Consider the following 115,343-nt stretch of genomic DNA (forward strand, 5'->3'; position numbering starts at 1 on the left):
GTTGCATCTTCAAGGCGAGATGAACGTCGACCGCGACCTCCTCCTCGCCCGGATGGGTCGAGACGGCCGCCCAGACCGGCCGTCCCGCGACGTCGGCCTTCAACGCCTGCAGCGCGATCGGCTCGAAGGGCGGCGGGCTCGTATCGGCCTTGAGGTTTCCCGCGATCGTCACCGCCCGCGCCCCGAGGAGATGATAGCGCTCCGCGTCGATGTCGGACTGGGCGACGACATGGCTGAGGTTTTCGAGCAGCGCCTCCGCCAGCGACGGCGCCGACTTCCACCGCTGGAACGAACGGTCGGACAAGCGGGCGTTCACCAGCACCTGCGGGATGCGGCGTCGACCGAGCTCGAGCACGGTCATCGGCCAGATCTCGCTTTCCGCGACGATGGCGAGATCGGGCCGCCAATGGTCGAGAAAGCGCACGATCGACGGCTTCAGATCGAGCGGCACGTATTGGTGGATCACGGCATTGCCGAGACGCTCCTTCACGAGCGCCGCGGATGTCACCGTCCCCGTCGTCATGACGACATGAAGGTTCTCGCCCGCGATCTCGCGAACCATCGGCATCACGGCGATGCTTTCGCCGACGCTCGCCGCATGGATCCACACGAGCGGACCCGGCCCCGGCCGTTCGGCGCCGGCGTAGCCGTAGCGCTCGCGCCGCCGCGCGCGCTCCTCCTTGCCGCGCGAAGCCCGCCATCCGACATAGGGCCCGACGAGCGGGTAGGCGACGGCGCCGACCATGCGGTAGGCCCCAAGGGCGGCTCTGGCAAAGGCGTCGCTCAACGTCCGTCTCCCGCAAGATCGAGAGCCATCCGGTTGGCGTCCTCGATGGCGCGCGTCACCTCGCGGCGCTTTTCCTCGAGCATCGCCTCGTCCGCGTTCGGCGGCACGTGGATGGGAGGGCCGAGCACCACCGCGATGCGACCGAAGGGCAGCGGCAGCGTCGTCTGGTCCCAGGAGCTCTTGACGACGCGGCGCCGGCTCGTGACGGCGGCCGAGGGAATGATCGGCCGGCCCGAAATGCGAGCGAGGGTGACGATGCCGAGCCCGGCCTCGCGCGGAACGCCCTTCGGCACGTCCGCGATCATGCAGACGCCGACGCCCTCCCCGAGCAGGCGGCGCAGCGCGATCAGCGCGCGCGCGCCGCCCTTTTCGGTCGCCTTGTCGCGAACGCGCCCGCCCGACCCGCGCACCGTCCGGATGCCGAAGCGCTCCACGACGGAGGCGTTGATCTCGGCATCGGCGTTCTTGGACAGGAGCGCCACATAGGGCAGGCTCGTCGGCCGGAAGAACGGCGCCAGGAGATGCTGCCCGTGCCACAGGGCGACGATGGCGGGATGCTCGCGCGTCAGGATCTCGGTGAAGTCGCTGGAGCCCTCGGCCTTGCGCTGCGTTCCGTGGATCCAGCGAAGCGCACCGTAGATCAGGCCCCCGATGGCCGCCGTCGCCCGCCGGTCGCGCGTCAACCGCTTGCCCAGGCGCTTCCAGCGACGCGACAGGGCACGGAAGAAGGGGCGCGGCGTCGTCGAGGCCGAGGTCTTGTCCTCGTCCTCTCGGGCGGCCGGAACCATCGGCGCGTCCATCGAGATCAGTGACCGTCCGGCTCGAGGAGGCGATGCATGTGGACGATGAAGTAGCGCATGGCGGCATTGTCGACGGTCTGCTGCGCCTTGGCGCGCCAGGCGGTCAGCGCCGAGGCGTAGTCGGGGAAGATGCCGACGATGTCGAGCCCTTCGAGATTCTTGAAATCGACCGTGTCGAGGCTCTTCAGCTCGCCGCCGAAGACGAGGTGCAGACGCTGCTTGGATTCCTGTTCGCTGACCATGGCGGGACCTTTTCGGATCGAACGTCGAAGCGTGATGGGTTCGGGGCTCAGGCCGCGCTGCCGGCTTCGGCCATGAACCGTAGCGTCGGTAGAGCATGTTCGGCCGCCGCGACCAAGAGGCCGTGCCGGCGCCCGGCGATGTCGTAGAGCCGGGCGGCGCCGCCAAGGTCGACGAGCGCACCCCCGGCGCGTTCCAGGATGAGGTCGCCCGCCGCGATGTCCCAGTCGTTGGCGTTCGGCCGGATGACCGTGCCGTCGAAACGCCCGTCCGCAATCTCGGCGAGGCGGTAGGCGAGCGAGGGCGCGGCCTTCGACAGAGCGAGCCGCCCCGCCGCGCGATCGGCCTCGAAGCGCTTGGCGAAGGCATCGGGGATAGAGATGCCGAGGGCGGAGCCGCCGGAGGCGCTGACGGCGATGCGCGCGCCGTTCAGCTGCGCCTCGCCGCCCGCGATGGCGGTGAAGACCTCGGTCCGCGCCGGGGCGTCGATCACGCCCGCGATCGGCCGTGCGCCGTCCACGACCGCGATCGAGATGCACCAGGTCGTCTCGCCGCGCAGGAACGAGCGCGTCCCGTCGATCGGATCGACCACGAAGAAGCGCGACGCGCCGGAGGCGCCGGGCACTGTCTCGGTCTCCTCCGACAGCCAGCCATAGCCGGGCCGGGCCTCGAGGAGGAGGCGCTTGAGATGGGCATCGACCGCGAAGTCCGCTTCCGAGACCGGCGAGTTGCCGGTCTTCATCCAGACCTCCGGCGCGGCGCCGAAGAACCGCATCGCGATGCGGCCGCCCTCGCGGGCCGCTTCCTGGATCAGCGCGAGGTCTTCGGCGATCGAAGCCGGTTCCAAGCCGGTCATTCCCCCGCGACGGTCATGGCGTCGACCCGCATCGTCGGCGCGACGATGGAGAAGCGCGGGTCGAGATCGTCGGCGAGCGTCAGGCCGAGCAGCATGTCGCGCAACGAGCCCGCGATCGTGACCTCCGAGATCGGAAAGGTCAGCGCGCCGTTCTCGATCATGTAACCGGAAATGCCGCGGCTGTAGTCGCCGGTGACGAGATTGACGCCCTGCCCGATCACCTCGGTCACGTAGATGCCACGATGCGTGTCCGCGATCAGCGCCTCCGGCGACAGGGGGCCGGGCGAAACGAGGACGTTGGTCGAGGAGGGCGAAACCCCGCCGGACGAGCGCGAGCCACGCCCGTTGGTGGAAAGGCCGAGCTCCCGCGCGGTCCCCCCGTCGAGAATCCAGGTCTTGAGGACACCGTCCTCGACGAGCATCATCGCCTCGCCGCGCACGCCCTCGCCGTCGAAAGCCCGCGAGCCGGAGCGGCGGGGCAGCAGCGGATCGTCGGTGATGTCGACGCCCGCCGGCAGGATGCGCTCGCCCATGCGGTCCTTGAGGAAGCTCGTGCCCCGCGCGATCGCAGCCCCGTTGATGCCGGAGACGACATGGCCGACGAGACCGCGCGACACGCGGGGATCGAAGACGATCGGATAGCGGCCCGTCGGGACCTTGCGCGGGTTGACCCGCCGCACCGTCCGTTCGCCCGCGCGGCGCCCGATCGCGGCGCTGTCGTCGAGATCAGCGAAATGGAGGCGCGAGTCGAAATCGTAGTCGCGCTGCATCGCCGTGCCCTCCCCCGCGATCACACCGACCGAGCGCGAGAAGCCCGAGCGCAGCCGCGATCCCGAAAAGCCCTCCGACGTCGCGAGGACGAGGCCCGCCACGCTGAAGCCCGCGCCCGCGCCGCTGGAATTGGTGATGCCGGGCACGGCGCGGGCAGCCTCCTCCATCGCCATCGCGGCCTCGACGAGCTCGCGTCCCGAAAGCTCGGTGGGATCGAAGAGGTCGAGATCGACGATCTCGGTGGCGAGTTCGGATCGGTCGGCAAGACCGGCGAATGGGTCCTCCGGCGAGACCTTCGCCATCGCGACGGCCCGCTCCACGAGCGGACCGAGATCGGCATGGACGTCGGCCGAGACGGTCGCGACGCGCCGGCCGACGAAGACCCGGAGCGCGACGTCTTCCGATTCGGAGGATTCCGTGTCCTCCACCCGGCCGAGCCGGACCGAGGCTCCCGTGGAGCGGGATCGCACCACGGCGGCATCGGCCGCGTCCGCGCCGGCCTTCAAGGCGGCGTCGATCATGCGTTCGGCGATGGCGAGCAGGCCGCTCGCGCCGTCGTCGGGATGGGGGTGCGCTGGTTTTACCATCCGAACCATTTATGGTGCGCCGCCGTGGGCAGCAATGCCTCCGACGACGAAGGCCGGCCTCCCGCTCCGCTTTCTTGACGCCAGCATCGAAACGGCAGGTCCCTTGGAACAGTCCCATCTCTTTCTCGGCGTTCTGATGCTGCTCGGCGGCGGAATCCTCGCCGGCACGATCTTCAAGCGCATCGGGCTCGGCACCGTTCTCGGCTACCTCTTCGCGGGCGTCGTCATGGGCCCGGTTCTCCGCCTCTTCGACGGCAGCGGCGAGGAGATCCTGCATGTGGGCGAGCTCGGCGTCGTCTTCCTTCTCTTCATCATCGGGCTGGAGCTGAAGGCGAGCCGCCTCTGGGCCCTGCGCCGCCAGATCTTCGGCCTCGGCCTCGCGCAGGTTCTCCTCACCGGCGCGCTCCTGATGCTGGCCGCCCACGTCATCGGCGTCGGCTGGGCGGCGTCCGTCGTCATCGGCTTCGGTCTCGCCCTGTCCTCCACGGCCTTCGGCCTGCAGCTCCTCGAAGAAGCCGGGGAAACCAACACGCGCCATGGACAGGCCGCCTTCTCGGTCCTGCTCTTCCAGGATCTCGCGGTGGTCCCGCTGCTCGCCCTCGTGCCCTTCCTCGCGCCCTCCGCCAAGGCGGCCGGCTTCGATCCGGTCCAGGTCGCCATCTCGATCGGCGCGATCCTCGCGCTGCTCGCCGCCGGCCGCTATCTCCTCAATCCGCTCTTCTGGCTGATGGCGCGCTCCGGCGCACGCGAGGTCATGATCGGCGCCGCGCTCTTCGTCGTCCTCGGCTCGGCGCTTCTCATGGCCGCCGCGGGTTTCTCCATGGCCATGGGCGCCTTCATCGCCGGCGTGATGCTGGCCGAGTCCACCTATCGCCATGAACTCGAGGCCGACATCGAGCCGTTTCGCGGCATTCTCCTCGGCCTCTTCTTCATCGCCGTCGGCCTGTCGCTGGATCTGTCGATCCTCCTCAGGGACTGGTTGACGATCCTCGTCGCGACGCCGGCGCTGCTCGTCGCCAAGGCGCTCGTGCTTTACGTCCTGTCGCGGCTCTTCGGGGAAAGCCGGCCCTCCGCCGCGCGGATCGCCGCGCTCCTGCCGCAGGGCGGGGAGTTCGCCTTCGTGCTCTTCGCCGCCGCCGCCGCCGCCGGCGTCTTTCCCCAGGAAACCTCGTCCCTTCTCGTGGCGATCGTCACGCTGTCCATGGCGCTGACGCCGCTCACCGCCTGGATCGGCCGTCGCGTCTCAGCCGAGCCCGAGGAGGAGGAACTGGAGGAGGATTTCGACGGAGCGGGATCCGAGGTCCTGATGATCGGCTTCTCGCGCTTCGCGCAGATCACCGCGCAGGTGCTTCTCAGCCAGGGAACCGCCGTCACCATCATCGACAGTTCGGCGGAGCGCATCCGCAACGCCGCGCGCTTCGGTTTCCGCATCTATTTCGGCTCGGGATTGCGGCGCGACGTGCTGGAGGCCGCGGGCATCCGCAAGGCCAAGATCGTGGCCGTCTGCACCAACAAGGCGGAGACCACCGATGAGATCGTCGATCTCATCCGCTCGACCTTTCCGAACGTTCGCCTCTACGTGCGGTCCTACGATCGGAACCACTCGCTGTCGCTGCGCGAGCGGGGCGTCGAATACGAGATGCGCGAGACGCTGGAATCGGCGCTCGTCTTCGGCGGAGATGCGCTGGTCGGGCTCGGCGTCGAGCTGGACGTCGCACGGGCCATCGTCTCCGACGTCCGGCGACGCGATCTCGAACGGCTCAAGATGCAGGCGAACGACGGGACGTTCCTCGGCAAGGACATGGTGACGACCCGGCGCGCGACGCCGGAACCTCTGGTCCGGCCGAAGACGAAGGCGAGGCACGGCGAGCCGTCCGACGAGCCGGTATCCCAACCCGCCGGAAGCGCCTGAAGCGTCAGCTCTTCTTCTTGAGTTCGGTCTGGCTCTTCAAAGCCTTGTCGCCGTCGTCCTGCTTCACGAGATAGGCCGGCTTTTCGTCGCTCGCCTTGCGCGTGATCTCCTTGCCCTTGATCTTGCGCGTCACCTCGTCGGTGAATTTCTGTTCCACCTTGCCCTCGGCCTTCCCCTTGCCGAACTTCCACTCGACGGCGTCACCCTTCTTCAGCACCTGCGTCATGTCTCGGCTCCTCGATCTTGAAACTGATCGGACAATCCGGACGGGCGGCGGCGGGTTCCTGCCTCCAAACGCCGCGGAGTGGCACGGGAACCCTCGGCCGAGGCGTCGCACGGGGGGACCGGGCTCAGAGCGAGGGCGTGGTCTCGTCGCCGCCGCAAGACGCGGCTCCTGACTCCAACCGCCGTCCGATCGCCACCTTCACCTCTTCGCGAAGACCCGCCGTGTCGGAGAGGATCGTGCGGGCGCGCAGGAAGTCGAGCACGCCGTAGCGCGAGACCTTCGGCGCGACGAAGATGTCGGGCGCCTGGATCAGCATCCGGGTGCGGATCACCGATCGCATCATCAATTGGGAAGCGCCCGTCAGCGCCTCCATGGGCGTCGGGATACGGCCGGGAACGAGGCCCTCCGGCCCACCCGTCACGTCGCAGGCCACCACGAGACCGTAGCGGCCGCACAGACGATCGAATGGCAGCGGATTGAAGATGCCGCCGTCGAGAAGAATGCGCCCGTCCCGCTTCACCGGCCGAAACAGGGCCGGCAGGGCCGCGGAGGCGGCGAGGGCGGAGAAGAGGGGCCCGCTCTCGATCGCGACCTCGGCGCCGGCGTCGAAATCCGTTGCCATGACGGTCAGCGGGATGGAGAGAAGCGCGAAGTCCCGCGGCATGCCGCGCGGCAGGAAAGCGGCGAGCACGCGCTCGGCGTTCAACTGGCCGAGGCGAAAGCCGCCATCGGCGAAGAAGTCGGCGAGCGAGGGCGGCCGGGTGGCCCAGATGCGCCCGGCGACGAGGCGCGCGGTGCCGAAGGCCTCGATCGTGTGCTCGCGGATCTCCGCGCCCGTCATGCCCGCCGCATAGGCCGCCCCGATGATCGCGCCGATCGAGGTGCCGGCGATGTGCGAAGGGCGCAGGCCGAGATCGTCCAGCGCCATCAGGACATGGATGTGGGCGAGCCCGCGCGCGCCCCCGCCACCGAGGGCGAGGCCGAGCGTCGGATGTGATGGCGCGATCACCTGACGGCTCGATCGGCCGCCCCGTCAGGACGCGGCGGGACCGACGGTGATCACCGAGGGATCGGCGGACAGGAGCTTCTGCCCCATCCGCTTGACGTCCTCCATCGTGACGGCTTCGATCAGATCCTTGCGCTTGTCGATGTAGTCGATCCCCAGGCGATCGAGTTGGATGCCGACGAGGGTCGAGGCGATCGACAGGGAGCTGTCGAGGTTCTGGATCGCATAGGCCCCCGTCACATAGGCCTTGGCCTTGGCCAGCTCCTCCGGGCTCGGCCCGGTCTCGGCCATGCGCTTGATCTCCGCGCGGATGATGTCGACGCTTTCCTGCGCCTTGTCCGCCCGCGTCGCCGTGCCTGCACCGAGGACGGCGGAGTGGTCGTAGGAGGCGAGATAGGACGAGGCACCATAGGCAAGGCCGCGCTTCTCCCGGATCTCCTGATAGAGCCGGGAGGAAAAGGACCCGCCGCCGAGGACGTGGTTCATGAGATAGGCCGCGAAGAAGTCGGGATCGTCGCGCTTCACGCCGGGCAGCGCGAACTGGATGGAGGTCTGGGGCACGTCGAGCGGCACGTTGACGGTCTTGCCCATGGCCGGCGAGACGTCCGGCACGGTCGGCAGATCCGGCTTTTCCGCGAGCGTTCCGAAGACCGTGTCGAGCCTCTGGCCGAGCGCAGCGGCATCGATCGCACCGACGACGCCGACGACAAGATTGCCGCGCGCGAAGCCCTTGGTCCGGAAGGACTGGAGGTCCTCCTTGGTGATCGCGCCCATCGTTTGCGCCGTGCCTTCGGTCGGCCGGGAATAGGGATGATCGGGGAAGACGGCCTGCCGCCAGGCCTTGCCGGCGAGTTCGCCGGGATCGTTCAGGCTGGCGACGATGTTCGTCACGAACTGCGCCTTCATCCGCGCCACCGGCTCGGGATCGAAGCGCGGCTCGTTGAGGGCGAGGCGCAGGAGATCGAAGGCCTCGTCCTCGTTCTCGACGATCGTGCGGAAGGAGCCGGTGAAATTGTCGAGGCCGACATCGAAGGAGAGGCTGACGCCGAGCTCGTCCAGCTTGGACTGGAACTGCGCGCTCTCGATCGGGCCGGCGCCCTCGTCGAGCATGCCCGTGAGCAGCGCTCCCGTGCCTTCCTTGCCCGGCGCGTCGGCGGTGGAGCCGGCACCCTCGAAGGCGAAGTTCACCGCGATCAGCGGATTGGTGTAGTCCTCGACGAGCAGCGCCTTGATGCCGCCGGGGCTCGTGACCTCCTGGATCTCGACGGCTTCGGACGCCGTCGCGAAGGCGAGAGCGCTACCGAAGGTGAAGGACAGGACGGCCCCGGCGCGAAGGGCGGTGGAGAGGGCGGCCCGTGGAAACGTCGTCGTCGCAAGCATCGTCATCGCATCGTCCTCAAGGGGATCAGGAGCGGTTCTCGGTCGCAGGCGTCGCCTCGGCGGCCTTGTCGGCCGGCAGGAGATAGCCCGTGACGGAGCGCTTCTTCTGGAGATAGGCGTCCGCGGCCTGCTTCACCGCTTCGACGGTGACGGCTTCGATGCGCTCGGGATAGCTGTCGACATCGGCGATGGTGCGCCCGGTCGAGAGCGCGGCGCCATAGCGGCGGGCAAGCGAGGTCTGGCTGTCGCGCTCGTAGATCACGGCCTTGCGCACGCGGTTCTTGGCCCGCTCCAGCTCGTCCGGCGTGATGCCGTCCGCCTGGACCTTCGCGATCTCCTCGTCGATGGCAGCTTCCAGCGGCGCGATGCCGGCCTCGCCGAGCGGCGTCGCGTAGAAGCCGAACTGCCCCTCCTTCAGCGCGGAGGACGCGTTGTAGGCGCCGACATTGGCCGCGATCCCCTTGCCGACGACGAGCTGGCGATAGAGCCGGCTCGTCGCGCCGCCGCCGAGAACGTCGGCGAGCACGTCCAGCGCCTCGGCTTCGCCGGGCTTGGCCGTCGTATCGGAGGGCACGAGATAGACGCGGCTGAACGAGGGCTGCGTCACGCGCTGATCCGTCAGCGTCACCGTGCGTGCGGCCACCGGCTCGGGCTCGGTCGCGCGGAGTTTCGCGCGGTCGCCGGGCTCGGCCCGGCGCTGGACCTTGCCGTAGGTCTTCTCCGCCAGCGTCCTCACCTGATCGGCGGAAACGTCGCCTGCGACGATCAGCGTCGCGTTGTTCGGCGTGTAGAACTTGTCGTACCAGGCGATCGCGTCTTCGCGCGACAGCGTCTCCATCTCGTGCCGCCAGCCGATGACCGGAATGCCGTAATGGCTGTTCTGGAAGAGCGTCGCCTGCACGGCCTCCGAGAGCTGCGAGCCCGGATCGTTGTCGGTGCGCTGGCGGCGCTCCTCGAGGATCACGTTGCGCTCGGGCAGCACCGCCTCGTCGGAGAGAACGAGGTTCTCCATCCGGTCGGCCTCGAAGGCCATCACGGTTTCCAGCGCCTCGGCCGGCACCTGCTGATAATAGGCCGTGTAGTCGGACGTCGTGAAGGCGTTCTCCTCGCCGCCGATGTCGGAGACGGAATTGGAGAATTCGCCGGCCTTGTGCGTCTTGGTGCCCTTGAACATCAGGTGTTCGAGGAAATGAGCGATGCCGGACGTACCGGGCTGTTCGTCGGCCGAGCCCGCCTTGTACCAGACCATCTGCGTCACGACCGGCGCCCGACGATCGGGCAGGACGACGACGTCGAGCCCGTTGGCGAGCGTGAAGGTCGAGACCTTCTCGCGCTTGGCCTCGGCCTCGGCCATGCGCTCGGCGGGCGTCGCGGCGGCGGTTTCCGGTTGGGTCGGGGGCGTCGTCGTCTGGGCGGTGGCGATCGGCATCGCGATCAGAAGCGCGACGAGGGAGGCGCCGGCGCGCCGGGCAGTTCGGGTCATCGTCGATCCTTCGGGCCAGGGCTCGTTGAGGCCGGTTCTATGGCCGAGGGTGGAGATGGCCGCAATTTACGTTTTTGTTAGGGTCACGGAGGCCCGGAGGAACCGAAGCACCGTATCGCCCATGGCGCGGCTGTCTTCGAGGGCGAAACCGTCCGGCAGGGCAAACGGTGCGGAAGCCGCTTCCTCGAGAACGCAGAGCGCCTCCGGCGCCAGCCATCCCCCCGCCGACGCGCTCGCCAGCGCCGCCTCTCCGAGGCCTTTGCCATAGGGTGGATCGGCAAAGACGAGATCGAAGACGCCCTGCCCGCCGGCCGGCCCGAGACGCGTCGCGTCGCGCCGGAAGATCCGCGTCGCACCGGTGAGGCCGAAGGCCTCGACATTGCCGCGAACGAGGCCGCGCCCCTCCGCGCCCTCCTCCACGAAGAGGCAGTATTTCGCGCCGCGCGACAGCGCCTCCAGGCCGAGCGCGCCGGTGCCGGAGAAGAGATCGAGCACGCGGGCTCCGACGAGATCGTGCCCGATGCCGTGATCGAGGATGTTGAAGAGGCTCTCCCGCGTCCGGTCGGTCGTCGGCCGGATGCGGTCGCTGGAGGGCGTCAGGAGGGTGCGGCCGCGAAAGGCGCCGCCGACGATCCGCATGGAAGGACCTTAGCTCCGGGGGCCGCGCTTCGGCCCGCCGGGGCCGCCCGGTCCGCGCGGGCGCGGCCGATCGCCGCCGGGCGCGCCATCGCCGCCGCGCGGTCCCTTGAACGGGCCGCGGGAGGGACGATCGCCTTCGGCCGGCCGTGCGGCACCCCGCGGCGCGCCGGTTGGCCGGCCTTCACTCCCGCGCCCGCCCTCCGGGCGCGCGCTCCGCCCCTCGCCGCCCTCGTCCTTGCGGCCGAAGATCGGCTTCGGCCGGTCCGGGCGCTTGGCGCGCGCCTCGCGGGCGAGCGTCTGCTTCTCGCTGAGCGGGCGTGCGCCGGGCGCCATCCAGACATTGGCCATGCGGCGTCCGCCGCCCGGACGCGTCGGCGCTTGCGCCTCCTCGCCGTCGCGAGGCGGTCGGTCGGGCCGAGGTCCGCGCTCGGTGCGCTCCGGCCGCGGACCTCGCTCGGGGCGATCGCCGCGATCGGGCCGAGGCCCCCGCTCCGGCCGATCGCCGGCCGTCTTGCCGAAGCCGGCGCGCTGCGGGCGCGTGTCGAGACGGCCCAGCGCATCCTCTCGCTTGGCCGCGCCGAACTTCTTCTTGTTCGGCCGCGATTCCGTCGCCGAGACCCATTCGCTGGACTCCGCCCCAGCGGCCTTCGCCTTGCGCTCGGCCGGATCGGGCCGCTCCGCTTCGACGACCTTGTTGGTGAAGGTGTTGACGATCGGCGCGTCGAAATCGGCGCCGGACTCCTCGATGAGACGCTCGCCCAGCTGGTCGCGCAGCATGCGGCCCTTGATCTCGCGCACCGCGCCTTCCGGAAGGTCGCCGAGCTGGAACGGCCCGAAGGACAGGCGGATCAGACGGTTCACGTCGAGGCCGAGATGGCCGAGGATGCGCTTGACCTCACGGTTCTTGCCTTCGCGAAGGCCGAGCGTCAGCCAGACATTGTGGCCCTTCTGCGAATCCAGGGTCGCCTCGATGGCCCCGTAGAAGACACCGTCGATCGCGATGCCCTGGCGAAGCTCGTCGAGCTGCGCCTGCGTCACCGAGCCGAAGGCCCGAACGCGGTAGCGCCGCAGCCAGCCCGTCGCCGGCAGTTCCAGGATGCGCGACAGACCGCCGTCATTGGTGAGGAGGAGAAGCCCCTCCGTGTTGATGTCGAGACGGCCGACCGAGAGCACGCGCGGCAGGTCTTCCGGCAGGCGATCGAACACGGTCGGGCGGCCCTCCGGGTCGCGGTTGGTGGTGACGACCCCGGCCGGCTTGTGGAAGAGCCAGAGACGCGTGCGCTCGATCGCGGGCAGCGCTTCGTTGTCGACCTCGATCCGGTCGGACGCGGTCACGGTCACGGCGGGCGAGGTCAGGAGCTTGCCGTTCAGCTTCACGCGGCCGTCCGCGATCATGCCTTCGGCATCCCGGCGCGACGCGATGCCGGCCCGCGCGAGGCGCTTGGCGATCCGCTCAGGACCCGCCGCTTCCGAGGATGCGGCCTCGCGGCGCGGCTTGCGCGGCCCTTCGCCCGTCTCGCGCGGCACGTCGCGGGCGGAGGAGCGCTTCGGCACGCCGTCGGCGACGAGCGGCCGCGGTTTGACGACCCGGCCCTCGCGGCGGTCCTGCGACTCGACCGGACGCCCGAAGCTCTTGCGCGGTCCCGTGCCGGCGGGTTTGTCGGCCCGCGCCGGGCGGGGGCCATCGCCGAGCGGGCGCGGCTTGAAGACGCGGCGCTTCTCGCCGTCGCCGGCGCCTCCGCCCTGCGGACGGTTCTCGGCGCCCCAGCCGCCGCTGCGCGGCCGCGAGCCGTCGTCTTTTCCGGAAGTGTCGTCGCTCTTGTCGGTCATCGTCTTGGCCCTTTTCGCAACGACCGTTATCAGGTCCCCATGGCCCGTGCGAGACGCCGCGGGCGAGAGGACGGATATGCGTCGCGCAAATCCCATGGAACTGGCGCTCGAGGAAGCGCGTGCGGCGGCCGCACGGGGGGAAGTGCCCGTCGGCGCCGTGATCGTCTGCGAGGAGGTCGTCGTCGCCAGCGCCGGCAACCGCACGCGCGAGCTCTTCGATCCGACCGCCCATGCCGAGATCCTCGCGATCCGGCAGGCAGCGCGCCGCCTTTCCCGGGAGCGGCTGATCGGCTGCGACCTCTACGTCACGCTGGAGCCCTGCGCCATGTGCGCGGGCGCGATCTCCTTCGCCCGCCTCCGCCGCCTCTACTTCGGCGCGGGCGACGTCAAGGGCGGAGCGGTCGACAATGGTCCGCGATTCTTTTCGCAGGCCACCTGCCATCATGCGCCGGAGGTCTATTCCGGCTTCGCCGAGCGCGAGGCGGCCGAGATCCTAACGGACTTCTTCCGCCGCAGGCGCTGAAGCGCCGGGCGCCGGCGGCGCTTAGAACGGCAGAAGGCTGCGGATCTTGGAGCCGAAGCCCTCGTCCTTCTTGTAGCGCGCCTCCTTCACGGCCTCGTCGAGGCCGGGGTCGCCGACCGGCGCGGCGCCCGAAGGCTGTCGATAGGCGATCGGCGGCTCGGAGAGATACTTGCGCTGCGTCGGGCTGCCCTGCTTGGTTTCCTTCAGGCGCTCGCGGAAGGCCGCGCCGCCGTCCTTCATCTCCCCAGCCGACAACGTGGTCGAGCCGCGTCCATTGTCGCCGGCGCCGGCACTGCCGCGCGTGTTCGCCGCGACCACGTCGGGGTCGATGCCCTCCCGATCGGCCAGCATCGTGCTCGCAGGAATGGCGCCGTCGCGTCCGTCCGCCTCGGCATCGGCCGCAGCCTTGATACGGGCGCTGCGCTGCTCCGGCGATTCCGGCCAGTTCGGATCGCGCGCCGCGTCCACCTTTTCCTGAGGCGTCGGCAAGGCGCCGATCTGCTTGGGCTTCACCAACTCGGCGCGGGGCGTGTAGTCGATGTTCTGCTTGTTCGAGGACCCGAGCGTCAACATCCCGTCGAGATCGTTGAACAACTGCTCGCCCTGGGACTGGCCCGTCCCATAGGTCGGGCCGAGGCAGCCGGACAATGCCAAGCCCGCGCCGAGAACGAGCGTGGTGGTCGAAAGGCGGCTGAACTGTCGAAGCATCATCTGGCGCTCGGCCCCCTCGCCGACTGGATCCGTGTCGACCGCGACCTTCGCGACCGGCCGGCGGACGTCCCATGAAAAATGGGTGGAATTGCGGGCTCTTCTTAAAAGAGTTCCCGCCCGGAGGCAAGAAACGGGCACGAGTGGCGCGCCCGCAACATGGGGACAGGCTTAAGAGCCGAGCCGTCCCAGCGCCTTCAACTCGCGGAGCGCTGCGGCATCGCGCGCCGAAACGTCGGGAAACGCCGGATCGGACCCGACATCGTCCGTGATGCGCCAGGAACGCGCGCATTTCCTGCCGGACGCCGGCTTCGGCACCACGGCGATTCCCGGCACGTCCGGCAGCGTGAACGCCCCCTCGGGCGCGGGATCGCCGACGATCTCGATGCCGCTCGTGATGGCGATCTCGGCAAAGTCGAGCGAGGCCGCGAGCGACCGCAGGTCGTCGTCGGCGATGTGGACGACGGGCGCGGCCTCCAGCGAGGAGCCGATCCGCTTGGCGCGGCGCTCCTCTTCGAGCGCGCCGAGAACGACGCGGCGCACCCGCCGGATCTTCGCCCATTTCGCCGCCAGGGCTTCGTCCGTCCAGGCGGGATCGACGGCGCGGAACTGCTCCCGATGCACCGATCGCGCGCCGGCATGGCGCGAGCCCCAGGCCTCCTCCATGGTGAAGGGCAGCATGGGGGCGAGCCATGTGACGAGACGATCGAAGATCTCGCGCACCACCTGCAGCGCGGCGAGCCGGCGCGGCGAGGACGGCCCGTCGCAATAGAGCGCGTCCTTGCGGATGTCGAAATAGAAGGCGGAGAGTTCGATCACGGAGAAGTCGAGGAGCGTCCGCGCCACGCGCTTGAAGTCGAAGGCGTCGTAGCCGGCGCGCACCACGGCGTCGAGCTCGGCCAGCCGGTGCAGCATCAGCCGCTCCAGTTCGGGCATGTCGGCGACGGGAACGCTGGCGCCCGTGTCGTGCGCGAGCGTGCCGAGCATCCAGCGGATCGTGTTGCGCAGCTTGCGATAGGCGTCGATGTTGGTCTGAAGGATCGTCTTGCCGAGGCGCAGGTCCTCCGAATAGTCCGACGACACGACCCAGAGACGCAGGATGTCGGCGCCCGACTGCTGGATCACCTCCTGCGGCGTCACGACGTTGCCGAGGGATTTGGACATCTTGCGCCCCTCCTCGTCCATGACGAAGCCGTGCGTCAGCACCGCGTCGTAGGGCGCGCGGCCGCGCGTGCCCGCCGATTCCAGGAGCGAGGAGTGGAACCAGCCGCGATGCTGGTCGGAGCCTTCGAGATAGAGATCGGCCGGCCATTTGAGATCCGGCCGCGTCTCCAGGCAGAAGGCGTGGGTCGAGCCGGAATCAAACCAGACGTCGAGAATGTCGCGGACCATGGTCCACGTCTTTCCGTCATGACCGTTGCCGAGGAAGCGCTCCTTGGCCCCGTCGGCGAACCAGGCGTCCGCGCCCTCCGCCGCGAAGGCTTCGAGGATGCGCGCGTTCACCGCCTCGTCCTTAAGCACCTGGCCGTCCTCGTCGACGAAGACGCAGATCGGCACGCCCCAGGCGCGCTGGCGCGACAGCACCCAGTCCGGACGATCCGCGATCATCGCGTGGAGCCGATTCTGGCCCGTGGCGGGCACGAAGCGGGTCTCGGAGATGGCGCGAAGCGCTCGGCCTCGCAGCGTGTCGTTCGTCGCGGACGCGCCGTCCGGCAGACCGTAGCCGCAAAGATCCTTGTCCATGTGGACGAACCATTGGGGCGTGTTGCGGAAGATGATCGGCTTCTTGGAGCGCCAGGAATGGGGATACTGGTGCTTCAGTCGCCCGCGCGCCAGAAGATTGCCCTGCGCGACGAGCGCCTCGATGACGCGCTTGTTGGCGTCGCCCTTCTTGCCCTTGTCGTCGATGACCCGCGCCGGCCCGCCCTCGGCATCCGGGCCGAAGCCCGGCGCATCCTTGGTGTAGAAACCGTCGTCGTCGACGGTGAAGGGGATGGTGGCGTCGATGCCGCGCGCTTCCAGATCGCGGCGCGCATCCATGAAGGCCTCGAAATCCTCGCGGCCGTGTCCGGGCGCGGTGTGGACGAAGCCGGTGCCGGCATCGTCGGTCACATGCGCGCCGAACAGCAGCGGAACGGCGAATTCGTATCCGCCTCCGAGCCCCTTCAAGGGATGATCGACGGTCAGCGCCTCGAGATCCTCGGGCGCCACGTCCGCCAGACGCGTGAAGCCGCCGGCCTCGACGCGCGCCTTGGCGAAGACCTCGGCGGCCAGCTTGTCGGCCAGCACGAAGCGCTCGCCGAACCGGGCCCAGCGCGGCTGCGCCGCGTCGTCCGGGGCCGTCACCTCGTAGAGGCCGTAGGCGATCTTCCGATGATAGGTGATCGCCCGGTTGCCCGGCATCGTCCAGGGCGTCGTCGTCCAGATGACGACCGAAGCGCCGTCGAGCGGTCCGGCGTCGGCAGCGCCCGCCTTGGGAAAACCGGATATGCCGCCCTTGAACGATGGCGTGAAGCCGTGTTCCGCGGCCCGGACGGGAAACTTCACCCAGACCGTATCGGACTCGTAGTCCTCGTATTCGATCTCGGCCTCGGCCAGCGCGGTCTTCTCGACCACCGACCACATGACGGGCTTCGAGCCGCGGTAGAGCTGTCCCGACATCGCGAACTTCAGGAGTTCGCCCGCGATCACGCTTTCGGCGGGGAAGGCCATGGTGAGATAGGGGTTCTTGAAGTCGCCCTCGACGCCGAGGCGACGGAACTCGGCCGATTGGACACCCACCCAATGGGCGGCGAAGTCGCGACACTCGGCGCGGAACTCGTTGACCGGGATCTCGTCCTTGTTGCGGCCCTTGGCGCGGTACTGCTCCTCGATCTTCCACTCGATGGGAAGGCCGTGGCAATCCCAGCCCGGCACGTAATTGGCGTCGAAACCGCGCATCTGAAAGGAGCGCGTGATGACGTCCTTCAGGATCTTGTTCAGCGCATGCCCGATGTGGAGCTGACCGTTGGCATAGGGCGGGCCGTCGTGGAGCACGTATTTCGGCCGCCCCGCCGAGTCTTCGCGCAAGGTCCGGTAGAGATCCTCGGCGTCCCAGCGCGCGACGATCTCCGGCTCCTTCTGCGGCAGGCCCGCGCGCATCGGGAACTCGGTCTCGGGGAGATAGAGGGTCTTGGAATAGTCGATCGCGGCGTCGGCGCTCATGTCGTCAGCTTCTCGGCGGTTCGGCATCGTCGCTCCGCTGCGGGAGCGCGCATGGCCTTCGATATCGGGATGCCCGGGCGTGGCGCGGGCAGGCAGGCGAAGACGGATCCCGGTCTCCGCGAGGACGGCCGTCAGGCCGCGCGCGGAGCCGGGCGTATAATTCGCCGGAAAAGGTCGAGAGCGCTCATCGCCGTTTCTCTACCGCTCTCGCGCGGGCTCCGACAAGATGTTTCGCGAAGGCCCGACACCCCGGCTCATGTTCCCGCCGCCGGCTCGGCTCAGAAGGCGACGGCCCGATCGAGCGGCGACAGGGGCTCGGCCCCCGCGAGGACGGCGCGCGCCGCCTCGGCGTCCCGGTCCATCTGCTGCACCAGCGCCTCGACCCCGGCGAACTTCTCTTCGCCGCGCAGGAAGGAGAAGAGCGAGACCTCGCAGGTCTCGCCGTAGAGATCGCCGGTGAAGTCGAAAAGGAAGGTCTCGAAGATCGCGGCGCCGTTGTCGAAGGTCGGCCGGCGCCCGTAGCTCGCGACGCCGCCATGCAGCGTGCCGTCGGCCCGGCGGAAGTTGACGGCATAAATGCCGTGGCCGAGCATGCCGTCGTCGGACAGGACCATGTTGGCGGTGGGGTAGCCGAGCGTTCGACCCAACTGCTGCCCGCCGGTGACCACCGCCTCGAGCGTCCAGCGATAGCCGAGCATCGCGGCCGCCTCGGCCACCTCGCCGGCGGAGAGATGCGCGCGGATGCGGCTCGACGAGACGGCCTTGCCGCCCTCGTCGGCGAAGGCCTCGACGACCGTGACGCCGAAACCATGCCGAACCGCGGCCTCGGCGAGAAAGAGCGGCGTTCCCTGCCGCTCCGCGCCGAACTGGAAATCGAAGCCGACGACGACGTGGCGGGCCTTCAGCTCTTCCACGAGGACGCGCCGCACGAAATCCTCCGCCGACAGCGCGGCGAAGGCGCGGTCGAACGGATGCTCCACCACGGCGGCGAAGCCGAGCGCGTCGAGGATCCGAGCCTTCATCGGGGCCGGCGTCAATCGCGGCACCGGACGATGCGGCGCGAAGACCGTGCGCGGATGCGGCTCGAAGGTCAGGCAGAGGAGCGGACGCGACAAGCTCGCGGCGATGGCGTGCGCGGTCGCGAGGACGCTCTGATGGCCTCGATGGACGCCGTCGAAATTGCCGATCGCAACGACGCCGCCCGACAGATCGGCGGGCAGCGCGGCGGGATCGGCGAGACGGCGGATCGCGGGCTCGGTCATGCCAGGGCGGGCATGAAGTATCGGGTGGTCAGCGACTGGCTGGCCAAGGCCTCGCCCAGCGCCAGGGCCTGGACCTCGGCACCGCCGAGCTCCTCGCCGTGGATGCCCCCGACCACCAGCAGCGCATCGATGCCGGCCGCGTTCGCCCCGCGGATGTCGGTGTTGAGACCGTCTCCGACGGCGAGAATCCGCGAGCGGTCGGACACGCCCGCCCGCTCCTCGGCCACCGCATAGATCGGCGCATGCGGCTTGCCGGCCATGCGGACCTCGCCGCCCAAGGCTACATAGTCCCGCGCCAGGGCGCCGGCGCACCAGATGAGACGGCCGCCGCGATGGACGATGATGTCGGGATTGGCGCAGATCATGGGGAGGTCCCGCTCTTTCAGGCGCGCAAGCTGTCCGGCATAGTCCTCCGGCACGTCCACCTCGTCGTTGAAGAGCCCGGTCGCCACGATGATCTCGGCCTCGTCCTCCCCGACGCACGAGATGTCGAGCCCCTCGAAGAGATCGCGGTCGCGCGTCGGGCCGAGATGGTAGACCCGGCGCCCGCCGGCGGCGACGAGCGCGCGCGTGACGTCGCCGGAGGTGACGATCGCGTCATAGGCGTCGCGCGAGACGTGCATCGCGTCGAGCTGGCCGCCGACCGCCATCGAGGTGCGCGGCGAATTGGAAACGAGGATCACCGTGGCGCCGTCCGCGCGGGCCGCCAGGAGAGCGGCCTCCGCGGACGCCGACTTCTCCTCGCCGTTGTGCAGGACGCCCCAGATGTCGCAGAAGATCGCCGCGTAGCCGCCGACGATCTCGGAAAGGCCCCGGACGGACATCGGTTCGGCGGCGGCGCGCGCGCGCGTCTGCGGTGCTGTCGAGGCGGCGGCCGTCGAAGGATCGATTGTGCTCGGCATCGTTTCGCCTTCCAGGCCACGCATCGTCAGGACGTCGAGAGCCGTGCGCTCGTGAGGGGATCGAGGGATGATCGGGCTTTCGCGATAGTGTCGCGTTCGCCCGGGGTCAAGCCGAGGCGGATCGGGCCGCGGGAGAGATGCGCGCGCTTCCGCATGGGAAACGAGGCTGCCTCTCTTCGCGCAGACGGAGGCCCGGTCGGCGGGATCGTGCGAGAGGGTCGGCGGCCGGCTCTGCGAAGATCGCGTCGTCCCCGAAATTTGCGCATCCCGGCTCAAGATACGCAAGCCTCTGTTGCGGAACGCAAAAACCATCGCGGACACGGCGTCTTCGAGGGAATCGGAGGCATTTGGCGCTGGCGCCAAGCTTGACAGAACGGGGTCCCGGCACCTATCTCCAAACCGCTAGCACTCACCCGAGGTGAGTGCCAACCAACAGGACCGGATGCCGCTCGAGGGTCCGGTTTTCATCTATCGAGCTGAAGGTTCCAGACCCATGGCTACAGTCAACTTTCGTCCTCTTCATGACCGCGTCGTTGTGAAGCGCGTCGAGTCCGAGACCAAGTCGGCCGGCGGCATCATCATCCCCGACACCGCCAAGGAGAAGCCGCAGGAAGGCGAGATCGTCGCTGCAGGTCCGGGCGCCCGCGACGAAAGCGGCAAGGTTCAGCCGCTCGACGTCAAGGCCGGCGATCGCGTGCTGTTCGGCAAGTGGTCGGGCACCGAGGTCAAGCTGAATGGCGAAGACCTGCTGATCATGAAGGAATCCGACATCATGGGCATCGTCGGCTGAGTCATCGCCGCGACCTCTGATCCCGTCCACCTCATCTGAAACGACGCGGCCTTCGGGCGCGTCGAGGAGACCACTCACATGGCAGCCAAAGAAGTCAAGTTCGGCCGTGACGCTCGCGAACGCATGCTGCGCGGCGTCGACATCCTCGCGGATGCCGTCAAGGTAACGCTCGGCCCCAAGGGCCGCAACGTCGTCATCGACAAGTCCTTCGGCGCTCCGCGCATCACCAAGGACGGCGTCTCCGTCGCCAAGGAGATCGAGCTCGAGGACAAGTTCGAGAACATGGGCGCGCAGATGCTGCGCGAAGTGGCCTCGAAGACCAACGACAAGGCCGGCGACGGCACCACCACCGCGACGGTTCTGGCCCAGGCCATCGTCCGCGAGGGCGGCAAGGCGGTCGCCGCCGGCATGAACCCGATGGATCTGAAGCGCGGCATCGACATGGCCGTCGCCAAGGTCGTCGAGTCCCTACTGTCCTCGGCCCGCAAGATCGAGACCTCCGACGAGGTCGCCCAGGTCGGCACCATCTCCGCCAACGGCGAGAAGGAAATCGGCCAGATGATCGCTTCGGCGATGCAGAAGGTCGGCAACGAGGGTGTCATCACCGTCGAGGAAGCCAAGACCGCCGAGACCGAGCTCGAAGTCGTCGAAGGCATGCAGTTCGACCGCGGCTACCTCTCCCCCTACTTCGTGACCAACGCCGAGAAGATGGTCGCCGAGCTCGAGGATCCCTACATCCTCCTGCACGAGAAGAAGCTCTCGAACCTCCAGGCGATGCTGCCGGTTCTCGAGCAGGTCGTCCAGTCGGGCAAGCCGCTCCTCATCATCTCCGAGGACGTCGAGGGCGAGGCTCTCGCCACGCTCGTCGTCAACAAGCTGCGTGGCGGCCTGAAGATCGCCGCCGTCAAGGCGCCGGGCTTCGGTGATCGCCGCAAGGCCATGCTCGAGGACATCGCCGTTCTCTCCGGCGGCCAGGTCATCTCCGAAGACCTCGGCATCAAGCTCGAGAACGTCACGCTCGACATGCTCGGCCGCGCCAAGAAGGTCTCCATCACCAAGGAGAACACCACGATCGTCGACGGTGCGGGCGAAACCGCGCAGATCCAGGCCCGCGTCGGCCAGATCAAGGGTCAGATCGAGGAGACGACCTCGGACTACGACCGCGAGAAGCTCCAGGAGCGTCTGGCCAAGCTCGCAGGCGGCGTCGCGGTCATCCGCGTCGGCGGCGCGACCGAAGTCGAAGTCAAGGAGAAGAAGGACCGCGTCGACGACGCCCTCAACGCGACCCGCGCGGCCGTCGAAGAAGGCATCGTGGCCGGCGGCGGCGTCGCGCTGCTGCGCGCCTCCAACGCCCTGACGATCAAGGGCGAGAACCAGGACCAGGAAGCCGGCATCACCATCGTGCGCCGCGCTCTCCAGGCTCCGCTTCGCCAGATCGTCATCAACGCGGGCGCCGAAGGCTCCATCGTCGTCGGCAAGGTCCTCGAGAACGCCTCGCAGACCTTCGGCTACAACGCGGCCACCGGCGAGTACGGCGACATGATCCAGATGGGCATCGTCGATCCCGTCAAGGTCGTTCGCTCCGCTCTCCAGGACGCGGCTTCGGTCGCCGGCCTGCTCGTCACCACCGAAGCCATGATCTCCGAGGCCCCCAAGAAGGACTCGGGCGCCGGCGGCGGCATGCCGGGCGGCATGGGCGGCGGCATGGGCGGCATGGGCGGCATGGACTTCTAAAGTCCGGCCACTCGGCCCTCCGGTCGAATGCGATGATCAGGGGCTCGGCGGAAACGCCGAGCCCTTTCTCGTTCAACGCTTCTCCCGTCGGACGGAGATGAGCGAAGGCGGAGCGATTCCACCGGCGCGTCGCCTCGTGATCGTGCGGCGGGCGACGGCCGAACCGGATCGAGGCGTCGGCCGGCACGTCTCGTCTCCCGATGCGCTCTTCGGCATTCTCGGCCTCCGGATCTCCGGAAGGCGGAGGCCCCTTCCCTTGACCGACCAGCGGCCGATCGATTGGAGTCGACGAAGACGAAGGCCGATCGGCGAACGCCCTGGCGCGTTCGATCCTCTTCGACTGAAGACAGATCGCCCTTCCCTCACGTATGGATGCGCGGCAGCCCATCACCGGAACCCGCATGACAGACTTTCTCTTGTTCTTCTTCGTCGGCGCGATCGCCCAGCTCGTCGACGGCGCCCTCGGCATGGCCTACGGCGTCATTTCCTCGACCGTCCTCCTGTCCTTCGGCATCGCGCCGGCTCAGGCCTCCGCGTCCGTCCATGCCGCCGAGCTCTTCACGACGGCGGCCTCCGGCACGGGACACATCCTCAACCGGAACATCGACTGGAAGCTGTTCTGGAAGCTGGTGCCGTTCGGCGTCCTCGGCGGCGTGCTCGGCACCTATGTCCTGACCGGCCTGTCGGGCGATGTGCTGAAGCCGTATATCGCGATCTATCTCGGCCTGATCGGTGTCTTCCTGCTCGTCCGCTCCTTCCGTCACATTCCCCGCAAGCCGATCCCGCCGCTCGTCGTGCCGCCGCTCGCGACCGCCGGAGGGCTTCTCGATTCCATCGGCGGCGGCGGCTGGGGGCCGATCGTGACGTCCGGTCTTCTCGGCGCGGGCGGCCAGCCGCGCTACGTCATCGGAACGGTCAATTCGGCGGAGTTCCTCGTCGCTCTCGCCGTCTCGCTGAGCTTCGTCGTCGCGCTGATCACCGGACACTGGGAAGACGCGCCGGACCTCGTCTCCAACGCCTTCGCCGTCGGGGGCCTCATCCTCGGCGGCCTCGTCGTGGCGCCCTTCGCCGGGTACCTGGTGCGCGTCATTCCACAGGATTGGCTCCTGCGCGCGGTCGGAATGACGATCTGCATCCTGTCGGTAACGCAGGCTTATCAGCTCATTGGATGAATGTTTGGTTAGGTGGGAACGTGCCGTCGGCGCCCGCATTGTAGAGGGGAAGCCAGGCGCGACCGGCGCCGGCACATAGCTCAAGGACATCGACCATGGCCATCGACAAGCACGAAGTCACCGGTACCCTCAAGCAGGCGGGCGGCGCCATCAAGGAAGCAGCCGGCAAGCTGGTCGGCAACGAGCGGATGGAAGCCGAAGGCGAGATCCAGCAGACCGAAGGCAAGGTCGAGAAGAATGCCGGGAAGGTGAAGGGCGCGGTCAAGGATCAGTTCAGCTGACCTGATCCCTTCCGGATCGAAATGTGGGGCCGCTTCCGAAAGGGAGCGGCCTTTTTCATGCGCGATTCGACGTGCGGGCGATCCGTTCGGCGTCCTTTCCGATGGGCGACCGGCCTGTCCACGACATCGTGAAATTGAAACGCCTCCCTTGCCTTCCAGAGACCGGAACCATCTGTCAGTCTGGAACCCTGTCGAAGAGGCCGCCTCCTGCGGGACGGTTTTACCGCCGGACGGCGGCAGGACGCGGTTCGCCGCCGGCCTGACCGGCGCGCCGGGCGCTCTGCATTCAAGGGAAGAAGGAGAACGAGCTTGATCACCTTCACGCTCAATGGCTCGGAACGCACCTTCGACGGCGATCCCGAAACGCCCCTTCTCTGGGTGATCCGCGACGTCGAGAAGCTGACCGGCACGAAATACGGTTGCGGCGTCGCCCAGTGCGGCGCCTGCACGGTCCACATGGACGGGATGACCCGCCGCGCCTGCGTCACGCCGATCTCCACGGCGGAAGGCTCCGACATCGTCACCATCGAAGGTCTCGCCGGCGCCGAAGCCGAGGCGGTCCAGAAGGCGTGGATCGCGATCGACGTGCCGCAATGCGGCTACTGCCAGTCCGGACAGATCATGTCCGCCGTCTCGCTGCTCCAGACCGTCCCGAAGCCTAGCGATGCCGACATCGACGGCGCCATGGCCGGCAACATCTGCCGCTGCGCCACCTATCAGCGCATCCGTCAGGCCATCCACGACGCCGCGACTTCGATGGAAGGCTGAGACCATGACCCTCCACGATTTTCGTCCGAGCCGCCGCGCCTTCATCGCCGGCAGCGGCCTCGTCATCGGCTTGGCCCTCGCGCCGAAGGGCTTCGCGGCCATGGCCACGCAGGGCGTTCCCGCAGGCGGTGCGCCCGACCTCCAGGCGCTGAACGCCTTCGTGAAGATCGGCGCCGACGACACGGTGACGATTCTGTCCAAGCATATCGAGTTCGGCCAGGGGCCCTTCACAGGCCTCGCCACCCTCGTCGCGGAAGAGCTCGACGCCGACTGGAGCCAGATGCGCGCGGTCCATTCGCCCGCCGACGACACGATCTACGCCAACCTCGCCTTCGGCCTGCAGGGCACCGGCGGCTCGACCGCCATCGCCAATTCCTACGAGCAGATGCGCAAGGCCGGCGCGACCGCCAAAGCCATGCTCGTCGCCGCGGCCGCCCGGGAATGGGCTGTGCCGGCCGCCGAGATCACGGTCCAGAAGGGCCGGATCCAGCACGCCGCGTCCGGCAAGGAGAGCGGCTTCGGCGCCTTCGCCGACAAGGCCGCGGCCGAGACGCCGCCGGAGAATCCGGTCCTGAAGGACCCCGCGACCTTCACCCTCGTCGGCACGGACCGGCCGAAGCTCGACACGGTCGCCAAATCGAACGGAACGGCGGTCTTCACGCTCGATGTGCTGGCGGACGGCATGCTCTATGCCAGCGTCGCCCATCCCGCTCATTTCGGCGCGACGGTCGCGTCCTTCGATGCGGCCGAGGCTCTGGCGGTTCCGGGCGTCGTCGACGTGAAGCAGATCCCGCAAGGCGTCGCCGTCTTCGCCGAGAACACGTTCGCCGCGCTGAAGGGTCGTCAGGCCCTGCGCATCGAATGGAACCTCGACAAGGCCGAGACGCGCTCGTCGCGACAGATCGAGGCGGACTACGTCAAGCTCTACGAGGAAGAGGGCTTCGAGGCCGCCAAGACGGGAAATGTCGATGAGGCCTTCGCCAAGGACGGCGCGGTTTCGCTCGAGGCCGACCTCGTCTTCCCCTTTCTCGCGCATGCTCCGATGGAGCCGCTGGATGCCGTCTTCGTGCCGGCCGACGACGGCTCGGTCGACCTCTACAACGGCGCGCAGTTTCCCGGCCAAGACAAGGCGGCGGTCGCGGAAGTGCTCGGGCTCGATCCGGCCCGGGTGCGCGTCAACACGCAGCTCGGCGGCGGCTCCTTCGGCCGGCGCGCGCAATTCGGCTCGCCCTTCATCCGCGAGGCCGCCGAGGTCTTCAAGGCCAGCGGCGCCAAGCGCCCGGTGAAGTTCATGTGGACGCGCGAGGACGACATTCGCGGCGGTTTCTATCGCCCGATGTACGCCCACCGCATGAAGGCCTCCGTCGACCAGGACGGCCGCATCACCGGCTGGCGGCAGTCGATCGTCGGCCAGTCGATCATGGCCAAGGCCGAGCTCGACGAGACCTCCGTCGAGGGTGCGGCGAACCCGCCCTACGACATTCCGAACCTCCACGTCGTCTCGCACAACACGGTCCTGCCGGTGCCGGCCCTCTGGTGGCGTTCGGTCGGGCACACGCATACGGGCTTTGCCGTCGAGACCTTCGTGGACGAGCTTCTGGAGCGCGTCGGCAAGGATCCGGTCGAAGGGCGCATGGCGATGCTCGGCAAGGAGCCCCGCCATCGCGGCACGCTGAAGACCGTCGCCGAAATGGCGAAATGGGGTGAGCCCGTTCCGGAGGGCCGCATGCGCGGCGTCGCCGTGGTGAAGAGCTTCGGCACCTACGTGGCGCAGATCGTCGAGGTCTCCGCGCTCGACGGCGCTCCCCGCGTCCACAAGGTCTGGGTCGCCGTGGATTGCGGCACCGCCATCAACCCGAACGTCATCCGTGCCCAGATGGAGGGCGGCGTCGGCTACGGGCTTGGCGCCGTTCTCTTCAACGAGGTGACGCTCGGCGAGGGCGGGCGGATCGTCCAGTCGAACTTCCACGACTACCGTTCCCTTCGCATCAACGAGATGCCGGAGGTGATCGTCGAGATCGTGCCCTCCGACGAGCCGCCGACCGGCGTCGGGGAGCCGGGCGTTCCGCCCGTCGGTCCCGCCGTCGCCAATGCCTGGCGCCGCCTCACCGGCGCGCCGGTGCGCCGCCTGCCGATCGTTCCCGTGGTGGTCTCGTGAGGGTTTCGACGATGAAGCGCCTGCGTTCGGCGACCGGTCTCCTCGTAGCGCTCGGCCTGCCGCTCGCGGTGTCGGCGGCAGCCCCGGCGCAGGAAGCCGCCAAGCCCGCCCTGCCGTTGAAGGCCGTCTCTGACTTCGATTCCATCGCCGACGAGACCAAGCGCTCGGTCGCGATCTTCGAGGAGACCGGCAAGGTCCTGCAGCATCCCCGCTGCGTGAACTGCCATCCCGCCGGCGACCGCCCGCTGCAGAACATGAACATGACGCTTCACCAGCCGCCGGTCTTCCGGGGCGAGGCGAATTTCGGCCTGCCCGGCATGCAGTGCACGACCTGCCACGGCCCGGCCAATGTCGACGTCGTCGCACAGGCCGAAGGGATCCAGTCCATCCCCGGCGATCCCAACTGGCACCTCGCGCCGATCGAGATGGCCTGGCAGGGGAAGACGCTCGCCGAGATCTGCGTCCAGATCAAGGACCAGAACCGCAACGGCGGCAAGACGCTCGCCGAGATCGTCGAACACATGGGCAAGGACCACCTCGTCGGCTGGGGCTGGAACCCCGGCAAGGGCCGGGAACCCGTTCCCGGCACGCAGGAACAGTTCGGCGCGCTCTACGAGGCCTGGGCGGCGACGGGCGCGCACTGCCCGGCGGGGTGAGGCGAAGCGGATTGGCGGAAAGGCTCCCGATCGCTTATATCGAGGCACCGAGGCGACAGGGGTTCTGCCATGATGATCCTGGACAAGCTGCGCGAGAACGAACACCTTATCGCGCAAGTGGGCTTGATGGCATTGGCACGCGCGAAAGAGGCGGGCGCGCCTGCCTATTACAGCGACCCAAGCCTTGGCGAAGGTTACATCAAGGAAATGCCGGATGGCCGGCGTTTCCTGGTGACGATCGAAGATGGCATTGAGACGATTAAGGCAGAGTTCGGCCCTCGTGGCTGAGAGCAAAGCTTCGCGGCCATACTGCACCATCTTGGCCGGGCCGAATGGCTCCGGCAAATCGTCGATCTACCCCGTCCTCGATCCGGTCGGCGAATTCGTGAACGCCGATGTCGTCGCCCGAAAGCTTGCCCCGCAAAATCCGGAAGGGGCTTCGATGGCTGCGGGTCGGCTGGTCTTGGCCGCCATCGAAGAGATGCTCGGCGAGCGACGCAGCTTCGTCTACGAAACGACACTCAGCAGCCGACAGTCGTTGAAGGTCATGGAGCGCTGCAAAGCTCTCGGCTACGAGATCGCCTTCGTCTTCGTTGCGCTCGACAGTGCCGATCTCAACGTGGAGCGCGTGGCTCAACGTGTCATCGCAGGCGGTCACCACATCGACGAAATCGTCGTTCGAAGGCGATATGAGACGACATTCGGTCGTCTTCCCACAGCGCTTCAGCTCTCGGATACGGCGCTCGTTTTTGACAATAGCGGACTGAAGCCTCTTCTGTTGCTGACGATCGACGGTCGCAGGATCATCCAGAACCGACTGGATGAAGCGAGTTCGCTCCATCTGCGCCTCGCGGGTGCGGTAGCCGAAGCGTTTTACCTCGACGTTGAAACGGTACTGCTCGCGGGCATGAACACGTAGCACCGGGGATGCTGCGTCCGATCGACCAAGGATCCAAACGAACAGGACCGACGCCATCGATCTGATCGGCCCTCAAACCGATTTTACCCCCCGCCCGCCCCTTCCGATCCGACGCGTCCCCCCGTATGGCTTCGACAGACACCCTGCCGTGATCCGTGAGAAGGCATCGCCCACATGAGCACACGTCGCGAGACCGACACGTTCGGCCCGATCGAGGTCGAGACCGACAAGTACTGGGGCGCGCAGGCGCAGCGCTCGCTCGGCAATTTCAAGATCGGCTGGGAGAAGCAGCCGCTGCCGATCGTTCGCGCGCTCGGGATCGTGAAGCGCGCGGCGGCCGAGACCAACATGGCGCTCGGCCGGCTCGACACGACGATCGGCGAGACCATCGTGAAGGCCGCGGACGAGGTGATCGCGGGCAAGCTCGACGCGCACTTCCCGCTCGTCGTCTGGCAGACGGGCTCCGGCACGCAGTCCAACATGAACGCCAACGAGGTGATCTCGAACCGCGCGATCGAGATGCTGGGCGGCGAGATGGGCTCCAAGAAGCCGGTCCATCCGAACGACCACGTCAACATGAGCCAGTCCTCGAACGACACCTATCCGACGGCCATGCACATCGCCTGTTCGGAGGAACTGGTGCACCGGCTCGTGCCGGCGCTGAACGTTCTCCGCAAGGCGCTCGACGACAAGGCGAAGGCCTTCGAGCCGATTATCAAGATCGGCCGCACGCACACGCAGGATGCGACGCCTCTGACGCTCGGCCAGGAATTCTCCGGCTACACGACGCAGGTCGAGAACGGCATCGCCCGGATCGAGATGACGCTGCCCGCACTGATGCAGCTCGCCCAGGGCGGCACCGCCGTCGGCACCGGGCTGAACGCGCCGATCGGCTTTGCGCAAGGCGTCGCCGAGCGCATCGCCGCGATCACGAAGCTTCCCTTCACCACCGCGCCGAACAAGTTCGAGGCCCTCGCCGCCCACGACGCCATGGTCTTCAGCCATGGTGCGATCAACACGGTCGCCGCATCGCTCTTCAAGATCGCGAACGACATCCGCTTCCTCGGCTCGGGACCCCGCTCGGGCCTCGGCGAGTTGCAGCTGCCGGAGAACGAGCCGGGCTCCTCCATCATGCCGGGCAAGGTCAACCCGACGCAGTGCGAGGCGCTGACGCAGGTCTGCGTCCAGGTCTTCGGCAACCACGCCGCCCTGACCTTCGCGGGAAGTCAGGGCCATTTCGAGTTGAACGTCTTCAACCCCGTCATGGCCTACAACTTCCTGCAGTCGGTCCGGCTTCTCGCCGACGCCGCCATCTCCTTCGCGGAGAACTGCGTTGTCGGGATCGAGGCGCGCGAGGACAACATCAAGGCGGCGCTCGACCGCTCGCTGATGCTCGTCACGGCGCTCGCACCGACGATCGGCTACGACGCCGCCGCCAAAATCGCCAAGACGGCCCACAAGAACGGCACGACGCTCCGCGAGGAGGCGCTCGCGACGGGCCTCGTCACCGGCGAGGATTACGACCGGATCGTCGATCCCGCGGCGATGACGCGCCCCGGCTGACGGCGCAGGCGACGACGTTCGGAGCCGCTTCGGCGGCTTCGAACGCCTATCCCGCCGCGCTCCGTTCGGACAGATACGAGGTCAGACGCAGAGAGCCGGCCGCGGCGGTCGCCTCCTCGTAGGCCACGACGCGGTTGCGGCCCCGCGATTTCGCCAGATACAGCGCCTCGTCGGCATGGCGCTGCAAGCGCTCCGCCGAGACCGGCGGATTGGTGTCATTGGTGCAGATGCCGATGCTGACGGTCACGTAGCGCGAAACGCCCGAGCCGGGATTGGGCAACAGCGCAGCCTCCATGGTCCGGCAGATGCGCTCGGCGGCCAGACGCGCGTCGAACGCGTCGACATCGGACAAGAGCACCAGGAATTCCTCGCCGCCATAGCGCGCGACATGGTCGATGCCGGGCCGAATGCAGTCGCGGATCACATGGGCGACCTCGCGCAGGCATTGATCGCCCTCGAGATGACCGAGCGCGTCGTTGAGGCCCTTGAAGTGATCGACGTCGCACATGAGAATCGCGACCCGGCGCGAGACCGCATCGTCGCTCCACAGCGCATCCAGCGTCTCCGTCATCCAGCGCCGGTTGGCGACGCCGGTCAGCGCGTCGGTCCGGGCGAGCAATTCGAGCCGCGTGTTGGCGTCGGCGAGATCGGAAACGCGCTTGAGATCGCGCAGCGCCAGGAGAAACGATTTCTGCGCGATGACCGAGGCGGTCCTTCGCGCGAAGACCGTGGCGATGACACCGGCACCGAAGAAGAGCGCCATCGTTGCCGCCGTGAGGGCGTCCATCAGCGGATTGCTGAACATCATGCCGGCGTGGATGAGAAGCGCGATCGCCGCGATCGACCATGTCATCGCCAGCGGGATGGAGAAGATCACGATCGCGCTGATCGCGACGAAGATCATGACGGCGCAATAGCGCTCGTAGAACGCCGGCCCCGCCAGCACGCCGAAGAGGGCGAGAGACAGAAGGATCACGAACATCGCCGCGATCAGCGCCGCGTCCTGGAGATAGGAGATCCTTTGGCCGCGATACACGATGCTGACGGATAGCGCACCGATGAAGATGATCAGCGACGGCATGAGAGCCTGGATCGCCACGTCCCGCTCGAGGAGGGCGAAATTCAGAACGGAGCCCATCACGTCGAGCGCGAGCAGCGAGCCCATCCAGCTGCGCACGATGAGGCTGGACTGGTTGAAGGTCCGCTCCCGGTAGAGATCGCGCAGACGACCCTTCAACCGGATGTTCCGCGCCCGTCCGGACAGCCAGAGATCGACCTCCTCCATGAGCGCGGGATCCTCGACGGCCACCCGGCGATTCTCGATCGCCAGAGCCTCCGCGGCTGCCCGTTCGCTCGTGCTGTTTCGTGCCATCGACGGGTGCTCTCGTGTCCTGTGAGCACCTTGCTGGAAAATACTGAATGTGCCGTTGAGGGCCGTGGCGCAATTGGAGCTTTCGGGATCGATCCGGTCCTTTGCGAACAGTCGGATCGCCGGAGGGCTAGGCGCGTTCGGGCGGCAGGACGTCGTCGAACCGGCGGCGGAGTTCGGCGGCGCGGGCGGCGTCCTCGGCCGCGCGGTCGGCCCGCGTCAGCACGAGGCAGGCTTCGGAGGCGAGGATCAGCCCGTCGCCGAGGATCTTCAACCGGTTGGCGCGCAGCGTCGAGCCCGTCGAGGTGATGTCGACGATGATATCCGCCGCCCCGGCCGCCGGCGCGCCCTCCGTGGCGCCGAGACTTTCGACGACACGATAGCTCTGGATGCCGTGTCCGCGCGAGAAGAACCCTTGCGTCAGCCGCGCATATTTGGTGGCGATCCGCATGCGGCGGTGATGGCGCGCGCGAAAGCTCGCGGCGACGTCGTCGAGATCCTGCATGGTTTCGACGTCGACCCAGGCCTCCGGAACCGCGACGATCACGTCGGCCTGCCCGAAGCCGAGCCGCGCGACGATCTCGGTCCGAGCGTCGGCATCCCCGATCGTCTCGCGCAGGAGATCCTCGCCGGTGATGCCGAGATCGATGGCGCCGTCGCGCAACTCGCGCGCGATCTCGGATGCCGAGAGGAGCACGACGTCGAGGCCCTCGAAGCCGGAGACGGTCGCGCGGTAGGAGCGGGAATCCTCCACCGAGGCGACGTGGATGCCGGCACGGGCAAGGCTCGCGACCGCATCGTCCTTCATCCGGCCCTTGGAGGGAATCGCAAGGGTCAGCGTCATCGAAACGATCTCCGCGCGGTCTCGATGCGGTCGAGCCAGAGCGAGAAGCCGACCGCCGGGATGGATTGCCGGGCGCCGAGAAAGGTCAGCAGCCGGTCGTAGCGGCCGCCGCCCGCCAGGGCATCGGGCTGGCCCTTGCGGCGCATCTCGAAGACCATGCCGGTATAGTAGTCGATCGGCCGTCCGAAGGCGGCGCGATAGCGGATCGCGGACAGATCGACGCCCGCCTCGGCAAGCGCGCGGTTTCTGGCCTCGAAGGTGGAGAGCCCCTCGCCGAGCGCCAGCCCCCGCTCGCCGGCGAGGCGCTCCAGCCAGGCGCCGGCCGCGTCGAGCGGCAGGTCGATGGCGAGAAACTCCGTCAGGAGCTTCAGCGAGGCCTCGGAAAGCCGGGCTTCCGCAACGGCGACCTTCTCGACGAGGCGCCCGGCGATCTCGGCGGGCGTGCGTCCGGCATGGGCGGACAATCCGCCCGCCTCCATCCGCGATTCGATGGCCGCCGTCAGCGCATCGAGGTCGCGGGCCTTGGCGAGGCGGTGGAGATCCGGATCGAGGCTGCCGATCGCCTGCCCATCCCGGCGCGCGAGATCGTCGAGCGCCGAGCGCAGGAGCTTGTCGTCGCCGAAGGTGCGCACGAGCCGGCGCTGCCAGCCGTCGGGAAGGCCGAGGGCGGCGAGCACGGCCTCGAACAGGCCCTGGTCGCCGAGGACGATGTCGAGCGCGTCCGGCGCACCGGCCTCGGCCAGCGCGGCCAGCGCGTCGGCGACGGCGCGCGCGTCGGCGCCCGCCCGGTCGCCGTCCCCGAGATCCTCGAGGCCCGCCTGCCGAAACTCGGACCCCTCCGCCCGAAGCTGCCGGAAGACCGTGCCGCAATAGGCGTAGCGGCCGGGCAGCGTGCCCTCCGCCGCGATATGGGCGAGGCAGACCGGAATGGTGAAGTCCGGACGCAGGCAAAGCTGCTCGCCGCCCTCGCCGCGCGTCAGGAAGATCCGCCGCCGCAGCGCTTCGCCGGCCGTGTCGAGATAGGGATCGGCCGGCTGCAGGATCGGCACGGTGACGATCGCCGCCCCGCGCGCGGCGAAGAGGCGCGTCAGCGCGGCATCGGGGCCGGCGGGCAAGCCAGCGGGATCGACGGCGGCGGGGCTCATGGATCAGGCCTCTTCGTCGGCCCGCCCGCCATCCCGGCGCCCGGCATCCCGGCCGTCGCCGGCCAGACGTTCGGCGGCCTGCGCATCGAGGATCGCGCGCACGGCCGAGACGAGCTCGGCTTCGGACACGGTGACCTGGGCCGGGCGCGAGGCCCGCCACGTCGCATTGTCCTCGATCGTCTCGGACAGGCGTTTGCCCTCCACGAGATCCTTGACCTGCACGGTGCCCGCCGCCTTCTCGTCGCCGCCCTGGATGACGACGCAAGGTGCGTGGCGACGGTCGGCATATTGCAGCTGCTTGCCGAACTGCTTCGGGTTGCCCTGGAACATCTCGACGGGAACGACCGGCCCGGTGTAGCGCCCGGCCTCGTCGCGCGGGTTCAGCCCCTCGCGCAGCATCACGGTCAGGCGCTGGTAGTCGGCCAGCCGGTCGCGGTCCATCACGGTGACGACGACGGGTCCGGTGCGCTCCTCCGCCTTGAGGCGGCCGAGATTCTTCAGCGCGGTCTGGAGCCGCGAGACCCCGATCGAGAAGCCCGTCGCCGGCACCGCCTCGCCCCGGAAGCGCGCGATCAGCCCGTCATAGCGCCCGCCGCCGCCGACCGAGCCGAACTGAACCTTCACGCCCTTTTCGTTGACGACGTCGAACAGGAGTTCGGCCTCGTAGACGGGGCCGGTGTAGTATTCGAGACCGCGCACGACCGAGGTGTCGATCGAGATCCGCGCGTCGTCGTAGCCGGACGCCCGGCACATCGACCGGATCTCATCGAGTTCGGCGAGACCTTCGGCGACCCGTGCATTCTCCCCGAACGCATCCCGGGCCTTGGCGAGCCGCACGGTTCCCGCGCCGTCCGCATCGACGGCTTCCGCGGAAAGACCGGAAATGTCGAACAGGCGCAGCACCCGCTCGATGCTGGCCTCGTCGAGTTCGGCGCCCTTGGTGAAATCGCCCTTGCCGCCGCTCTCGTCCAATCGGCCCTTGCCGAGCAACTCGCGCACGCCCGCGATGCCGAACTTGTCGAGCTTGTCGAGCGCGCGCAGCACCGTCAGCCGCCGCTCCGCGTTCTCGTCGCCGCCGAGCCCGATGGCCTCCAGCACGCCGTCGAGCACCTTCCGGTTGTTCACCCGGATGACGTATTGGCCGCGGGGAATGCCGAGCGCTTCCATCACGTCGGCCATCATCATGCACATCTCGGCATCGGCCGAGACGCCCGGAGACCCCACGCTGTCCGCGTCGAACTGCATGAACTGCCGGAAACGTCCCGGGCCCGGCTTCTCGTTGCGGAAGACGTAGCCTGCGCGATAGGACCGGTAGGGCAGCGCGATCTCGTTGAAGTTTTCCGCGACATGGCGCGCGAGCGGCGCGGTGAGATCGTAGCGCAGCGACAGCCATTCCTCGTCGTCGTCCTGCAGCGAGAACACGCCTTCGTTCGGACGGTCGCTGTCGGGCAGGAACTTGCCGAGCGCATCGGTGTATTCGAACATCGGCGTTTCCACCGGCTCGAAGCCGTAGCGCTCGTAGACGCCCTGGATGATCGCGATCATCTCGGCTTGCGCGCGCAGGTCCGCCGGGCCGCGATCGCCGAAGCCGCGCGGCTGGCGCGCCTTCACCTTCAGGGGTTTTGCGGGCTTCTTGGCCATGTCTGCGGTCCGGAACGAAAGGTCGAGGCCAGCCGGCCGCCGAGCGCCCGGATGGATCGTCAACGATCGGTTGATGTCGACCCGCGTCCTATCCGATCGCTCCAGGGATGGAAAGGCGCGAGGCGTCTCCGCCCCGGAGCCCTCATCGCCCGCCGGGCACCGGTCGCGCGAAGCGCTCCCGTTCGGCCTCGCAGGGCGCGCGGGAGGCGCAGCCCTCCAGGTGATCGTTGACGAAGCCCATCGACTGCAGGAAGGCGTAGATCGTGGTCGGCCCGACGAAGGTGAACCCCCGCGCCTTCAAGGCCTTGGACAGGCGCGTCGAGGCGGGCGTCACCGTGTTCGCCCGCGCATAGGCCATGTCGACCCGCGCCGGCCGCTCGCCGGCACCCGGCTCGAAGCTCCAGAGGAAGCCCGCGAAGGACAGGCCTTCCTCGCGCATCGCCTGGACGCGCCGGGCGTTGTTGAGGGTCGACAGGATCTTGGCGCGGTGGCGCACGATGCCGGCATCGAGCACCAGCCGCTCCACGTCCTCTTGCGTCATGGCCGCGACGCGGTCGATCGAAAAGCCGTGAAAGGCCGCGCGGAAGGCCTCCCGCTTGCGCAGGATCGTGATCCAGGCCAGGCCCGCCTGGAAACCCTCGAGGCAGAGCTTCTCGAACAGTCGGTCGTCGTCCGCGCTCGGCCGGCCCCATTCCTCGTCGTGATAGCGCACGTACTCGGCGAGGCCGCCATGCCAGCGGCAACGCGGCGTCCCGTCCGGCCGAAGCGTCAGCCCGTCGTCTCTGAGGTCGTCCGCGTCCTGAGCCATGCCACGTCTTGCCCGGACGGACAGGCGCTTGGCAAGGTGGAATGGCCCTGAAGGCGTCGCAGATCAGGCGGACTGCTCGCGTCCCCGGATACCGCAGGTGAACCGCTGGAGACGCCACTTGGGATGCGTGCGGATCCAGTCGGCGGCGACGGCCTGACCGTACATGCTGCAGCTCATCAGCGACCCGTCGAAGGCGACGGGCTCCGGCTTGCATTCGGCGGGGGCGGCTTGGAGACAGACGATGAGGGTCAAGGCGATCATGGCGGTCGATCCGGCAATGTCGCGCGCGGGCATCCCCGCGCGGACCGGTGGGACATCAGCCGGGCCGAGCGCACGGTTCGTGCCCTCCACCCGGAGCGAAATGCTCCTCCCGGATCCCCTTTGTTCGCCGCGGGTCTGCCGCCCGGGCGCCTGCCATTTATCGAGGGCCCGACGGATCGACGGGACCACGACGAAGAGACTAGCACCGATGCTGCAATGCACAATCACCCGATTGGGGGATGGAGCGCCTTCGTGGCCTGCGGCATCGGCCGGAAGAGAAGCGCTTGCGTCCCGGCGTCCGGGGCGGCAGTCTCCCCGTCACCTCCCAACTCCGAATCGACGAGCCCATGCATCGCGGCTTCCTTGCGCTCGTTCTCCTGGTCATCGGCCTCACCGCATCCGCCGCTTCGGCTCCCCTGCCGAGCGAGGAAACCCTGGCCGAAGCCTTCGTGGCGACGGCCTTCGGCACCGAGATCCCCGGCTTCTTCGGCAGCGGCGCCTATCTCAAGCGCTTCGAGCGACCGATCCTCTTCGCCATCGAGGACGCCGCCGCGCAGCCCCGACGGCGGGAGGTCGAAGCCTTCATCCGACGCCTGTCGCGCGAGATCCCGCGGCTCGACGCACGGCTGGCGCGGCCCCCCGAGCAAGCGAACTTCGTCGTCCACGTCGTCGACCGCGTCGATTACCAGCGCACCGGCCGACGGATCCACCGCAACCCCTTCATGCGCGTGCCCGGCGCCTGCATCGTCCGGTCGAGTTTCGGTCGCAGGGGCATCCGCTCGTCCGACGCCCTCGTCGTGTCCGATGCCGGCGACGGCTTGTTCCGCCGCTGCCTCGCCGAGGAGATCCTGCAGGGGCTCGGGCTCCTCGACGATACGGAGCTTCTGCCCGACAGCGTCCTCAACGACCGGTCCGCCGCCGAGCGGCCGACGCGAGCCGACCGAATTCTCGTGGAAACGCTCTACGACGCACGCCTGCGGCCGGGCATGTCGATCGAGACAGCGCGCCCCCTCCTGGGCGACATTCTCCGGGACGCACGGCGCCGCACCCGTTGACGCCTCTTGGACGATTTCGACCAACGCTCTGTTAACCATAACAAAATACGACCGGCAACCGGACGTCTCGGCGCCGGAAATTCACCATTCGCTTGCCATTCTTCGCCAAGTTCGGGGCCACGGACGCGACGTCTCCCGAGGGGACGGCGTCCTTCCCTTTCCGACGGCGGAGCGCTCCCATGACCGCAAACTTCCACCCATCCCGCGTCGCCGGCCTGATGGCCGCCGCGATCGCCTGTCTCGTCGCCACGAGCGGCAGCGTCGAGGCTCGCGATCGATACGGGAACTATCCCGCCGTCGAGATTTCGCGCGATCTTCAGGCGGAATGGACCCTGCAGCTCGCGCCCGGCAGCGGTGTCGTGCCCGGCTACGCGCGACCGCGCCTGGAGCCGACGGCACCGGGAGCCGAGCGCGGCACGTTCCGCGCCAACGGGCTTCGTTACGGCGCCCGCGAGCGCGTGACGCCCGTCGCGCCCGGCGTGCGGATCTTCGAGGGATCCGCACGGCAGGTCTCGGGCTACCCCACCGGTCGCCAGGCGACTCGGGCCGCCGCCCCGGCACGGGCGATGAAGCGCGTCGACACCTTCGATCCGAGGTTCCTCCCGCAGACGGTGGACTACGAGACGAACGAGAAACCCGGCACGATCGTCATCGATACCGAGGCGAAGTTTCTCTACAGGGTGGAGGGCGACGGCAAGGCGCGGCGCTACGGCGTCGGCGTCGGCAAGCCGGGATTCGAATGGGCGGGCACGCACAGGGTGACCCAGAAGAAGGAATGGCCGACCTGGACGCCGCCCTCCGAGATGCGGGCGCGCGAAAAGGCCAAGGGCAAGATCCTTCCCGTTCGCATGGAGGGCGGCCCGGAAAATCCGCTCGGCGCCCGCGCCATGTATCTCGGCTCCAGCCTCTACCGCATCCATGGCACCAACCAGCCCTGGTCGATCGGCAAGGCGGTCTCCTCCGGCTGCATCCGCATGCGCAACGAGGATGTCATGGATCTCTACGAGCGCGTTTCCGTCGGCACCCGCGTGATTGTGCTTTGACGGCAACAGTCTGGTGAAATGCGGCGCCGGGAAGGCGCCGATGGCAACGACGTGAACACGGAGCCGTTGGATTTCTGCCAGCGTCCGACGCTCCGATATCCCGCATGCCGCCAACGAAGTCGAAGATCCAACCTCCGTCATCATCTCTCGCGCAAGACTGCCGCCGGGAGCGAGCGCCGAGCATCCGTCGAGGAACCCCAGCATGAAACGCCGCCTTTCCACCCTTCTGGCCGCCGCGACTCTCGTCGCCGGCCTCGGCATGACCGCCTCGGCCGAAGCCGGAAACCGCTACTTCAACCATGCGTCCAAGCAGTGGGAGGACGAAAGCCAGTCGCCGCAGCGCCGCTTGTCGCCCTCCATGCGCAAGATGTCGCCCGAGTTCCAGCGCCGGCAGGTGCGCATCGACACGCGGGAAGCGCCCGGCACGATCATCGTCGATAGCGAGCGCAAGTTCCTCTACTATGTCGAGGGCGAGGGACGCGCGACGCGCTACGGGGTCGGCGTCGGCCGCGAGGGCTTCGGATGGGCCGGGCAGATGAGCGTCGGCCGCAAGGCGGAATGGCCGGGCTGGACGCCGCCCAAGGAGATGATCGCCCGCGAGCGCGCCAACGGCCGGATCATCCCGCCCTTCATGGAGGGCGGCCCGCAGAACCCGCTCGGCGCGGCGGCTCTCTATCTCTATCGCGGCGGTCGCGACTCGATCTTCCGCATCCACGGCACGAACCAGCCCTGGACCATCGGCCAGAACATGTCGTCGGGCTGCATCCGCATGATGAACCAGGACGTGCAGCACCTCTACGGCCGCGCTGACCGCGGCACGAAGGTCGTCGTCATCGGCCCGGACGGCGCGGGACGCGAGCGGATCTACCGCGAAGCCGGCATCGCCTCGCGCGGCGCCAACATCCTCGACACGATCTTCGGCGGCTGACCGATCGCGCCGTGACCGACATGGGAGGCCCGCCGGCGACGGCGGGCCTCTTTCGTCTCGTGGCCTATTCCGCGGCTTCGAGCACCGGCAAGACGCCGGAAAGGCGCACCGGCTTCGCGCCGCCGTAGGCCCAGTCCAGAAGCTCCACCGTGTGGAGGATCGGGATCGCCGTGCCCGATCCGATCTGCGTCATGCAGCCGATATTGCCGGTCGCGATGACCTGCGGGGCGACGCGTTCGATGTTGGCGACCTTCCGGTCCCTGAGGCGCGTGGCGATTTCGGGCTGCAGGATGTTGTAGGTGCCGGCCGAGCCGCAGCACAGATGCCCCTCCGGCACGTCGCGCACGGTGAAGCCGGCGGCGGCGAGAAGCGCTTTGGGCGCTTTCACGATCTTCTGCCCGTGCTGCATCGAGCAGGCCGAATGATAGGCGACGACGAGACCTGTCGTCTCGCTCGGCGCGGGCAGGTCCATGACCGCCAGGAACTCGGTCACGTCCTTGGCGAGCGCCGAGACGCGCGCGGCCTTCTCCGCATAGGCCGGATCGAGCCGCAGCATGTGCCCGTAATCCTTGATCGTCGTGCCGCAGCCGGACGCGGTGATGAGGATCGCGTCGAGCCCGCCCCGCTCGATCTCACGCGTCCAGACGTCGACATTTTGCCGCGCGAAGTCGAGCGCCTGCTCCTCGCGCCCCATATGGTGGACGAGCGCGCCGCAGCAGCCCTCTCCTTTCGGCACGATGACGTCGACACCGAGCCGTCCGAGGAGCCGGACGGTCGCCTCGTTGATGCGGGGATCGAGCACGGACTGGGCGCAGCCCCTGAGAAGCGCGACCCGCGGGGCAGCAAGCTGCGCCGAGCCGGGGACGGCCGCTCGCAACGACACATGAACCGCGGGATCGTTGACGGCGGAATGCGCGGGAACGTTCGCGGGCGCCAACCGCAGCATCGCCGCCAGCGGCTTCAGCGGGCCGATGCCGGCAAGGACCGGAATCAGCGGCCGGGCGAGGCGCGCCAGTGTCAGGCTCGCGCGAAACCGTCGGGGATGCGGCAGCACGCGCGCCAGCACCTCCCGGATCAGGCGGTCGAGGAGAGGACGGCGATAGGTCTTCTCGATGTGGACACGGGCGTGGTCCACGAGATGCATGTAGTTCACGCCGGACGGGCACGTCGTCATGCAGGCGAGACAGGACAGGCACCGGTCGATGTGCTTGACGACCTTTTCATCCGCCGGCCGGTCGTTCTCCAGCATGTCCTTGATGAGGTAGATCCGCCCGCGCGGCGAATCCAGCTCGTTGCCGAGCGTCACATAGGTCGGGCACGTCGCCGTGCAGAACCCGCAATGCACGCATTTGCGAATGATCCCTTCGGACTCCGCGACGGCGGGATCGGCGAGCTGGGCGGGGGAGAAGGTGGTCTGCATCTATGTCATCGACTCGATCAGAGGCTGGGGCTCGAACAGGAATTCGATCGCGTACCGCATCAGGGTGATGCTCGGGATGACCCGTGCGGCCGATCGGACGCGCCGGTCGAAATCATGCGCGACAAGGATGCCCCGCACGGTGCGACCCGCTTCTTCCGTCGCGATGTCACCCATGTAGCCGAGGATCTGACCGATGGCTCGGCTATCCGCCGCGCCCGCCTTCAACTCGATGACGACGAGATCGCCTGCCTCGTCTTCACACATGATGTCGATGAAGCCGGACTCCACCGATCGTTCGGCGCCATCGTCGATGATCGTCAGCGAGGCATCGAGCTTTGCGATGCTCCTGCGAAGCTCGGCCTGCATGTCCCGCTCCAAAGCGAAACGCTGCCGAGTTTGTTCGACTTCGGGGATAGGAAGCGACACGCCGGACGACGTGGCGACTTGCGACCGAGCGGCGTCCGCGGCTGCGATGAAGTGGCCATAGCGAACGACGGCGCTCTTATAGGACTGCAAGCTCTTGCGAATGCTGCCTTCAAGCGAAAGCCTGGATGGATTGGGACGCTCGCGCCGCTCGTCGTCCACACCGTATGTCAGTTCCTTGACGACATCCCCAAGCGTCCCGTTCGCCAGATGGGCATCCAAGTCGCCGTAAGCGTCTTCGACGCGGCGCAGGCGGTGGAGCTGTGCGGTTTGCGTATTGGCTGCATACTGCTGGGCAACGAGCCAATCCTTATAGTCGCTGCGCATGACGATACTCGACGAACCCTGAACCTGCCCAGATGATGGTCGCTTTCGCTTGTTCCAATTGAACGGTCGAATAGGTCTCGACGAATCGGTCGACGGACGTTCCCGCAATCAGGGTCTCGAACAGAACGCTGACCGGGACCGCTGTTCCCTTGCACATGAGAGCGCCGCCGAAACGGCCACTCACTGGGTCGAACAAATCGGCTTCCGTCATCTCGAACCCTCCCCCCATCGATCGCACCACCCTACCCCATCCGTCCCGGATTGAGCACGCCGGCCGGGTCGAACTGGTCCTTCAACCGCCCCGCCAAAGCAGCCAGCGGAGCCGCCTGCGGGTGGAAGACCGGCGTCGCGGCGCGAACGGCGTCCGGCGCGCGCACCAGCATCGCGTGGCCGCCGCCGTGCCGCCGGAGCGTATCGCGAACGAGGGCGGCTTCCGGCTCTCCCTCGAGGCGAAGCCAGACGAGGCCGCCCTGCCAGTCGTAGAAGGCGTCGACCGCCGCTTGGAGGCGCAACGCCAGCACGATCTCGGGCCCGCGCGTCGGCGCGACCGAGATCCGCCAGACCGGCGCCTCGGTGCCGTCCGCGAAGGGCCCGACGTCGCGGACGTCGCGCCAGAGAGCCTGGCTCGCCTCGCGCTCCAGCACCTCCAGCGGCCCGGCCTTGGCGAGAGCCGGGCCGAGATGCGCGGCGCGCGCGGCGACGGATGGGCCGAAACCTTCGAGGCGCAGACAGGTCGCGGGTTCCGCGCCGAGAAGGCCCGAGGCGACGCGGGAGGCGACGTAGCGCGGCAGGTGGGCCGCCCCCGACACCTCGGCCGAGGAGCCCATGGCGGCCGCCATCGCGCCCGCGGCCGCCGCATCGTCGAGACCGCGCAGGACGAGCGTCGTCTCCGTCTCGGCCTTCGGCAGGACCTTGATCGTGACGTCGGTCATCACCGCCAGCGTGCCGTAGGAGCCCGCGAGCCCCTTGGAGAGATCGTAGCCCGTGACGTTCTTCACGACGCGCCCGCCCGCCTTGAAGACCTCCGCTCGGCCCGAGACGGCGGTGACGCCGAGCACGTGGTCGCGCGCCGCCCCCTGCTTCAGCCGGCGCGGGCCGGACAGGTTGCAGGCCAGCACGCCGCCGAGCGTTCCCCGGCCGGCCGGCCGGCCGAACAGCGGACCATAATCCATCGGCTCGAATTCGAGCCGCTGCTGCGCTTCGTCGACCAGACGTTCGATCTCGGCGATCGGCGTTCCCGCCCGGGCCGAGAGCACGAGCTCGTCCGGCTCGTAGAGCGTCACGCCGGACAGACCTTCGAGCGAGAGCGTCCGCGCCGCCTGCACGGGACGCCCGAGGCCGCGCTTGGATCCCGCGCCCTCGATCTCCAGCGGCTCCCCTTGCGAGACCGCGGCGGCGACGATCTCGCGCACGTCCTCCACACTGCCGGGCCGCAGGATGGTGCGATCGGGATCGGTCGTGACGGCAAAGCTCATGAAAAGACGGCACCCCGGTAGAGGTCGGCAAGGCTGCAGGAGAAACCGAATTCGGGAAGGTCGATCCGGTCGTCCGGATCGCGGAGGACGGTCTCGGCCCATCCGGCATCGCGCGAGAATATCCGCACGCAGGATTCGGTCTGCGCGATCCGAAGGACGTGCCGGCAGGCGGCCAGTTCCTGGTAGCGCGGCAGCTTCCAGATGAGGTCGTAATGTTCGGTCGACGGCGAGAGGACCGCCGCGATCAACGGGCAATCGTCGTAGAATCGGTCGCCGCCATCGTCCTCCTCTTCCCGCGGATCCACGATCGCGACATCGGCCACGGGACGGAAATCCGGCGAGGAATGGCGGATCCCGGCCTCCCTGCGTCCGTCGTATCGGCTTGCCGCGCGCGCCAGCGCCGCGCTGAGCAATCGCTCCAGGTTCGAGGCGATCCGTCCGTGACGCATGGTGGCAGGCGGCATCTGGATCGGAATTCCTTCGATCAGTTCCCAGCGCGCGTCCACGTCCTCGTGCCGCGCCAAAAAGTCGAGATAGGACGCCTCGTCGAAGCGTCGGTGAACGGGACGAAGGCCGGCAACGCTCATCTCCGCCCCCTCAGAACCGCGGCAGGTCGGGAAAGGCGACCTCGCCTCTATGGACATGCATGCGCCCGAGTTCGGCGCAGCGGTGGAGGACGGGGAAGACCTTGCCGGGATTGAGGAGATGCTTGGCGTCGAAGGCGCATTTCACGCGCTGCTGGTGCTTCAGGTCGTCTTCGGAGAACATTTCCGGCATGAGGTCGCGTTTTTCGATGCCGACGCCGTGCTCGCCGGTCAGCACGCCGCCGACCTTGACGCAGAGCCGCAGGATGTCGTTGCCGAACTCCTCGGCCGCCTCGAGCTCGCCCGGCTTGTTGGCATCGTAGAGGATCAGCGGATGGAGATTGCCGTCGCCGGCATGGAAGACGTTGGCGACCTTCAGACCGTATTTCTCCGACAAAGCCTTCATGCCCGCGAGCACCGTCGGCAGCTCCTTCCTCGGGATCGTGCCGTCCATGCAGTAGTAATCCGGCGAGATCCGCCCGACGGCCGGAAACGCCGCCTTGCGCCCGGCCCAGAAAGCGGCGCGCTCCTCCTCGCTCGTCGACACGCGGCAGGTCACCGAGCCGTTGGCGAGCGCGATGGCCTCGACCTCGGCGAGGAGGTGGTCGACCTCCGCGCGCGGCCCGTCGAGCTCCACGATGAGCAGCGCCTCGACGTCGAGCGGATAGCCGGCATGAACGAAGGCCTCGGCCGCCGCGATCGCCGGCCGGTCCATCATCTCCATGCCGCCGGGAATGATGCCCTTGGCGATGATCGCCGCGACGCAGGCGCCCGCCTCCTCCGAGGTCGGAAAGCCGATCAGCACCGCGCGGGCCGTTTCCGGCGCCTGGAGGATGCGCACCGTCACCTCGGTCACGACGCCGAGCAGTCCCTCCGAGCCGGTCATCAGGCCGAGGAGATCGTAGCCCTCGGAATCCAGATGCTTCCCGCCGAGCCGCACGACCTCGCCCTCCATCGTGACGAACTCGACGCCGAGCACGTTGTTCGACGTCAGGCCGTATTTCAGGCAGTGCACGCCGCCGGAATTTTCCGCGACATTGCCGCCGATCGAACAGGCGATCTGAGAGGAGGGATCGGGCGCGTAATAGAAGCCGCGATGCTCCACCGCGCGCGTGATTCCAAGATTGGTGACGCCGGGCTGCACCACCGCGCATCGATTGTCGAAGTCGATGTCGAGCACCCGGTTGAAGCGCGAGAGAACGAGGAGGACGCCGTCCTCCAGCGGCAAGGCGCCGCCGGACAAGGAGGTGCCGGATCCGCGCGGCACGACCGGAATGTCGTTGGCGTGGCAATAGCGCAGCACCGCCGCGACCTCGGCCACCGTCTCCGGCAGCACCACGGCCAGCGGCAGTTGCCGGTAGGCGGTGAGCCCGTCCGTCTCGAAGACCCGCATCTCGTCGCGGGCCTCGACGACGCCCTCGCCGGGTACGATGGCCTTCAGGGCCGCCACGATCTCGGCGCGGCGCGACAGGACGGCGGCACTCGGCTTCGGCATCAGAACGGACATCGGGTCTCCCTCCCCGCCGCCGAAGCGGCGCGTCTGGCGAAGTTTAGGCAGGGAGCGGACCGAAGTCCATGTAACCTTCCATGTCGGACAGGCGATCTCCTTTGCAGGACCGCGCGATGTCCCGGCGTGCCCGTCTTGCACGAACGGGCGTTTCGTCGCTCGCCGGATGCCGGCAGCGCCGCCTTGCGCCCCCGGCGGAACGGCTCCCGCCCGAGGCCGTTCTCCGCCCAGCAGAGAGGGAGCCACATGATGGACAAGAAACACAGCACCGATTCCGAGACACAGGTTCCGCCGGTGATCGAGGACAAGCCGACGCCCGGCGACCAGACGCGTCCCCTGACGCCCGAGGAGGACCTCGATCACGCCGTCGAGGAGACCTTCCCGGCCTCCGATCCGATCTCGCCGAGCCGCATCGACACCCCGTCGACGTGATCTGAAGACGAAGCCGACGCCGCCGGACGATCGTGCCGGCGGCGTCGTCGCGTCAACTCTGCACGGACTGGACCGAGCCGCCGTCGACCCGGACGTTCGAGCCGTTGACGAAGGACCCGCGCTCCGAGACGAGGAGAGCGATGACGGCCGCAACCTCCTCGGCCCGGCCGCGACGCTTCAGAACGATCCCCGGCCGCTCCTCCTTGAGAAAGCTCTCCACTGCCTCGTCGAAGGACGTGCCGTTCTCCGCCGCGCGCTTCTTCATCATCTCGTCCGTCATATCGGTCGCGATGAAGGCGGGCGAGACGGTGTTGCAGAGGATGCCGTGCTCGGCCTCGCGATAGGACAGGTTCTTCACGAAGGCCGCGAGAGCCGCCTTGGCGGCGTTGTAGGTCGCTTCCTCCCAATAGGGCTGGACGGCATTTTCCGACGCGATGCAGACGAATCGTCCCCAGCCGCCCCGGCGCATGGCCGGAAACGTCGCGCGCGCGACATGGACCGCCGAGAGGAAGTCCGTGCGCCAGGCCTCCTCGTAGTCCGCGTCCGTCATGTCCAGCGGATCGCCCTTGGCGCCCGTGATCCCCGCCGTGTGGACGACGATGTCGATCCGGCCGAAGCGCTCCAGCGCGGCCTTCGCCACGGCGTCGACCTCCTCCTGCCGCGTCACGTCGGCCGCGATCGTCGCGACGTCCGTGCCGAGACCCGAAGCCTCTGCCTCCCACGCGCCCCGCGCGCGGTCGGTGAGGACGAGCTTCGCCCCTTCCGCGGCCAGGACCTTCGCCGTCGCGAAGCCCATGCCGCCGTCGGCGCCGGTGATGAGGGCGACCCTGTCCTTGATCCCGAGATCCATGCTGTATCCGTTCCGTGAGCTTGATGGCGTTCTGCGTGACAACGGGTGTTTTCGCCTTAGGTTTCGCGGGGCGAACCGACGGAGCGCCTGTCCCCGATGCCCGACCACGATTTCAAGAGCCCGCGCCTCCACGTCGAGGCGGACCTTGCCGAGGGCATCGCGGTCGAACTGGACCCGGCGCAGGCCAACTATCTCCAGAACGTGCTTCGGTTGGGGGCCGGCGAGACGGTTCTCCTCTTCAACGGCCGGGACGGAGAATGGCGGTCCGAGCTCGTACCCGTCTCGAAGAAGAAGCTGGTGCTGAAGCCGCTCGCCCGCCAGCGCGAACAGACGGAGCGCGGCAGCCTCCACTATCTCTTCGCGCCGCTGAAGCAGGCGCGGCTCGACTACATGGTGCAGAAGGCGGTCGAGATGGGCGCGGGTCTCCTGCGTCCGGTGCTGACGCAGCACGTCCAGGCGCCGCGCATCAATCTCGACCGCGTTCGGGCCAACGCCGTGGAAGCCGCCGAACAGTGCGGCATCCTGGCGCTCCCCGCGATCGAGCCGCCGATCCGCCTCGCAGATCTTCTGGAGACCTTCGATCCCGCCCGGACACTCGTCTTCTGCGACGAGCGGGCGGCCTCGGCGAGCCCGATCGAGGTGCTGACAGCGGCGCGCTTCCGGCCGATATCGCTTCTGATCGGCCCAGAAGGCGGGTTTTCCGAAGCCGAGCGCGTGCTTCTGCGCTCGCATCCGGCCACCGTTCCGATCTCGCTCGGCCCCCGCATCCTGCGCGCCGACACGGCGGCGGTCGCGGCGCTGGCCGTCGTCCAGGCGAGCATCGGCGACTGGAACGACGGTTGAGCCGGGCGCGAATCATGTCCACCCCGTTCGACCGAAACCTCTTGCGCCTCCTGTCGAAAAAATGGAGACAGCCGGCAAGACTGACCGACCCTCGCGCCCCGTTCCGGCGCGGGCGGTCCCGACCGCTTCCAAGGATGGCAGAATGGCCCGCGACACGACCGACATGACGCCGGTGGCGTCGTTCGAAGACCTCGTCGGCCACCTGAAGTCCGGCGAGAAGCCGCCGGAGCAGTTCCGGATCGGCACGGAGCACGAGAAATTCGGCTTCTATCCAGGCGACCTCTCGCCGGTTCCCTACGAGGGCGAGCGCGGCATCCGCGCCCTCCTCGAAGGCATGCAGGTCTTGTCCGGCTGGGAGCCGATCGTCGACGACGGCAAGCTGATCGGGCTGGCCGGCGCGGAGGGACAGGGCGCGATCTCGCTGGAGCCGGGCGGTCAGTTCGAGCTGTCGGGCGCCCCGGTCGAGACGATCCACGACACGTGCCGCGAATCGAACCGGCATCTGGCGGATGTCCGGAAGGTGGCGGGCGCGCTCGGGATCGAGTTCCTCGGCCTCGGCTCCAGCCCGCTCTGGACCTTGCCCGAGACGCCGCGGATGCCGAAGTCGCGCTACGCGATCATGGAGCGCTACATGCCGAAGGTCGGCTCGCGCGGCCTCGACATGATGTTTCGCACCACGACGATCCAGGTCAATCTCGACTTCTCCTCGGAAGCCGACATGCGCGCCAAGATGCAGGTCGGCATGCGCCTCCAGGCGGTCGCCTCCGCGCTCTTCGCCAATTCGCCCTTCACCGAGGGCAAGCCGAACGGCCTCGTTTCCTGGCGCTCGGACGTCTGGTCCGATGTCGACAACCAGCGCTCCGGCCTCCTGCCCTTCGTGTTCGAGCCGGGCTTCACCTATGCCGACTATGCGGCCTGGGCGCTCGACGTGCCGATGTATTTCGTGATGCGCGAAGGCCGCTATCACGATGCGACGGACGTGACCTTCCGCCAGTTCCTCGACGGCGCGCTGAACGGGCGCATTCCCGACCCCGAGCCCTCGATGGGCGACTGGACGAACCATCTCTCGACGCTCTTCCCGGACGTGCGCCTGAAGCGCTTCCTGGAGATGCGCGGGGCCGATGGCGGCCCCTGGCGCGGCATCTGCGCGCTGCCGGCCTACTGGGTCGGCCTTCTCTACGACGCCGGCGCGCTCGGAGAAGCCGAGGCGCTGACCGCCGACTGGAGCTTCGAGGAGGTCTCGGCCCTTCGCGCCGCGGTGCCCCGATCGGGACTGGCCACGCCGTTTCGCGGCGGGACCGTGCTCGACATCGCCAAGGCCTCCCTCGCCATCGCGCGACGCGGTCTCGTCGCGCGCGCCCGGCTGAACGAGGACGGCTTCGACGAAAGCGTGTTTCTCGGCCCCCTGGAAGACATCGTCGGACGCGGTACGACCGCCGCCGAGGAACTGGTGCGCCGCTACGAGGGCGAATGGGAGCACTCCATGGAGCGCGTGTTCCGTCACCTGACCTACTGACGGGCCGGACGATCGGACCCTGCCGGATCCATCCCGCCGGGCCCGATCCGACCGATCCCGCGGACGCGCGAGAGCAATTTGCGCGGCGTCCTTGGCAGACGCGGCGAAGACCGCCATGGTCGGCGCGGGCGATGGGCTCGGCGGACAGGGCGCCGGGCGCCCGGGAGACGGGTCATGGCGAGCTTCGACAACTGGTTGACGGTCACCGATCCCAAGCTCTTCGGCGAGGCTCTCGCCGAGCAGTTCCGGCTGAGCCAGAACGAGTTGGAGAAGGCGACGCAGGCGCTGGCGCCCGCCTTCACGCTCGGCTTCCAGAACGCCATGGCCGATCCCGGCATCTGGCCGGACCTCACCCAGGCCTTCCAAGGGCTCGTGCCGGGCTTCGGCGGCACGACGCCGCCCGCGGCCCATCCCGGCGAGATCTTCACGCGGGCCTTCTTCGGCTCCGACGCCTTGTCCGCCGCCATCGCGAGGCAGGCCTCGCTCGTCGCCGGCATCGCGCCGGATACGATGCAAAAGCTGATGCCCGGCCTCGCGGCCCTGACCATGCAGTCGATGGTCCGCTCCAGCATGGCGACGCTCGGCCGCAACGCGCCGGCGGGTCTTGCGACCGGCGACCTCGGCGGAGCGACGGCCGAGATGATGCGGCGCGGCGCCAATGCGGTGGAAGCCTTGTCGCGCCCGTCCGATGCGGCTCCGGCACGCCGCGGCGCGGCGTTTCCCGGTCCCGTCGAGGGCATGGCCGACATTTTCGCCGATTCCCTGAAGGCCAGCCTCTCCTGGCTACAGCCGCGACCCGGACTGCCCGCGGAAACGCCGAAGGCGCCGGGGCCCTCGATGCCGCAAGGCGTGCCCGTCGATCCGATGGCGCCCTTCGCCGCCATGTTCCAGGCCTTCGCGGAAGGCTTCAGCAGGGGCACGCCGAAGGAGGAGGCCCCGCCTCCGCCGGCCCCGCCCGCATCGCCGCCGGCACACGAGGCCAAGCCGGATGCCGGCGCGTCCGGGGACGATCTCGTCGGCGGTCTCTTGCGCACGGGACAGAGCCTCGGCGACGGCTATGCCCGCGAGATGGCGGCGCTATTCGAGCGCTACGGACGCGCGCCCAAACCGCAATGATCGGCATGGCCGGCGCTTCGCGACGGTTGCGTATCGCGCTGCACCCGATCGTCTGGTAAGGGAGGATCGTCGTCGGGCGTCTGTCGCGCCCGGGCGCCGCCTTCGAGCCCTTGCGCATGATCGCCGTCATGCGCCGGCTTGGCTCCGGAGGTTGCCGTCCTATCTGGAACGACGCCAGGGCCGTCCGGCCCGTGACCGGTGGATCGATGCTTCTGCTCAATGCCCTGATCGTGTTCTTGCTGATTCTGCTGAACGGCTTTTTCGCGATGTCCGAACTCGCCATGGTCTCGGCCAAGCGCTCTCGGCTCCAGCAGTTGGCGACCGAGGGCCGGCGCGGCGCCAAGCGCGCCCTCAAGCTGATCGACGATCCCACGGGCTTCCTCTCGACGGTGCAGGTCGGCATCACGCTCGTGGGCATCTTCGCGGGCGCCTACGGCGGCTCGGTCTTCGCCGGCCCGCTCGCAGAGATCATCCGGCCGATCGCGGGCATCGGCGCCTATGCCGATACGGCCGCCTTCATCATCGTCGTCATCATCATCACCTATCTCTCGCTGATCTTCGGCGAACTCGTGCCCAAGCGCTTCGCCATGAAGCATCCCGAGGGCATCGCGGTCTTCGTGGCGCCCGTCATGGCGACGCTCGCCGTCGTCGGCGCGCCGATCGTCTGGCTGCTCCGCGTGTCCACCATGGCCGTTTCCAGCCTCTTCGGCGCCTCCACCGAGGACACCAACATGGTGACCGAGGAGGACGTGAAGGCGATGATCGCGGAGGGAACGCAGTCCGGCGTCTTCGAGCAGAAGGAGCGCGAGATGCTGGAGGGCGTGCTGCGAATCGCCGACCGGACCGTGCGCTCCATCATGGTCCCGCGTCCCGACGCCGCCTGGCTCTCCTCCACCGACAGTCCCGAGGAGATCCTCGACGAGGTCAACTCGTCCGGCCATTCCCGACTGCCGGTCATCGGGGTCGAGAACGACGACATCGTCGGCGTGGTCCAGGCCAAGGACCTCCTCCAGCAGATGCGCCAGACCGGGACGATCGACCTCGGCGAGGCGGTTCGTGAACCGCTCTTCGTCAACGAGACGATGCCGATCCTGAAGCTTCTGGAACGCTTCCGCTCCTCGCATCTCCACATGGCGATCGTGCTCGACGAATACGGATCCTTCGAAGGCATCGTGACGCCGACCGACATCCTGATCGCCATCGCCGGCTCGATGCCGGAGGGTTTGGAGGACGAGTACAGCGCGGTGCAGCGGGGCGACGGCTCCTGGCTTCTGGACGCCGGCATGCCGATCGACGATGTGGAGCGCGTGGTGGAGAAGCTGCGCCTGCCGAAGGAGCGCGACTACGAGACGCTGGCCGGCTTCATGCTGGAGCGCTTCGGCCACATTCCCGAGGTCGGCGAGAGCACCGTCTACGAAGGCTGGACCTTCGAGGTCATGGATCTCGACGGGCGGCGCATCGACAAGGTCCTGGCGATCCAGCCGGCCGTCGAGGTCGACGAGGACGACGGCACGTCGTTCTGACGCCGTCACCGCTCGATGCCGTCACGGCCCGATCCGAACTTTGCCCTGGAAACGAAAACGGCCCGCGGATGAAGCGGGCCGTTTACATATCAGGGTCTGCGGGACGGCAGGCGATCATGTGCTGCGGCGGCGCTTGGCGGCAACCATGGCGAGTTGAAAGGTCGGATCGGTCCGCCAGCTCTGCTCCAGCGCGTCGTGGACGTCGTCGCGCTTCAGGCCGATATCGGTGAGGAGATAGTCGGGAAGCTGGGCGACCTGCATCGCGGCCCGCCGGTTCAGCGCCGTGCGCAGCATGGCGGACGCGCCGGCCAGGAGGATCGCCGGCGAGGGCAGGTGGAAGGTGAGCCGCCTTGCGGGCGTCTGCCGTGTGAAGAGGGTCATGGAACGGGCTCCTTCGGGCCTGTCGGGGTTTCTGCCCCGAAACGTGATCGACCGAGCGGGGCTCTCGGCTCGGTTCGCCCGGCAAGGCTCCGCCGCCGCGCCGGACCCTCTCGGTCCGCCGGTGAAGACGTCGCTCTGTCTTGCCTGACGAGATGGAATTTAGGCCGGAGCGATTGATCAATCCAACGAATGTTGCTTATGATCGTCATCAGAACCCGTGATGCGAGCCGACGCCGCCTCGACCGCCGCCGACTCCGATGGAAAGGTTGATCCGATGGCCGCTCCGCTCGATCTCGACCAGCTCCGGTCCTTCGTCGCCATCGTCGACACCGGGAGCTTCACCCGGGCCGCCGACGAGGTGTTCAAGACGCAGTCGGCCGTGTCCATGCAGATGCGCAAGCTAGAGGAGCGGCTCGGCGTGCAGCTGTTCGAGCGCACCGGACGCACGGTGCGCCTCAGCGAGGACGGCGCCCTGCTCCTCACCTATGCGCGCAAGATGATGACGCTGAGCCTCGAAGCGCTGTCGGCCTTCGACGAGGACGAGATCGAGGGGCATGTTCGGATCGGCCTGCCCGACGACTATGCCGAGCGCCTGCTGCCGGAGATCATGGCACGATTCTCGCGCTCCAATCCCAAGGTCGAGCTGCAGATCGCCTGCGAGCCGTCGATCAATCTCATCGAGCATGTCGAGAAGGGACAGCTCGACGTCGCGCTCGTCTGCACCTCGCGCGCCGCCCAGGCCGAGGTCGTTCGGCGCGAGCCGCTGCACTTCGTCACCTCCGCCGCCCATGACGTGCATCTGGAGCCGGTCCTGCCGCTCGCGATCGGCCGCGCGGACTGCGAATGGCGCCAGCAGTGCATCGACGCGCTGCGCCAGATCGGGCGCGAGCATCGCATCCTCTTCACCTCATGGTCGGCGACGATCGTCACCTCGGCGGTCCTGTCGGGGCTCGCCGTCAGCGTCCTGCCGGAATGCGCGCTGCGCTCGGGGATGCGGGTTCTGGGCGAGGCCGACGGCTTTCCCCTGCTGCCCGACGCCGAGATCGGCATGCTGCGCGCCAAGAATTCCGACAAGCCGGTGATCCAGGCTCTCGTCTGCCACATCCGCGACAGCCTGGAGAACCTGATGCCGCCGGTCGAGCAATTGGCGACGCGGCGCGTCCCCGAGACGCGCATGATCCGCTCGCAGCGCCATCGTCCGTCCATGACGGCCGCCGGTTGGTGAGGCTGCACGCCGCACCGCCTCGACACCGCCCCGTTTGGATCGCCAGATGTCCGCGATGAGCCTTACCGACACGCCGCAAGCCGCCTCCAACCTCTTCGAATATTCCGTGTCGGAGCTTTCCGGCGCGTTGAAGCGAACGGTCGAGGAGCGTTTCGACCACGTGCGCGTGCGCGGCGAGATCTCCGGCTACCGCGGCCCCCATTCCTCGGGCCACGCCTATTTCGCCCTGAAGGACGATCGCGCGCGGCTGGAGGCGGTGGTCTGGCGCACGAGCTTCGGCAAGCTCGCCTTCAAGCCGGAGGAAGGCCTGGAGGTCATCGCGACCGGCAAGCTCACGACCTATCCCGGCTCGTCCAAATACCAGATCGTCATCGAGCAGATGGAACCGGCCGGCGCGGGCGCGCTGATGGCGCTTCTCAACGAGCGCCGGTTGAAGCTCGAAGCGGAGGGGCTCTTCGCTGCCGACGCGAAGAAGCCGATCCCCTTCATGCCCCGCGTCATCGGCATCGTGACCTCGCCGACCGGCGCCGTCATCCGCGACATCCATCACCGCATCGCCGACCGTTTCCCCGTCCATCTCCTCGTCTGGCCGGTGCGCGTGCAGGGGGAGACCAGCGGAGCAGAGGTCGCCGCCGGCATCGCCGGGCTCAACGCCATCGACGGCAAGGGCGCGCTGCCGCGTCCGGACCTCATCATCGTCGCGCGCGGCGGCGGCAGCCTGGAAGACCTCTGGGGCTTCAACGACGAGGCCGTGGTGCGCGCGGCCGCCGCCTCCGACATCCCGCTGATCTCGGCCGTCGGCCACGAGACCGACTGGACCCTGATCGACCATGCCGCCGACCGGCGCGCCCCGACGCCGACCGGCGCGGCCGAGATGGCCGTCCCCGTGCGCGCCGATCTCGTGGCCGGGCTCGCCGCGCTCCACGCGCGCCACTCCGCCGCGATTTCGAGGCGCTTTTCCGAGGAGCGGCGCGGCATCGCGTCCCTTTCGCGCGGCCTGCCCGCGCCGGACATGCTGCTCGCCCTTCCCCGCCGCCGGCTCGACGAGAGCGCCAACGAGATCGGCCGCTGCCTCGCCATCGCGGTGGGCGAGAAGCGCCGCGCCTTCTCCGGCACGAGCGCGCGTCTCGCCCCGCAAAACCTCGAATCGCTCGTCCGCCACAAGCGCGCGGAGCTCCGCGAGAGCGAAGGTCGCGCACTTCATGCCCTGCAAGGCCTCGCCTGGAAGCGGCGCCAGGCCTTCGACCGCCTGGTCGCGGAGCTTCGCCCGCACCAGATCGGCGCCCTGGCCGCCGCCTCCCGCCACCGGCTGGACACGCTCGGCACGCGTCTTTCCGCCGCGATCGACGCCGCCGGCGAGCGCAAGCGGATCGGGTTGCTGGCCGCCTCGCGCATCGCCGCCAGCCTCGATCCGCGCCAGGTGCTCAAACGCGGCTATGCCATCATCCGCGACGCGGAGAACCGCCCGGTCACGCGGCCGGAAGAGCTCGTGCCGGGCATGGCGTTCGAGGTGGAATTCTCCGCCGACCAGCGCCGCTCGGCCGTCGTCACCGGAGAGCTCGACCGCGAGTCCCCGCCGCTGCGCGCACGGCCCCGTCCGCCGCGCCGTGCGCCCAAGATCGCGCAAGGCCAGGGCACGCTGTTCTGACCGCTTCCCGACGGAGCCGGACGGCGCCGAGCCGCCGCGATGGCGTCTTGGTTAACCGCCGAGCGCTAGGATCTGGCCGGCCGCGCGTCTCACGCTGGAGATCGGTGCAAGCGGTCGGGCGAGCGGAGCCTCTGGATGTCTCGGGTCACGTGGTTCGATGGGGTTTGCCGCCCCGATGAAACCGGCATCGGCGCCCCGGTCGATCCCGATAGGGCTTGCGACGGCGAGATCGCCGGTCCGCCCCGCCATCCTTCGAGCGGCTTCGCCGGAACCCCGACGCCGTGAGGTCCCCCGTCCCCGACATAGAGATCGGTTCGCTCCGGCTGTCCGAGGCGGATCCGGACGCATTCGACCATGCGCTCGACGCGGCCGAGCGCGCCCGCGCCGATCGATACGTCCGGCGGGAGGACCGCGATCGGTTCCGGCTCGGCCGGGGCCTCCTCCGGCGGATGCTGGCGGCCGAACTCGGTCGCAGCCCCGCATCGCTCCGGTTTCTGGCCGACGCGCATGGCAAGCCGATCCTCGACGGGCCCTGCCCGCTCGCCTTCAACCTCTCCCATTCCGGCGATCTCGTGCTGGCCGCCATCGGCCGGGTTGCCGCGATCGGGATCGACGTCGAGCGTCGCCGGGACGATCTCGACCTCCGCGCGGTGGGAGCGGAGGTCTACACGCCGGGCGAAATCGCCGCGATCGCGGCTGCATCGCCCGGGGGCCGCGCGGCCGTCTTCTTCGACCTCTGGACCTTCAAGGAAGCCCTTCTCAAAGGCATCGGCACCGGCTTCGTCGCGGACCCGCGTTCGGTCGAGATCCGCATCGGTCCCGATGGCGCGCGTGCGGCCTCGGCCCGCCGCTCCGATCCCGACCCCTGCGCCCCTTGGCGGATCGAACGGCTCTCCGTTCCCGCCGGCTACCACGCCGCGCTCGCGGTCCTTCCGCACGCCGTCGCTGAGCCCTCGATGCCCGATGTCCCAGGCTGACGGGCGCGGCGCCGGACGGGTTTCGCCGGGACGGCGGTCTACGTCGCCGCGAAATCGGGCGACGAGATCCGCAGGCGAAGGACGTCGAGAAAGTCTCCGAGCATCTCCTCGGCATCGGCGGGCCGAAACCGGTCGGCGCGCAGGTACCAGTGCAGTTCGCGGCGCTCCCCCGATTGCAGCACCATGAGGAGGATGTCCTCCTCGCGCGCCGCCTCGGCATGCGGGGGCCCCGGCCGGAACGCCACGTCGGCCGTCTCCTTCTCCTCCGGTGTCTCGCCGACGAGCCGATGGTTGAAGATGTAGCGGAAGGCGGAGGACGCACCGGGATGCGCCGTCTCGAGCATGTCCTGGAGGAGGAGATGCGGCACGGGCTCGCGGTCCATGGTCTCGACCAGCGCCGCGTGGACCGCATCGAGCGGCTCGCCCGAATCCGGCCAGGATAGGCGCAGCGGCATCAGCCGGGCGAAGGACCCGACCATGGCCCGTGTCTGCGCACGGTCCCGCGCCGTCGTCGCCGACGCCACCCAGAGATCGTCCTCACCGTCGATCCGGCGCAGGACGCGCAGGAATTCGGTGAGCAGCACGACATGCGGCGTCGTGCGATGGAGGGCCGCGAAGGCGTCGAGGGCCCGGCCCGTCCGCGGCGACAGCACCTGTTCGTAGAGAAGCGCCGAACCGGCCCCCTCGCGGGCCTGGGCGCCCGTGCTCCAGGAGACCGGCGGCCCCCCGGCAAGGCGCGCCCGCCACCAGCCGAGCGCGCCCTCGAAGCGGCCCGCCCGGATATCGGTGGCTTGCGCGGCGGCGTAGTCGGCATAGTCGAGCCTCGGCGAAACCGGCTCGGCCAGGGACGCGCCGCCACGCTCCGCCTCGTAGAGCTCCATCAGCTCGGCGGCGACGAGATGGAGGGCCTCGCCGTCCGCGACGAGGCTGCAGAAGCTCGTGAGGAGCACGCCGCGCTTGCCCCGGCTGACGAGTTCGGCACGCCAGAGCGGCCCCGTTTCGGGATCGAATCCCAGGGCGAGCATTCGCTCGTAGCGCTTGCGGATCCAAGCTTCCAGGCCGGTCAGCGCGGCGGTCAGCGGCAGCCGGGTCACCGTGAGGGGCGGGAGCGCGCCGGGATCGAGCCGCAGGCGATGGCCCTCGCCATCCGCCTCGATCGTCATGTGCAGCGCATCGTGGCGACGGGTGAGCACGGCGACGGCCCGCCTCAGCGCCTCGACGTCGACGTCCTCCAGAATGAGGGGCGGCGCGGCGATGGTCCAGGCGACGCGCCCGCCGAAGCGGCTCTGCTGGCGCAGGATGAAGGCCTGCTCCAGCGAGACGGGCAGCCGCCCCGTCCGGTCGGCGTGGGGGATCGACGCCTCGGCCGGGCTCGCCGACGCGCGCCGCCGGGCGACGAGCTTGCCGAACACGGCGTCGCGCAGCGCGCGCGGCAGTTCGGCGAGAGAACCGATGCGGGAATCGATGGTCATGTCGGCCTGTCCTTCGGCATGTCCCCCGTCGTCGCTCTCGTCATCTCGCGACGGGTTTCCTCGATCAGCGCGGCGAGCTCTTCCGTCGAGAGGTCGGACACGAGATCCGCCTCGATCCGCGCCGCCACCGCCCGGAGGCTCGACGCGCCGTAGAGATCCCGAAGCCGCAGCGCGACGCCGGTCTCCAGGGCGATCTCCGCCACGGCCCGGGCTGCCGCGAGCGAATGGCCGCCGAGCGCGAAGAAGTCCTCGGTCGCCGGAATCGCCGCCGCCGGCCGCTCCAGCACCGCCGACCAGACCGGCAGGAGAAGGCGTTCGACGAACCCGTCCGGCTCGCCCGCGCCCTTTGCGTCGAGGGCGGAGACCGGCGCCGGCGCCGGCGTGGGATCAGGCAGCGCGCGACGGTCGATCTTGCCGTTCGGCAGGAGCGGCAGGGCGCCGAGCTTCGTCCAGTGCTGCGGCACCATGTGCCCCGGCAGGATCGTGCGAAGACCATCCGCCAGCCCCTGCGCCGAGGCCCTCCCCGTCCAGTAGGCGGCGAGCGCGAGGCCGCCGCCGGGCGCCTTCACCGGCCGGACCACGGCATCGCCGGCCCCCGCCTGGCCGCGCAGGACCGTCTCCACCTCGCCGATCTCCACCCGCATGCCGCGGATCTTGATCTGCCCGTCCTGTCGGCCGAGGAATTCGAGAGCGCCGTCCGCGTTCCAGCGCGCCCAGTCCCGGGTGCGGAACATCCGTCCTTCGCCGAACGGGTTCGCGGCGAAAGCCTCCGACGTCAGTTCGAGCTGGCCGTGATAGCCGTCGGCGAGATTGTCGCCCGTCACGTGGAGCTCGCCCGGCATCCCCACCGGCATGGGTCGGCGGCGACGGTCGAGGACATGGCTGCCCGACCGGTCGATCGGCCGGCCGATCGGCACCGGCGCGCCGATGTCGGAAAGGTCCATGCCGGCCGTGTCGAAGGCCGTCACGTCGCCCGCGACTTCCGAGGAGCCGTAGAAATTGACGAACCGCGTGCCCGGCAGGACGCGCCGGAAGCGCGCGACGAGGTCCGCCGTGCAGGCCTCGCCGCTGACGACGACGGTGCGCAAGGAGCCGAGCCGGCGCGCGGCCTCGCCGGGAAGGTCGAGAATCGCGCGCAAGAGCGACGGAACGACGACGATCCACGTCACCGCATGCCGCGCGAGACGGTCGATGAGGCGCCCGGTATCGGCGACGTCGTCGGTGGGCACGACCACCAGCGGCACGCCCTGGAGAAGCGGTCCGAAGATTTCCGCGACCGAGTCGACGAAGGGCAGCGCCGTCTTCAGCACCGCGACCTCGCCGTTTGCGTAGGGCAGCGCCCGCCAGCTCCAGGCGAGCCGGTTGAGGAGCCCGCGATGCAGCGCGCGCACGCCTTTCGGCCGTCCGGTGGAGCCGGACGTGTAGATCAGATAGGCGAGGTCTTCCGGCTGCAGCGCCGAGACCGCGCGGGAGGCGGCCGGGCCGGACGCCAGCGCCGCCCCGGCATCCAGCACGGTGCAGGCGGGCTCGAAGGCGAGCGCCGCGCCGTCGGAGAGGACGAGGCGCGCGCCGCTGTCCTCGATCATGAAGGCGAGGCGATCGGCGGGATAGGCGGGATCGAGCGGCAACCAGGCGCCGCCAGCCTTCAGGATCGCCAGGAGCGCGGCGACGAGCAGCGCCGAGCGCTCCATGTGAATCGCGACGACGTCGCCCTTGCCGAGGCCCCTCGCCCGCAGGATGGCGGCAAGGACATTGGCGTCGCGTTCGATCGTCGCATAGGTCGCGATCCCGTCTTCGAGGATCAGAGCCGTCGCGTCCGGCATGGCGTCGACGCGCGCCTCGAAGAGCGCGAGCGCGGAAGAGGCCGACGGCCGGGGTTCGAACGGGCCCTGCCCGAGCGCGATCGCCGCCGCCGCCTCGTCGACCGCGAGCACCTCGACCTCGGCCAGCGTCTGGGCGTCGCCGAGGGTTTCGAAGACGCGGGAGAGATGGCGACCGAGCGCCTCGATGCTGGACGCCTCGAAGCGGCCGGCGTCGTAGACGAACTGGATGGCGAGGCCCTCCCCCTCCGGCACGACGAAAAGGGTGAGCGCATAGCTCGTGGTCTGGTGCCCGTCGATCCCGCCGATCAGCCCCGCAAGGCCTGCCGTCCGCGGTCCCGGACCGTCGGACCGCCCCCCGACGAGACGATCGTCCATCGGGAAGTTCTGGAAGACGATCATGCTGTCGCAAAGCCGCTCGCCGGGAGCGAGGCCGCTGGTGGCCTGGATCTCGGCGAAGGAGAGATGATGGAAGCGGTCGTTGCCCGCCTGCGTCGTCTGGATCGCCCGCAGGAAATCCATGGGACCGAGGGCATCCAGGGTCGCAACGCGCAAGGGGAGGACGTTAACGAAGGGTCCGACCGCATCCTCGATGCCGGGAAGCTCCGCCGGGCGGCCCGAGACGGTGACGCCGAAGACCTGCTCCGCGGCCTGATTGTAACGGGCGAGAAGCATCGCCCACGCCCCTTGCGTGACGGTCGAGACGGTGATGCCCTCGGCTCGGGCTCGGCGCGCGATGGGGGCGAGGACAGCCCCCGACAGCGTGATCGCGTGGCTGTCGAAGCGACCGGTCTCGGCCTCGGCGCCCCCGCCGATGACGAGATCGGTTCCACCGCCGAGATGGGCGAGACCCTCACGCCAATGCGCGAGCGCGGCGGCGCGGTCCTGCCGGGCGATCCACCCGACATAGTCGGAGAAGTCCGGCGCATCGGGAAGCGGGGTTCCCGGCAGGCCGGCCGCGTCGTCGTAGAGGGCCGCGAGATCGCGCAGAAGCAGCGGCAGCGACCAGCCGTCGACCACCGCATGATGGACCGAGAGAAGAAGATCGGCCGCGCCGCCCGGCGCGAGCAGAAGCGTGGCCCGCAGGGCGGGGGCCTGCGACAGATCCACCGCCGTCGCCCGGTCGCGAGCCTCGTGCGCGGCGAGCCGGGCGGCGTAGCCGTCCGGAGCGTCCGGCCGCGCGTCGATGACGGCGAGCGGCAGACGCGCCGTGCGGTGGACCAGCTGGAGCGGCCGGTCCGACAGCGTCCAGTCGAAGGTGGTGCGCAGGACCTCGTGGCGCGCGATGAGGGCGTGGAGGGCCGTTTGAAGCGCATCGACGTCGAGGCCGGGGCGAAGATGCAGCGTGGTGTGGATGCCGTAGACCGCGCTGTCCGGCTCGGCGAGCGCGTGGAAGATCATGCCGGTCTGGCCGGGCGTCGCGGCCTGGACGGTCTCGATATCGAGATGGCGGGCGCCGAGCGTGCCGATCGCGCCGGGCTTCAGCTTCGCCAGCGGGAAGTCGCTGTCGATCCAGACCCTGGGGTCCGGCTGCCGGCTGCGCTCCGCGATGTCGCCGAGCGCCGCCGCGAGCGCGGCGGGAAGATCCGCCAGCGTCGCCGGCGGGGCCTCGCCGGCATAGGCGGAGATCGACAGGACGCGACCGGAAAGGGCCAGTTCCCAATGCGGCGGGGCGCCGGGGGAGAGGAGGACCACCGGCGTCTCGACCGCGCAGCCCTCGAAGGCCGGTGTTCCCCCGAGAAGGCGGATCGTCAGCGCGAAGGCCGGGTCGGGTGTTCCCGCCGGCGCACGCAAGGCCGCCTTCACGGCTCGAAGATCGGCGACGGCATCGCCCGTCGCGGCCGGCAGCGCCACGGTGCGCTCGCAAAGGGTCGCCAGACCTTCGCATTCGGACGCGCGGTCGCACAGAACGAGACCGATGGGGCCGTCCAGTCCGAGACGGGCGGCGGCCATGGCAAGCGCCGCGCCGACGAACTCCCGCGGGTCCGCGCGCAGATGACGCGCCGCCGTCGCCGTCAGATCGGCAAGATCGATGGTGCTGCCCGCGAGAGGCAAAGCCGGTACCGTTCGAAGCGGAGAAGCGACCGGCTGCGGGGGCAGGAGGGCGATCGAGCGCCGTTGCCCCCTCGGTGCGCGGCCGTCGAGCAGCGACCGGAGATCGGCCATGACGGCCTGCCAGCCCTTTGCGTCGACGAGGAGTGGATGAGCTTCAAGGACGATCGACGAGACGAACCCGTCCGAGACCTGCATCCTTGTCGAAAGGACGGACGGCAGGTCGTTTCGATCGTCCGATGCGAAGACGATGGTCGGGCCGGCCGAACGGCTTTCGAGCCGGCCGCGCAGGAGATCGTGCCGGACGGCGAGCGCCGCCAGCGCCTGTTCGACGCTCGCCTGCGACAAAGCGGGCACCAGCGGCAGACGCAGCGATCGACGTTCGCCCGGCGCCAGCAGCGGAAAGGCCGCGCCGAGGGGCAGGTCGGCGAGGACGGGACTTGCCGCCGCGTCGGCGCGCGCGGCGAGTTCTGCGAGCGTCTGCGTTTCGAAGATGTCGCGCACGGTGACCGGCAGGCCGCCCGCGGCCGCGCGCGTCGCCACGCGGATCGCCGAGATGGAATCTCCGCCGAGATGGAAATAGTTGTGCGTGCGGCCGATCTCGTCCGGGCGGCGGTCGAGCACCTCGGCGAAGATCGCGGCGAGCGCCCGCTCCGTCGCCGTCTCGCAGGGGACCAGCGCGCCCGCGGCGGAGAGATCCTGATCGGCCGGGTTCGGCAGCGAGCGCCGATCGACCTTGCCGTTCGGCAGGAGCGGGATCGCGTCCATCGGGACGAGCGCCGCGGGGATCATATGGCCGGGCAGCGTCGAGTCCAGCGCGCGCCGGACATCGGCGGCGTCGAGCCCGCCCGTGACGTAGCCGACGAGCCGCGCCCGGCCGTCCTGCGCGGGCCGGTTGAGGACGACGCCCATGTCGACGCCGGGCACCGCGCGCAGGGCGGCCTCCACCTCGGCGAGATCGACCCGCATGCCGCGGATCTTCACCTGCCCGTCCTGGCGGCCGAGGAAGGTGATCGTGCCGTCGTCCTCGCGACGGCCGAAGTCGCGGCTGCGGAACAGGAGCCCCTCGCCGAACGGGTTCGGCACGAAGGCCTCATCGGAGAGATCGGGACGGCCATGATAGCCGGCGGCGAGATTCGCGTCGCCGATCCAGAGCTCGCCCGGCAGACCGTCCGGCACGGGCCGGCGCGCCGCGTCGAGGAGGTAGACGGCGCAATTGTCGAGCGGGCGGCCGAGCGAGGCGGGACGCGAACGACCCTCCTCCATGTCCGCCGTGTCGAACCAGGTGACGTCGCCCGCGACCTCGGACGAGCCGTAGAGGTTGATCAGGCGGCAGCCCGGCGCGGCGCGTCGGAAAGCCGCCACGAGATCGGCCGGCAGCGCTTCGCCGGACGAGATCCAGTGCCGGAGCTTGGGCAGCTTAAGCCCGAGATCGCCGTGCAAATCGATCATGGCGCGCAGCAGCGTCGGCACCAGGACGAGACGCGTGACGTTCTCCTCGGCGAGCCGGTCGATGAAGCCCGGAACGTCGCGCACGGACGCCTCGTCGAGGACGAGCGAGGGCACGCCGGCCAGGAGCGGCCCGAACACCTCCCAGATGCAGTCGACGAAGGAGAGCGCGGTCTTCTGGACCATCGTCTCGCCCGGCTCGAAGGGCATGTCGCGCCACATCCAGCCGAAGCGGTTCAGCGCGCCGCGGTGCAGGGCGCGCACGCCCTTGGGCTGGCCGGTCGAGCCCGACGTGTAGATGAGATAGGCGAGGCTGTCCGGGCCGAGAACGCCCGCGCCCGGCGTCTCGCCCCGGGCGGTTTCCTCCGTCGTCAACGCGTCGCCGAGAGAAAGGCGCGGCAGCGACAGGCCGTCGAGGCCGGCCGGCGGCTCGCTCGCGTGAAGCAGCAGCACGGCGCCGGAATCCGACAGCACCGCCGCAAGGCGCGCCTCCGGATAGCTCGGATCGAGGGCCAGAAAGGCCGCGCCCGCCTTCAGGATTCCGAGGAGTGCGGCGGTCGCATCGAGCGACCGCTCGGAAAGGAGCGCGACCACCTCGCCGGGCCGCACGCCGCGGTCCAGGAGCGAGAAAGCGATCCGGCGGGCGCGCGCATCGAGCGCGGCATAGGTCAGCGTGCGATGCCCGTCGAGAAGCGCGATCCGGTCCGGCGTTTCGCGCGCCTGACGCTCGAAGAGCGCGATCAGCGAGAGCGCGTCCGGCAGATCGGCCACCGGACCGGCGGAGCGCGCGAGGACGGCGGCCTCCTCGGCCGGGTCCATCAGCCGGAGATCGCCGGGCGAGGTCGCCGTCGCCATGCCGGCGAGGATGCGTTCCAGGCGCTCCGCCAGAAGCGCCATCTCGGCCGGCGCGTAGCGGCCGGCATCGTACTGGAGCCGCAGGGCGAGCCCGCCCGCCTCCCCCTCGGCGAAGAGCGTCACCGGGGCGCTGGTCTTCTGCAGGCCGGTCATCCCCGTGACGAGCCCGGCGAGGCCCGCCGTGCCGGAGCCGCCGGTCGCGGCGGCACCGAGGGGCGTGTTCTGAACGATGACGAGCGTCTCGGCGAGCCGTTGCCCGGTCGCGACGCCGCTGAAGCGCTGGATGTCGACGAGGCCGAGATGGCCCATCGCATCGTTGCCCGACTGCCGGTCCTGCAGCCCGCGCAGCCAGGGCCAGAGCGCCTCGCCGTCCTCCACCTCGGTCCGGAGCGGCAGGGCGTTGAGGAACATCCCCACGATCTCCTCGGCCCCCGCCAAATCGTGCGGGCGACCGGAGACGGTGACGTTGGCGAGCACCTCGCGGGCACCGCTGTAGCGCGACAGAAGGACCGCCCAGGCGCCCATGACCAGCGTTCCCAGCGTCACGCGCTCGGCGCGCGCCTTGGCCGTCAGCCTCGCGAAGGCGTCCGGGCGGACGTGGCGGGCGGAAATTCCGACCGCGCCGGTTTCGGTCCCCGCATCGCGTCCGATGCCGAGATCGGTCGGGGACGCGAAGCCCGACAGTTCCAGCGACCAATAGGCCTCGGCCGCCGCGCGATTGCGGGTTTGCAGCCAACCGATATAGCGGTCGAAACCGGGCGCCGGCGGCAGATCGAGGGTCCGCCCGATGCTGCGCGCGCCGTAGAAGGCGACGAGATCGTCGTAGAGGAGCGCCATGCTCCAGCCGTCGACGATGGCGTGATGCTTCAGCCAGAGAAGCGTGAACCCGCTGCGCCGGCGCACCAGGGTCAGCCGCATCAGCGGCGGGTGCAGCAGGTCGAGGGGACTGGCGAGATCGATCGCGGCGAGCGCGTCGATCGCTTTCGGCTCGTTCTCTTCGCCCGCAAGATCGATCTCGCGCCAGGGCAATTCGACGGCGGCATGGACGAGCTGCAACGGCTGGACGCGATCCGCCCAGAGGAAGCTCGAGCGAAGGACGGGATGGCGCATCGTGAGATCGCCCACCGCCGCCTTCAATGCATCGACATCGAGCCCCTGTGCGAAGTCGATGCGGGTCTGCAGCAGGAACGCACCGCTGTCCGGCGCGAGGATCGAGTGGAACAGCATGCCCGCCTGCCCGAAGGAGGCGTCGTGGACGTTCTCAAGGCCGGGATGATCGGACAGGATGCGGGCGAGATCGTCCGCCGCGATGCCGGCGAGCGACATCGGCTGGGGGCCGGACCACGCCTCGCCGGCCGCGTCGGACGGCTCCGCCGCGGCCGCGAGGGCGGCAAGCGTCTGGTGGCGGAAGACCGAGCGCACGTCGAAGGACAGGCCGGCGCGCCGTGCCCTTGCGGCCAGTTGCAGGCTGAGGATGGAATCGCCGCCGAGCTCGAAGAAATTGTCCTCCCGCCCGACGCGCTCGACCGACAGCATCTCGCGCCAGATCGCGGCGAGCGTCGCCTCGGCACCCGCCTCGGGAGGCTCGTACGCACGCGTGACGGGGGCCGAGACGGGAACCTGCGGCAGCGCACGGCGGTCGATCTTGCCGTTCGGCAGAAGCGGCAACGCGGCGAGCAGCGTGATCGCCGCCGGCACCATGGGTTCGGGCAGCGTCGCGGCGAGATGGGCCTTCAGCGAGGCGACCAGCGCCTCCCCTTCCGGCCCTGCGGCCGCGGCGACCTCGTCCGCCGGGACGGCGAAGGCGACGAGACGCGAGCGTCGGTCGAGCGTCTTCTGCGTCGTGACGAGCGCCCCGACGAGGCCGGGATGGGCGAGCATCGCCGCCTCGATCTCGGCCGGCTCGATGCGGAAGCCGCGGATCTTGATCTGCGCGTCGCGTCGTCCGTGGAATTCGAAGGCGCCGTCCGGCTTGCGCCGTCCGTAGTCGCCGGTGAGGTAGAGGCGGCCGAGCCCTTTGCGCTCCACGAAGGCGGCGGCCGTGCGCGAGGGGTCGCCGAGATAGCCGTCGGCGACGCCCGGCCCGCCGATGGCGATCTCGCCGATCACGCCCGGCGCGGCCGGTGCGCCGAAGAGGTCGAGGATGTGGACGGCGACGTTCGGCAGGGGATGACCGATGTCGGGCGCGCCGTCGGGCGCCGTCGCCATCGCATCGCTGTCGCTGACATAGGCGGTCGCGGTGATAGAGGCCTCGGTCGGGCCGTAGGAGGAGAGGAAGACGACCTTGCGGTCGCAGAGCGCCGCCCAGCGCCGCATGGTGCGCGGCGACAGGGCTTCGCCGCCGGTGAGGAAGATGCGGATCGAGGGCGCCATGCGCAGGCCCTCCTCGGTCATCGTCTCCACCCATTGCCGCCAGAGCGCAGCCGGCAGATCGAGCATGGTCAGGCCGTATCGGTCGGCGAGATCCATGAAGTCGCGCGCGCCGAGGCGACTCGGGGCGTGATGGAGAACCGAGGTGCCGCCGGCCAGAAGCGGCACGAAGATCTGCAGCGCCGAGGCGTCGAAGTTCAGCGGCGCGAACTGGAGGAGGCTGTCGCCGGGCTCGACGCCGAGACGGCGGCCCATGCCGAGCGCCATGTTGGCGACGCCCCGATGGGGCACGACGACGCCCTTCGGCACCCCGGTCGTTCCCGAGGTGAAGATCACGTAGAGCGGCAGCGCCGGATCGGTGGCGGGAACGACGGCCAGGTCCACGAGGGGCGTCGGCGTGTCGAGGAGATGGAACGGCACCGGCGGCGCGCCTTCGGCGCCCGTGAAGAGCGGCAGAAGCGCCGTCTCGGTCAGCAGGAACCTGGTGCCGGCGGCGGCGACGAGGCTCTGCTGGCGCTCCGCCGGGGCGGCGGGATCCAGCGGCACATAGGCTGCGCCCGCCTTCATCGCCGCGTAGATCGCGACGAGAAGCGCCGGCGAGCGCTCGGCGGCGACGGCGACCGCATCGCCGTGACGCACGCCGCGCGTCTGTAGAAGGGCGGCGAGGGCGGCAGCGGCGGCCTCGAAGTCGCGCCAGGTCAGCCAGGACACCGCCCCGTCGGCCGCTTCGTAGAGGACGGCGATGCCGTCGGGCCGGGTCTTGGCATGCCCGTCGAGGATGGCGTCGAGGCGACGGTTGGCAATCTCGGGCATCTTTCCCTGGTCGGGCCTGCCGTCGATGTCGGGCATCTGCGTGACGGCCGCCTCCGGTGCGGCCTCGTGAAAGGCCAAAGCGCCGACCGGAGCCTCCGGCCGGGCCGTGGCGGCGGCGAGCAGGCGGGCGAACTGCGCCCCGAGGCGCTCCACCGTCGCCGGCTCGAAAAGCTGCGTGCGATAGTCCAGCATCGCTTCGATGCCGTCCTCGGTCTCGGTCATGTCGAGAACGAGATCGAACTGCGTCGCGGCCTTGTCGAGACGCGTCGTCTTCAGCACGAGCCCGTCCGTCGCGCGCAAGGCCGCCGGCGTGTTCTGCCAGACGAACATGGTCTGGAAGACCGGGGAATGCGCCTCGGTGCGTTCGGTGACGAGGTCCTCCACGATCGCCTCGAAGGGCAGCGCCGCATGCGCCATGGCGTCGAGAAGCTCCTGCTGCGCGCGGCGGCAGAGATCGGCGAAGGCCGGCTGGTCCGCGGCGTCGAAGCGCAGCGCCAGCGTGTCGGCGAAGAAACCGACGACCTCCTCGGAGCCGGGCAGCACCCGGTTGGCGGTGACGGTGCCGATCGCGAAGGCGCCCTGCCCGCTGATGCGGGCCAGAAGGAGGCCCCAGGTGGCGAAGAGGACGGCGAAGGGCGTGACGCCGATGGCGCGCGCGGCCTCGCGCAAGGCGAATGCCTCGCCCTTGGACAGCGCGAAACGGTGGACCCGGCCCTCGCCGTTCGGAACGTCCGGGCGGGGGTGATCGGCGGGTAGCTCCAGCACGTCCGGAAGGTCGCCGAGGCGGCCGCGCCAGAAGGCGCGAAGCGGCTCGGAGTCGAGCGCCTGACGGGCCGCCACGGCCGCCGCGGCGAAGTCGGCATAGTCGCGATCGAGAGGGGCGAGGCCGCGCGAGGGACCCGTGTCCGGCGCGGCATCGTAGGCGGCGGCGAAATCGCGGCCGAGGATCGCCATCGACCAGCCGTCGCTGACGATGTGGTGGACGCAGAGAACGAGGACATGCCGATCGGCGGCGCGGCGGAACAGCGTCGCGCGCACCAGCGGGCCGCCGTCGAGCGCGAAGGGCTCGGTCGCCGTCGAGATCGCCGCACGCTCGACCGCCGCCTCGGCATCGTCCTCGGCCGAGAGATCCACGATATCGAGCGGCAAGGCGCCGATCTCGTCGATCACCGCGACCGGCTCGCCGTCCCGGTCGAGGAACCGCGTGCGCAGGCTCTCGTGCCGCATGAGAAGCGCCGCGAGAGCCGCATGGACCCGGTCGAGGTCGAGCGGGCCGGTGAGGTCGATGCGCGACGGCAGGTTGTAGGTGCCGCGCGAGGGATCGAGCTGGTGCAGGAACCAGAGCCGGCGCTGCGCGGTGGACAAAGCGAGCGGGCCGCCGCGCTTCTGGCGCTCCACGACGGGACGCGCCGGCGCGTCGCCGGTCCCGGGAAGCCCAACGAGGCGTGCGAGATCGCCGAGCCGCGAGGCGCGGAAGAGATCGCGCGCCGACAGCGTTGCCGAGGTCGTCGCGCCGAGCCGCGACAGGACGCGCATGGCGAGCAGCGAATCGCCGCCGACGGCGAAGAAGTCGCTGTCCGGCGACAGCGCTGCCGCGTCGAGGCCGAGCACCTCGGCCCATACGTCGGCGACCGCCCGCTGGGCGTCGTCGAGCGGAACGCGGACGGCGCCGTCGAGCGCGCCGGCCCTCGCCAGTTCCGCCGGCCAGTCCACCGCCGGCAGGGCCTTGCGGTCGATCTTGCCGTTGGCGTTCACCGGCAGGCGCGGCACGGCGAGGATCGCCTGCGGCACCATGTAGTCCGGAAGGTGCCGCAGAAGCTCGGCCCGCAGCGCGGCGCGGTCGAGGAGGGCGTCTTTGGCCGGCACCACGAAGGCGGCGAGCCGCGTCACGCCCGCCACCTCCTCGGGCACGACGGCGGCGCTCGCCACCGCGGGAAGGCGCTCCAGCGTCTTCTCGATCTCGCCCATCTCCACGCGAAAGCCGCGCAGCTTCACCTGGTCGTCGCCGCGTCCGCGAAAGTCGAGGAGGCCGTCGCCGCGCCAGCGCACGAGATCGCCCGTGCGATAGAAGCGGCCCTTGCGGCCGGGCAGCGCGACGAAGGCGGCCTCGGTGAGGTCGGGACGGCCGAGATAGCCGCGGGCGAGCGTGCCGGCGACATAGAGCATGCCGACCGCGCCGGGCGGCACCGGCTCCAGCGCCGCATCGAGAACGAGCGTGACGGCGTTCGCGACGGGCGCGCCGATCGGCATCGGCCCGTCGCCGAGCTCGGCCACGGCGTCGAGACGGGCGGCGGTGCAGACGATCGTCGTCTCCGTCGGCCCGTAGGTGTTCCAGAGTCCGATGCCGGCAGGGGCCCGCTCGCGCCAGTTCGCGACGGCGGCGGGCTTGGCCGCCTCGCCGCCGAGGACGACATGGCGAAGGCTCGGCGGGATGCGGCCCAGCGCCTCCGCCTCGCCCATCAGGCTGTGCCAGTAGGCGGTGGGCAGGTCGAGAATCGAGATGCGCTTGTCCGCCAGATCGTCCCAGAAGGCGGCGGCGCTGTCCGGCAGATCCTCCTCGCGCAGCGTCAGCCCCGCTCCGTGGGTCAGGGCGGTGTAGATCTCCTCGATGCTGGCGTCGAAGCCGAGCGAGGCGAACTGGAGGATGCGGTCGGATGGCGTGACCGACAGCCGCCGGCCGAGCCAGGCGACGTAGTTGGCGACCGATCCGTGCTCGATCATCACGCCCTTCGGCTCGCCCGTGGAGCCGGAGGTGAAGATCACGTACATCAACCGATCCGTGCCGATCGATAGGTCCGGATCACCCTGTGTTGCGACGAAACCGGGGTCGGCATCGACGTCGAGGAAGGTCGCGGCGGTGCCGTGGAGATCGTCCCTCGGCCCGAGGATGTGCGCGATGCCGGCCTGCGCCACGATCTGCCGCCGTCGCTCCGCCGGCTGGCGCCGGTCGAGGACGACGAAGGCGCCGCCCGCCTTGGACACGGCGAGCTGGGCCACGACGAGATCGATCGAGCGCGGCAGGTGGATGCCGACCAGAGCTTCGGCGGCGAGACCGCCGGCGATCAGCCGGTGGGCGAGCGCGTTCGCCCGCGCGTTCAGCGCTCCGTAGCTCAGCTCTTCCGCGCCATGGCGGATGGCGGTCGCGTCCGGCGTCTCGGCCGCGATCCGCTCGATGCGGCGGAAGGCCGGTTCGGTCGGAGCGGGCCAGATCTCGCCTTGCCCGAGGCGGTCGAGACGCGCCCGCGCCGGCGCGGCCAGAAGCGGCAGCGTGCCGACCGGTCCGCGCGCGCCCGCCGCGACGGCGCGGACGAGCCCGGCATAGGCGTCGAGGATCGCCTGGGCGCTCGCGTGCTCATAGAGGCCCGTGTCGAAGTTCAGCTCCAGCGCCAGCCGGCCCTCGATCTCGACCGCGTTCATCGTGAGTTCGCCGTCGAGATAGCGCAGCGGACGCGGCCGGGGCCGCACCGAGACGCCATCGAAGGCCGCCATCGCGAAGGCGGCCTGATAGTTGAAGACGACCTGCAGCGGCAGCGCGGTTCCGCGCCCGCGCAGGTCTTCCGCGATCCAGGCGAACGAGTATCCGCCATGGGACAGGTCGTCGAGAAGCTCGGACCGCGCGCGCCGGCAATGGTCCGCGAGCGAGGTCGCGCCGTCCACCCTGGAGAGCGAGAAGACGAGGTCCGAGCAGTAACCGACGAGACCGCGTTCCTCGTCGGCCATCCGGCCGGCCGTCGGCGTGGCGATGGCGACCGTTTCCTGGCCGGCCATGCGCGCCAGCACGATCGCGAGAAGGCTGTGCAGCAGCATGAAGGGGGTGAGGCCGAGCGATCGCGCGGCACCCTTGAGCGCCGCCGCCTCGCCCGGTTCGAGCACGTCGAGGACGCTGTCGCCGCGCCAGCCCTTGGCGCGCCCGCGCGGCCGGTCGGTGGCGAGATCGAGCACCGGCGCGCCGGCGCCCAGGCGGGCGAGCCAGTAGGCCCGGTCGCCGTCGGCCGAAGGATCCGCGCGACCGGCCGCAAGACGCGTCAGATAGGCCGTGTAGGACGGAGCGGGCGGCAGCATCGCGGGCTCTCGGCAGAGCGCGGCGTTGCAGAGCGCGGCGAGTTCGCCGACGAGAAGGTTCATCGACAGCCCGTCGGAGACGAGGTGATGGGCCTCGAGCGACAGGAGCCATCTCTCCTCCCCCATGCGCAAGAGGCGCGCGCGGATGAGGACGTCCCGTTCGAGATCGAAGACGCGTTCGCCGAGCGCCGCGACGAAGGCGTCCTGCTCGCGCGCCGGCCAGAGCCGCGCGTCGATCACCTCGAAATCGGGCTCGACCGCATCGGCCGCGCGGATCGCCATCACGCCGGGCGCGGGGAAATGCGCGCGCAGCGCCGCGTGGCGGTCGAGAAGGGTGCGCAAGGCCGCGCCGACGATCGCCGGATCGATCATCCCCTCGAGATCGAGGAGGACGGGAAGGTGGTAGGCCCGCGAGGCGTCGTCGCTCTTCTGCGCGAGAAGCCAGATCAGCTCGGCCGCCGGCCGCATCGGCCCGGATGCCGCCAGCTCGGCGGTTTCGGGGGTGAGACCCGCTCCAGCCTCCGCGATCATCGCCGCCGGGCCGATCATCGCCCTGGGCCCGATCAGTCCCGTGGAAACGATGGCCGGCGCGTCGAGCGAGCGGACGATCGACAGCGCGAGATCGTCTTCGGCAAGCGGCGCCAGCTGCGCGGCGTCCGCCACCCGGACGGGTTCGCCGCCGGAGGGCGTCGCGTCCCTCGCGCCGCCGGCCTCGATCGCGGCCAACTGGCTCGCGATGGTCCGCCGCACGAGGTCCAGCTGTCCGGCGAAGAGAAGATGGAGATCGGGATCCTCGCCCGCCTCCAGGCCGGGAGCCGGAGCGGCGGCGCGCATCGCCGGTCCATCGAGGCCTGCCGGCGTGGACGCTCGGGGCGTTTCGTCCGCGACGGCGCGGTGGACCGGCGCCATGCGGTGGATCGTCCGGTCGAACGGATAGAGCGGCAACGCGGAGCCGCGCAGGGTGCCCGCGCCGGCGGGATCGAGATCGACGCCGAGCGCTGAGAGCGAGGCCAGCGCGTCCTCGATGGCGTCGAGGCCGTCGCCGGGCTTGCGCAGGACCGGCACGAAGCGATCGGCCGCCAGCGTGCCGGACGCGCGCCCGAGAGCCGACAGGGTCATGTTCGCGCCGATCTCGACGACGATCGTCGTGGGATCCGTCGCCAGGTCCTGGAAGGCGGCCAGAAGCTGCACCGGCTCGCGGCAGTGCCGCGTCCAATGGTCGGGCGACAGCAGCGTGCCGGCCGCGAGGCGCCGGCCTCCGAGATTGGACAGGAGCGGCAGCGCCAGCGGCCGGAAGCAGGCCTCCCCGCAGAGCCGGCCGAGCGCCGGCAGCGCGGGGTCCATCAGCGGCGAATGGAAGGCGTGCGAGACGGGAACCGGCCGGGCGGCGAAGCGCAGCGCCTCGGCCCGCGCGCGGATCGCCTCGATGGCGGAGCGCCGGCCGGCGACGACGAAGGCCTCGTTCGAAAGGACGGCGGCGAGCGAAACATCGCCGGAGCCGATGTCCAGCGCCTCGGCGAGGAAGGAGGACGGCGCGCGCAGCGAGAGCATCGCGCCGTCCTCGGGCAGCGCCTGGATCAGGGCCCCGCGACGCGCCAGGAGCCTCAGCATGTCCGCTTCGGGCAAGGCGCCCGCGACGGAGGCGGCGACATATTCGCCGAGACTGTAGCCCATCACCGCATCCGGCCGGATGCCGCGGTCTTGCAGCACCTGCGTGAGCGCGAACTGCAGGGCCGCAAGGGCGGGCTGGGCGACGGCGGTGCGCTGGAGCGCTTCGCCGGAGGACCCGAACAGAAGGTCGAGAAGCGGGCGGTCGAGAGCGCCGCCGAGCGCGTGCGCGGAGCGTTCGAGCGCCGCGCGGAAGACCGGGCTCGACCGATGCAGCGCCTCCCCCATGCCGGCGGCCTGCGATCCCTGCCCGCCGAAGGCGAAGACGATGCGCGGCCGGCGGCTGCCGAGCCGCCGGCCGCTGCGGAACCGGCCGGGCGATCCCGCCGCGAAGGCGGCGAGCGCCGGCGCGACGGCCTCCGGCGCATCGCGTCGAACGGGCAGCGCGAGCCGATGGGCGTGGCGGGTCCGGCGCGCCGCCAGACTGGCGGCGAGGTCGCAAGGGTCGGCCGGCGGAGCCGCCGCGATCCGGCCCGCCAGGGTGCGCAGCGCGGTCTCGCTCCGGGCGGTCAGAACGAGGATGTCGGCCTCCGCCACCGCCCCGACGGGCGTCGATGCCTCGGCCCGATGGCGCTTCAGCACGACATGGGCATTGGTCCCGCCGAAGCCGAAGGCGGAGACGCCGGCGTGATCGCGGCCCTCCGGCCAGGGCGTTCTGGCGCGCACCGGCGCGACGGGCCCCTCGGCGGCGGCCTTCAGATGCGGGTTGAGTTCGGTGAGATGCAGCTGCGCCGGGATCTCGCCGGCCTGCATCGCCAGCACCGTCTTGATGAGGCCCGCCATGCCGGCGGCGGCCTCGGCGTGGCCGATCGCGGCCTTCACGGAACCGATGAGGACCGGTTCGGCCTCTCGGCCCGCCATCACCCGGGCGAGGCTGTTCAACTCGATGGGATCGCCGAGCGGCGTGCCGGTGCCGTGGGCCTCGACATAGGCGACGGCGTCCGGACCGATCCCGGCATCGCGATGCGCCGCGCCGATCACGGCCTGCTGGGCCGGCCCGTTCGGGGCGGTCAGGCCGTTGCCCCTTCCATCCTGGTTGACGGCGGAGCCCGCGATCACGGCGCGGATCTCGTCCCCGTCCCGCTCGGCATCCGACAGGCGCTTCAAGACGACGACGCCGACGCCCTCCGAGCGGACATAGCCGTCGGCCGCCGCGTCGAAGGTCCGGCAGCGTCCGGTCGGCGACATCATCCCGGCCTGGGAGAAGGCGATCGACATGTCGGGATTGAGGAGCACGTTGACGCCGCCGACGAGCGCGAGGCCGCTTTCCCCCAGGCGCAGGCTTCGCACGGCCTGATGGACCGCGACGAGCGAGGAGGAGCAGGCCGTGTCGATCGCAAGGCTCGGTCCGTTGAGGTTGAGGACGTAGGACAGCCGGTTCGCCGCGATGCTCAGCGCGTTGCCCGTGCCGGCCCAGGCCTCCCGCGCCGCCGGCCCACCGGCCTGCAGGAAGCCGTAATCGTTGCTGGAGATGCCGACGAAGACGCCGGTATCGGTGCCCGCGAGAGCAGCGGGAACGATCCCGGCATCCTCCAGCGCATGCCATGCGGTCTCGAGGAGGAGCCGCTGCTGGGGATCGATATAGTCGGCTTCCCGGCCCGATATGCCGAAGAAGGCGGGATCGAAGCTCGTGACCGCGTCGAGGAAGCCGCCGTCGGCCGTGCGCATCCGGCCGGGTTCGGGCTCGGACCCTCGGCCGACGAGCGCCTCGGCGTCCCAGCGATCGTCCGGCAGCGGGCCGACGCCGTCGATGCCGGCGATGAGATTGCGCCAGAAGGTCGCCGCGTCCTCTGCTCCGGGAAGCCGGCAGGCCAGGCCGATCACGGCCACGGGCTCGCGCAGCGCGGCGGCTCCCGCCTCGAGGGCCTCGATCCGCTTGCGGGCGCGGAGGAGCAGTTCGTGCAGCTCCTGTTCGGTCATCTTCGCCATGGTCACGTCCCCGATTTCGATGCGCTCATGAGAAGCGGGGCATCAGCCGTCGAGGAGGGCGCGAAGCGCGGCGGCCTCGCGGTCGAGATCGCTCTGAGGCCCGGCCGCCGCCGGCACGGGCCGGCGATCGGACGAGGGCTGCGGAACGGCGCTCTGGAACATGTGGTCGAGCAGGCGCTGGATCGTCGGATGGTCGTAGAGATCGACCGGCTCGACGGCGCGGTTGCCGATCGCAAGGGCATTGATCGCCGAGATCATCTCGATCGCGGTGACGCTGTCGAGCCCGTAGCTCGCGAAGGGCTCGTCGAGATCGACGAGGTGGGGCGGCTGCCCGGAATGATGCGCCAGCCGCTCGATCAGCCAGGCTTCGAGACTTCCGCGATCGTGCACATGGACGGGAGCCGCGCTCGCCTCGGCCTCGCCGGTCGTCGCCGACGGCCGGATCCAGCGATGCACGCAATGCGCCTCGAAACCCGTGTCGAACCACTCCTGGCGAGCTGCGGCGCGCTGGATCTTGCCGCTGGACGTGCGCGGCACGCGCCCGGGTTGGACGACGCAGATCTCGGCCGGCGTGATGTCGCAGCCCTCGGAAAGACGCTGGAGGACGGCGGTCGCGAGGGCCGAGGCGCCCGCCTCGTCCTTCAGGACGGCGAGGCCGCCCCGCGTCGCCTCGACGACGAGCACGACCTCCTCGCCCCGGCCGCGATCGACGGGGAAGGCGGCCGCGGCGCCGGTGGCCAGTTCGGGAAGGTCCCGCGTGGCGGTTTCCTCGATGTCCTGGGGATAGAGGTTGCGCCCGCGCACGATGATGAGATCCTTGAGCCGCCCCGTCACGAAGAGGTCGTCGTCGAGGAGAAAGCCGAGATCCCCCGTCCGGTAGAACGGTCCCGCCGCCGCTTCGTCCGAGAGCCGCGCGCCGAACGCGGCGGCCGTCGTGTCCGGCCGGTTCCAATAGCCCGAAGCGATGCTGGGACCCGTCAGCCAGATTTCGCCGATCGCGCCGGCGGGGAGCGATCGCCCGGTCTCGGGATCGGCGATGCGCACGCGGCCCTCCGGCGCGCCGTTGCCGACGAGGCGCACGCCCGGCGCGGCTCCCGTCGCCGGCTCCACGCGATGGGCGGCCAGCGCGCTCCGGTCGAAGCTGCGGATCGTCGGGCCGACGCCGTCGTGGAGATTGCCGGTGGCCAGCAGCGTCGCTTCGGCCAGGCCATAGGCGGGAAGGCAGGCGTCGCGCCGGAAGCCGGCCGGCGCGAACGTGGCGCAGAAGCGCTCCAGCGTGGTCGCGTTGACGGGTTCGGACCCCGTGAGCAGGCAGACGAGGCCGGACAGATCGAGCTCGGCGATGCTCTCGGGCGTCGCCATGTCGCAGCACCGCTCCAGCGCGAAATTCGGCGCGACGGCCGTCGTCGCCCGGATCTCCGAGAGCTTGCGCAGCCAGGTCATCGGCGATTGCACGAAGGCCTGGGGCGACATGAGGTCGGCCGTCCCGTGGACGAACATCGGCAGGATCACGGCGCCGACGAGCCCCATGTCGTGATAGAAGGGCAACCAGAGAACGCCGCGGGACTGCGGCGTGACGCGCAGCTTCTCGGCGATGATCCGGGCATTCTCCATGATGTTGCCGTGCGAGACCATGACGCCCTTCGGGTCGCCGGTGCTTCCGGACGTGTACTGGAGGACAGCGACATCGGCCTCGGCGAAGCGCTCGCGGCGGAAATCGCCCGGCTCTTCCATCAGCTCCTCCACCGTCGTCACGACCGGCGCGGCCCCCTCCCCCGGTGCGCGCTCGCGCATCCACTCGGCCGACGCGGCATCCGCGATCACGAGAGCGGGCCGGGCATCGGCAAGGACGGACAGGAAGCGCCGGTCGCTCCGTCCCTGCCGCTGCTGGGGCACGGGAACGGCCATCGCGCCCGCGGCGAGGCAGCCGAAGAAGGCGAGGATGAAAGCCGGCGCGTGCGGCAGCGCGAGGACGACGCGCTCGCCCTTGAGACCCCTCGCCTGCAAGGCGGCGGCGATCCTCCGTGTCCCCTCGTCGAGAGCGCCGATCGACAGATCCGTCGGCGCCTCCGCACGCGCTTCGTGGAAGCGGTAGGCGCGTTGATCCGGTTGCGCCGCCGCGCGCTCGAAGAGACGGTCGACGATGGTGTGAAAGGCGCTGGTGCTCATGCCGCGTCGACCTCGATGCCCTGGGAGGCGGGCCCTTCGCCCGCTGATGGTGTCGCGCCGGCGGTCGCGGCGTCTCTCGTCCCCGACGCGACGATTGCCGCCTTGATGCCGGCGCGGCGGCGCCGGGCTCCGGCGAAGCGGTTCTGGGATTCGATGACCTCGGCGACGAGCGCGAGTTGCGCCTGCATCAGCCGGAGATCGGCGGCTTCGAGAGCGGCGGGAGCGGCGGCGTCCGGCGCGGGCCGGGCGGACGGCCGGCTGTCGTCGACGCTGACGGGTTCGACGGATGGAGGGTTGAACAGCGGTTCGGCCCGGGCCTGTCCGCCGGCGGCCGGCGCCGCCGCAGCCAGGAAGTCTGCGATCGCGTCGATCGTGGTGAGGTCCTCGAAGAAGCGGCGGATCTCGATCCGCTGGCCGTATCGGGCTTCGATCGCCGTTCGCGCCTCCAGGAGCATGATGGAATCCGCGCCGAGATCGAGCACGTTCGCCGTGGTGTCGATCTGGGCGACGGGCATTCGCAAGAGGGATGCGAAGCGATCCGCCAGGTCCCGGCTGAACGTCTGCGGCATGATAGTAATCTGCCCTTATGATATTTGTCGAAGAGAGACGGAACGACCGAGCGGCGAGGTCCGTCAGATGAGGACGAGTCGAAGCCCAGCATCGGACCTTAGCGCGGAAGTTATGAAATCCCTCTGAACCACGGGATCAGTTCGTGACGCTTGGTAAGTGGCAGGACAACCCGCGCCTCCGGCACGGCCGAGCCCCCGGAGGGCCGGCTCTCCTCATCGCATCTTAACGCATGGCCATTACCTTGGGTGACGGAGCCCCGCTTTACTTGCTCGCCCCGAACGGCGCGCAGAGCGGGGGTCTGTGGATGAAGAGGCTCGGCCGAGGGTTGCGCGGTTGCGGCGTCACCCTGCGTCCGGGGCCCTTCGAGGGCCGAAGCGCCCCTCGGGATCTTGCGGCATGACCACCCTGATTGCCTGGCGAAATCTTCGATACGATCCCGTCCGCTTCGCGGCGACGGTGATCGGCATCGTCTTCGCCGTCGTCCTCATCTCGATGCAGACGGGCATGCTCTTCGGCTTCATCCGCGCGTCGGCGGGCCTCGTCGAGAGGTCGGGAGCCGATGTCTGGGTCATCGCTCAGGGCACGAGCAACGTCGATCAGTCGGGCATCCTGCGCCAGCCGATCTTCTATCGCGCGCTGGCCGTGCCGGGCGTCGCCGACGTCAGCCGGACGATCATCCAGTTCACCGGCTGGCGCAAGCCGGCCGGCGGCACCGAATCCGTCATCATCGTCGGCTTCGATCCGCAGACCCGCCTCGCGGCGCCCTGGAATGTCGTGGAGGGCTCGATCGAAGCCTTGTCCGCGCCGAACGCGGTGATGATCGACCGTCTCTACGCCGAGAAGCTCGGCGTGAAGGCCATCGGCGACCGTGTCGAGATCGCCGAGCGGCGCGCCGTCATCGTCGGCTTCACCGAAGGCGTGCGCACCTTCACGCAGTCCCCTTACGTCTTCACGTCCTATGCCAATGCGCTGCGCTACACCAACATCCCGGACGGCGACGCGAGCTACATGCTCGTGAAGGCCGGGCCGGGTGTCGATCCGGCGGCGCTCGCGGCCGAGCTCGGCACGGTGCTGGCCAAGGAAGACGTCCTGACGACCGTCGATTTCGCGGCCCGCACGCGCGACTACTGGATCCTCACCACCGGCGCGGGATCGGCTTTGGTCCTCGGCGCCGCGCTGGGCGCGCTCGTCGGCGTCGTGATCGTCGCCCAGACGCTCTACGCCGCGACGGTCGAGCGTCTGGCGGAATACGCCACGCTCAGCGCCATCGGGGCCGGCAGCGGCTATCTCAACGCCATCGTCCTGAAGCAGGCGATGATCGCCGGCACGATCGGCTTCGTCATCGCCGGAACGATCGCCTGGATGATGGCGGCCTCTTCCACCTCCTCACCGGCCGCGATCCTGCTCTCCCCTCTGACGCTCCTGATGATCGGGGTGCTGACGCTCGGCATGTGCGCCCTCGCCTCGTTGATCGCCGTGCGAAAGCTCTACAGCATCGATCCGACGAGCGTCTTCCGATGAGCGCGTCCGATCGCTCGCTGGTCGTCGAGGATGTGGCCCTGACCTATGGACGCGGAGAGGCCGCGACGCTCGCGCTGCGCGGGGTCTCGCTGGTTGCCCGCCCCGGCGAGGTTCTCCTCATCCGCGGCCCCTCCGGCAGCGGGAAGACGACCCTCCTGCAACTCATGGGCGCCCTGAAGACGCCCGACCGGGGACGGGTCACCATCTGCGGCGCGCCGACCAGCGGGCTCAGCCAGAAGCAACTCCAGGCGATCCGCCTGTCGAGGATCGGCTTCGTGTTCCAGTTCTTCAATCTCTTTCCGACCCTCACGGCCTGGGAGAACGTGGCGCTGCCGCTCGATCTCGTCGGCCGCGACCGCCGGGCGGGCGAGCGCCGCGCGCGCCAGCTCCTCGACGATCTCGGCCTCGCCCATCGCGCCGATCACCGGCCGGGTCAGCTGTCCGGCGGGCAGCGACAGCGTGTCGCCGTGGCGCGGGCGCTGGCGCACGATCCCCTGATCATCCTCGCCGACGAGCCGACCGCCGCGCTCGACGGCGCCAGCGGCCAGACCGTGGTGGAGACGCTGCGGGGCCTCGCCCACCGCGAGGGCCGCATCGTGGTTCTGGTGTCCCACGACCAGCGCCTGGCGGACAAGGCCGACCGCGAAATCACCGTCGAGGACGGGCGGATCGTCACCGAACACGCCAAGCCTTCGACGAAGCTGTCCGGAGAGATCGCATGAAACGGACGACCAAGCGGCTCTCGGTCGGCATCATGGCCATGGCCTTTCTCGGCTACTGGTTCACCGGCGGGGAAGACGGTGCGCCGCCCGAAGCCGCCAGCCAGATCAAGCCGCCGGCGAAGGCCGACCGTCCCGCGTCGACGATCGCCGGTCTCGGGGTCGTCGAACCCGCGGGCGGCACGATCGAGCTCGCGTCCGAACTGCCGGGCGTGATCTTCGCCATTCACGTGGCCGAGGGCGACCGCGTCAGGCGGGGCGACCTCATCGCCGAGCTCGGCAACGGCGAGTTGAAGGCCAAGGTCGCGCAGGGCGAGGCGCAGCTGGCGATCCGCAAGGCCGACCTCCTCCGGATCGAGAACGGTTCGCGCAACCAGGAGGTCGCACAGGCCGAGAGCCGCGTCGCCGAGCTCACCGCCGACGTGGAACTCGCCGAAGCCGATTTCCAACGGGCGGCCAAGCTGCAGAAATCCGGTGCGATTTCCAAAAAGGGCCTGCAGACCGCCGGCAATGCCCGCACCGCCGCGCGCCAGCAGTTGAAGGCGGCGGTCCAGGGCCTGTCGCTCATCGTAGAGGGCGCGCGCGTCGAGGAATTGGCGGCCGCCCGCGCCGAAGTGGCTCTGGCGGAGGAACAGCTTGCGGAAGCCAAGGCCTATCTCACCAAGACCTTCATCCGCGCGAGCAGCGACGGGACGGTGCTGCGCCTGTTCAAGGAGGCCGGCGAGGCCGTTTCCACCCAGCCCTCCACCGCCATCGCCGAGATCGGCGATACGTCGAAGCTGGTGGTTCGCGCCCAGATCGACGAAGCGGAGATCGCCGGTCTGGCCATCGGCCAGACGGCCGAGATCACGGCGCCCGCCTTCGGCGACCATCGCCTGTCCGGCGAGATCGTCCGCGTCAGCCCGCGCATCGGCACCAAGATCGTCGATGCCGATACGGCCGGCGAGAAGCGCGATTCCCGCGTGCTCGACGTGATCATCGCGCTGGCCGAAGGCCGTGCGATCCCGGTGGACCTGCGCGTCGACGTGTTCATCGACCCCGACAGCGGCCTCCAGCGGGTCTCCGACGCATCGGACACGCCGCTCTTCGACTGGGCGATCCGCGAATAGGCCGAACCACGACGACGTGGGTCAGGGCCCGGCCGCAAGCCGGGACGACCGGCGCGTCGGGACGCCGGCCGCAGATCGCGCCCCGTCTACGAGCGCGGCGCCCGCGGCCGGTGATCGAGAAGCATGTCGGCCGTCCCGTCGAAGATCCGCGCCGCCGTCTGCGAGCGCTGGATCTTGCCGCTCGGCGTCTTCAGGACGCCGCCGGCCGAAAGGAGGACGACCCGCTCCGGGCCGATGCCGTGCGCCGCGGCGATCCGTGCCGCGAGCGTGCGCGCGATGGCGAGGCGCTCGGTCTCGTCCACCGGAGCGATCTCGCAGGCGATCATGAAGCCGAGCTTGTCCGCATCTTCGGTCATGAACGCGGCGGACGCGCCGCGGCGAACGCCGCCGTGGGCGTCCTCGGCCGTCGCCTCGATGTCCTGCGGATAATGGTTGCGACCGCGCAGGACAATGAGATCGCGCGCTCGCCCGGTGACGAAGATCTCGCCGTCGAGCCGGAAGCCGAGATCGCCGGTGCGCAGGAACGGCCCCGCCCCGCTGGCGAGCCAGCCGCCGAAGACCTCGGCGTTCTCGCTCTTGCGACCGAAATAGCCGGCTGCGACGCTCGGGCCCTGCAACCAGATCTCGCCGACGCGTCCCTCGCCGAGGGCTTCGCCGGACACGGTATCGACGATCTCGAGCCGCTGGCCGCCCGCCGCCGCGCCGCAGCCGACGAGGGTCGAGACGCTGCCGGGGGCCGCATCCGGCGCAGCGCGGACGGGTCGTCCGGTCTCGAGGCTCGCGCTGTCGATCGACACGGCATGTCCGGCCGTCCCCGGCCGGCCGCCGGACACGAAGAGCGTCGCCTCGGCGAGCCCATAGCAGGGATAGAAGGCCTCGGCGCGGAACCCGGCCGGCGCGGCGAAAGCCGCGAACCGGTCGAGCACCGCCTGGCGCACGGGCTCCGCGCCGTTGAAGGCGAGATTCCAGGCGGAGAGATCGAGCCCCTCCAGCGCAGCCGGCGGAATGCGGCGCGCGCAGAGATCGTAGGCGAAGTTCGGACCGCCGGAAATGGTCGCGCCGAAGCGGGCGATCGCCTTCAGCCAGCGCTCCGGCTTGCGCAGGAAGCGGGCCGGCGAGAACATGACGCAGCGCCCGCCGACCTGCAGCGCCATCAGCACCGCGCCGATCAGCCCCATGTCGTGCGACAGGGGAAGCCAGGAGACGCCGACATCGCCGAGCCGGTAGCCGAAGCTCTCGGCCTGGGTCGCGAGGTTGTGGAGAATATTGCGATGGGTCAGCGCGACGCCGCGGGGCGCGCGGGTCGAGCCGGACGTGTACTGGATGAGCGCGAGGTCTCCGTTGCCCTGGAAAAGACCCGGCAAAGGCTCCCCGGCGCCTGGACGGACCGCCGGCAGCCGGTCGCTGGCAAGCCATTTCAGGCCGAGCTCGTCGACCGCGTCCTCGTCGATCCGCTGCATCTCGGCCAGCACGTCGTGCGGCCCGAGCACAGCCCGCGCCCCGCAGTCGCGCACGACCCCGATGAAGCGCTCGAAGGCCTTGAGGACGCCGGGATGAACGCCGGAGACCGGGATCGCGCCGGCATAGAGGCAGCCGAGAAGGCCGATCACGTAGTCCGGCCCGTCGCCATAGAGGAGCATCACCCGCTCGCCCGGCTTGGCGAAACGCGCGACCGTCGCACCGACCGCGCGGGCCTCGGTTCGAAGACCCGCGAAGGTGATGTCGCGGGACACCGTCTCGCCGTCCTCCATCCAGGAATAGACCACCGCATCCGGACGTTCCACGGCCCAGCTCTCGACGACCGACAGGAGCGTACCCGTCTCCCAATCGGCGAAGGACATCGGGCGCATGTCGGCGGAGCGGATCGGCTTGTTCATGGCAGGACCTCGGGAAACGACGTCGGCTGGTGTCCGGCCGGACAAAAAAGCGGGCCGGAGCGCATGGTCGAAAGAGCTCTCACGGGCGCGCCTCCTTGGCGATCCCGACGGGGTCGTCGAGGCTGCGGAAGAGCGCGGAGCAGGCCTCGGCGACGACCGCGCCCGGCTGGTCCTTCAGGTAGAAATGGCCGCCGGGCAGGCGCTTCGAGCGAAACCGTCCGCCGGACAGGGACGACCAGGACTCCAGGGCCTCGCGTGGCGCGTAGCGGTCGTCCTCGCCGCCCAGCGCGAGAAGGGCGGCGGGCACGCGCTGTCCCGCGCGCGGCCGCCAGGTCTCCAGCACGGTGAAGTCGGCGCGGGCGATCGCCGTCATCATCGTCATCATCTCCTCGGACTGGCGGATCGCCTCGGGCAGGCCGCCGATGACGGCGAGCTCGTCGGCCAAGCGCGCGTCCGACAGCGTGTGCAGGTCCGGGAAGAGCGGCGGGTGATGCGGAGCCCGGCTGGCGGAGACGACGAGGACGGAGGGAACCGGCAGGCCGCGATCGCGCAGTTCGATCGCGAGCGCATAGGCGAGGCGCGCGCCCATGGAATGGCCGAAGAGGCCGAACGGCAGATCGAGCATCGGCTCCAGCGCGTCGGCCAGCGCCTCGACGAGCGCCTCCATGTCGGTGAAGGCCCGCTCGGACAGGCGGTTCTCCCGCCCGGGCAGCTGGACCGGACAGACCTCGACATCCGCCGGAGCCAGCGTGCCCCAGCCGGCGAAGGACGAGGCGCCGCCGCCGGCATGGTGGAAGCAGAAGAGCCGGGCCAGGGCTTCCGGCCGCGCCTGGCGATGCCGGAGCCAGGCGTCCGTCGCGATCCCCGCCATCAGGCCGCCATCCTGTCGCCGGCGGCGTCCGCCGCAAGGTCGAAGCGTTTCAGAACCGAGCGCGCGAGATCGGTGACGCTCGCGCCCTTGGAGAGCTGGAGCAGCGAGATCTGCACGCCGTAGCGCTGGCCGAGGGCCGCCTGCAGCTCGACGCCGATCAGGCTGTCGATTCCGAGATCGGAAAGCGGACGATCCGCCGGAATGCGCCCGGCCGGCATCTTCATGGCACCGGCGACGACGTTGGTGATGCCGTCGATGACGGCGGGCAGTCGCTCTGCGGGCTCGAGCGCGGCGAGGATGGCGGCGGCGCCCGAGCGCTCGTCCGCCACGGTCCCCTCCGCCATCAACGCGGCGAAACGAGGGATCTCGCGCGCCTCGGGGAACATGCCGCTCCAGGCGGCGAAGTCGACGTCCATGACGGCGACGGCGCCGGACACATCGTCGTTGGAGAGCACCGCGTCGAGCGCTGCGATGGCGCGCGCGACCGGGATGCGGTGGACGCCGGCGCGCTCCAGCTGGCGGGAGGCCGCGCCGTCCTCGGCGAGCATGCCGACGCCCCCGATCGCGCCCCAGGCCACTGCCGTGGCGGGCAGACCGTCCGCCCGGCGCCGACGCGCCAGCGCGTCGAGCACCGCATTGGCCGCCACGTAATTGGCCTGACCGGGATTGCCGATGACGGCCGTCGCCGAGGAGAACAGCATGAAGACGTCGAGCAAACGCCCCTGCGTCGCCTCGTGCAGCACCAGCGCCCCGCGGGCCTTCGGCCGCATCGCGCGCTCCATACGCGCGGGATCGAGATTGTCGATCATGGCGTCGTCGAGCACGGCGGCGGCGTGGTAGACGCCGGCCAGCGCGGCGCCGGTCGCATCGAGTTCGCGGAGCAGCGCATCGACCTCGCGGCGATCGGCGACGTCGAGGCGGCCCTCGATCACCGAAACGCCGGCCGACCGGAACGCCCGCAGCGCCGCCTGGGCTGCCTCGCCGGAGGCGCCGGACCGGCCCGCCATGACGAGATGGCGGCAGCCGCGCCCGACCAGCGAGCGGCAGAGTTCGAGGCCGAAGCCGCCGAAGGCGCCGGTCACGAGATAGGCGGCGTCGGGCCGGATCGCGCCGGCGCTCGGACGGCGCGGGAGGAGCGCGAGGTCGGTGCGGTCCTCGAAGTCGACGACGATCTTGCCGATGTGCTTGGCCTGCGCCATGTGGCGCAGCGCATCGGGAAGGTCTGCGACCTTGAAGCGCGTCACCGGCAGCGGCGTCACGACGCCCTCGCGCATCAGCTCGGTGATGGCGGCCAGCATCTCGCTCGCCATGGCCGGCCGCTCCACCATCATCCGGTCGAGATCGACCGAGGAGAAGGAGAGGTTCTCGTTGAACAGCCCCATCGGGATGCGGCCGTTCTCCATGATGTCGCGCTTGCCGATCTCGACGAAGCGGCCGAAGGAGGCGAGCAGCGGCAGCGTCGCCTGGAAGGTGTCCCCCGACAGGGAGTTCAGCACCACGTCGACGCCGCGACCGCCGGTCGCCGTGCGGATCTCCTCGGCGAAGGCGAGGCTTCGGCTGTCGTAGACGCCGGCGACGCCGAGCGCCCTCAGATGGTCTCGCTTGGCGGGACTGCCCGCCGTCGCGTGGATCTCGGCGCCGAGCCATTGCGCGATCTGGATCGCGGCGAGGCCGACGCCGCCCGTGGCGGCATGGATCAGCACGCGCTCGCCCCGGCGCAGGCGGGCCAGTTCGTGCAGGCCGTACCAGGCCGTCATGAAGGCGACCGGAATGGTCGCGCCGTCGGCGCCCGAGACCTCCGCGGGCAGGTCGAGGGCGAAGAGCCGGTCCTCGGCGATCGTCACATGGGAGGCAAGGCAGTCGGGCAGCGCCGCGACGATGCGCTGGCCGACCGAAAAGCGCGACACGCCCGCGCCGATCGCGGTCACGACGGCGGCCGCCTCCATGCCGAGCGTTTCGCCGAAGAACGTGCTCTCGTAGGCCTTCTTCGGCAGGACGCCCAGGACCTTGAGGACGTCCTTGAAGTTGAGGGCCGCCGACAGAACGGCCAGCTCGACCTCGCCCGCGTCCGGCGCGCGACGTTCGACCTCCTTCAGCCGCAGCGCGTCGAAGCTGCCGCCCGTGCCGCCGTCGAGGCGGAAGCGCACCTCGGGACCGAGAGCTTCGACCGCGACCGGCGTCTCGTTTCCGGCCGCGAGGCCCTTCATCCGCGACAACCGCGCAACGAAGCGATCGGCACCGCGCAGCACCACCTCGTCCTCTTTCCCGTCCGCGACGATCTCGGCGCCGAGCCGGCGAAGGGTCGTCGGCGACAGGTCCGCGTCGAGGTCGACGAGGGTGGCGCGAAGCTCCGGCCGTTCGAGCGCCGCGACGCGCAGGACGCCCGCCGCCGCGGCCTGATCGATCGCGGGAAGCGAGCCGGCGACCGAGCGATACGCGCGGGTGACGAGATAGAGCCGCGGCGCGGGAGCGGTGCCGGGCAGGCGCTGGAGCAGCGCGACGAGACGCGCGGCATGGTCGCCGCCGACGGGATCGCCGGCGCCGTCCTCGGCTTCCGCCGGCCGCAGGTCGATCACGGCGTCGACGTCGCCGCGAGCGAGCGCGTCGATCCCCTCGCTCGCGACGGAGTCGCTCGCCACGCGCACGACCTCGCGGGCGCCCTGGCGCTCGAGATAGGCGGACAGGCGGGCGGCGATCTTTTCGTTGTCGCTGACGAGCAGCCAGCGGCCGTCGCGGGCGAAGGCGGCGACGGGCTCGGCGGCCACCCATTCCTCGGCGAAGAGCCAGCGGTCCATCGGCGGGGCGGCGTTTTGCGCGCTGGCGACGGCGCGGCAGGTGAAGCCGAGGAGTTCGGCGACGACCGAGCCGTCGGCCGCGAGGAGGCGGATGTCGCCTTCGATCGCCGTCTCGTCCTCGCGGACGAGGGTCCCGAGCGCCTGGACCGCCGCGCCGGCCGGGCGGTGGTAGAGGATGCGGCGGATGGAGACGGGCATGAACAGGCGGGGCGCGCCGGACCCTTGCGAACAGGCCGCGATCAGCGCCTGGAACGCACCGTCGAGCAGCGTCGGGTGCAAGCGGCTGCCCGCGGCTTCGGCGGCATGATCGGCGTGGACGGCGAGTTCGGCGAGAACCGACCCGGCCTGCCGCCGCAAGGTCCGGATGGTCCGGAAGGCCGGGCCGTAGACGAGGCCCCGTGCGGCCAAGCCGGCATAGAGCGCCTCGACGTCGACGACGTCGTCATGGGCGGCGGCGAGGGCCGCGAGATCGACGGCGGGCGACGACCAGGGCCGGGCGGCGAGGAGGCGAACGGAGGCATGGTCGCGCCAGTCGCCGTCGCGATCGGGCCGGGACGCGGCGGTGAGGGTTCGCGTCGCGGGCTCGAAGCTCCAGCGCAGGGGAAAGCGCGTATCCGGCTCGGCAAGCATCGCCTGGCGAAGATCCAGCGCTTCGAGAACCGCGCTCTCCTCCCCTTCGATGACCGCGTGCGCGGCCAGCGCGGCCTCGACATAGGCCGCCGCGGGGAAGACCACGTCCGTCTCGATCCGGTGATCGGGCAGCCAGGGCATGTAGTTGATCGAGACATCCGCCTCGAAGACCGGCAGCGGACCCTCGAGCCGCGTGCCGAGCAGGGGATGGATCTCGTTGCCGAGGCGATCGTTCGCGGTCGCGCGCGATTCCGCCCAATGGATCTCGCGCTGGAAGGGATAGGTCGGAAGGCGTGCGAAGCGCCCGGTTCCGGCCAGTCGCCGCCAGTCCACGACCGCGCCGGCGGCGAGGAGATCGGCGACCATGCGGCGCAGGGCGAGCGTCTCGTCTTCCGACCGGCGCAGCGTGTAGAGCGACTCGACGGGACGCTCGGAGCCTTGCGCGCAGGCGCGGACCGCCGATGTCAGGACCGGGTTCGGGCCGACTTCGAGGAAGAGGCCATACCCGTCGGCGATCATGGCTTCGATGGCGCGGGCGAAGAGCACCGGGGCTCGGACGTTGCGGAACCAGTAATCGGCATCGTGCCGCTCGGCGCTCCCCATCCGCGCGCCCGTGACCGTCGAGTAGAGCGCGATGACCGGAGCGGACGGCGTCAGGCTCGCCAGCGCTTCGGCGAGCGGCGCCTTCAGCGGCTCCATCTGCGGGCTGTGATAGGGCACCTCCACGCGCAGGAACCGGTGGAAGATCGAGGCGGCCTCCAGCGCGGCGGCGATCTCCTCCAGCGCCGCGGCTTCGCCGGACAGGGTCACGGCCTCGGGACCGTTCACGGCGCCGATCGAGACGCGGCCGTCGTAGCGGGCGATGCGGCTTTCGGCATCGGCCTGCGTCAGGCCGACGGCCAGCATGGTGCCGGTGCCGGCCGTTCCCTGCTGCAGGCGGCTGCGATGATAGGAGACGAGCACCGCGTCCTCGAGGCTCAGCGAGCCCGCGACATAGGCGGCGGAAACCTCGCCGACGGAATGGCCGACAATGGCGGCCGGACGCAGGCCCTTCGCCATCAGGATGGCGGCGAGACCGGTCTGGACGATGAAGTTGGCGGGTTGGGCGACCTGCGTCTCGGCCATCCGCGAGCTGGCCTCGTCGCGCAGCATCTCGGCGAGGATCGACCAGCCGGACAGGCGCGTGAAGATCGCGTCCGCCGCCTCCGCGGCCTCGCGGAACTGCGCGTTCTCGGCCAGGAGCTTGCGTCCCATGCCCCACCATTGCGGGCCCATGCCGGAGAACACCCAGGCCGTCGGCGCATCCACCGCGTTCGACGAGCGGGAGACGAGATTCGCCGCCGATTCGCCGCTCGCCAGCGCGTCCAGCCCGTCGAGGATGGCGTTTGCATCGTCGCCGAAGACGACCGCGCGATGCTCGAAGCCGGAACGGCGCTCGCCGGCGCTGTAGCACAGGGCGGGCAACTCGGCCGGCGAGGCGCCGGCGATCCGCTCGCGATAGGCACCGGCGAGCGCGACGAGGGCCGGTTCCGTCCGCGCGGAAAGCTTCAGGAACTGCGGACCGGCTGCGGCCGTAAAGAGCTCTTCCGCCGGAGCGGCGAACGGTTTCAGGATGGCATGCGCATTGGTGCCGCCATAGCCGAAGGAATTGACCGCGACGTGGAAGTCCGGCGTTCCGGCATCGAGGGGCGTCGCCCTGCGCGGCAGGGTCAGGCCCCATTCGGCGAAGGGGATGGCGGGATTGGGATCGCCGAGCCCGGCCTGCGGCGGCACGACGCCGGTCTTGGCCACCAGGCACGCCTTGATGAAGCCCGCGACGCCGGCCGCCGCTTCCAGATGCCCGATATTGGCCTTCACCGATCCGATGACGACGGGGCGGCCGGCGGGACGCACCATGCCGATCGTCTCGGCAAGCGCCCGCGCCTCCAGGGGATCGCCGACCGGCGTGCCGGTGCCGTGCGCCTCGACATAGGCAACGCTCGCGAGATCGACGCCGCCGGCGGCCGCGACCTCGCGCACGAGGGCGGCCTGCGCCTCCGCGCTCGGCACCGTGATGCCGTTGGTGTGTCCGTCCTGGTTGACGCCGGTCGCGACGAGCACGGCGTGGATCGGATCGCCGTCGGCGATCGCGTCCTGGAGCCGCTTCAGTGCGACGACGCCGGCGCCCTCGCCGCGCGAATAACCGTCGGCCCGCGCGTCGAAGCTCTTGCAGCGACCGTCCGCGGCGAGGAAATGGCCCTTGCTCATCACGATCGGATATTGCGGCGACATCATCAGGTTGACGCCGCCGGCCAGCGCCGCGTCGCACTCGCCCGTCTGGAGCGCGCGCGCCGCGTAATGGAGAGCGACGAGCGAGGACGAGCAGGCCGTGTCGATCGAGATCGCGGGGCCGCGGAAGTCGAACGTATAGGCGATGCGCGCGGCGAGCATGGTCATCGCCGCCGCCGTCGCGGTGTGGTGGGTGTCGACGATCGACCGGCTCAGCGGCGAGGACAGCTGGATGAGATGATCGAGCGCGAAGCCGCCGACATAGACGCCGACATTGCGGCCGGCGAGCCGCGCCGGAACGAGACCGGCGTCCTCCATGGCCTCGTGGGCGACCTCGAGGAGAAGCCGTTGCTGCGGATCCATATAGGCGGCCTCGCGGGGCGAGATGCCGAAGAAGAGCGGGTCGAAGGCGCGGAAATCGCCGCCGAGAAAGCCGCCGCGCCGCATGATCGCCTTGCCCGGCGTGGCGGGATCGGCATCGTGGAAGCGCCGGACGCTCCAGCGATCCTCGGGCACGTCGCGGATGCCGTCGCCGCTGGCGAGGAGAAAGTCCCAAAAGGACGCGGCATCATGGACTTCGCCCGGAAAGCGGCACGCCATTCCGACCACGGCAATGTCAGTTCTCTCACGCTCGCTCATCGTCGACCTCATCACTCTAAGCTTTCCCTAGAGACAGAGGTAGCATTTCACATACGAGAAAAGGTGAAGGGACCTGGTTAATTTCGACTTGTAGTAAACTCAGACAGCCGAACGAATATAGATACCCGCAAGAAGAGACGCACATTTCAAATTGTTCCTATTTGCGGAAATCTCCCTTTCGACTTTCTCGATTAGATAGCTCCATCGAGACGCTACGAGATCGCAGCATAGCGATGTCGTCGATCGAAGCACCCGTCTTTCACCGAGCTTTCCCAATATAGGAAGCTTAGCTTATTTTGTTGCAGGACATGACCATGAGATGCGTCGTGTTCCATCTTTCATCCCACGAAGTCTCGAACGTATAGATTTTTATCTATTCACCATTTGTTAAAACATGCGGCGGGCATGCCGCAGAGAAATTGCCTCTCCTATAGGCATCCTTTATGGATATGCCGAAGGCGACGCCGCCACCTCAAGCATTTCTCGTCCGAACCCAAAGCAAACCCCTGAAATATCAGGTCTGACTTACAGATCTCGGAGCCGTCCTGCACGCGCCCATCGATGACGATGGCTGCGAAGGCGGACGGCTGTCGCCCAAAAACGGCGGCCGCCGGCGAAGCTCCGCGCCCTTGGCATGTCCCGAGCCGACCGGTCGCCCTGCGCCCGACCGGTTGATCCGCCCCACCCCGCACCCAAGCGAGCCAACGCCATGCCCGACATCGAAAGCACGGCCCTCTCGGGCCAGAAGATCGTGATCATCGGTGCGGGACTGGCCGGGACGCTGTGCGCGATCATGCTGGCGCAAAGGGGCGCACGCGTCGAGATCGTCGAGCGGCAGGTGTTCGAACCCGGCGGCGACAGCGGCAACAAGCGATCCTTCAACATCACGGTGAGCAGCCGCGGCGAAGCCGCGCTGAAAGCCGCGCGCGTCTGGGACAAGGTGCGGGCCCGCACCATCGCGATCACCGGACGCGTCTGTCACGAAGGCCTCGGCACGACCGCCTTCCCCTACAGCCGCGACCGCTCGGTCGCGCTCCACGGCGCCCGCCGATCGGACGTGAACGCCGAACTCGTCGCGGCGGCGCGCACCTACGAGGGCATCACCTTCCGGCTGGGCTGGACCCTTCTCGACCTCGACAAGACGACCGGCGCGGTGACGATCGGCCCCGTCACCGGCGAGGAGCCCGCCCAAACCATCCGTGACGCGGACTTCGTGATCGGGGCGGACGGGGTTCACTCCGCCATGCGGCGCCTGATCCATCGCGGCGAGCGGGCGAATTTCGAGCAGCGGTATCTCGACTGGAACTACCGGGAAATCGTCATTCCCGCCGGCGCAGACCCGACCCATCCCTGGCTCATGGACCCTCATGCGCTTCACGTCTGGCCGCGCGGGGATCTCATGATGTTCGCGCTCCCGAACCCGGACGGCTCCTTCACCGGCAATTTCATCTACCCGTCGTCGAAGGAGGCCGACTTCGCGGCGATCGGCCTCGTCGGCGACATGTTCCGGCGCGAGTTTCCCGATGTCGCGGCCCTGATCCCCAACGTAGAGCAGCAGCTTCGCGTCACGCCGCCGTCCTTCTTCCCCACGCAGCGCAACACCATGTGGTCGCATGGCGACAAGTTCGTCCTGATCGGGGACGCGGCCCACGCCACCGTTCCCTTCTACGGCCAGGGCATGAACTCGGCCTTCGAGAGCGTGCTCGAGTTCGTCGCCTGCCTGGAACGCGCGCCCGCCGACGGCCGCGCGGCGGCTTTCGAAACCTACCAGCGCAACCGCAAGCCGCACACGGACGCGGTCGCCGACCTCTCGATCCGGAATTTCGACGAGCTGCGATCGCACTTCCGGCACGTCGTGCCCCAGGCGCGTCGACGCGTCGACGTGCTCCTGAACCGGCTCATGCCCAAGCTCTTCGTGCCGCTTCACGTGCGCATCTCGCACAGCCTGGAGGGCTACCGCACGGCCATGGACGCCTGCGCCCGGCGCGACCGCATCCTGCGCTGGCTGGGGCTCGACATCCTCGTCTACGGCTTCGTCGTCGCGCAGTTCCTCGCCGACGCGCTGGAGGGAGACTGGAAGGGCGGCGATGCGCTGACGGCCGGTCTCGTCGAGCAGCTGCGAAGCGGCCCCGCGACGGCGGGCTCGGAAGGCGAAGGCCTCCTCGGCGCCGAACACCACCCGACGCGCCGAGCATGACCTCGCCCGATCACCTTCGCCGCACGGGCCCCGCGCCCGCGCCATCGACGCCTGGAGACCCACGATGAACGATCCTGCGCGCCACGGTCAGACGCCCCCGTCCGGCATCGCGCCCTTTGCGGTGCTGATCGGCGGACAGCTCCTGTCCTTCCTCGGCACGACCTTGTCCGGCATCGGCATCGGCATCTGGGTCTTCGCGCAGACGGGGTCGGTGATGACCTTCGCCGGACTGATGATCCTGACGCTGGTGCCCGCGATCCTCATGTCGCCCTTCGGCGGCGTCATCGCCGACACCTGGCCGAAGAAGCCGGCGATGCTGGCCGTGGACAGCCTTTCCGGCGTGACGAGCCTCGTCATGCTCGCGCTTCTGACGTCGGGGCGCCTCGAATTGTGGCACCTCTACGCGAACGCCGTGATCAGCGGCATGGCGCTCGGACTCCAGCGGCCGCTCTTCGAGAGCACGACGCCGTTGATGGTTCGCGGCGATCGACTGGCGGCGGTGAACGGCGTCGTCCATGCCGTCGCCGGCATCGGGCAGATCGTCGCGCCGGTCCTGGCGGGTGCGCTGATCGGCAGCTTCGGTCTCGTCTATCTGCTCGTCATCGACGCCGGCACCTTCGTCATCGCCCTCGCCTGCGTGATCGCGGTCAAGGTTCCGAACGCCCCGAAGCGCGCGAGGGCGGGCGAGAACTGGTTCGCGTCCTTCCGCGAGGGTTGGCGGTTCGTCCGGGACCGGCGGGGCCTCCATGCGATGTTCTGGTTCACCGCCCTTCGAAACTATCTCTTCGCGACCTGCGAAGTCGTCGTCCTTCCGCTGCTCCTGATCCTGACGACGGCGGAGACGGCCGGCGCGGTCCTCTCGGTCGGCGGGCTCGGCGTGCTCGCCGGTGGTCTTCTGATGGGGCTGCTTGCCCGAAGCCGCCGTCTGATCGTCTGGGTGATCCTGGCCCAGGGCCTCACCGGCATCGCCATGATCGTCGGCGGCGTTACGACCGATCTCGCCGTCATCGCCGCCGCGCTGGCGCTCGCCTTCATGGCCTTCCCGATCGAGGAGGCGAGCAGCACCACGATCATGCAGCGCAAGGTGCCGGCGGAGCTGCTCGGCCGCGTCGCGAGCGTTCGCAACATGATGAGCATGAGCGCCCCGCCGCTCGCCATGCTGGTCGCCGCGCCGCTCGCCGACAGGGTCTTCGAGCCGTTGATGCGCGAGGGCGGCCGGCTCTCCACCTCGGTCGGCCTCCTCACGGGAACGGGTCCGGGACGCGGAATGGCGCTCCTGCTGCTCGTCGCGGGCGTCGCGACGCTGATCCTGGCCATCGCCGGCTGGCGTTCGGCCACCTTGCGCGACGTCGAGACCGATCTTCCGGACCACGATCACGGCCGGCGGCTCGATGCCGCGCATCAACCGCCGGCGGCGGCGCCCATGGTCGGCATGACCGGATGAGGCCGCCGGCCCTCTCGCTTCACCGGCCGCTCGCCGGAGCGACGTCGCGCCTCGCCGCCTTTCCGCATGCCGGCGGCGGCGCCTCGGCGTTTCGCGGCCTCGCCAAGGCGCTGGCGCCCTATGGCATCGAGCTCTGCCCGCTGCAGGCGCCCGGGCGCGAGAACCGGATGTCGCAGGCCTGCCACGCCACGGCCGAGGCGATGGCGGGCGAGTTCGTCGCCGCGCTCCGGACCCTGCCGGTCCTGCCGACGGCCTTTCTCGGACACAGTCTTGGCGGGCTCGTCGCCCATCTCGCGGCGCGGCTTTGCGCCAAGGACGGCGGCGGACCGACCCATCTCGTCGCCTCGGGCAGCCTGTCGCCGGTCCTGCGGGAGGGTGCTGCGCGGCAGGCCGCCGGTACGGCCCCCGAGGACGTCCGCGAACGGATCCTCCCGCTCGGCGGGGTCCCCGACAGGATCGCCGCCGATCCCGAGCTCTTCGCGCTCTTCGAGCCCGTGATCCGCGCCGATATCGGGCTTTCCGACCGCTACGTCCATCGCGCGGCCGAGCCTTTGTCCTGCCCGATCCTCGTCTATTCCGGCGAGACGGACCCGGCGGCGCCCGATCGGCTCGCGCCGGCCTGGCAGGCGCTGACGCGCCATCCGCTGCGAAGGCGCGTCTTCGAGGGGGCCACTTCTTTCTCTACGACGCGCCGGAGGCGGTGGCCGCCGCGCTCGCCGAGGATCTCGCCCGGCGCTGAGGCGCGGTCGTTTCCAGCCCCGCCACCGCTGGCGCCCGTTCAGCGCGCGAAGACGCCGTCGAAATCCTTGAAGCCCTTGACCTCGATCGGGTTTCCGCTCGGGTCGAAGAAGAACATCGTGCGCTGCTCGCCGGCCTCGCCCTCGAAGCGCACGACCGGCGGGATGTCGAAGGCGATGCCGCCGGCCTTCAGCCGCTCGGCGAGGGCCAGCCAGTCCTCCAGCGGCAGGACGACGCCGAGATGGGGCATCATCACCTTGTGGTCGCCGACCGTCCCCGTGCGCGTGACCTCGAAGGGCTTGCCGAGATGCAGCGAGATCTGGTGACCGAAAAAGTCGAAGTCGACCCAGGTCTCGGTGCTCCGACCCTCGGCGCAGCCGAGGATGTCGCCGTAGAAGCGGCGGGCCTCGTCGAGGTCGGTGACGTGATAGGCGAGGTGGAAGAGGGATCTCATGCGTGCTCCTGGGAAACCGATGCGCCGACGTTGAGAAGGTCGACCGCGACGGGCGTCAATATTGCGCGTCGTGAAGACGCCGGTAGGGTCCGCTCGCGCCGACGAGGTCGCTGTGACGCCCCTCCTCGGCGATGCCGGTCTCGTCGACGACGATGATGCGGTCGGCATGCCGGATGGTTGCCAGGCGATGGGCGATGATGAGGGTCGTCCGGCCCGCCGACAGCTCCTGCAGCGAAGCCTGGATCGCCCGCTCGGTTTCCATGTCGAGCGCCGACGTCGCCTCGTCGAGGATGAGGATCGCCGGGTTCTTCAGGAACATGCGCGCGATGGAGAGCCGCTGCTTCTGCCCGCCGGAGAGTTTGACCCCGCGCTCGCCGACGACAGTGTCGAAGCCGTCGGGCAGGCGCTCGATCGTCTGCGTCAGGTGCGCGCGGCGCGCGGCCTCGCGGACCTCCTCGTCGGTCGCGTCGAGGCGGCCATAGGCGATGTTGTCGCGGATCGTGCCGCCGAAGAGGAAGACGTCCTGCTGGACGACGCCGATGTGGCGGCGCAGCGAGGCGAGCGTCATGTCGCGGATGTCCATGTCGTCGATGAGGATGCGCCCCGCCTCGACCTCGTAGAAGCGCGGCACGAGCGAGCAGATCGTCGTCTTGCCCGCCCCCGAGGGACCGACGAAGGCGACGGTCTCGCCGGCCTGGATCGAGAAGCTGAGATCGGTGAGCACCGGGCGGCCCGGCGCATAGCCGAAACCGACGCGTTCGAAGCGGATGTCGCCGCGCACCTCCGGCACCGCGACCGCGTGCGGCCGGTCCGCGATATCGGGCGCGGTGTCGAGGAACTCGGCATAGCGCCGGAACCCCGCGACGCCCTTCGGATAGGTCTCGATCACCGAGGCGATCTTCTCGACCGGGCGGAAGAAGACGTTGACGAGGAGGAGGAAGCCGACGAAGCCGCCCTGCGTCAGCTCTCCCGATATGACGAACCACGTGCCGGCGACCATCACGATCACCTGCGTCAGCCGCATCGAGAGGTAGTTCAGCGTCAGCGTCTTGGAGATGATCCGGTAGGCGTCGAGCTTGCGCTCGCGATAGCGGCGGTTGTTGACGTCGAAGAGGGCGCGCTCGTGGTCCTCGTTGGCGAAGGCCTTCACGACGCGGATGCCGCCGACATTCTCCTCGATCCGCGTGTTGAAGTCGGCGACGCTGCCGTAGATCGCGCGCCATGTCCGGGTCATGCGGCCGCCGTAGCGCGTCGTCAGGAACGTGCCGAGCGGAACGATCGCAGCCGTGATCAGCGCCAGTTCCACATTGACCGACAGCATCAGGAGGAAGGCCCCGACGAAGGTCATGATGGCGATGAAGAGGTCTTCTGGCCCATGATGGGCGACCTCGCCGATCTCTTCGAGATCCTTGGTCAGGCGGGCGACGAGATGGCCGGTCTTGTGGTTGTCGAAGTAGCGGAAGGACAGCTTCTGCAGATGATCGAAGGCCTTTGCCCGCATGTCGGTCTCGATGTTGATGCCGAGCATGTGGCCCCAATAGTTCACGACGGCCATCAGTCCCGTGTTGACGACGTAGACGCCGAGAAGCCCGAGCGAGGCGAGGAGGACGAGGTTCCACTCGCCGCTCGGCAGGAGATCATCGATGAAGACCGCGACGGCGATGGGAAAGCCGAGTTCGAGCAGTCCCGACAGGACCGCCGAGCAGAAGTCGATCAGGAACAGCCCGCGATAGGGCCGGTAATAGGAGAAGAAGCGGGAGAGCATGATGCGGCTCGACGACGATTGCGGGACGTGGCCGTCCGCGGCCATCCGCGCTCCTTATCCAATTCGGATGCCGGGAAGACAAGCCGGGCCAACACAATGGTTTCACTTGAGAATCATTCAAAGCGGCGCACCGCGCGGGACGACCGGGGGCAGGGCCGAACGGCGCGACCCCGATCACCCGCTTCCGAACCGGACCGAACAACCGTGGGATGCTCCGCCGCCGCGCCGGCTCGGCGCCCGACGCCTCGCTTTGCCTCAACCAAGGGCGCGCGGGCTCGAAACGCTTGCCTTCTCGTCGCATCCGACCGAAGCGTTCTCCCGGAACGCGACGGAACGAACGGTGACGACATGGCCAGATTGCGCAGCGGCTCGCGACGAATGGAAGGGCCGATGAGCTTCGTCGTGTCCGTCGAGACGACGGTGGCGGGTGGAATCACGCTCCCGCCCGATCGCTACGCCGGCACCGTCGAATGGAAGGAGACGCTGACGCGATCGGGCTTCGAACGGTCGAAGAAGCGCTACAGGGTCGAGTTGAGCCGGGAGGATCTCCTTCGATGGGGCGGCCAGGCCGATCCGGACGGATCCTCCTGCCTCATCGACATCACGGCGGAGGTCGCCTCGGGCGAGATCGGCGTTCTCTGAGGTTTTCTAGCGCCAGTTGCGGTGTGCGGACACATCCGAAAGGAAATGAGAAGACCTCGCCTCTAGGCTCTGCGCGAACCTCAACGCGCGGACATGCCATGAGCCTCCGACTGAAACTCATCGCGAGTTGTCTTCTCGTCCTCCTGGCCGCCCTCGCGCCGGCCCTCTACGCTCATCTCGCGATCGAGGGGCTGAGGCGCGAACACAACCGGTCGAACGAACAGTATGTCGTGCCGCTCCAGACGCTGGACGCGGTTCGCTCCATGCTGGCGTCCGTGGCGGACGACTACGAGGCTTCCACCCTCGGCAAGACCTCCGCGGAAAAGGCGACGGCCTCGCCCCTGCTCGCCGCACGGCTTCCCGCCATCATCGAGAAGCTGAGCGATGCCGGCCTCTGGCTCTCCGGGTCGGCGGAGTTGGCGCCGAGCGGCAAGCGGGTGGTCGAGATCGCGGGCACGCTGAGTGCGCTGACCTTTCAGAACACGTCGCTCTCGATCCGCAAGACGGCGGCCGTCCTCGACCGCGCCGAAGGAGCCTTGGGGGAAAGCCTCGCCGACATCCGCAGCCTGGCGGCGTCCAGCCGCAACCGGATCGACGAGACCTCCGCGAGCGACGCCCGCGTGATCCTGTCGCTCGCGGGCGGCGCGCTGTTGTTCGGCCTCATCGTCACGGCGCTCTTGTCGAGGCACATTTCCGGCCGTCTGCGCGGAGCGGTCGCCACGGCGCGCCGCGTCGCGAGCGGCGATTCCGATGTCGAGATCGCCGTGTCGGGCGGGGACGAGGTGTCGGTCCTGATGCGGCTTCTCGGCGAGATGCAGTCCGACATCCGCCACCAGGTCCAGAGCATCGAGAGCCTGCGCCGCGACCAGGCGACGAGCTACATCCAGACCATCCGCATTCAGAACGCCCGGTTCAACGCGGCGCTGAACAACATGTCCCAGGCGCTCTGCCTGTTCGACGCGGACAATGCGCTCGTCATCTACAACGACCGCTTCGAACAGATGTTCGGCAAGCGCGAGATCGGCATGACCGCCGACCTCGTGCGCCAGGATCCCTATCTCCGGCCGACCCTCTCGGCCACGGGCGCCGCCGCCATCGTCGAGACGATGCCGGACGGGCGCATCCTCGCGCTGTCCCGGCGCGGCGTGATGGGCGGCGGTTTCGTCGTGACGATGGAGGACATCACGACCAAGCACCGCGAAGACGAGACCATGCGCCATCTCGCCCGGCACGACGGCCTGACGGACCTTCCCAACCGCATCCACTTCCGCGAACGTCTGATCACGACCCTCGTCCAGTCGGGCGCCACGGTTCTCGGCCTCGACCTCGACGGCTTCAAGGCGGTGAACGACACGCTCGGCCATCCGCTCGGCGACAAGCTCCTGCAGGAGGTGGCCAAGCGCCTCCAGGCCACCGGCCACGGCGACCTTTTCGTGGCGCGCATCGGCGGCGACGAATTCGCGATCGTCGTCACCGGTTGCCTCGGCGCCGGCGAGGCCTCCCGGATCGCCGAAGGCATCATCCGCGACATCGCCCGGCCTTTTTCGATCGACGGCCACGAGATCCAGATCGGCGTCAGCATCGGCATCGTCTGCTGCCAGCGCAGCCCGTCGAACGCGCTCGTCGACGAGGTCGTGAAGCAGGTGGACCTCGCCCTCTACTCGTCGAAGGGCGAGGGCAAGAACGTCTACCGCTTCTTCGAGAAGGAGATGAGCGATCGGCTGCAGCGCCGGCGCGACATGGAGATCGACCTTCGATCGGCGGTGGAGCGGCAGAAGGAGATCGAGCTCTTCTACCAGCCCTTCGTCAAGGCCGAGACCGGCGCGATTTCCGGCTTCGAGGCGCTCATCCGCTGGCGGCACCCGACGCAGGGCATGATCTCGCCCGGCGAGTTCATTCCGCTCGCCGAAGACACCGGCCTCATCCAGCAGCTCGGCCTCTGGGTCCTGAAGAGCGCCTGCGCCGAGGCGATGACCTGGCCGGATCATCTCGGCCTGTCCGTCAACCTCTCCCCGGTCCAGTTCCGCAACAAGACGCTCTACGAGGATGCCCGCCGCATCATCCTCGACAGCGGGTTGTCGCCGCGCCGCCTGCAGCTCGAAGTGACGGAATCCCTCATGCTGGAGAATCCGGAGCAGATCTTCGCGACGCTGCAGGCCTTCCGCGACATGGGCATCCGCATCTCGATGGACGATTTCGGAACCGGCTACTCCTCGCTCGCCTACCTGACGAAGTATCCGTTCGACAAGGTGAAGATCGACCAGTCCTTCGTGCGCAACATCCACATCCCGCAGAATCTCGCGGTGGTGCGCTCGGTCATCAGCCTCAGCACCGCGCTCGGCATGGCGGTGATCGCGGAAGGGATCGAGACGAGCGAACAGCTGGCCATCCTCATGGAAGAGCGATGCCCGGAGATGCAGGGCTATTTCTTCAGCCGGCCCGTCCCGGTCTCCGACATCCCGGCCCTCCTCCTCAAGAACCTGCGCGAGGCCATGGCCGTGCGCCGGCCGGAACCCGTCGCCCTGGCGGTCTGACGATCGCCGTTCCGTCGACCGCCGGACGGTCCTGCGCGTCGATGCGATCCTCACGCGTAGGGCAGGCAGATCCTCCGCATGCCGAGGCCGGGAATGTCGATGTCGCGAACCTCGATCGACAGGCCGTAGATGGCCAGAAGCGCCTCCTTCGTGACGATCTGCGATGGCGGGCCCTCGCGCAGGACGCGACCGTCGCGCATGGCGACGATGTGGTCGCAGTAGCAGGCGGCGAAATTGACGTCGTGGAGGACGACGACGACCGTGCGCCCGAGATCGTCGGCGAGCCGCCGCACGAGCTTCATCATGGCCGCCGCATGGACCATGTCGAGATTGTTCAGCGGCTCGTCGAGGAGCACGGCATCGGTGTCCTGCGCGATCAGCATGGCGACGAAGGCCCGCTGGCGCTGACCGCCCGAGAGTTCGTCCAGGAAGCGGTGCCCCAGTTCGTCGAGGCCGAGATAGGCGAGCGCGCTGTCGATGTGGATGCGGTCCGTCTGCGTGACGCGGCCCTTGGAATGGGGATAGCGACCGAAGGCCACGAGATCGCGGACCGTCAGGCGCGAGCCGAGGTGATGGTCCTGGCGCAGGATCGAGAGGCGCCGAGCCAGGACGTCGCCCGGCGTCGTCGTCACGTCGAGCCCGTCGACCGAGATCCGGCCGGCCGACATCGGCAGGAGACGGGCGACGAGCGACAGGAGGGTCGACTTGCCCGCCCCGTTCGGCCCGATGATCCCCGTGACCCCGCCCGGTGCAAGGGTCAGCGACACGCCGGCGACGACGGAGCTCTCGCCATAGTGCTTGCTGACGGATTCGATGGCGATCATCTTGCGGCTCCGCGCAGGAGAAGGACGAGGAAGACGATTCCGCCGGCCAGTTCGACGACGATGCCGAGGGCCGTGTCGAAGGCGAAGACGTGTTCGAGCAGCATCTGGCCGCCGACGAGAGCGATCACCGCGAGAAGCGCGGCGGCGACGAGGACGGGCGCGTGGCGATGCGTCGGCATCAGCCGGTAGGCGAGGCTCGCCACGATGAGGCCGAAGAAGGTGACGGGACCGACCAGCGCCGTCGAGACCGAGACGAGCACCGCCGTGATGCCGAGAACCGCGCGCACCGTGCGGCGGTGGTCGACGCCGAGTCCGATCGCGCCGTCGCGTCCGAGCAGCAACACGTCGAGCGCGGGCAGGAGGCGGACGATCGGCGCCAGCATCGCCAGGAAGAGGATCGCGGCGACGAGAAGGAGGTCGGGCTCCACCCGGTTGAAGCTCGCGAAGAGCCGATCCTGGAGCACCACGAACTCGTTCGGGTCGATCAGGCGCTGCATCAGGCCGGACAGGCTGCGGAAGAGGATGCCGAGGACGATGCCGACGAGCACCAGGAGATGCAGCGAGCGAACGGCGCCGGAGAAGAGCCCGCCGTAGAGGACGAGCGCCAGCGCCACCATCGCGCCGACCTCCGCGAGGAAGAGGAGCCGCGGTTCGGCCGCCCCCACGGCGGCCGAGCCGAGCGCGAAGACGAGAACCGTCTGGAGGAGCGCGTAGAGCGCGTCGAAGCCCATGATGAAGGGCGTCAGGATTCGGTTCTCCGCGACCGTCTGGAAGAGGACCGTCGAGACGGCGATCGCGCCGGCGACGAGGACGAGGCTCGCGAGCTTGGGCGTTCGGAACGACAGGACGAAGCTCCAGCTTCCCTTGGCCCCGAGCGTCAGGAAGAGGAGGCAGGCCAGCAGAGCGAGGGCCGCGAGCACCGTGAGCCGGAACGCCGGGACGGCCCCTCCGGCGGGCCGGATGGTGGAACGGTCAGCCAAGCCGGTCGCGCTTTCGCAAAAGGAGCGTCAGGAACATCGCGGCACCGGCGACGCCGACGACGGAACCGACCGGCAGCTCGTAGGGCGCGGCGACGATGCGCCCCGCCATGTCGCAGCCAAGGACGAACCCCGCCCCGACCAGAGCGACCCAGGGAACCGCGCGCCGCGCGTGGTCGCCGATCGCCATCGCGACGAGGTTCGGCACGATGAGGCCGACGAAGGGCACCATGCCGACGGTCGCGGTGACGGCCGCCGTCACCAGCGAGACGACGACCAGGCCGAAGACGAGGGTCCGCCCGTGATCGACGCCGAGCGCGGTCGAGACGTCCTTTCCCAGACCGGCCAGCGTCAATCGGTCGGCCGCGAGATAGGCGGCCAGCGTCAGGGCGAAGGCGATCCAGAGCAGCTCGTAGCGGCCCCTGAGAACGCCGGAAAAGTCGCCCGTCATCCAGGCGTTCAGGGATTGCAGGAGATCGAAGCGGTAGGCGAAGAAGCTCGTTGCGGCGTTGATGACGCCGCCGAGCATGATGCCGACGAGCGGCACGACGAGCGGCGAGCGCAGCGGCACGCGCGACAGGATCGCGAGAAAGAGGCCCGTGCCGCAAAGCGCGAAGAGGGACGCGACCAGCATCTTGGCCACGACCGGCGCGCCCGGGGCGAGGAGCATCATCGCGAGAAGCCCGGCGCTCGCCGATTCCATCGTTCCCGCCGTCGAAGGTTCGACGAAGCGGTTGCGCGCCAGGAGCTGCATGATGAGCCCGGCGACCGCCATGCCGGCCCCCGCCAGGAGGATGGCGAGCGTCCTCGGCAGCCGGCTGATCCGCAGAAGCTCGCCCGCCTCCCCGCTCCAGCCCTCCGTCCAGAGACGCGCAAGCGAGACCTCGCCGACCCCGACGAAGAGGCTGGCGACGGCGAGGACGGCGACGGCGAGCGTGGCGACGGCGAAGCGGGACAAGGCGCGGCGGGACAAGGCGTGGCGATGGTCAGGATGCGACGACGATCGGCCCGGCTCAGCCGCGGGGCTCGGGAGCGGGCGTCCCACCGGCTTCGCCGACGCTCGTCCCAGCCGTACCGGTGGCGAGCCGGTCAAGCGCCTGCGAAAGCTGGTCGACATTCGCCTGAAGAGCGGTGAGGCCGCCGGAGACGAGATACCAGCGCGCGGGATCGAGATAGACCACCCGGCCGTCGCGCCAGGCCTTGGTCCTGGCGACGAGCTCGTTGTCGAGCATCGCGGCAGCGGCGCCCTGCCCGATCGCGGCGTCGCGGTCGATGACGAGGAGCCAGTCCGGATCGGTCTTGGCGATGAACTCGAAGGAGATCGCCTGCCCGTGGCTGGCGACGGTGAGGTTCGGATCGGCCGGTCTGAAGCCATAGGCTGAATGGGCGATGCCGAACCGCGAGCCCGGCCCGTAGGCGCTCATCTTGTTGCCGGTGGTGAGGACGATCAAGGCCGTGCCGGCGGTCTCGGCCTTCGCCTTCAGGGCGGCGGTCGAGGCATTCAGCGCATCGATCCGCGCGGTCGCCTCGGCCATCTTGCCGAAGATGCGCGCGAGCGTCCCGGCGTTCCGCTCCGCGCTGCCGAGACTGTCCTTGGGATCGACGGTGAGGTCGATCACCGGCGCGATCTTCGACAGGGCCTCGTATTGCGGGGCGGAACGTCCGCCGATCACGATGAGATCGGGCGCCGCCGCGCTCACCGCCTCGAAATCGGGCTCGAAGACCGATCCGATCTTTTGAACGGAAGCCTCACCGTATTTTGCGAGATAGGCGGGGTAACGCACGCTCGGCACGCCCGCGACATCGACGCCGAGCGCGTCGAGCGTGTCGAGGCTGGCGAGATCGAAGACGAGCACCGTCTTTGGATGTTCGGGCACGATCGCCGTGCCCCGAGCGGTCGCGACCGTCACCTCGGCGGCCAGGGTCGGAACGGCTGGCAAGGCGAGCAAAGCGACGAGAAGAAGGCGGCGGGAGAGGGTCACGGGAGGTCTCCGCAAGGGATCGAACGAAGGATCGTTCAGCCGGTCTTATAATGTTGAACGCGAAGGTCAACATTAAATTGCCGCTGAAATGCCACTTCAGAACCATTCCAACAAACGGATTTCATTGACGTTTTAGAACTGTGTCAGAAATGCGATTATTCTTGACTCTAATATTCATGTTTCTTAGGCGAAGGAGGAGCCAAGAGGAACCGACCATGCACAAGCCCTTCACCTCCCTGCGCCCGACCCTGTCCCAGGCGACGCTCGCCGCCGGCATGGCCCTCACGCTCGGAACGCCCGCCGCGGCGCAATCGGCGGCGCCGGCGGCGACCGACGGGCAGCCGATCCTCCTCGATACGATCACGCTCGACGGCGCGGCGAACGGGACCGCGTCCCGCAACGCCAACCGGAGCGCGACCGGCATTTCGCGGCTTCCCGCGACGGTTCAGGAGACGCCCCGGATCGTCAACGTCGTCCCCGAGAAGGTTCTCGAGGAGCAGAACGTCACGACGCTCGAACAGGCGCTGCGCAACGTTCCCGGCATTACGATCTCGTCCGGCGAAGGCAATGGCGGCCAGAACGGCGACCAGTTCCGCATTCGCGGCGTGCAGTCGCGCGGCGACATCTATGTCGACGGGCTGCGCGACTTCGGCGCCTATGTCCGCGACAGCTTCAATCTCGAAGCCGTCCAGGTCTACAAGGGACCGAACGGCGAGAGCTTCGGCACGGGTACGGCGGGCGGCCTCGTCAACCAGCAGACCAAGCAGGCCCGGCTCGGCAGCTTCGTCGAGGTCGAGGGCACGGTCGGCAGCGGCCCGACCTATCGCGGAACCTTCGACGTGAACCGTGAGATCGACGAGACCACGGCCGTGCGGGTCAACGGCGTCGTCCACGAACAGGACGTCGTCGACCGCGACAACATCCGCTCGGACCGACAGGGCATCGCGGCCTCCGTCGCCTTCGGCATCCAGCAGCCGACGAGCCTCACGCTGGACTATTTCTACCAGCACACCGACCGCGTGCCGGATTTCGGCGTGCCCTTCGTCTTTCGGCCGGACGGCACGGCCTCGCCCCTGACCGAGTTCGGCGTTCGCCGCGACATCTCCTATGCCCGGGACCTCGACATGGACGAGGCCGATGTCCACGCGCTGACCTCGCGCTTCCAGCACGAGATCGACGACCGCATGGTCTTCAACAACGACACGCGCCTGACGATCTACGATCGCGACTTCTCCTCCACCAATCCCGCCTGCGGCAACGACGCCAACACCACGCTCGCCGGGATCCAATATGCCGGCAGCTGCTCTCAGCTCGTCCTCGCCGGCGGCGATCCGCGCATCGGCTACGGCGCGGGCGGCGGCATGACCTATTTCCAGGAAGGCTGGGGCATCCAGAACGTCTCGACCCTGAAGTCGACGTTCGAGACCGGCGTCCTGCGGCACGAGCTGCTGGTCGGGCTCGATCTCTACCACCAGGAGGACACGCGCTATTCCGGCCTGCGCACGCCATCGGTGACCGCCGGCCTCAATCCGCAATTCATCAAGACACCCTATTTCGACGTGCCGAACGCCGCGATCACGAAGAACAAGGACGTCTTTCGCGACTCGACCGCCGCCGACGTCGCCGTCTTCGCGAGCGACCGCGTCTGGTTCACCGACGAGATCTCCGTGATGGGCTCGGCCCGCTGGGACAATTTCGAGAGCACGTTCCAGGGCTCGGGTCTTCTCGACAACGTCCAGCAGTCCCAGACCTCCTCGGAGGTCAGCCCCTCCGCGACGATCTTCTACGAGCCGACGCCCGATACGACGCTCTATGCGACCTATGCGAGGTCCTACGTGCCGGTCGGCGCCAACATCTCCTTCCAGGTCACCAACGGCACGGCGGAAACCCCGAACAACGCGATCGATCTCGAGCCCGAGAAAAGCGATCTCTACGAGATCGGGGCGAAGGTGAACGTCTTCGACGGCGCGCTCGGCGTCACCGGCGCGATCTTCCGGATCGACAAGGACAACGCGATCTACACGGACGAGTCCGGCGCCGTCACCTTCGGCTTCGCCGAATCCGGCCAGGGCCGGCGGATCGAAGGCGTCGAGCTCGGCGTCACCGGCGAGATCACGACGCAATGGGACGTGACGCTCGCCTATGCCTATCTCGACGGCGAGGTGACGTCGGCGAGCGACGCCAGCCTCGTCGGCAAACGCGCCAACAACCTGCCGGAGCACAACCTGTCGCTCTGGACGGCCTACGACGTGACCCCGCATCTCGACGCCGTCATCCCCGGTAAGCTGGAGGTCGGCGGGGGCATCTTCTATGCCAGCGATTACGTCGCCGATTCCGCCAACATCGCGACGGTGCCGGAAACCTTTTCGCTCGACGCGAGGATCTCCTACGAGATCGAGAACATCAAGGTCTCGCTGAACGGCTACAACCTGTCCGACGAGCTGAACTACTCGGCCGCCTTCAATTCGGCGCGCGCCGTCCCGGCATCGGGGCGCAGCTTCCTGGCGAGCGTGGCGGCGAAATTCTGAACCGGGGGCGTAGGACGCTCCGCCCGCGACGGGCGCCGTCTCCCCTCCCGCATCGTCCGTGCGCCCGCCGGGCGGCACGGCGCCTTCCGAGAGGACCGACATGCTGATCCACGTTCCCGCCGTCCTGTCGCCGGACGAGGTTCGCCATTGCCGCCACGTTCTCGAGGCATCGCCCTGGGTCGACGGGCGCGTGACGGCCGGCGACCAGGCGGCCAAGGCCAAGAAGAACCTGCAGATCCCCGAGGACTCACCCGAGGCGCGCGAGCTCGGCGGGCTGATCCTCGGCAAGCTCGCGGCGAACCCGACCTTCAATTCGGCGGCGCTTCCCTTCCGCGTCCTGCCCCCGATGTTCAACCGCTACGACGTCGGCATGACCTTCGGCGCCCATGTCGACGGCGCGATCCGCGCGATTCCCGGAACGGGAGGCATGCGCATGCGCGCCGACGTCTCCACGACGCTGTTCCTGACCGATCCGGAGGACTACGACGGCGGCGAGCTCGTCGTGGAGGACACGTATGGAAGCCAGTCCGTGAAGTTGCCGGCGGGCGACATGATCGTCTATCCCGCGACCAGCCTCCACCGCGTCGAGCCGATCACGCGCGGCAGCCGCTGGGCCTCCTTCTTCTGGTCGCAGTCCATGGTCCGCGACGACGGCCTTCGCGCCATGCTCTACGATCTCGACATCGCGATCATCGGTGCCCGCACGCGGCTCGGCGATGCCGATCCCGCCGTGCTCGGCCTCGTCAACCACTATCACAACCTCATCCGCCGCTTCGCCGACCTCTGAAACCGGCGCGCCCTCGGCGGGGAAGAGGCCCGGGCCGGACGGTCAGGCCGAGGCGCGGAGGCGGCTTTCGATGAGAAGGCCGCTCGCGTCCATGATGGGATGGGCGACCGAGACGATGTGGGCGTTGATGCGCTTGAGATCGCGCAGCATGTCGAGATGGAGCGAGCTCGTGCGCAGGCTGTCGATCCGGCCCTCCCGCAGGCGTTCGAAATGCCGCTCGGCGGATTGCTTCTCGATCTGCCGCACCTCCACCTTCACCTCCATCAGCTGGCGCGCGAGATTGACGTCCCGCGTGACGAAGATGGTCTGCGCGATCTGGAGATTGTCGATCGTGAGGTCGATGAAGCGCTGGAGTTCCTTGTAGCCCGCATCCGAGAATTTCAGCCCCTGGCTGACCTTCTTGGTCACCTGCTCGCGCAGCCCCTTCTCGATGATGTCGCCGATGTGCTCGAGATTGATCGCGTAGTCGAGAATGTTGATCGAGCGCCGGCCGTCCTCTTCCTGCAGTCCGTCCCGGCCGAGCTGCGAGAGATAGATCTTCACGGCCTGCTGCAGTTGGTCGACGCGGCGCTCCAGCGTCGGGATCTCCCGCAGCGCGTCGAGATCGTTGCGGCGGAACGCGTCCGAGATCTGGATCAGCATCCGCTCCACGAGATCGCCGACGCCGAGCACCTCGCGCGTCGCGCTGGTCAGGGCGACGATCGGCGTCGAGAGTTCCTGCGGGTCGAGGAATTTCGGCCGGTCCTCGTCGCCGACGGCATCGGGCACGAGGCGCGGCATCAGGCGCGTCAGCATGCCCGTGAACGGAAAGGCGAGAGCGGCGAGCGCGAGGTTGAAGAGAAGATGCGCGTCGACCGCGAGCTTGTCCGGCGCCAGCGGCAGCGCGGCGATGAGATCCGCGCTGAAACCGGCGAGCGGCAGCGCGAGCGCGCAGCCCGCGGCCCGCACGAGAAGATTGCCGAGCGTGATTCGCCGGGCGGCGGGCGACTCGCGAAGGGTCGCGAGATAGGGCGGAACCGCGCCGCCGAGATTGGCGCCGAGGATCAGGACGACCGTCAGGCCCGCCGACAGGATGCCGGAGGAGGCGAGCGACAGGATGAGGACGACGATCGCCAGGCTGGAGGAGGACAGGAAGGCCAAGGCCGCCGACAGGATCAGTGCGACCGGCCAGGCGTCGTCGAGAAGGGCGATGAAGGCGGCGAGCGCCGGCGAGGTGCGCATGGGTTCGGTGGCGAGGCCGAGGAGATGCAGCGAGAGAAGCATCAGGCCGATGCCGATGAGCGCGGTGCCGCCGCCCTGACGCGCCGTCCCGGCACTGCGGCGCAGCACCACGCCGACGAGGAGAAGAAGCGGCGAGATCCACTCGATGCCCGTCGACACAAGCCAGGCGGTGACCGCCGTCCCGACATTCGCTCCGAGCAGGACGATCTGCGCCTTGCGCGCCTTCACGAGGCCGCGGTCGACGAAGGACGAGATCATGAGCGCCGTCGCCGTCGAGCTCTGCAGCGCGATCGTCGCCGCGAGGCCCGAAAGAAAGGCGCGCCAGCCGTGCCGCGTGCCCGTCGCGAGCCCGGTCCGCAGCCGCGCGCCGAAGGCGCGGGACACGCCGTCCTTCACCTGCGCGAGCCCGAAGAGCAGGAGCGCCACGGCACCGGTCAGGTTGATCATGATGACGGTGGAATGCATCGGCGCGTCCTCGATCCGGCCTCCCCGGTTGTCGACGCCGCCTCCCCGGCCGGCATCGCCTTGGTCTGAGACGACGATCCTCCTCGAAACCGTCGCGAACCTGTGCCGCTCCGGAAAAGCCGAGCGTCGTCAGACCATTCTCGTCGTTTATGACAATATGCCAACAACCGCGGAGAAGATAAGGAAGCCGGCAAAGTTTATTTGCGTCGCCGCGGACCCGCCGTGTCCCGGAATTGGCGGCTGTGGGCTCCTCGCCCGGGTGCGGTGCCAACGCCCGCAATCGGCCGGATGTCGCGGGCGCGACGAGAGCGCCGGCATTCCACGGGAAGGCTCTGGTCCTGACATGCGACGATCCTGTATCGCTGGAAGCATCGGACGTCGCCGCGCGATGCCGAGCGGGGGAGACCGAGCTTTGCCGATCCAGATCAGACGCGCCGTGACGGACGACGTCGCGAACCTCGTGCGCCTCGTCAATTCCGCCTATCGCGGCGAGACGGCGACGCGCGGCTGGACCCACGAGGCGGCGCTCCTCAAGGGGCAGCGGATCGATGCCGACATGCTGCTCGACATGCTCGGCGATCCCCGGCACACGCTTCTCGCCGGCGAGGATGGCGAGGGACTGGCCGGCTGCGTCGATGTTGTGGCCGAGAGCGGCTTCGGCTATCTCGGCCTCCTCACGGTCGCCCCGGACCGTCAGAGCCGCACCTACGGCAAGGCTTTGCTCGCGGCGGGGGAGGCCGTCGCGCGCGATCTCGGTCTTCGCCGGATCCGGATGACGGTCATCTCGCAACGCTTCGAGCTGATCGCATGGTACGAGCGTCGCGGCTATGCGCGGACCGGCGCGCGCGCGCCGTTTCCCCTCGACGATCCGCGCTTCGGCGTGCCGCTGCAGGACGATCTCGACTTCGTGGTTCTCGAAAAGCCGCTCCCGGCCTGACCTGCGATCCGAACGAGGTGACGCCGTGACGCCAGACTTCCCCTCTCCAGCCACCGGTGACGGCACCGGCTTCGATGCCGCGACATCGACGCCCGCCGCCCGTCGCCTGCTCGGCGGTTGCGCCTCCGGTTCGGTCCTGGCCTCGACGGAGGCGCTGAGCTTCTGGGGCGGCGTCGACCCCGCGGACGGACGGGTGATCGACGTGCACCATCCCTGGCACGGCCGGTGCATCGGCGGGCAGGTCCTCGCGATGCCGTCGAGCCGGGGCTCCTGCTCGGGGTCCGGCGTTCTTCTCGACCTCGCCCTCAACGGCCGCGCGCCGGCCGCCCTCGTCTTCTCCGGGGCCGAGGACGTGCTGACGCTCGGCGCGCTTGTCGCCGCCGAGATGTTCGGCCTCTCCCTCCCGGTGCTGCGCCTTCCGCCGGAGGCTTTCGACATCCTCGCCCGATCCAGCCATTGCGAGATCACCGAGACGATGCTGTGCGCCGACGGGATCGAGATCCCGATCGGGCCGGCGGTGGACGCAGCGCTCGACCTGTCCGCCGGCGATCGCGCCATGCTCGGCGACGACGCCGCGCCCGCCGTTCGCCAGGCCATGCGCATCGTCTGCGCCATGGCCGCGCAGCAGGGCGCCGAACGGCTGATCGACGTGACGCAAGTTCATATCGACGGCTGCATCTATGCGAGCCCCGCCAACCTCGCCTTCGCCGAGACCCTGGAGCGGATGGGCGGGCGCGTCACCCTTCCCACCACGATGAACGCGATCTCCGTCGACCGGGAGAACTGGCGCGAGCAGGGCGTGCCGCCCGCCTTCGGTGATCCCGCGGCAAGGCTCGCCGACGCCTATGTGCGGATGGGTTGCCGCCCGACCTTCACCTGCGCGCCTTACCTTCTCGACGGCGCGCCCGAGCCGGGCGAACGCATCGCCTGGTCGGAGTCGAACGCCGTCATCTTCGCCAATTCGGTGCTCGGCGCCCGCACGGTGAAGCACCCGGACTTTCTCGATCTCTGCATCGCCATCACCGGCCGCGCGCCGCTGTCCGGCGTCTACGGGAACGCCGAACGACGGGCCTGCTGCGGCATCGACGTCGAACTGCCGGACGGCGCGGGCGATGCCATCTGGCCGCTGATCGGCTATCTCGCCGGCCACGCCTCGCCGGATGGGATTCCGCTCCTGCGCGGCCTTTCGCAGGGCCGGCCGACGCGCGACGATCTGAAGGCGCTCTGCGCCGCCTTCGGCACCAGCTCGGCCGCCCCGATGCTGCACATCGAAGGCGTGACCCCGGAAGCCGCCGGCTCGCTCGGCCCGGATGCGCCGATCCGCGCGATCACGCGCGCGGCGCTGGCAGAGGCCTATGCACGGCTGAACGCCGGCCCCGCCGACGTCGACCTCGTCGCGATCGGCAGCCCCCATGCCTCGCTGTCGGAATGCCGCGCGCTCGCCGACGCCCTCTCGGGACGCATCCGGCACGCGGATGTCGACGTCATCGTCACGGCCGGACGCCACGTCATCGCGCAAGCCCTTGCGGAGGGAACGCTGGAGCGGCTGTCGGCGAGCGGCGTGTCTGTCCTGCCCGATCTCTGCTGGTGCTCGATCTCCGAGCCGGTCTTTCCCGCGCGCGCGCGAACCGTGCTCACCAATTCCGGGAAATACGCCCATTACGGGCCGGGACTCAGCGGCCGGACCGTTCGCTTCGGAACGCTCGCCGACTGCGTCGAGGCTGCGACCACGGGCCGGGCCCCGCCGCGCCTGCCCGACTGGCTCGCCTGAACCGCGCGACGCCGCCGGCCGGCGCCGCGGCGAACGTCAGGGGCCAGCGTCAGGGGCGCGAAGCCCCTTTCGCGCCGTCGCCGAGAAAGGCATCGATGCCGTCTTCCTCCAGAACCCGGCTGAACTCTTCGTAGGCCTCGCGCTCGGTCGCGAAGAGCGTGTCCCAGGTCGTCGAGACGTCGTCGACATCGACGACCTCGAGCGCCCAACCGTCGGTGCGCCCCGCGATCCGGAAGATGTGGACCTGGACGGTCCGCTCGTCGCGCGTGACGAGTCCGCCGAGCGGCGAGAACTCCAGGTCGGGATCGTCATCGTCCATGGCAGGGACCTCCAAAGCCTTTCGAACGTCCGGGCGGCGGCGGCGATCCGGCGGCCGCACGCCGCATGTCCCGTCCCCGAAGGGCGCGTGGGCGCGATCCCGGATCGCGCGAGCCCCGGCGCAGCGGCGCCGGGACATTCCTCAATTGATGAGAAAACCGCCGTCGACCGGCATGTCGATGCCGTTGATCATCGAGGCGTCGTCGGACAGGAGATAGGCGATCACCGCCGCGACCTCGCCGGGCTCGACGAAGCGGCCCTGCGGAATGCGGGCGAGCATCGGATCGGACTTCGCCGGATCGCTCCAGGCCTTGATCGCCATCGGCGTCAGCGTGACCACGGGATGGACGCCGTTGACGCGGATGCCCTGGCGCCCGAACTCGTTGGCCATCACGCGCGTCAGGCCGTCCAGCGCCCCCTTCGAGGCGCAATAGGCCGCGTGATCGGCAAAGCCGATGAAGGAGGCGATGCTGGACACGTTGACGATCGCGCCGCTTTTTCCGGCCGCGATGCGCTCGCGGGCGTATTCCTGCGACAGGATCAGCGGCGCCAGCGCGTTGACGGACATGATGTGCTGAAAGACCTCGGGCGTCGTGTCGAGAACCGACTGGAGATCGGTCGTGCCCGCGCAATTGACGAGATAGTCGACCGGCAGCATGTCGAGCGCCGCCCGGCGCGTCGCCGCGGCATCGGCGAGATCGACAGCGATCGTCCGGCAGCCGAATTCGGCCTTCACGGCGTCGAGGTCGGCCTGCGACCGGCTGAGCGCGACGACCTCGGCCCCGTCCTCCACGAAGCGCTGGACCGTCGCCCGCCCGATGCCCTTGCCCGCGCCGGTCACCGCGACGCTCCTGCCCTTGAAGTCCATGCGACCCTCCCGTGTCGTGTCCCTGCCGATGTCGCCCGTCCGCTGCCGTCGAGACGGACGGGAACCCGTGATCCGTGGCCCGGCGGAGGCAAATAGGCAAGCCTTACGGGCGTCCCGTGTCGCGGTTTCGCCGGACCCGCTCCGTGGCCGTCCGGCCTGCGCTCAGGAATTGGTAACCATAAGACGGCATGCTGATCGCCATCCGACCTCCCTGCCTCCCGGCGAACGGGCCCTGGCACGTCGGCTCGATCAACCGTGATGAGGCGGCGACCAATCCATGACCGAGGATCTCCGCGCGCGGACCTTGCGATCGCCACGACCCGTTCGGGCCGAGCCCGCGGCCCCGGCCCGTTCGAGCGCCTGGAAACCCTGGAGCCGCGGTCGCGCCGTCGCCGTCGGCGGGACTCTCGGGCTCGTCGGCTGTCTCGGCCTTGCGCTGGCCCTGTCGGGAACCCTCGTCCCGTCGAACGGTCCGGGCGCACGAGCGCTCGCCCCGACACGCATGTCCGAGCCCGGCCCATTGCGGCAACAGCACCTTCGCGTGGTGGCGGCCCCGGTGGCGCTTCGCCCCATCGAGACCGGGAACCCGTCCGGGGCTCGAGCCGTTCGGCACGCCGCCGGTGGCGGCGGCGCCGTGATGCGGCCGGAACCGAAGGCGGCGCCGCAGCGAATGTCCGCTGCGGCCGTTCGTCTGGCCGCGACGGCAAAACCCCTCGCCAGCCACCGCCTCGCGCCGGTCGCCTTCGGCGCTTCGCCCGCCTTCCAGCCGGTGGCGGCGCCCGCGACCGCAGCCGCGTTCCAGGTGGCGGGCGCAGCTCCCGCGAAAGCCGAGACGCAGACGCTCGCCGCCCTCGAACCGACGCCGGGCGCCGCCCGTCCGGCATCGGGACGCGCGAAGCCGGCGATACCGGCTGCGGCCACGGCGGCTGTCGTCGAAGATCACGTCGAGACCGATCTGCCGGACAACGGCGCCGAGCCGATCGAGGCCGGCCCGGCCGCCGAGCCGCCGGCCAATGCGCGCGCCGCGCTGGAGCGTGAACTCGCCCTCGCCATTCCGACCCCGACGATGCGCCCGTTCCGCAAGCCGAGCCCGGAACCGCTTCTCGGCAAACGCCATCGCGCGCCCTCCGGCCTCCTCGCCTATGCCCGTCCCGATGCGGGCGACATCGACGACGATGCGCCTTCGGTTCTTGAGCGCCGATCCCCGGTCAAGCCGCGTCTCGGTGCGGGCACCGCGATCTACGACATCGCCGCCGCGACCGTGTACCTGCCGAACGGGGAGCGTCTGGAGGCCCATTCCGGCCTTGGCCGGATGCGCGACGACGTCCGCTTCGTGCGCGAGAAGAACCGGGGCCCGACCCCGCCGCACACCTACAACCTCGCCATGCGCGAGAGCCTCTTCCACGGCGTCGCGGCGATCCGCCTCTATCCCGTCGGCGGACAGGGACGCATCCACAACCGCAACGGCCTTCTCGCCCACACCTACATGCTCGGACCGCGCGGCGATTCCAACGGCTGCGTCTCCTTCAAGGATTACAAGCGCTTCCTCGCCGCCTTCAAGCGGGGCGAGATCAAGCGACTCGTCGTGGTGGCCAGCCTCGACAGCCCGCCCGCCCGCATCGCCTCCTGGTTCGATCGGATCAAGCGGTAGCGGATCCTCGCGATCCGGACGCGGCGGGACGGTCCCCCGGGACCGATCCGCCGGGGCGGGACGGTCCCCACGGGACCGATCCGTCGGGGCGGGACGAACATTGAGGGACGCACGTCAATTGTAAGGCCGACTGATTGAAGAGGGCCACCGAGGGGTCTATGACGGCTCCGTTGGCCGAATCGTCGGGGCGAACAGCCCGCATCGGCCGGGGGACCGCCGCCATGACCCTTGCCGCTTCCGCCGCCGCGCCCCGCTTCCAGCGGGTGACGCTGTCGGTCCTCGTCGCCGTCAGCGTGTGCCACATGCTGAACGACATCATGCAATCGCTGCTGGCCTCGCTCTATCCGCTCCTGAAGCAGAACTACGACCTCGATTTCGTGCAGATCGGCCTCCTCACGATGACCTTCCAGGTCACGGCCTCGCTCCTGCAGCCGGTGGTCGGCATCGTGACGGATCGATGGCCCCTGCCCTATTCGCTTCCCGTCGGCATGCTGAGCACGATGTGCGGCCTCGTCCTCCTGTCGAGGGCGGACAGCTTCGCGCTGCTTCTCGTGGCCGCCAGCCTCGTCGGCTTCGGCTCGGCCGTCTTCCATCCGGAATCCTCGCGCATCGCGCGCCTCGCCTCCGGCGGCCGACACGGCTTCGCGCAGTCCCTGTTCCAGCTCGGCGGCAATGCGGGAACCGCGATCGGGCCTCTGCTCGCCGCCTTCGTCGTCCTGCCCTTCGGCCAGAGCAGCATCGCCTGGTTCGCCTCCATCGCCATGCTGGGAATCGTCATCCTCGGCTGGGCGGGTCGCTGGTATTCGGGACAACGCCGGCTCCAGGCCGATCGCGCCCCGCCGAGCCGCAGCCTGCCGCTGCCGCGCCGGGACGTCCTCGCCGCGCTCGGGATCCTGATTCTCCTGACCGCGACGAAGAACGTCTACATGGCGAGCATTTCCAGCTACTTCACCTTCTTCGTCATCGAGAAGTTCCAGCTCACCGTCCGCGAGGCGCAGCTGATGCTGTTTCTGTTCCTCGGCGCCGCTGCGGTCGGGACCTTCGCCGGCGGCCCGATCGGCGACCGGTTCGGCGCCCGATTCGTGATCTGGTTCTCGATCCTCGGCGTGATCCCCTTCGCGCTGATGCTGCCCTATGCCGATCTCTTCTTCACCGGCGTGCTCAGCATCGTCATTGGAATGATCCTCGCCTCCGCCTTCCCCGCCATCGTCGTCTTCGCGCAGGAGCTCCTGCCCGGACGCGTCGGTCTCGTCGCCGGCATCTTCTTCGGCTTCGCCTTCGGCGCGGGCGGCCTCGGCGCCGCCGTTCTCGGCAGCTTCGCGGACACGCGCGGGATCGAGTTCGTATACGGGGTCGTCTCCTACCTCCCGCTGCTGGGTCTGGCGACGATCCTGCTGCCGCGGCTGCAACCCCACTGACGCAAGGTGATGCTTATCGGATTGGTAAGGAGCGCATGCCACATTTGAACGAGTTTCCGTTCAGATAGGCTGCCCCATGTCGACCGACTCGACCGTCCAACGTCCGCTCTGGCTGCGCATCACCGCCTGCGGCTTCGCCGCGGTCCTGTTCGCCAGCGCCACGATCGGCGGCCTCAGCTGGATGCAGCAGTCGCGGATGATCGAGCACACGCTCCGCAAGGAACTGCAGGACGACATCGCCTTTCTCCAGGCCGACATGAAGGCGCAGGAGCGCATTGCGAGCGGCCTCGCTCTCGGCATCGCCGGCGAGGCCGGCATGGCCGATCGCATCCTCGCCCAGGACCGCGATCCGCTCATCGCGAACTACGCCCCCAGCCTTCCCGCCATCAAGCAGTCGAGCGGCCTTCAGCTCATCACCTTCTTCGACGTCCGGGGAAATGCGGTCGCGCGGGTCCACAATCCCACCAGCTTCGGCGACAACGTCCTGCAGCGCCGTCAGACCGTCGCCGATGCGATCTCGTCGGCCAAGCTGACGTCGGGCGTGGAGGCCGGCGCCAAGGCGATCAGCGTGTTCGCCAGCGCGCCCGTCTTGAAGGAGGGCAAGGTCGCCGGCATCGTCGACGTCGGGACGGGCCTCACGGAGGACTACTTCGCCCGCATCAGCCAGTCGATCAACGCCCGCCTTTCGGTGCAGATCCTGAAGGACGGCCGCTTCGAGACGCAGTCCTCCACCTTCCCCGGCGATCTGCCCTTGAGCGAGGACGAGATGACGGCCGCCATGGCGGGCGCGGACATCCGGCGCATGGACTCCCTCGACGGGCGCGACGTGTCCATGTCGGCGCTGCCGCTGACGACGTTCTCCGGCAAGTCGATCGGCGTGATCGTCGTGGCGTCGGACGTTTCGGACCTGATGGCCAGCAGCCGCGCCGCGCTCTGGACGGCGGCGCTCGCCACGCTCGCCGCCGCCATCCTCGCGCTTCTCGGTTTCTTCGTCTTCGCGCGCAGGCTCGCCAAGGTCGTTCAGCGGCTCACCCGCTCGATGACGGATCTGGCGCGGGGCGATCTCGGCGTCGAGGCGGCCGGCCAGGAGCGCAGCGACGAGCTCGGCGCCATGGCTCGCGCGGTGGAGGTCTTCAAGCGGGCCGCCGTCGAGCGGAAGGCTCTGGAAGCCGAGGCCCGGGCGGCTCAGGAGGCCAACATGGCGCAGCGCGACCGCCAGTCCGCGATCGACAACGCCAAGGCCGAGGATCTCAAGACCTTCGTCCATCTCGTGGAGGCGAGCTTCGACACGCTCTCCACCGGCGACCTCACCGTTCGCATGAACCAGTCGGTCGCGCCGGAGTTCGAGCCGATCCGGATGAAGTTCAACAGCTCCATCGCCGAACTCGAAGACACGATCGGCTCCGTCATCGCCGCGGTCGGCACGATGAAGACCGGCCTCAACGAGATCACGGTCGCCGCGGGCGACCTCTCCCAGCGCACCGAGCAGCAGGCAGCCAGCCTGGAGGAGACCGTCGCGGCTCTGTCGGAGGTGACGCGCGGCGTCGGGCAGACGGCCCAGAGCGCCGACGACGCCCGCGCCGCGGCCTTCCTGGCGCAGAAGGAGGCCGAGAAGGGCGGCAACGTCGTGACGCGCGCCGTCGCGGCCATGTCCGANCCAGAGCGC

General features: G+C 69.4%; 82 protein-coding genes (1 of these 82 only partly in view). 36 read left to right on the plus strand and 46 right to left on the minus strand.

Going from position 1 to position 115,343, the window contains the following annotated elements:
* The 5 genes in view from waaA to ASG43_RS04545 are tightly spaced (at most 47 nt apart) and all read right to left on the minus strand, a layout consistent with a single transcriptional unit that may run on beyond the window.
* On the minus strand, positions 1 to 787 hold the 5' portion of the coding sequence (gene waaA / locus ASG43_RS04525; RefSeq protein WP_056500640.1) for a lipid IV(A) 3-deoxy-D-manno-octulosonic acid transferase. Its footprint begins 536 nt before the window's first position; the window shows 787 of its 1,323 coding nt (coding positions 1-787); the start codon lies at positions 785 to 787; its stop codon lies beyond the left edge, outside the window.
* On the minus strand, positions 784 to 1,575 hold the full coding sequence (locus tag ASG43_RS04530) for a lysophospholipid acyltransferase family protein (protein ID WP_082490645.1): 792 nt from the start codon (positions 1,573 to 1,575) through the stop codon (positions 784 to 786). Before ASG43_RS04530 ends, waaA begins: the two co-directional genes overlap by 4 nt.
* A 17-nt stretch (positions 1,576 to 1,592) precedes the next feature.
* The gene (locus ASG43_RS04535; protein ID WP_056500645.1) at positions 1,593 to 1,829 is read right to left on the minus strand and encodes a DUF4170 domain-containing protein; all 237 of its coding nucleotides are present in this window, start codon (positions 1,827 to 1,829) and stop codon (positions 1,593 to 1,595) included.
* Positions 1,830 to 1,876: 47 nt separating this feature from the next.
* On the minus strand, positions 1,877 to 2,674 hold the full coding sequence (locus tag ASG43_RS04540; RefSeq protein ID WP_244487965.1) for a 3'(2'),5'-bisphosphate nucleotidase CysQ: 798 nt from the start codon (positions 2,672 to 2,674) through the stop codon (positions 1,877 to 1,879).
* A gap of 5 nt (positions 2,675 to 2,679) precedes the next feature.
* On the minus strand, positions 2,680 to 4,041 hold the full coding sequence (locus ASG43_RS04545; protein ID WP_056501151.1) for a TldD/PmbA family protein: 1,362 nt from the start codon (positions 4,039 to 4,041) through the stop codon (positions 2,680 to 2,682).
* A 136-nt stretch (positions 4,042 to 4,177) separates the two neighbouring features.
* Between ASG43_RS04545 and ASG43_RS04550 the strand changes: the two genes are divergently transcribed.
* Positions 4,178 to 5,953, plus strand: a complete 1,776-nt coding sequence (locus ASG43_RS04550) for a monovalent cation:proton antiporter-2 (CPA2) family protein (RefSeq protein ID WP_082490646.1) — start codon at positions 4,178 to 4,180, stop codon at positions 5,951 to 5,953.
* Positions 5,954 to 5,957: 4 nt separating this feature from the next.
* On the opposite strand, the gene ASG43_RS04555 is transcribed toward ASG43_RS04550, so the two are convergent.
* From ASG43_RS04555 to ASG43_RS04580, 6 genes are all read right to left on the minus strand, one after another.
* On the minus strand, positions 5,958 to 6,179 hold the full coding sequence (locus ASG43_RS04555; protein ID WP_056500654.1) for a DUF2945 domain-containing protein: 222 nt from the start codon (positions 6,177 to 6,179) through the stop codon (positions 5,958 to 5,960).
* Positions 6,180 to 6,303: 124 nt separating this feature from the next.
* Positions 6,304 to 7,188: a patatin-like phospholipase family protein gene (locus ASG43_RS04560; RefSeq protein WP_056500658.1), complete on the minus strand. Its 885-nt coding sequence runs from the start codon at positions 7,186 to 7,188 to the stop codon at positions 6,304 to 6,306.
* A gap of 24 nt (positions 7,189 to 7,212) precedes the next feature.
* Positions 7,213 to 8,571 carry a pitrilysin family protein gene (locus ASG43_RS04565; RefSeq protein ID WP_244487966.1) on the minus strand — a complete coding sequence of 453 codons (1,359 nt, stop codon included), beginning with the start codon at positions 8,569 to 8,571 and terminating at the stop codon, positions 7,213 to 7,215.
* Positions 8,572 to 8,590: 19 nt separating this feature from the next.
* Complete coding sequence (locus ASG43_RS04570; RefSeq protein ID WP_082490594.1) at positions 8,591 to 10,048, minus strand: pitrilysin family protein; 1,458 nt, start codon at positions 10,046 to 10,048, stop codon at positions 8,591 to 8,593.
* Positions 10,049 to 10,114: 66 nt separating this feature from the next.
* Complete coding sequence (gene rsmD, locus ASG43_RS04575; protein WP_056500660.1) at positions 10,115 to 10,687, minus strand: 16S rRNA (guanine(966)-N(2))-methyltransferase RsmD; 573 nt, start codon at positions 10,685 to 10,687, stop codon at positions 10,115 to 10,117.
* A gap of 9 nt (positions 10,688 to 10,696) precedes the next feature.
* Positions 10,697 to 12,517: a pseudouridine synthase gene (locus ASG43_RS04580; protein ID WP_082490595.1), complete on the minus strand. Its 1,821-nt coding sequence runs from the start codon at positions 12,515 to 12,517 to the stop codon at positions 10,697 to 10,699.
* 76 nt (positions 12,518 to 12,593) lie between these two features.
* Here ASG43_RS04580 and ASG43_RS04585 point away from each other — a divergent pair, with 76 nt between their 5' ends.
* Complete coding sequence (locus ASG43_RS04585) at positions 12,594 to 13,040, plus strand: nucleoside deaminase (RefSeq protein WP_056500664.1); 447 nt, start codon at positions 12,594 to 12,596, stop codon at positions 13,038 to 13,040.
* Positions 13,041 to 13,061: 21 nt separating this feature from the next.
* Here ASG43_RS04585 and ASG43_RS04590 read toward each other — a convergent pair whose 3' ends face one another.
* From ASG43_RS04590 to ASG43_RS04605, 4 genes are all read right to left on the minus strand, one after another.
* Positions 13,062 to 13,751: a hypothetical protein gene (locus ASG43_RS04590; protein WP_056500667.1), complete on the minus strand. Its 690-nt coding sequence runs from the start codon at positions 13,749 to 13,751 to the stop codon at positions 13,062 to 13,064.
* Positions 13,752 to 13,919: 168 nt separating this feature from the next.
* Positions 13,920 to 16,952, minus strand: a complete 3,033-nt coding sequence (gene ileS, locus ASG43_RS04595) for an isoleucine--tRNA ligase (RefSeq protein ID WP_056501156.1) — start codon at positions 16,950 to 16,952, stop codon at positions 13,920 to 13,922.
* A 278-nt stretch (positions 16,953 to 17,230) separates the two neighbouring features.
* Positions 17,231 to 18,214 (minus strand): bifunctional riboflavin kinase/FAD synthetase, encoded by a 984-nt coding sequence (locus ASG43_RS04600; protein WP_056500670.1) that lies wholly within the window; start codon positions 18,212 to 18,214, stop codon positions 17,231 to 17,233.
* Positions 18,211 to 19,116 (minus strand): TIGR01459 family HAD-type hydrolase, encoded by a 906-nt coding sequence (locus ASG43_RS04605; protein ID WP_082490647.1) that lies wholly within the window; start codon positions 19,114 to 19,116, stop codon positions 18,211 to 18,213. The genes ASG43_RS04600 and ASG43_RS04605 overlap by 4 nt, the downstream gene beginning before the upstream one ends.
* Before the next feature lie 493 nt (positions 19,117 to 19,609).
* On the opposite strand from ASG43_RS04605, the gene ASG43_RS04610 reads away from it, so the two are divergent.
* The 10 genes from ASG43_RS04610 (at position 19,610) to fumC (ending at position 29,157) form a co-directional block, all read left to right on the plus strand.
* Entirely contained in the window at positions 19,610 to 19,906 is a 297-nt protein-coding gene (locus ASG43_RS04610) for a co-chaperone GroES (protein ID WP_056500673.1), read from the plus strand.
* Positions 19,907 to 19,984: 78 nt separating this feature from the next.
* Positions 19,985 to 21,640: a chaperonin GroEL gene (gene groL / locus ASG43_RS04615; protein WP_056500676.1), complete on the plus strand. Its 1,656-nt coding sequence runs from the start codon at positions 19,985 to 19,987 to the stop codon at positions 21,638 to 21,640.
* A 401-nt stretch (positions 21,641 to 22,041) separates the two neighbouring features.
* On the plus strand, positions 22,042 to 22,812 hold the full coding sequence (locus ASG43_RS04620; RefSeq protein WP_056501157.1) for a sulfite exporter TauE/SafE family protein: 771 nt from the start codon (positions 22,042 to 22,044) through the stop codon (positions 22,810 to 22,812).
* A gap of 95 nt (positions 22,813 to 22,907) precedes the next feature.
* Entirely contained in the window at positions 22,908 to 23,093 is a 186-nt protein-coding gene (locus tag ASG43_RS04625) for a CsbD family protein (RefSeq protein ID WP_200939458.1), read from the plus strand.
* Positions 23,094 to 23,402: 309 nt separating this feature from the next.
* Entirely contained in the window at positions 23,403 to 23,861 is a 459-nt protein-coding gene (locus ASG43_RS04630) for a (2Fe-2S)-binding protein (RefSeq protein WP_056500678.1), read from the plus strand.
* Between the two features lie 4 nt (positions 23,862 to 23,865).
* On the plus strand, positions 23,866 to 26,019 hold the full coding sequence (locus ASG43_RS04635) for a xanthine dehydrogenase family protein molybdopterin-binding subunit (protein WP_056500681.1): 2,154 nt from the start codon (positions 23,866 to 23,868) through the stop codon (positions 26,017 to 26,019).
* An 11-nt stretch (positions 26,020 to 26,030) separates the two neighbouring features.
* On the plus strand, positions 26,031 to 26,675 hold the full coding sequence (locus ASG43_RS04640) for a hypothetical protein (protein WP_056500684.1): 645 nt from the start codon (positions 26,031 to 26,033) through the stop codon (positions 26,673 to 26,675).
* Between the two features lie 69 nt (positions 26,676 to 26,744).
* The gene (locus ASG43_RS22540; protein WP_056500687.1) at positions 26,745 to 26,963 is read left to right on the plus strand and encodes a hypothetical protein; all 219 of its coding nucleotides are present in this window, start codon (positions 26,745 to 26,747) and stop codon (positions 26,961 to 26,963) included.
* Positions 26,956 to 27,594 (plus strand): zeta toxin family protein, encoded by a 639-nt coding sequence (locus tag ASG43_RS04650; RefSeq protein ID WP_162244670.1) that lies wholly within the window; start codon positions 26,956 to 26,958, stop codon positions 27,592 to 27,594. Before ASG43_RS22540 ends, ASG43_RS04650 begins: the two co-directional genes overlap by 8 nt.
* A 174-nt stretch (positions 27,595 to 27,768) precedes the next feature.
* Positions 27,769 to 29,157 carry a class II fumarate hydratase gene (fumC, locus tag ASG43_RS04655; RefSeq protein WP_056500691.1) on the plus strand — a complete coding sequence of 463 codons (1,389 nt, stop codon included), beginning with the start codon at positions 27,769 to 27,771 and terminating at the stop codon, positions 29,155 to 29,157.
* A 46-nt stretch (positions 29,158 to 29,203) separates the two neighbouring features.
* Here fumC and ASG43_RS04660 read toward each other — a convergent pair whose 3' ends face one another.
* The 6 genes from ASG43_RS04660 to ASG43_RS04685 form a co-directional block, all read right to left on the minus strand.
* Positions 29,204 to 30,529 (minus strand): diguanylate cyclase, encoded by a 1,326-nt coding sequence (locus tag ASG43_RS04660; protein ID WP_082490597.1) that lies wholly within the window; start codon positions 30,527 to 30,529, stop codon positions 29,204 to 29,206.
* 127 nt (positions 30,530 to 30,656) lie between these two features.
* Positions 30,657 to 31,370, minus strand: a complete 714-nt coding sequence (gene hisG / locus ASG43_RS04665) for an ATP phosphoribosyltransferase (RefSeq protein WP_056500694.1) — start codon at positions 31,368 to 31,370, stop codon at positions 30,657 to 30,659.
* Positions 31,367 to 32,515 carry an ATP phosphoribosyltransferase regulatory subunit gene (locus ASG43_RS04670; protein WP_056500695.1) on the minus strand — a complete coding sequence of 383 codons (1,149 nt, stop codon included), beginning with the start codon at positions 32,513 to 32,515 and terminating at the stop codon, positions 31,367 to 31,369. Before ASG43_RS04670 ends, hisG begins: the two co-directional genes overlap by 4 nt.
* A gap of 3 nt (positions 32,516 to 32,518) precedes the next feature.
* Complete coding sequence (hisS, locus tag ASG43_RS04675; protein WP_056501165.1) at positions 32,519 to 34,156, minus strand: histidine--tRNA ligase; 1,638 nt, start codon at positions 34,154 to 34,156, stop codon at positions 32,519 to 32,521.
* 142 nt (positions 34,157 to 34,298) lie between these two features.
* Complete coding sequence (locus tag ASG43_RS04680) at positions 34,299 to 34,964, minus strand: DNA-3-methyladenine glycosylase I (RefSeq protein ID WP_056500698.1); 666 nt, start codon at positions 34,962 to 34,964, stop codon at positions 34,299 to 34,301.
* A gap of 63 nt (positions 34,965 to 35,027) precedes the next feature.
* The gene (locus ASG43_RS04685; RefSeq protein WP_156386420.1) at positions 35,028 to 35,225 is read right to left on the minus strand and encodes a hypothetical protein; all 198 of its coding nucleotides are present in this window, start codon (positions 35,223 to 35,225) and stop codon (positions 35,028 to 35,030) included.
* Positions 35,226 to 35,572: 347 nt separating this feature from the next.
* Between ASG43_RS04685 and ASG43_RS04690 the strand changes: the two genes are divergently transcribed.
* The 3 genes from ASG43_RS04690 (at position 35,573) to ASG43_RS04700 (ending at position 38,251) form a co-directional block, all read left to right on the plus strand.
* Positions 35,573 to 36,280: a DUF2927 domain-containing protein gene (locus ASG43_RS04690; RefSeq protein WP_056500703.1), complete on the plus strand. Its 708-nt coding sequence runs from the start codon at positions 35,573 to 35,575 to the stop codon at positions 36,278 to 36,280.
* A 218-nt stretch (positions 36,281 to 36,498) separates the two neighbouring features.
* Positions 36,499 to 37,323 (plus strand): L,D-transpeptidase, encoded by an 825-nt coding sequence (locus ASG43_RS04695; RefSeq protein WP_056501168.1) that lies wholly within the window; start codon positions 36,499 to 36,501, stop codon positions 37,321 to 37,323.
* A gap of 202 nt (positions 37,324 to 37,525) precedes the next feature.
* Positions 37,526 to 38,251, plus strand: a complete 726-nt coding sequence (locus ASG43_RS04700; RefSeq protein WP_056500706.1) for a L,D-transpeptidase — start codon at positions 37,526 to 37,528, stop codon at positions 38,249 to 38,251.
* Between the two features lie 64 nt (positions 38,252 to 38,315).
* Here the strand turns inward: ASG43_RS04700 and glcF are convergent, their stop codons facing one another.
* The 6 genes from glcF to ASG43_RS04730 are packed head-to-tail and all read right to left on the minus strand — an operon-like array spanning position 38,316 to position 43,987.
* Entirely contained in the window at positions 38,316 to 39,671 is a 1,356-nt protein-coding gene (gene glcF / locus ASG43_RS04705; RefSeq protein WP_056500709.1) for a glycolate oxidase subunit GlcF, read from the minus strand.
* Positions 39,672 to 40,421, minus strand: a complete 750-nt coding sequence (locus tag ASG43_RS04710) for an endonuclease NucS domain-containing protein (protein ID WP_056500710.1) — start codon at positions 40,419 to 40,421, stop codon at positions 39,672 to 39,674.
* Positions 40,405 to 40,632, minus strand: coding sequence for a DUF433 domain-containing protein (locus tag ASG43_RS04715; RefSeq protein ID WP_162244671.1), 228 nt, complete (start codon positions 40,630 to 40,632; stop codon positions 40,405 to 40,407). Before ASG43_RS04715 ends, ASG43_RS04710 begins: the two co-directional genes overlap by 17 nt.
* Positions 40,633 to 40,663: 31 nt before the next feature.
* Positions 40,664 to 41,896, minus strand: coding sequence for a glycolate oxidase subunit GlcE (gene glcE / locus ASG43_RS04720; RefSeq protein ID WP_056500717.1), 1,233 nt, complete (start codon positions 41,894 to 41,896; stop codon positions 40,664 to 40,666).
* The gene (locus ASG43_RS04725; RefSeq protein WP_056500719.1) at positions 41,893 to 42,483 is read right to left on the minus strand and encodes a Uma2 family endonuclease; all 591 of its coding nucleotides are present in this window, start codon (positions 42,481 to 42,483) and stop codon (positions 41,893 to 41,895) included. Before ASG43_RS04725 ends, glcE begins: the two co-directional genes overlap by 4 nt.
* 10 nt (positions 42,484 to 42,493) lie before the next feature.
* Entirely contained in the window at positions 42,494 to 43,987 is a 1,494-nt protein-coding gene (locus ASG43_RS04730) for an FAD-linked oxidase C-terminal domain-containing protein (RefSeq protein WP_056500723.1), read from the minus strand.
* A 246-nt stretch (positions 43,988 to 44,233) separates the two neighbouring features.
* On the opposite strand from ASG43_RS04730, the gene ASG43_RS04735 reads away from it, so the two are divergent.
* Positions 44,234 to 44,419: a hypothetical protein gene (locus ASG43_RS04735; protein WP_056500726.1), complete on the plus strand. Its 186-nt coding sequence runs from the start codon at positions 44,234 to 44,236 to the stop codon at positions 44,417 to 44,419.
* Between the two features lie 52 nt (positions 44,420 to 44,471).
* Here the strand turns inward: ASG43_RS04735 and ASG43_RS04740 are convergent, their stop codons facing one another.
* A complete protein-coding gene (locus ASG43_RS04740) occupies positions 44,472 to 45,269 on the minus strand; it encodes an SDR family oxidoreductase (RefSeq protein ID WP_056500729.1) in 798 nt (265 codons plus the stop codon).
* A gap of 96 nt (positions 45,270 to 45,365) precedes the next feature.
* On the opposite strand from ASG43_RS04740, the gene ASG43_RS04745 reads away from it, so the two are divergent.
* The 4 genes from ASG43_RS04745 (at position 45,366) to ASG43_RS04760 (ending at position 50,267) form a co-directional block, all read left to right on the plus strand.
* Positions 45,366 to 46,112, plus strand: a complete 747-nt coding sequence (locus ASG43_RS04745; protein ID WP_056500732.1) for a 16S rRNA (uracil(1498)-N(3))-methyltransferase — start codon at positions 45,366 to 45,368, stop codon at positions 46,110 to 46,112.
* Between the two features lie 142 nt (positions 46,113 to 46,254).
* Positions 46,255 to 47,628, plus strand: a complete 1,374-nt coding sequence (locus ASG43_RS04750) for a glutamate--cysteine ligase (protein ID WP_056500736.1) — start codon at positions 46,255 to 46,257, stop codon at positions 47,626 to 47,628.
* Positions 47,629 to 47,802: 174 nt separating this feature from the next.
* Positions 47,803 to 48,744, plus strand: coding sequence for a hypothetical protein (locus ASG43_RS04755; protein WP_056500738.1), 942 nt, complete (start codon positions 47,803 to 47,805; stop codon positions 48,742 to 48,744).
* 206 nt (positions 48,745 to 48,950) lie between these two features.
* The gene (locus ASG43_RS04760; RefSeq protein WP_056501170.1) at positions 48,951 to 50,267 is read left to right on the plus strand and encodes a hemolysin family protein; all 1,317 of its coding nucleotides are present in this window, start codon (positions 48,951 to 48,953) and stop codon (positions 50,265 to 50,267) included.
* Between the two features lie 114 nt (positions 50,268 to 50,381).
* Here the strand turns inward: ASG43_RS04760 and ASG43_RS04765 are convergent, their stop codons facing one another.
* Positions 50,382 to 50,648 carry a DUF1127 domain-containing protein gene (locus ASG43_RS04765; RefSeq protein ID WP_082490600.1) on the minus strand — a complete coding sequence of 89 codons (267 nt, stop codon included), beginning with the start codon at positions 50,646 to 50,648 and terminating at the stop codon, positions 50,382 to 50,384.
* 274 nt (positions 50,649 to 50,922) lie between these two features.
* Here ASG43_RS04765 and ASG43_RS04770 point away from each other — a divergent pair, with 274 nt between their 5' ends.
* The 3 genes from ASG43_RS04770 to ASG43_RS04780 all read left to right on the plus strand — a co-directional run bounded on the left by ASG43_RS04770 (position 50,923) and on the right by ASG43_RS04780 (position 54,498).
* The gene (locus tag ASG43_RS04770; protein WP_056501176.1) at positions 50,923 to 51,873 is read left to right on the plus strand and encodes a LysR substrate-binding domain-containing protein; all 951 of its coding nucleotides are present in this window, start codon (positions 50,923 to 50,925) and stop codon (positions 51,871 to 51,873) included.
* A gap of 55 nt (positions 51,874 to 51,928) precedes the next feature.
* Positions 51,929 to 53,521 (plus strand): exodeoxyribonuclease VII large subunit, encoded by a 1,593-nt coding sequence (xseA, locus tag ASG43_RS04775; RefSeq protein ID WP_056501178.1) that lies wholly within the window; start codon positions 51,929 to 51,931, stop codon positions 53,519 to 53,521.
* Positions 53,522 to 53,802: 281 nt separating this feature from the next.
* Complete coding sequence (locus tag ASG43_RS04780; protein ID WP_056500741.1) at positions 53,803 to 54,498, plus strand: 4'-phosphopantetheinyl transferase superfamily protein; 696 nt, start codon at positions 53,803 to 53,805, stop codon at positions 54,496 to 54,498.
* A gap of 38 nt (positions 54,499 to 54,536) precedes the next feature.
* Here the strand turns inward: ASG43_RS04780 and ASG43_RS04785 are convergent, their stop codons facing one another.
* From ASG43_RS04785 to ASG43_RS04800, 4 genes are read right to left on the minus strand one after another with little or no spacing between them, the layout of a single operon-like run.
* Positions 54,537 to 55,970 (minus strand): condensation domain-containing protein, encoded by a 1,434-nt coding sequence (locus ASG43_RS04785; RefSeq protein ID WP_056500742.1) that lies wholly within the window; start codon positions 55,968 to 55,970, stop codon positions 54,537 to 54,539.
* The gene (locus tag ASG43_RS04790) at positions 55,967 to 72,988 is read right to left on the minus strand and encodes a hybrid non-ribosomal peptide synthetase/type I polyketide synthase (protein WP_056500745.1); all 17,022 of its coding nucleotides are present in this window, start codon (positions 72,986 to 72,988) and stop codon (positions 55,967 to 55,969) included. Before ASG43_RS04790 ends, ASG43_RS04785 begins: the two co-directional genes overlap by 4 nt.
* 42 nt (positions 72,989 to 73,030) lie before the next feature.
* Positions 73,031 to 75,157: an AMP-binding protein gene (locus ASG43_RS04795; RefSeq protein WP_056500749.1), complete on the minus strand. Its 2,127-nt coding sequence runs from the start codon at positions 75,155 to 75,157 to the stop codon at positions 73,031 to 73,033.
* Positions 75,154 to 75,726, minus strand: a complete 573-nt coding sequence (locus ASG43_RS04800; RefSeq protein ID WP_056500752.1) for an acyl carrier protein — start codon at positions 75,724 to 75,726, stop codon at positions 75,154 to 75,156. The genes ASG43_RS04795 and ASG43_RS04800 overlap by 4 nt, the downstream gene beginning before the upstream one ends.
* 397 nt (positions 75,727 to 76,123) lie before the next feature.
* Between ASG43_RS04800 and ASG43_RS04805 the strand changes: the two genes are divergently transcribed.
* Genes ASG43_RS04805 through ASG43_RS04815 form a run of 3 tightly spaced genes read left to right on the plus strand, consistent with a single transcriptional unit; the run spans position 76,124 to position 79,076 of the window.
* A complete protein-coding gene (locus ASG43_RS04805) occupies positions 76,124 to 77,248 on the plus strand; it encodes an ABC transporter permease (protein ID WP_056500755.1) in 1,125 nt (374 codons plus the stop codon).
* A complete protein-coding gene (locus ASG43_RS04810) occupies positions 77,245 to 77,970 on the plus strand; it encodes an ABC transporter ATP-binding protein (protein WP_056500759.1) in 726 nt (241 codons plus the stop codon). The genes ASG43_RS04805 and ASG43_RS04810 overlap by 4 nt, the downstream gene beginning before the upstream one ends.
* Positions 77,967 to 79,076 carry an HlyD family efflux transporter periplasmic adaptor subunit gene (locus tag ASG43_RS04815; protein WP_056500763.1) on the plus strand — a complete coding sequence of 370 codons (1,110 nt, stop codon included), beginning with the start codon at positions 77,967 to 77,969 and terminating at the stop codon, positions 79,074 to 79,076. The genes ASG43_RS04810 and ASG43_RS04815 overlap by 4 nt, the downstream gene beginning before the upstream one ends.
* An 86-nt stretch (positions 79,077 to 79,162) precedes the next feature.
* On the opposite strand, the gene ASG43_RS04820 is transcribed toward ASG43_RS04815, so the two are convergent.
* The 3 genes from ASG43_RS04820 to ASG43_RS04830 all read right to left on the minus strand — a co-directional run bounded on the left by ASG43_RS04820 (position 79,163) and on the right by ASG43_RS04830 (position 88,156).
* Positions 79,163 to 80,953, minus strand: a complete 1,791-nt coding sequence (locus ASG43_RS04820; protein WP_056500766.1) for a fatty acyl-AMP ligase — start codon at positions 80,951 to 80,953, stop codon at positions 79,163 to 79,165.
* Between the two features lie 79 nt (positions 80,954 to 81,032).
* Positions 81,033 to 81,824 carry an alpha/beta fold hydrolase gene (locus ASG43_RS04825; RefSeq protein WP_056500769.1) on the minus strand — a complete coding sequence of 264 codons (792 nt, stop codon included), beginning with the start codon at positions 81,822 to 81,824 and terminating at the stop codon, positions 81,033 to 81,035.
* Entirely contained in the window at positions 81,824 to 88,156 is a 6,333-nt protein-coding gene (locus tag ASG43_RS04830) for a type I polyketide synthase (RefSeq protein WP_162244672.1), read from the minus strand. Before ASG43_RS04830 ends, ASG43_RS04825 begins: the two co-directional genes overlap by 1 nt.
* Before the next feature lie 709 nt (positions 88,157 to 88,865).
* On the opposite strand from ASG43_RS04830, the gene ASG43_RS04835 reads away from it, so the two are divergent.
* Positions 88,866 to 90,353, plus strand: coding sequence for an NAD(P)/FAD-dependent oxidoreductase (locus ASG43_RS04835; RefSeq protein ID WP_056500775.1), 1,488 nt, complete (start codon positions 88,866 to 88,868; stop codon positions 90,351 to 90,353).
* Between the two features lie 64 nt (positions 90,354 to 90,417).
* Positions 90,418 to 91,797: an MFS transporter gene (locus ASG43_RS04840; protein WP_056500776.1), complete on the plus strand. Its 1,380-nt coding sequence runs from the start codon at positions 90,418 to 90,420 to the stop codon at positions 91,795 to 91,797.
* On the opposite strand, the gene ASG43_RS23210 is transcribed toward ASG43_RS04840, so the two are convergent.
* The 3 genes from ASG43_RS23210 to ASG43_RS04855 form a co-directional block, all read right to left on the minus strand.
* Positions 91,755 to 92,333, minus strand: coding sequence for a hypothetical protein (locus ASG43_RS23210; protein ID WP_200939470.1), 579 nt, complete (start codon positions 92,331 to 92,333; stop codon positions 91,755 to 91,757). The two genes, ASG43_RS04840 and ASG43_RS23210, sit on opposite strands and share 43 nt — an antisense overlap.
* A gap of 242 nt (positions 92,334 to 92,575) precedes the next feature.
* Positions 92,576 to 92,989, minus strand: coding sequence for a VOC family protein (locus ASG43_RS04850; protein ID WP_056500782.1), 414 nt, complete (start codon positions 92,987 to 92,989; stop codon positions 92,576 to 92,578).
* 55 nt (positions 92,990 to 93,044) lie between these two features.
* The gene (locus ASG43_RS04855) at positions 93,045 to 94,754 is read right to left on the minus strand and encodes an ABC transporter ATP-binding protein (RefSeq protein WP_056501181.1); all 1,710 of its coding nucleotides are present in this window, start codon (positions 94,752 to 94,754) and stop codon (positions 93,045 to 93,047) included.
* Between the two features lie 390 nt (positions 94,755 to 95,144).
* Here ASG43_RS04855 and ASG43_RS23055 point away from each other — a divergent pair, with 390 nt between their 5' ends.
* Both ASG43_RS23055 and ASG43_RS04865 read left to right on the plus strand, forming a co-directional pair.
* The gene (locus tag ASG43_RS23055; RefSeq protein WP_162244673.1) at positions 95,145 to 95,396 is read left to right on the plus strand and encodes a hypothetical protein; all 252 of its coding nucleotides are present in this window, start codon (positions 95,145 to 95,147) and stop codon (positions 95,394 to 95,396) included.
* 98 nt (positions 95,397 to 95,494) lie between these two features.
* On the plus strand, positions 95,495 to 97,930 hold the full coding sequence (locus ASG43_RS04865) for an EAL domain-containing protein (protein ID WP_056500790.1): 2,436 nt from the start codon (positions 95,495 to 95,497) through the stop codon (positions 97,928 to 97,930).
* A gap of 50 nt (positions 97,931 to 97,980) precedes the next feature.
* Here ASG43_RS04865 and ASG43_RS04870 read toward each other — a convergent pair whose 3' ends face one another.
* From ASG43_RS04870 to ASG43_RS04885, 4 genes are read right to left on the minus strand one after another with little or no spacing between them, the layout of a single operon-like run.
* Positions 97,981 to 98,754 (minus strand): ATP-binding cassette domain-containing protein, encoded by a 774-nt coding sequence (locus ASG43_RS04870; RefSeq protein WP_056500792.1) that lies wholly within the window; start codon positions 98,752 to 98,754, stop codon positions 97,981 to 97,983.
* The gene (locus ASG43_RS04875; RefSeq protein ID WP_244487967.1) at positions 98,751 to 99,734 is read right to left on the minus strand and encodes an iron chelate uptake ABC transporter family permease subunit; all 984 of its coding nucleotides are present in this window, start codon (positions 99,732 to 99,734) and stop codon (positions 98,751 to 98,753) included. Before ASG43_RS04875 ends, ASG43_RS04870 begins: the two co-directional genes overlap by 4 nt.
* Positions 99,727 to 100,689 carry an iron chelate uptake ABC transporter family permease subunit gene (locus ASG43_RS04880; protein WP_244487984.1) on the minus strand — a complete coding sequence of 321 codons (963 nt, stop codon included), beginning with the start codon at positions 100,687 to 100,689 and terminating at the stop codon, positions 99,727 to 99,729. Before ASG43_RS04880 ends, ASG43_RS04875 begins: the two co-directional genes overlap by 8 nt.
* Positions 100,690 to 100,744: 55 nt before the next feature.
* Complete coding sequence (locus tag ASG43_RS04885; RefSeq protein ID WP_056500797.1) at positions 100,745 to 101,713, minus strand: siderophore ABC transporter substrate-binding protein; 969 nt, start codon at positions 101,711 to 101,713, stop codon at positions 100,745 to 100,747.
* A 215-nt stretch (positions 101,714 to 101,928) separates the two neighbouring features.
* Here ASG43_RS04885 and ASG43_RS04890 point away from each other — a divergent pair, with 215 nt between their 5' ends.
* Together ASG43_RS04890 and ASG43_RS04895 are read left to right on the plus strand one after the other, a co-directional pair.
* Positions 101,929 to 104,241, plus strand: coding sequence for a TonB-dependent siderophore receptor (locus ASG43_RS04890; protein WP_056500801.1), 2,313 nt, complete (start codon positions 101,929 to 101,931; stop codon positions 104,239 to 104,241).
* A 100-nt stretch (positions 104,242 to 104,341) separates the two neighbouring features.
* On the plus strand, positions 104,342 to 105,028 hold the full coding sequence (locus ASG43_RS04895) for a Fe2+-dependent dioxygenase (RefSeq protein WP_056500802.1): 687 nt from the start codon (positions 104,342 to 104,344) through the stop codon (positions 105,026 to 105,028).
* Between the two features lie 42 nt (positions 105,029 to 105,070).
* On the opposite strand, the gene ASG43_RS04900 is transcribed toward ASG43_RS04895, so the two are convergent.
* On the minus strand, positions 105,071 to 106,714 hold the full coding sequence (locus tag ASG43_RS04900; protein WP_056500805.1) for a Na/Pi cotransporter family protein: 1,644 nt from the start codon (positions 106,712 to 106,714) through the stop codon (positions 105,071 to 105,073).
* 436 nt (positions 106,715 to 107,150) lie between these two features.
* On the opposite strand from ASG43_RS04900, the gene ASG43_RS04905 reads away from it, so the two are divergent.
* Together ASG43_RS04905 and ASG43_RS04910 are read left to right on the plus strand one after the other, a co-directional pair.
* The gene (locus tag ASG43_RS04905; protein ID WP_244487968.1) at positions 107,151 to 107,651 is read left to right on the plus strand and encodes a GNAT family N-acetyltransferase; all 501 of its coding nucleotides are present in this window, start codon (positions 107,151 to 107,153) and stop codon (positions 107,649 to 107,651) included.
* Between the two features lie 106 nt (positions 107,652 to 107,757).
* Positions 107,758 to 109,422, plus strand: a complete 1,665-nt coding sequence (locus ASG43_RS04910; protein ID WP_056501185.1) for an aconitase X — start codon at positions 107,758 to 107,760, stop codon at positions 109,420 to 109,422.
* Positions 109,423 to 109,471: 49 nt separating this feature from the next.
* Here the strand turns inward: ASG43_RS04910 and ASG43_RS04915 are convergent, their stop codons facing one another.
* Together ASG43_RS04915 and ASG43_RS04920 are read right to left on the minus strand one after the other, a co-directional pair.
* Positions 109,472 to 109,741: a hypothetical protein gene (locus ASG43_RS04915; protein WP_056500811.1), complete on the minus strand. Its 270-nt coding sequence runs from the start codon at positions 109,739 to 109,741 to the stop codon at positions 109,472 to 109,474.
* A gap of 141 nt (positions 109,742 to 109,882) precedes the next feature.
* Complete coding sequence (locus tag ASG43_RS04920) at positions 109,883 to 110,608, minus strand: SDR family oxidoreductase (RefSeq protein WP_056500814.1); 726 nt, start codon at positions 110,606 to 110,608, stop codon at positions 109,883 to 109,885.
* Positions 110,609 to 110,885: 277 nt separating this feature from the next.
* Between ASG43_RS04920 and ASG43_RS23215 the strand changes: the two genes are divergently transcribed.
* Both ASG43_RS23215 and ASG43_RS04930 read left to right on the plus strand, forming a co-directional pair.
* A complete protein-coding gene (locus tag ASG43_RS23215; protein ID WP_056500818.1) occupies positions 110,886 to 112,259 on the plus strand; it encodes a tlde1 domain-containing protein in 1,374 nt (457 codons plus the stop codon).
* Between the two features lie 221 nt (positions 112,260 to 112,480).
* Positions 112,481 to 113,677 (plus strand): MFS transporter, encoded by a 1,197-nt coding sequence (locus tag ASG43_RS04930; RefSeq protein WP_056500821.1) that lies wholly within the window; start codon positions 112,481 to 112,483, stop codon positions 113,675 to 113,677.
* The last annotated feature ends 1,666 nt before the right edge of the window (positions 113,678 to 115,343 follow it).

The organism is Aureimonas sp. Leaf454 (assembly GCF_001424685.1).
Classification (GTDB): domain Bacteria; phylum Pseudomonadota; class Alphaproteobacteria; order Rhizobiales; family Rhizobiaceae; genus Plantimonas.

What these genes read in the sequence shown, in the direction of transcription:
- ASG43_RS04530 (WP_082490645.1), bottom strand. Translation starts at nt 1,575, where the DNA reads ATGGTTCCGGCCGCCCGAGAGGACGAGGACAAGACCTCGGCCTCGACG.
- ASG43_RS04535 (WP_056500645.1), bottom strand. Translation starts at nt 1,829, where the DNA reads ATGGTCAGCGAACAGGAATCCAAGCAGCGTCTGCACCTCGTCTTCGGC.
- ASG43_RS04545 (WP_056501151.1), bottom strand. Translation starts at nt 4,041, where the DNA reads ATGGTAAAACCAGCGCACCCCCATCCCGACGACGGCGCGAGCGGCCTG.
- ASG43_RS04550 (WP_082490646.1), top strand. Translation starts at nt 4,178, where the DNA reads ATGCTGCTCGGCGGCGGAATCCTCGCCGGCACGATCTTCAAGCGCATC.
- ASG43_RS04555 (WP_056500654.1), bottom strand. Translation starts at nt 6,179, where the DNA reads ATGACGCAGGTGCTGAAGAAGGGTGACGCCGTCGAGTGGAAGTTCGGC.
- ASG43_RS04565 (WP_244487966.1), bottom strand. Translation starts at nt 8,571, where the DNA reads ATGACGATGCTTGCGACGACGACGTTTCCACGGGCCGCCCTCTCCACC.
- ASG43_RS04570 (WP_082490594.1), bottom strand. Translation starts at nt 10,048, where the DNA reads ATGACCCGAACTGCCCGGCGCGCCGGCGCCTCCCTCGTCGCGCTTCTG.
- rsmD (WP_056500660.1), bottom strand. Translation starts at nt 10,687, where the DNA reads ATGCGGATCGTCGGCGGCGCCTTTCGCGGCCGCACCCTCCTGACGCCC.
- ASG43_RS04580 (WP_082490595.1), bottom strand. Translation starts at nt 12,517, where the DNA reads ATGACCGACAAGAGCGACGACACTTCCGGAAAAGACGACGGCTCGCGG.
- ASG43_RS04585 (WP_056500664.1), top strand. Translation starts at nt 12,594, where the DNA reads ATGCGTCGCGCAAATCCCATGGAACTGGCGCTCGAGGAAGCGCGTGCG.
- ASG43_RS04590 (WP_056500667.1), bottom strand. Translation starts at nt 13,751, where the DNA reads ATGATGCTTCGACAGTTCAGCCGCCTTTCGACCACCACGCTCGTTCTC.
- ileS (WP_056501156.1), bottom strand. Translation starts at nt 16,952, where the DNA reads ATGAGCGCCGACGCCGCGATCGACTATTCCAAGACCCTCTATCTCCCC.
- ASG43_RS04600 (WP_056500670.1), bottom strand. Translation starts at nt 18,214, where the DNA reads ATGACCGAGCCCGCGATCCGCCGTCTCGCCGATCCCGCCGCGCTGCCC.
- ASG43_RS04605 (WP_082490647.1), bottom strand. Translation starts at nt 19,116, where the DNA reads ATGCCGAGCACAATCGATCCTTCGACGGCCGCCGCCTCGACAGCACCG.
- ASG43_RS04610 (WP_056500673.1), top strand. Translation starts at nt 19,610, where the DNA reads ATGGCTACAGTCAACTTTCGTCCTCTTCATGACCGCGTCGTTGTGAAG.
- groL (WP_056500676.1), top strand. Translation starts at nt 19,985, where the DNA reads ATGGCAGCCAAAGAAGTCAAGTTCGGCCGTGACGCTCGCGAACGCATG.
- ASG43_RS04620 (WP_056501157.1), top strand. Translation starts at nt 22,042, where the DNA reads ATGACAGACTTTCTCTTGTTCTTCTTCGTCGGCGCGATCGCCCAGCTC.
- ASG43_RS04625 (WP_200939458.1), top strand. Translation starts at nt 22,908, where the DNA reads ATGGCCATCGACAAGCACGAAGTCACCGGTACCCTCAAGCAGGCGGGC.
- ASG43_RS04635 (WP_056500681.1), top strand. Translation starts at nt 23,866, where the DNA reads ATGACCCTCCACGATTTTCGTCCGAGCCGCCGCGCCTTCATCGCCGGC.
- ASG43_RS04640 (WP_056500684.1), top strand. Translation starts at nt 26,031, where the DNA reads ATGAAGCGCCTGCGTTCGGCGACCGGTCTCCTCGTAGCGCTCGGCCTG.
- ASG43_RS22540 (WP_056500687.1), top strand. Translation starts at nt 26,745, where the DNA reads ATGATGATCCTGGACAAGCTGCGCGAGAACGAACACCTTATCGCGCAA.
- fumC (WP_056500691.1), top strand. Translation starts at nt 27,769, where the DNA reads ATGAGCACACGTCGCGAGACCGACACGTTCGGCCCGATCGAGGTCGAG.
- ASG43_RS04660 (WP_082490597.1), bottom strand. Translation starts at nt 30,529, where the DNA reads ATGGCACGAAACAGCACGAGCGAACGGGCAGCCGCGGAGGCTCTGGCG.
- hisG (WP_056500694.1), bottom strand. Translation starts at nt 31,370, where the DNA reads ATGACGCTGACCCTTGCGATTCCCTCCAAGGGCCGGATGAAGGACGAT.
- ASG43_RS04670 (WP_056500695.1), bottom strand. Translation starts at nt 32,515, where the DNA reads ATGAGCCCCGCCGCCGTCGATCCCGCTGGCTTGCCCGCCGGCCCCGAT.
- hisS (WP_056501165.1), bottom strand. Translation starts at nt 34,156, where the DNA reads ATGGCCAAGAAGCCCGCAAAACCCCTGAAGGTGAAGGCGCGCCAGCCG.
- ASG43_RS04680 (WP_056500698.1), bottom strand. Translation starts at nt 34,964, where the DNA reads ATGGCTCAGGACGCGGACGACCTCAGAGACGACGGGCTGACGCTTCGG.
- ASG43_RS04685 (WP_156386420.1), bottom strand. Translation starts at nt 35,225, where the DNA reads ATGATCGCCTTGACCCTCATCGTCTGTCTCCAAGCCGCCCCCGCCGAA.
- ASG43_RS04690 (WP_056500703.1), top strand. Translation starts at nt 35,573, where the DNA reads ATGCATCGCGGCTTCCTTGCGCTCGTTCTCCTGGTCATCGGCCTCACC.
- ASG43_RS04695 (WP_056501168.1), top strand. Translation starts at nt 36,499, where the DNA reads ATGGCCGCCGCGATCGCCTGTCTCGTCGCCACGAGCGGCAGCGTCGAG.
- ASG43_RS04700 (WP_056500706.1), top strand. Translation starts at nt 37,526, where the DNA reads ATGAAACGCCGCCTTTCCACCCTTCTGGCCGCCGCGACTCTCGTCGCC.
- glcF (WP_056500709.1), bottom strand. Translation starts at nt 39,671, where the DNA reads ATGCAGACCACCTTCTCCCCCGCCCAGCTCGCCGATCCCGCCGTCGCG.
- ASG43_RS04710 (WP_056500710.1), bottom strand. Translation starts at nt 40,421, where the DNA reads ATGCGCAGCGACTATAAGGATTGGCTCGTTGCCCAGCAGTATGCAGCC.
- ASG43_RS04715 (WP_162244671.1), bottom strand. Translation starts at nt 40,632, where the DNA reads ATGACGGAAGCCGATTTGTTCGACCCAGTGAGTGGCCGTTTCGGCGGC.
- glcE (WP_056500717.1), bottom strand. Translation starts at nt 41,896, where the DNA reads ATGAGCTTTGCCGTCACGACCGATCCCGATCGCACCATCCTGCGGCCC.
- ASG43_RS04725 (WP_056500719.1), bottom strand. Translation starts at nt 42,483, where the DNA reads ATGAGCGTTGCCGGCCTTCGTCCCGTTCACCGACGCTTCGACGAGGCG.
- ASG43_RS04730 (WP_056500723.1), bottom strand. Translation starts at nt 43,987, where the DNA reads ATGTCCGTTCTGATGCCGAAGCCGAGTGCCGCCGTCCTGTCGCGCCGC.
- ASG43_RS04735 (WP_056500726.1), top strand. Translation starts at nt 44,234, where the DNA reads ATGATGGACAAGAAACACAGCACCGATTCCGAGACACAGGTTCCGCCG.
- ASG43_RS04740 (WP_056500729.1), bottom strand. Translation starts at nt 45,269, where the DNA reads ATGGATCTCGGGATCAAGGACAGGGTCGCCCTCATCACCGGCGCCGAC.
- ASG43_RS04745 (WP_056500732.1), top strand. Translation starts at nt 45,366, where the DNA reads ATGCCCGACCACGATTTCAAGAGCCCGCGCCTCCACGTCGAGGCGGAC.
- ASG43_RS04750 (WP_056500736.1), top strand. Translation starts at nt 46,255, where the DNA reads ATGGCCCGCGACACGACCGACATGACGCCGGTGGCGTCGTTCGAAGAC.
- ASG43_RS04755 (WP_056500738.1), top strand. Translation starts at nt 47,803, where the DNA reads ATGGCGAGCTTCGACAACTGGTTGACGGTCACCGATCCCAAGCTCTTC.
- ASG43_RS04760 (WP_056501170.1), top strand. Translation starts at nt 48,951, where the DNA reads ATGCTTCTGCTCAATGCCCTGATCGTGTTCTTGCTGATTCTGCTGAAC.
- ASG43_RS04765 (WP_082490600.1), bottom strand. Translation starts at nt 50,648, where the DNA reads ATGACCCTCTTCACACGGCAGACGCCCGCAAGGCGGCTCACCTTCCAC.
- ASG43_RS04770 (WP_056501176.1), top strand. Translation starts at nt 50,923, where the DNA reads ATGGCCGCTCCGCTCGATCTCGACCAGCTCCGGTCCTTCGTCGCCATC.
- xseA (WP_056501178.1), top strand. Translation starts at nt 51,929, where the DNA reads ATGAGCCTTACCGACACGCCGCAAGCCGCCTCCAACCTCTTCGAATAT.
- ASG43_RS04785 (WP_056500742.1), bottom strand. Translation starts at nt 55,970, where the DNA reads ATGACCATCGATTCCCGCATCGGTTCTCTCGCCGAACTGCCGCGCGCG.
- ASG43_RS04790 (WP_056500745.1), bottom strand. Translation starts at nt 72,988, where the DNA reads ATGGCGAAGATGACCGAACAGGAGCTGCACGAACTGCTCCTCCGCGCC.
- ASG43_RS04795 (WP_056500749.1), bottom strand. Translation starts at nt 75,157, where the DNA reads ATGAGCACCAGCGCCTTTCACACCATCGTCGACCGTCTCTTCGAGCGC.
- ASG43_RS04800 (WP_056500752.1), bottom strand. Translation starts at nt 75,726, where the DNA reads ATGCCGCAGACGTTCAGCCGGGACCTGGCGGATCGCTTCGCATCCCTC.
- ASG43_RS04805 (WP_056500755.1), top strand. Translation starts at nt 76,124, where the DNA reads ATGACCACCCTGATTGCCTGGCGAAATCTTCGATACGATCCCGTCCGC.
- ASG43_RS04810 (WP_056500759.1), top strand. Translation starts at nt 77,245, where the DNA reads ATGAGCGCGTCCGATCGCTCGCTGGTCGTCGAGGATGTGGCCCTGACC.
- ASG43_RS04815 (WP_056500763.1), top strand. Translation starts at nt 77,967, where the DNA reads ATGAAACGGACGACCAAGCGGCTCTCGGTCGGCATCATGGCCATGGCC.
- ASG43_RS04820 (WP_056500766.1), bottom strand. Translation starts at nt 80,953, where the DNA reads ATGAACAAGCCGATCCGCTCCGCCGACATGCGCCCGATGTCCTTCGCC.
- ASG43_RS04825 (WP_056500769.1), bottom strand. Translation starts at nt 81,824, where the DNA reads ATGGCGGGGATCGCGACGGACGCCTGGCTCCGGCATCGCCAGGCGCGG.
- ASG43_RS04830 (WP_162244672.1), bottom strand. Translation starts at nt 88,156, where the DNA reads ATGAGCGAGCGTGAGAGAACTGACATTGCCGTGGTCGGAATGGCGTGC.
- ASG43_RS04835 (WP_056500775.1), top strand. Translation starts at nt 88,866, where the DNA reads ATGCCCGACATCGAAAGCACGGCCCTCTCGGGCCAGAAGATCGTGATC.
- ASG43_RS04840 (WP_056500776.1), top strand. Translation starts at nt 90,418, where the DNA reads ATGAACGATCCTGCGCGCCACGGTCAGACGCCCCCGTCCGGCATCGCG.
- ASG43_RS23210 (WP_200939470.1), bottom strand. Translation starts at nt 92,333, where the DNA reads ATGGACGTAGCGGTCGGAAAGCCCGATATCGGCGCGGATCACGGGCTC.
- ASG43_RS04850 (WP_056500782.1), bottom strand. Translation starts at nt 92,989, where the DNA reads ATGAGATCCCTCTTCCACCTCGCCTATCACGTCACCGACCTCGACGAG.
- ASG43_RS04855 (WP_056501181.1), bottom strand. Translation starts at nt 94,754, where the DNA reads ATGCTCTCCCGCTTCTTCTCCTATTACCGGCCCTATCGCGGGCTGTTC.
- ASG43_RS23055 (WP_162244673.1), top strand. Translation starts at nt 95,145, where the DNA reads ATGAGCTTCGTCGTGTCCGTCGAGACGACGGTGGCGGGTGGAATCACG.
- ASG43_RS04865 (WP_056500790.1), top strand. Translation starts at nt 95,495, where the DNA reads ATGAGCCTCCGACTGAAACTCATCGCGAGTTGTCTTCTCGTCCTCCTG.
- ASG43_RS04870 (WP_056500792.1), bottom strand. Translation starts at nt 98,754, where the DNA reads ATGATCGCCATCGAATCCGTCAGCAAGCACTATGGCGAGAGCTCCGTC.
- ASG43_RS04890 (WP_056500801.1), top strand. Translation starts at nt 101,929, where the DNA reads ATGCACAAGCCCTTCACCTCCCTGCGCCCGACCCTGTCCCAGGCGACG.
- ASG43_RS04895 (WP_056500802.1), top strand. Translation starts at nt 104,342, where the DNA reads ATGCTGATCCACGTTCCCGCCGTCCTGTCGCCGGACGAGGTTCGCCAT.
- ASG43_RS04900 (WP_056500805.1), bottom strand. Translation starts at nt 106,714, where the DNA reads ATGCATTCCACCGTCATCATGATCAACCTGACCGGTGCCGTGGCGCTC.
- ASG43_RS04915 (WP_056500811.1), bottom strand. Translation starts at nt 109,741, where the DNA reads ATGGACGATGACGATCCCGACCTGGAGTTCTCGCCGCTCGGCGGACTC.
- ASG43_RS04920 (WP_056500814.1), bottom strand. Translation starts at nt 110,608, where the DNA reads ATGGACTTCAAGGGCAGGAGCGTCGCGGTGACCGGCGCGGGCAAGGGC.
- ASG43_RS23215 (WP_056500818.1), top strand. Translation starts at nt 110,886, where the DNA reads ATGACCGAGGATCTCCGCGCGCGGACCTTGCGATCGCCACGACCCGTT.
- ASG43_RS04930 (WP_056500821.1), top strand. Translation starts at nt 112,481, where the DNA reads ATGACCCTTGCCGCTTCCGCCGCCGCGCCCCGCTTCCAGCGGGTGACG.